The organism is Bradyrhizobium sp. SZCCHNR1015 (assembly GCF_032489875.1).
Lineage (GTDB): Bacteria > Pseudomonadota > Alphaproteobacteria > Rhizobiales > Xanthobacteraceae > Bradyrhizobium.
The window spans coordinates 570,592-681,285 of the sequence record NZ_JAUEYW010000001.1 but is presented as its reverse complement, the minus strand read 5'-3'; the positions used below and the strand labels follow the sequence as shown (position 1 = coordinate 681,285).

The window sequence follows — 110,694 nt, the reverse complement described above, 5'->3', positions numbered from 1 at the left end:
GCAGCCGGCGCCGCATTCGCGTCCGGCTCCGCATTGCCGTCGTCGGCCATGGCCGGCGGTGGCGCATCGGCCGCGATCGGCTCCGCCTGTTGTGGCGGGGCAGAGGGCCAGGGCGAGGTATCGAGGCTGCGGGGCAGGCTGGTGTCGGATGCGGTCAGCGTTGTCGGTGTGGCGAGAGTCTGCGGCTTCGGCGTGCCCCGCACGGCGAGATCGGTGCGCAGCCGCGGCTGCGGCGCTTCTGCGAGAGCGTCGCTGGCGCGAGCGACCGGGCCATCGCTGCGTCTTGGCGTCAGTTTGGGGGGGGCGGGCTGGGCAAAGTCCCAGGGAGCCGGCTGCTGCGTCGCCCGTATCGGTGCCGCGGCGTCACGCGTGTTGCCGTTGGCGTCTTTCAGATACCAGCAACGTCGATTGGTGCCACGATCGAAACGATAGTACCAGCGTTGCCCGTCGGGCTTCTCTCCCGTCGGCTCGGCGAGACACTCCTCCGCCGCCAGGACGACGCGCGGCAGCACGAGCACGACGGTGCCAGCGATTCCGGCTGCAATGGCAAACGCAACTCCTGCCGTTCGGCTTGCCATTCAAGACTCCGGATACGCTTACGCAACGGCGCGTTCTCGGAGAGAAGTTGGGTGGCAATGAGCCACAATTCCGGATTAATTCTGTCGCGATCCTTTCGTGCCCGAGTGCGGCTTTTTTCCCACAAGAAGCTCCGCATCACGCCGCGATTTTGGCCGCGCTATCGCGCCAAATCGGTCACATCGGCGACGATGGACCTGGCTTTTCACCCTCAGGGGTCAGAGGCGTCGCGCCGACAACCTCTACGTTTGTGGACAAATGATTGGCCGCAGTGGCGGCGGTGCAGCACCGCCGCCGCGTGCGATGTCGCAACGGCGAGGGATCAGTTCGTCAGCACCACGCGTCCGACCACATGGCCGGCGCGCAGCGCATCGATCCACTTCTGTACGTCAGCCATCGGCTCCTCGCGCATCGGCGGCGGCTTGATCTTGCCGGCGCGCGCGAGCGCCATCAGTTCGTGCGCCTCGGCCAGCGTGCCGACCATGAAACCCTCGATGGTCAGGCGCTTGTACACCCATTGAACCATCGGCAGGGTGAACTGGCCGCCCATCAGTCCGGACACGACGATCTTGCCGCCGCGCGCTGCGACGGAAACCGCAAAGGCCATCGACTTCTCGTTGCCGGCGAAATCGACGATTTCGTCGAAGCCGCCCTCGGTCTCCTTGAGGATGCGCTTGATCACATCCGGCTCGGCCGGATCGTAGGCCGTCGCGGCGCCATTCTTCAGCGCGGTCTCGCGCGCGGCCGCCGAGAGGTCGGCCACCGAGATCGGTTGCTTGAACATGGCCTGCGCGAACGACAGGCCCATCATGCCGACGCCCCCGAGTCCGATCAGCAGCAGATTGCGCTGGCGCGGCCGATCCACGAGGCGCTTGAGCGCGCCATAGGCCGTTACGCCGGAGCACATCAGCGTCGCGGCCTGGTTGACCGGCAGCGGATCGTATTCCAGCAGATACTTCGCATCTGGCACCAGCACGTGGGTGGCGAAGCCGCCGTCGATCGAGACGCCGAGGAAGCGCTGCTTGGCGCACAAATTCTCGTCGCCATTGGCGCAGTCGCGGCACTGGCCGCAGCCGATCCACGGAAACACCGCGCGCCGGGCGCCGATCAGCTCCTTCGGCACGTCGGGGCCGACCTCGTCGACGACGCCGGCGATCTCATGGCCGAGCGTGAAGGGCAGGGTCATGCCGCGCGTGGTGTCCAGGCGCTTGCCGCCGCCGAGATCGGCATAGCCGTCCTGGATATGCAGGTCGGAGTGGCACAGGCCGCAGCGCTCGATGCGAACCAGAACTTCCCGGCCTTGCGGCTTCGGCGTCTCGACGATGGTTTCGCACAGCGGTGCGTCGAACTTGACGAGCGACTGACGGCGCATCAACGCCATGATGAAACTCCCTGAAATGCTTGTTGATTACGACTTGTTCTCGTCGCGACTATTGGTCAATTCGCGGGCCATGGCAACAAAGCCCGACACCGGAATGGTCTCGGCGCGGCGGGTGGGATCGACGCCTGCGGCGGCTGCGAGCCGCGCGGGATCCGCCGGCAGCGACTTCAGGCTCTGCCGCAGCATCTTGCGGCGCTGGCCGAAGGCAGCCGCGGCGACCTGCTCGAGCGCGCGGCGGTCGCAGGGTTCGGGCGACGGGCGCGGCACCAGCCGCACCACGGACGACGTGACCTTCGGCGGCGGCACGAAGGCGGATGGCGAGATGTCGAACAGGATCTTGGTCTCGCAGCGCCAGTTGGCGAGCACGCCGAGCCGCCCATAGGCGTCCTCGTTCTCGCGCGCGACGATGCGCTCGGCGACCTCGCGCTGAAACATCAGCACCATCATGTCGTACCAGGGCGGCCACGGCTCTGCGGAGAGCCAGCCGATCAGGAGATGCGTCGCGATGTTGTAGGGCAGGTTGGCGACGATCTTCGCCTTGGTGGTCCCGAGATAGGGCGCGACGTCGAAGGTCCGCGCATCGCCGCAGACGATTTCGAGGCGGCCGGGATAATGGTCGGCGATCGCCTGCAGCGCCGGGATTGCGCGCTCGTCGTGCTCGACCGCGATCACGTGGCGTGCGCCGAGCGCGAGCAGCGCCCGCGTCAGGCCGCCCGGGCCGGGGCCGATCTCCACCACGGTGGCGTCTTCGAGCGGACCCGCGGCGCGCGCGATCCGGGCGGTGAGATTGAGATCGAGCAGGAAGTTCTGGCCGAGCGCCTTGCGCGCCGACAGCTGATGATCGCGGATGACCTCGCGCAGCGGCGGGAGGTCGTCGATGGCGCTCATGACGCGTGGCTGGCCATGCGCGCGGCGAGCCGCAGGGCCGCGATCAGGCTCGCCGGATTGGCGCTGCCCTTGCCGGCGATGCCGAACGCCGTGCCGTGGTCCGGCGAGGTGCGGATGAACGGCAGGCCGAGCGTCACGTTGACGCCGTCGTCGAACGCCAGCGTCTTGATCGGGATCAGCGCCTGGTCGTGATACATGCAGATGGCGCAGTCGTAGGTCTTGCGCGCGGCGTCATGAAACATCGTGTCGGCGGGCAACGGTCCCTGCACGTCGAGGCCGGCATTGCGCAAGGTTGCGATCGCGGGCGCGATGATCGTGTCCTCTTCGGTGCCGAGCGTACCGTCCTCGCCCGCATGCGGATTGAGTCCCGACATCGCAATGCGCGGCCGCGACACGCCGAAATAGCGGCGCAGGCTCGCCGCGACGATGCGCGTCGTCGAGGTGATCAGCGGGCTCGTGAGCTGCTCGATCGCGTCGCGCAGCGCGACGTGGATCGTCACCGGCACGACGGCGAGCATCGGTGACCACAGCATCATGACAGGCTGCGGGACCGCGCCGCCATCGGCGGCGAGCTCGGCGAGAAATTCGGTATGGCCGGGATGCGAGAAGCCGGCACGGTAGAGCACGGCCTTGGCGATCGGGTTGGTCACGACGGCGCTGGCGCGTCCGGCCCTCACGTCGGCCACCGCCTCACGGATCGAGCCGATGGCCGCCGCGGCACTCGTCGTGTCCGGACGGCCCGGCAGGGCCGTCACGGCGTGTCCGGTGGAGACCACGGGCAGCACGGTCCCAAACGCCTGTGCCGCCTGTTCGGGACGAACTTCGTCCACGGTGACGGGAAGGTCGAGCAGCCTGGCGCGCTGCGCGAGAAAGACAGGATCGCCGCGTACGTAGAAGGCGGGGAGTCCGAGCTCGGTGCGGCGCAGCCACGCCTGCAGGGTGATGTCGGGTCCGATGCCTGCCGGTTCCCCCAGGGTCAGCGCGAGCGGCTTCGTCATCAGCGATATTCGATCATCGCCGCCTTGCGGACTTCCTGCAGATAGGCCTTGGAGGTGGCCTCGTATTTCTTGGTGTACATCTGCTCCTTGATCTCGCGCTTCTTCGGCGTGTCGATCGTGGTCGGAGTCCGCGAGCAGAGGGCCACCATCTGGATGCCCTGCCGCGTCGCTTCCGGCGGAGTCAGGTGGCCGATCGGCGTGTCATCGAGCAGCTTGCGCAGATTCGGCGGGATGTCGGCGGACGTCTTGACGACGATCTCCTTGATGACCGCATTCGCCGTCGTCTTGAAGATGTTGTTGGCTTCGGCGCAGGTCTGCACCCGTGCGCGCAAGGCCTCGGCCTCCTTGTGCCGCGCTTCCATCAGGCCCTGGTTCGAGGAGTTCGACACGATCAGCACGATCGGCTGCATCTTGTACTCGAACGCCTGGCCCTGCTGATCGCCATCGCCGCCCGCGGCGGCGACAGCCGCGGCCACGTCCTTGTCGGAGACGATCAGGCGTTCCTTGTAGCGGCCGCGCACCAGGCTGCTCCAGACGATCTCGGCCTTGATGCGCGCCTTCAGCGTCTCCGGCCGCACACCCTGGCTCTCCAGCGATTTGGTCAACTGTTCCGGGTTGAGCCGCATGCGAGAGCCCATGCCGGCAAACGACTGGTCGACGTCGGAGGCGGTCGGCTCGACGCCAAACTTCTTGCCTTCCTTGATCTTCACCTTGTCGTCGATCAGCTCGTTGATGATCTCCTGGCGAGTCTGATGCTTGCGAGTGCTCAGGAAGTTCAGCTTGGTGCGCTGCTCGATGTCATAGTCGGTGATGGGATCGCCATTGACCATGACGACGATGCTCTGGGCGCGAGCCGACATCGTTCCGATGCCGCAGACGAGTGCGGCAAGAGTGCAGATGGCCAGGGCCCGAAGGCGAGGAGAGAACGCGATCGTCATGACCAAGCTTCGTTGTCGCTATTGATCCAACTGGAAGCGGCGCCACGGCTCCCAACGAGGGACTTTCGACCCCCACGGAGCGGCCCGTCGGAGACTGGCGCGCGCTACTGCAGGCCCCCAGCCCCGGTTCCCGTGGACGAGGAATTAGCCAGCGTCCGGAGTCCGATCTGGAGCATATAGGCATGGCTCAGAACGGGGGGAGTGGTGCCCGCCGTATAATTATACGACGTTACATAGTTGGCGGCCAGCACGAAACAATCGTCCACATAGCCGGCGCCGATCACATACTGGTTGATCTTGTTGGCTGCCAGATCCCAGCGCGCCGCACCCGTGACGACCCAGTTCGGCGCCACCTTGACCGAGCCGCTGCCGAGGATGCCCTCGCGACGGTCGAGGTAGCCGAGCGCCGGATCGGCGGCATAGTTGCCGTAGGTCAGGGCCACCGACCAGCGATCGAAGTTCGCCTTGGCTTCCGCCTCGAAGCGCTGGATGTTCAGGGTCTGCTGGTCGAACCGGCTGCGCATGCTGAACGTGTAGGTGCGGTTCGGCGAATAGTCGACGCGCGCCACGTAGTCCGAGGCGTTCTTGTCCAGGCCGGAGCCGATCGCGGTGTTGTTGGCGTCCTGCACCGCGAACGAGTTCATCCCGAACAGGTGGTAGGACTGGCCGAACAGCACGTTGATGGTGCCGCCGCGGTCGAACTGCGTGGTGGCCTGGACACCGACATTGGCGCGGCCGCCGCCCTCGACGCGGTCATAGCCGGAGAACTTGTCGACGCTGAACAGGTTGCTGGCGTCGAACACCATGCTCTGGGCGTCCTCGTTCGGCAGCCGGCCGGCATAGGTCTCGTTCGGCCGGATGATCACTTGCGCGATCGGCTCGATCGTCGTCGTGCCCCATGGCTGAACGTTGATGAACGGATAGCGATATTCCAGGCCGACCGTCGGCATCAGGCGCAGCGCCTGGGTGTCCCCGGTCTGCAGGAAGTTGCCCACGCCCGGCTGGTTCGAGACGTTGGCGTTGATCGCGTCTGCGCGCAGGATCGCGAACGGCGTCCAGATCTGGCCGTAGGGATCCGTGAACGACCGCCGCCACTCCGCCTGCGCGGTCAGGCGGGTGTAGGTGCCGGGCGTGGCGCGCAGCAGGCACTGGGTGGGCAGGCGCGCCCGCGGATCGGCAGACACCGTCGTGCACAGCCCGGCGGTGTTGGCCGTGGTTGTGATCGGGTCGAACACGGCCGTCTGGCGGCTCAGATTGACGAAGTTGGTCTTGTAGCTGAACTCGCCGCCGAACACGGGATAGTTCAGCACGTTCGAGTAATCCAGCACCGGATAGACCACCGGCACGGTCTGCTGGTTGCCCGAGAAGCTCAGATAGTGGATCGCCCGGACGTCGAAGAAGCTGCGGCTGCCGACGCCGGTCAAGTAAAGCTGCGAGATCGCCTCGGTCGGGAGGCTCATGAACGAGTTGAACGGATCGCGATACTGCGCCAGCCGGTAATCCGACAGGAACATGTAGTCGGACAGCAGGATGCCGTCCCAGCCCCAGACCCATTTGTCGTTGAGCGCGAACTGGCCCTTGGTGTCGACGCCGCCGCGGAACTGGCGGTCGCCCGGCTGGCCGGCGAAGGCCTTGCGGTCGAGCTGATCGATGCCGTACAGGCGCACCTGATAGCCGCCATTGCTGAGGCGCTGGCGGAACTCGGTCTGCAGCAGCACGCCCTGCTTGGAGGTGATGCGCGGCGTGAACGTCGCGTCGTAATCCGGCGCGATCGCCCAGTAATAAGGGATGTCGACGCCGAAGCCGTAGCCGCCGGTCTGGGTGACGCCCGGCATCAGGAAGCCGCTCTTGCGCTTCACCGTCGGATCGGGCGTCGAGAAATAGGGGATGTAGGCCAGGGGAACGCCGAAGAATTCGAGCTGGGCGTTCTCGAAATACAGCATCTTCTCGGTCTGGTCGTGGATGATGCGCGCACCCTTGACCTGCCACAGCGGCGGCTTCTTCGGATCGTCCTTGCACGGCGCGCAGGCGGTGTATACGCCGTTCTCGAAGACGGTGTAATTGCCCTTGGAGCGGTCGGCGCGGGTCGCCGCCATCCGCGTCTGGTCCTCGGTCTCGACGCGCAGCGAATCGACGAAGCCGTCGCGATAGTCGTCCGACAGATCGAGGCTGTTGGCGTAGGTGATCTTGCCGTCGGCGTCGGTCATGCGGATGTTGCCTTCCGCATGCAGGCGCTTGGTCTTCTGGTCGTAGATCACCCGGTCGGCCTCGACCGAGGTGCCGTTGTAGAACAGCTGCACGTTGCCGACCGCCGACACGCGCGAGTTGTTGTAGTCGTAATCGACCTCGGTCGCCTGCACCAGCATCTGGTTGTCGTTGGCGACGCGCGGCGGCGGCGCCTTGGGCGGGCGCGGATTGTAGGTGAAGCCCTGCGCGACGGCAGGGGTCGGCGCCACGACCGCGGTCGCAGCAGCAACCATCAGGCCGAGCCCGCAGGCCAGAACGAATCCAAGTACGCCAGACCCGGCGCGACGCACGCGCGCGCAACCGGCGCGCGCAACGGCATGCTGCCGAAGCGCGGCGAGCGCTGTCTGACGGACGGCAACGAACGACACTAGCCGTCCTCCTGGTAGAGCAAAGCCATGAAACCGGTGAGGCCGCCGACGAACACCGGCAGCCACGCCGCAGCGATCGGATTCATCAACTCAGCCTTGCTCAAATCTTCAGTTACTTTCGACAGAACGTAGAGCAGAAACCCGGCGCCCACGCCACTCAAAACCATTTTCTGTACGCCACCCATTCGGAAGAACCTGAGCGACACGGACGCAGCCAGCATGACCATCGCAGCCAGCAAAAACGGCTGCGCGATCAGCTTATGATACTGCAGTCGGTACCCCGCGGTCGCGAAGCCTGAGCTCTCCGACGAACGGATGTATGTCGGCAGTTGCCAAAACGACACAGTTTCGGGGGTGGAGAAGCTGTTTCGGACCTGCGCCGGCGTCAGGCTGGTCGGAAGAATGTACGTCGGTTCGTCGACCGGTGGGGCATCGAGGGAGAATCGGCGCACGGACCGGAAGACCCACCGGCCTTCTTCCAGGGTCGCCTCGCGCGCTTCGATTCGCTCCTTGAAGTGCTTGTCCGTATCAAAACGGAACAGGGTCAGTCCGGTCAGGCGGACGCCCTGCTGCTCGCTGCGCGCGGCATTGATGATGACCGAGCCGTCGGGGTTGATCTGGTTGAGCCAGAAGCCGGCCGCATCCTGCACGCCGCCGCCGGGCGCTGCGCCGAACAGCTCGGCCTCCATGCGCTTGGAGAGCTCGCGCAGATTGGCCGACATCGGATTGTAGAGGGTCGTGGCCATCAGCCCGAGCACGATGGCGCTTGCCAGCGCCGGCGCGATGAACTGCCAGGCGGAGACCCCGGCTGCGCGCGCCACCACGAGTTCGAGCCGGCGCGACAGCGCGAGATAGCAGGTCATGGCGCCGATCAGGACGCAGAACGGCATCATCTTCTCGAGCAATTGCGGCACCCGGAACAGCGACGTCTCCGCCACCATCAGCGCCGAGGCGGAGGCAAGCCCGGAGGTCTTGCGCACCATCTCGATGTAGTCGACGAGCACGAGCAGGATGAAGATGCTCGCGAACACGCCGACCGCCGAGACCAGGAAGCGGCTGGCGAAATAGCGCCCGAGCGTGTTGGTGACCATGCTCATGCGGTGGCCGGCCTCCCGAACAGCCGTGCGATCCGCGCGTTCGAGCGGTTGATGGCTTCCATCAGCCGCGCCGGCGGCTCGACCACCACGCCGCCGATGATGATCCAGATGCTGAGGCCGAGCACGCCGAACAGCATGAGGTACTGCACCAGCGCCGCCATCGGCGTCTTCACGGTCATGACCGAGCAGGCGAAGCCCGCCATGCGCACGCCGAACACGGCGAGAATGGCGCTGCCGAACGAGAAGTTGCGGCTCTGGCGTGTCGTCCGCGGCGCGCCCAGGAACGCGAAGGTGAGGGCAGCGAAGGCGAACGGATAGATCGGCGCCAGGAAGCGGTCGTGCAATTCCTGGCGGAATTGTCCGGGGATCTGCTTGTAGATCGGATCGTTCTCGGCGGGCGCCATCAGCTCCCACAGATAGCGCTCGCGGATGCCGAGCGTGACGTCGCGGCCCTGGTTCGAAAACTTCGACATGTCGAAGGCGTAGCGGGCGAACGCGACCATCGCCGGCTCGCGCTTGCCGAGCTCGAAGCGTTCCAGATTGCCGTCCTCGAGCACCAGGAACGAGCCGTCGGCATTCTTCACGACGGTGCCCTTCTCGGCGATGATCGTGATTCGCTCCTTGGGGTCGCGGCGGTCGTCGATCAGGATGCCGGACAGCTCGCCGCCGGGTTGGCGCTCGCGGATCCGGATGGTCAGGTTCTGGTCGAGCTGCGCGAACCGCCCGGGCTGCAGGATGTTGGCGAGCACGTCGGCGGTGATCTCGGCATCCCACTGCTTGATCCGGCGCAGGCCGTCGGGGGCGAAAAAGGCGGCGATCAGCGTCACCAGCACGGCCACCGCGCAGGTGGCATAGGCGAACGGCACGAACAGCCGGATCGGCGACATGCCGGCCGCGTTCATGACGATGATCTCCGAATCGGTCGCAAGCTTGTTCAGCGTGTGCGAGACCGCGATCATCAGCGCGATCGGCGCGATGACGCCGAGCAGGGAGGGAATCACGAGGCCGGTGATGCCAAGGAAGGTCAGGATCGTCTGGCCCTGGCTGGTCATCAGGTCGATGCCGCGCAGCGCCTGCGTAATCCAGATCACGCCGGTGAGGCTGACCAGGACCAACGCGAACGACGCCAGCGTCGTGCGAAAGATGTACCTGTCGATGGACCCCATCGTCTGCGCTCGATCCCCAGTCATCTGTGCCGGAACGCGCGCTGCAGCCAACCCTCGCAACGGGCCCCCCAAGGCTGCAGTCGCCGTCACGTTCCGAAGGCGGTGAATATCTGTACCATCCCTTTGATCCGTCGACAAAATGGCTGTGGCATGGCGCCACGAAAATACGGTTAAAATTTCATCATTGTGACCGGTCCGCCACGCGACCCTTGGCAGCCCGGGCCCGGGCAGGCCATACTGCTGCCAAGTTGGGTTCCGAACTGCCGCCATCCTGGTCTGGCCGTTGAGGTTTTCGGTCGGACGTGGCTGCTCATCACGTCGAAATTTGGAGGATTGCTTGATGTCCGACGCCGTCAAGGTCGGCTTCGTCCCGCTGTCGACCGCCCCGCGCGGCATCGTGGTGGCGTTCTGCGATGACACCCTGCGACTTGGAGGCGCGACCGAGAAGGCGCTCGGGGGAGCCTCGGACCTCGTCAAGCGCGCGGCCGGTGCGGCCCGGTTCAAGGGCAAGGATGGCGCGGTGCTGGACCTGCTGGCTCCAGAGGGAATCAAGATTCAGCGCTTGATCGTCATCGGCATCGGCAAGGGGACGGACCTCAAGGACAAGGATTTCCTCAAATACGGCGGGACCTTAGCCGGAAAGCTGAACGCCGGAACTGAAGCGGTGACGGTGCTGGCCGAATTGCCCGCCGGGCCGCTGCTGCCGGATCAGGTCAGCTCGCTGGCCGCCGGGATCCGGCTCCGGGCCTATCGGTTCGACCGCTACAAGACCAAGAAGAAGGACGAGGAGGGCGCCGTCAGCGCCAATGTCTCGATCGCCGTGGCCGACGTCGCGGCGGCCAAGAAGGCGTTCGCGCCGCGGTCCCACGTCACCGACGGGGTGATCCTGGCGCGCGATCTCGTCAACGAGCCGCCGAACGTCCTTTATCCTGAGGAGTTCGCCAAGCGCGCTGCCGCCTTGCGCAAGCTCGGCGTCACCGTCGAGATCCTCGACGTGCCTGCGATGAAGAAGCTCGGCATGGGCGCGCTGCTCGGCGTCGGCCAGGGCTCGGCACGGCCGAGCCGCACCGTCGTGATGCACTACAATGGCGGCAAGCGCGGCGAGCAGCCGGTCGCGTTCATCGGCAAAGGCGTGTGCTTCGACACCGGCGGCATCTCGATCAAGCCGGCCGGCTCGATGGAGGACATGAAGGGCGACATGGGCGGCGCGGCCTGCGTGGTCGGCCTGATGCATGCGCTCGCCGCCCGCAAGGCCAAGGCCAACGTGATCGGCGCGATCGGCCTCGTCGAGAACATGCCGGACGGCAACGCCCAGCGTCCGGGCGACATCGTGACCTCGATGTCGGGCCAGACCATCGAGATCATCAACACCGATGCGGAGGGCCGCCTCGTGCTCGCGGACGTGCTCTGGTACGTCGCGACCAAGTTCAAGCCGAAATTCATGATCGACCTGGCGACCCTGACCGGCGCGATCATGGTCGCGCTGGGCACCGAGCATGCCGGTCTCTTCACCAACAATGATGATCTCGCCGACAAGCTGCTCAAGGCGGGGCAGGAGACGGGTGAGAAGGTGTGGCGGATGCCGCTCGGCCACGAATACGACAAGCTGATCGATTCGCAGTTCGCCGACATGAAGAATACCGGCGGACGCCATGGCGGCTCGATCACCGCCGCGCAATTCCTGCAGCGCTTCGTCAACGACACGCCGTGGGCGCATCTCGATATCGCCGGCACCGCGATGGGCGCGCCGAAATCGGAGATCAACCAGAGCTGGGGATCGGGCTACGGCGTCCGGCTGCTCGATCGGCTGGTGTGGGATTCCTACGAATCCAAATCCGACTCCAAGGCTGAAAAGGCTGAAGCCAAATCCGGCGCCAAGGCGTGACGTCGGGCGATGACTGAAGTCCTGTTCTACCATCTGCAGAACATGACCCTGGAAGGCGTGCTGCCGCCGCTGCTCGAGAAGTCGCTCGAGCGCGGTTGGCGCGTCGTGGTGCAGTCGACGTCCGAAGAGCGTGCGGATGCGCTCGATGCGCATCTGTGGACCTATCGCGACGATTCGTTTCTGCCGCACGCCACCTGGCGGGTGGCCGATGTGGCCGACCAGCCGATCGTGCTCGCGGTGGAAGAAGGCAATCCCAACCGCGCGAACGTACGATTCCTGGTGGATAACGCGCCGCTGCCAGCGGACTCGCACAGCTACGAGCGCATGGTGTTCGTGTTCAACGGCGATGATGCGGACGCGCTCGCGGCTGCGAGATCGGCGTGGACCGATTGCAAATCGCGGGGATTCGAGGTCACCTACTGGCAGGCGGATGAACGGGGGCGCTGGCAGCGCCGACAATGATACGGAAGCCCGTGAAGCGCCGATGATGGCAGCGCCGCGTGATTAATGATAATCTGCCGATTTGCCGGCAGAGCATTGGCAAAGCCACGAACGTGCCGCAAAGTGATGTTGGGACAACACGTTAGAGTGTCCACAGGTTGCAATTCAGCAAGGTTCATCGTGCGAGACCACACCAAACAGCTGACGCGCGCTCTGGCGTTCCTTGTGCTTGCCCCGGTCGTCGCCGGATGCTCGAGCACGCCCGATTTCCTGTCCAAGGACGCCGAGTGGTTCAACCGGCCGCAGCGCCTGTTCATCAAAAACATCTCGATCGACGCGCCGCCGCTGACGCCGGACAAGCCGGTCTCCGCTGAGGATCTTGTGAGCGCCGAAGGCGCATGCCCGGGCATGGCGCCTGCGGCCGGTGCTGCGGGCGCGAACGCGCTGGCGAATGATCCCGCCACGGCCGCGCCGGCTGTCGGCGGCACCGTTGCGCTCGGCCATACCGAATGCGACGTGGTGCGCGGCATCGGTGCACCCGACAACGTCAACATCTCGAGCAATGGCGGCGAGCGCGTGGCCACCGTGACCTGGCTGCGCGGCGCACGCGCCGGCGTCTACACGTTCAGCTCGGGCCGCCTGACCTCGGTCGAGCGAGCGCCCGATCCGGGACCGGCGCCGAAGGTGGCGAAGCCCAAGGCGAAGAAGCGGGCGACCTGACGGAGGAGGCGGCCATGCAAATCACCGGCCTCCGTCGCGAGTTGGAGGAGGCCGGGTATGCGGTGCGCCGTGGTTTTCTTCCTCGCGCGTTGCTCGAGGCCGGCGATCGAATCAAGTCGCGAGCCGGTCGTGAGGCGATCGCGGAGCCTCATCTCGGATCCGTTGTCTCAGTCGGCTCTTCGGCCGATTTCGCGCCGATCATTCTGTTCGATGCACAGTATGAACTGTTGGAGCGCGCCGGATACCGGGATGCACGCTTTTTTGCTGGCTTCCTGATCTCCAAGCCGGCCGGATGTCCGAGGCTGCACTGGCACCAGGATTGGTGGGGCTGGTCGAGCGCTGCGAGCTACGCCGCCACGCCTCCAATTCTCTACTTCATGTACTACTTGACCGATACGAGCGCCGCGAACGGATGCTTGCGCGTGCTTCCCGGCAGCCATCGGCGCAAGAACGATCTTCATGCCTTGATCAAGGACCGGCCGACGCATCCCGATCGGATTCTGCCTGTCGACGACGTGCTGGTTTCCACACGCCACGACGAAGTCGATGTGACCGTTCGGAGGGGGGATCTGATCGTTCGCGACGGCAGGCTTCTGCATGCATCCCATGCCAACAATTCGAGCGAAGACCGCGCCTTGATCGTGTTGTCCTTCGTGCCCTTCTGGTCCGACCTGCCGGAGGAGCTGCAATGCGCCTTCGACAGGAAACGACCCAAGATCGAAAAATCCTGGCCGCCCGTAGAGGCCGAGCGCGTGCTGGCTCGAGCGACGGTCTACAACGGCGCGTCCTCGCCGATCCGTCTGCAGCGAACCCCGGACTTGAGCGACTGATCAGGCCGCTGCGTCCTCCGCATCCAACTCCATGACGACATCGGTCGCGCTCAACGTCTCGCCCGCACCGCGCCGGACCTGACTGATTGTCCCGGAATAGGGAGCTTTCACCGACAGCTGTGATTTGGCCGCCTCGATGACGTAGAGGACCTCACCGGTCTGCACCTTCTGACCCGCCTTGACGCAGACGTCGTAGAGCAGGCCGTCAAGTCGAGCGTAGAGCTGCTTGTTCATGTTTCGTCCTCCTGAAATCGCTTCAATCGAACCTCAACATCAACGTTGTCTACCGAAAGTAGAGCAATTTTGAACCTGCCACAATGGCGCTTTCCAGCTTATGGATGTATGTAGTCATCATTGCTACCTCCAGCTCCGGGCATAGCGAGGCGCGCCATGAAGTGGTTCTTCAGCAAGTATCTTTTTGCAGCGATGATTGTCGTAGTTTCGTCGATTGCTGCGCGTGCCGACGTTCTGCCGGCGCCGTCGAGATGGACAAATCAACGAGGCTCGGTGCTCGAGATCTGGTCAGTCACCGATGGACAGGTGCGAGGACAATTCACCAACAACGCGCCAGGATTTGCGTGCCAGGGCATTCCCTATCCGGTATCCGGCAGATCGGCCGGCAGCGCCGTCATGCTGGTCGTGACGTTTGCTCAGTGCAATTCGATCACGCGGTGGAGAGGCCAGGTCGGCGGCAATCTACTCCGGACGAATTGGAATCTCTTCTACATTCAGCCCAACGGCGATCTCGGCAACCTGCCGGGTGCGGATCTGTTTCAGCGGACCAACTGATCCGGCCGCTCGCGCCGACCACGCATTCATCCGCGCGAGCCGCTGAGCGCGAGGGCATTCCGCGAAAGCCGAGTTGTCTGCGACTTTCCGCCGAATGCCCGATCCGAGGCTCGGGGCGCTTCAGCTCCCCGCCTCGTCATACAGCGTGCTGGCCTCCAGCCATTGCTCCTCGGCGCGCGCCAGCGCGTCGGCGGCATTGGCGCGCGCCTTCGACAGTTGCGCCGCCTGCTTCGGGTCGCGCGTGAAGATGTCGGGTAGCGCCAGCGCGCCGTCGATCTTGGCGATGATCTCGGTGATGCGGGCGATCTCGGCTTCGGCCGCGGTGATCCTCTGCTTAAGCCCGCTCCGCCGGTTGTCGCCGCGCGGCCGCTCGGCCTTCTCGGCGGTCCCCTGCGGACGTTCAGTGTCTCGCGTGCCGGCACCGCTGCGTGACGACAGCACCATGCGCCTGTAGTCGTCGAGGTCGCCATCATAGGTCTTCACGGTGCGGTCGGCGACGACCCAGAGGCGGTCGGCGCAGGCCTCGATCAGATAGCGATCGTGCGACACCATGATCACGGCGCCGGGAAAGTCGTTGATCGCCTCGGCGAGCGCGGCGCGGCTGTCGATGTCGAGATGGTTGGTCGGCTCGTCCAGGATGATCATGTTCGGGCCGAAGAAGGTCGCGAGCCCGAGCAGCAGCCGCGCCTTCTCGCCGCCCGACAGGCTCTTCACCAGCGTGTCCGCCGCCTTGCCGGAAAACCCGATCGCGCCGGCGCGCGCGCGCACTTTCGATTCCGGCGCATCGCCCATCAGCTTGCGCACGTGACTATACGGCGATCCGGTCTCGTCCAGCTCATCGAGCTGGTGCTGGGCGAAATAGGCGATCGACAGCTTGTCGGCGCGCGTGACCTTGCCGGAGAATGGCGCGAGCCGGCCGGCGAGCAGCTTCACCAGCGTGGACTTGCCGTTGCCGTTGGCGCCGAGCAATGCGACGCGGTCGTCATTGTCGATGCGTAGGGTGACGCGGTTGAGCACCGGTTGCGCGGGGTCGTAGCCGACGGAAGCGTTGTCGACCGCGATGATCGGCGGCGACAGCAGTCGCTCCGGTGCGGGGAATGTGATCTCGTGCACGTCCTGGGTGACGAGCGCGGTTATCGGCTTCATCCGCTCCAGCATCTTGACGCGGGACTGCGCCTGGCGCGCCTTCGAGGCCTTGGCCTTGAAGCGCTCGACAAAGGCCTGCAGCCGCGCACGCTCCGCTTCCTGGCGCTTGACCGCCTTGGCATCGAGCATCTCGCGCGTGGCGCGCTGTTCTTCGTAGGAGGAGTAGCTGCCGCGATATAGCGTCAGCTTGCAACGGTCGAGATGCAGGATCTGGTCGACGGAGGTCTCCAGGAGATCGCGGTCATGGCTGATCACGATCACCGTGCGCGGATAGTGCGCCAGGTGATCCTCGAGCCACAGCGTGCCCTCGAGGTCGAGATAGTTGGTCGGCTCGTCCAGCAGGAGCAGGTCTGGCGCGGCGAACAGCGTGGCCGCCAGCGCAACCCGCATGCGCCAGCCGCCGGAGAATTCGGCGCAGGCCCGCGCCTGGTCCGTGGCGGAAAATCCGAGGCCGCTGAGAATCGCGGCCGCGCGCGCTGGCGCCGAATGCGCGTCGATGTCGACGAGGCGGGTCTGGATCTCGGCGATACGGTCTGCGTCATGGGCCGTCTCGGCCTCGTGCAGCAGCGCGTGCCGCTCGAGGTCGGCCCGGAGAACCACCTCGATCAGGCTTTCGGGCCCGCTCGGGGCTTCCTGGGCCAGGCTGCCGATGCGCCACCGCGGTGGCACGCTGATGCTGCCGGTCTCCAGCGACAGTTCGCCGCGGATCGCCTTGAACAGGGTCGACTTGCCGGTGCCGTTGCGGCCGACCAGTCCGACGCGGGCGCCGGGCGGAATCTGCACCGAGCTCTGGTCGATGAGAAGCCGTCCGGCGAGGCGGATGGAGATGTCGGTGATGGAAAGCATGCGCGCCTTGTCACCGCGCGCGCGGCCAAAGGCAACCGCTTTGTCGCGTCTCAGCGGCCGGATCGGCTCGTCCCGGCCTCGTCGCGCTTGCGCAATTCGTTCATCAGCTCCGCGAGGGGAGCTGGCAGGTGAGAGCCGTCCGGCGGCAGGCTGCGTTGCAGGCGCTCGCCGACCGCCTCGCAGATCGACCGGCTGGTCTTGCGATCGAGCGCGTCGCTGAAATCGGCGGTGCGGCCAGACATGACGGTATTCCACGGGCAGTTGCAGGACGATGCTGTAACAAGTCGTGGCCGCTCGATTTGTTTCCGGCTCCCGACCGGAATACCCCGAAATGAGGTTGAAAGTGCACAAAAAAAGCCCCGGCGTGGGGGAGACGCCGGGGCAATGCGAGTTCGGTGCGGCGGGGGGCGGGTGCCGCGCCGAGGCTCGTATCAATAGCAGCGGTTGATCAACCGCCAGCGCGGTCCCCACGGGGTCGGAACCACGCGGCGCACGTAGCAGCCGCCATAGCCGTAGCTGTAGACCGGGCCGCCGACGAAGAAGCGCGGGCCGTAGAACGGACGGTGCCATCCGCCATAGCCGCCGTGCCAACCGCCCCCATGCCAGCCGCCGTGCCAATGAGCCGAGGCGGCGGTCGGGGCGAGGGCGGCTGCGCCGAGGGCAATTGCGGCCGCCGCGATGAGGGAGAGTTTGCGCAACATGATCGTCTCCTGGATGACAGCGCTGGTGGCGCCGAAATTGTCCGACGGATGAGGCTGGGAGAGGGCGGCCACCGGTCGTGCTGCTGGCTCGTCCCCGCCCGATAGCCACGACCTTAAGGCCCCTGAGCTGAACACGGGTGGCACGGACCCTTCAGACTATGTTCAGAATCGTGAAATTGTCGTAAGGCGTCCCGCCTCCGGCAGGGTCCCGGTCGCTTGCCGTCGGCCGATCGCGTCGATATAAGCCCGCAACTCACCCAAATCCCGCACCTCCAAGGACGACATCATGGCGATTGAGCGCACCTTTTCGATCATCAAGCCCGACGCGACCGAGCGTAATCTCACCGGCGCGATCAACGCGCTGATCGAGAAGGCCGGCCTGCGCATCGTGGCCCAGAAGCGCATCCGCATGACGCGCGATCAGGCCGAGACCTTCTATGCCGTGCACAAGGCGCGGCCGTTCTTCGGCGAACTGGTCGATTTCATGATCTCCGGGCCGGTCGTGGTCCAGGTGCTCGAGGGCGAGGGCGCCATCCTGAAGTACCGCGACGTGATGGGCGCCACCGATCCGTCGAAGGCGGCCGACGGCACCATCCGCAAGCTGCATGCGAAGTCGATCGGCGAGAACTCGGTGCACGGTTCCGACGCGGCCGAAACGGCTGCGATCGAGATCGCGCAGTTCTTCTCCGGCAACGAGATCGTCGGTTGATCGATCCTCGTGCGGCGGAGGGCGCCCTCCGCCGCACGACCGTCGTGTTCTACGCTGAACTTGTCTGAAAGGCCCGGCCGTGAACTGGCTATCGCAACTCGCCGATTCCGCCAGCTTCGGCCACATGCTCGCTCAATTCGAGGCCGACCTGCAGAGCCCGGGCTTCTGGCTCGCGCTCGGCAAGATCGTCTGGATCAACGTGCTGTTGTCGGGCGACAATGCGCTGGTCATCGCGCTCGCCTGCCGCGGCCTGCACGGCAAGCATCGCTTTTGGGGCATGGTCGCCGGCTCCGGCATTGCCGTCGCGCTGCGCATCGCCTTTACCGGCATCGTCGCCACCCTGATGGCGTTGCCGTACCTGAAGCTGGTCGGTGGGCTGGCGCTGCTCGTGATCGCTGCCAAGCTGCTGGTGCCCGAAGACGAGAACGACGAGATCGCCGCCGGCACGACGCTGTGGCATGCGGTCCGCATCGTCGCGCTCGCCGACCTCGTGATGAGCCTCGACAACGTGATCGCGGTGGCTGCGGCCGCGAACGGCCAGGCGTCGCTGCTGATCATCGGCCTCGCCATGAGCATCCCGCTGATCATCGCGGGTGCCGCGCTGATCATGCTGGTGCTCGATCGCTTCCCGCTGCTGGTCTGGCTCGGCGCGATGCTGCTCGGCTGGGTGGCCGGCGAGGTGATCGCGACCGATCCCGCGATCGAGCCGATGCTGCACCATCTGCTCGACGGCACCGTCGTCATCAACATCGAGGCGACCTCGGCGCTGCTCGCCGGCAAGACCACTCTCGCGAGCCATGTCGATGTCATGGAGACGCTGATGTCGCTGATCGGCGCCGGCGTGGTGCTGCTCGCCGGCTCGATCTGGCGTGGCCGCGCGCTGCAGCGTCAGGGCCAGCTGGAGCCGGTGCCGGCGCGGGGCGTCGATCTGCCGTAGCGGTCGTCTGCGCCAGCGGATCCGACCGCACGCGCCGTCAGGCTTCGGCGTCCAGCCGATCGAGGAACTCGCGCACGGTGTGAACCGAGCCCGTGTCGGCCGGCTGATAGCCGGGCAGGGCGGCGATGGCGCAATGGAAGTCGTCGCCCTTCATCACATCGAGGATGCGCCGCATCGGATCGCTCTCGAGAAACGACTGATGGCAGGCGAAGAAGTAGTCCTCGGTCAGGATACGGATGAAGTCCAGCCCGAACTGCCGCGCAGCCGCCTCGACGCCGAAGCAGGCGTCGGCCATGTCGCTCGCGACATAGGCCGCGACGGCAGCGTGGGTGAACTCGATCTGCTGCGCGCCATTGATGCGCGCCTCGTCCAATCCGTGCGAAGCGAGCAATTGATCGAACAGCAGGCGGGTGCCTGAATCATGATCGCGGTTGACGAAGCGAATCTTGCCATCCGCGATGTCCGCCAATGATCGGATCGACAGCGGATTGCCGCGCTTGACCATCAATCCCATCTCGCGGGTCACGAAGCTGATGACGCAGTCCTGCCGGGGATCGAGCCAATCCCGGCAAGCCTGGATGCTCTGTGCGCGCAGTTCGCCGCGCGGCAAATGCAGACCGGACAGGTCGCAGGCGCCTTGCGCGAGCGACACCAGCGAATGCTGGCTGCTGACATAGCGCAGATCGACGCCGACGCCCGGCTCGCGATCGAGCAGCTCGCGCAACTTGGCGACGGCGAAGCCGTGGCTTGCATGCACGCGGATTACGGTGGGATGCGGCTGCAGGAACGGCTTGATCTCGGTCACCAGCTCCTGCGCCAGATTGTCGAGCTGCGGGCCGAGACGGGCCTGCATGCGCTCGCCGGCCCAGACCAGCTTGTCGCCGAACGCCGTGAGCTTCGATCCTTTGCCGCGCTGGGTCTCCACCAGCGGCACGCCGAAGAATGCGGACCATTGCTCGATCAGATTCCAGACATGACGATAGGAGAGGTGCGCGTCATGGGCCGCGCTGGTGATCTTGCCGGTTTTCCTGATTTCGCTGAGCACGCTGAGCATCACGACGATGCTTTGCGGTCCGTCATCCCAGTGGAAGCGCCAGACGGGTTCGATCGCGATGCGCAGCATCGGACCTGCTTGTGAAGTCGGCTTCATATGATGGCCCGCCATAGGCAACAGATATCATATTTACGAACTCATATTTGCTCCTACGCTGGCATACAAGAAGCGGAGGAAATATGATGTCCATTGCATATGACTACGAACGCGGCTCCAGCGCGTCGCGCTATCTGGCGAAGCCGCTGCAGCTCCTGGTCGACGGCCGGCACGTTCCCTCCGTCTCGGGGCGCTCGTTCGTGTCGTTCAATCCTGCCACCGAGCAGCCGATCGCGACGATCGCCGAGGGCAACGCCGAGGATGTCGACCGTGCCGTCGCAGCGGCGCGGCGTGCTTTCGAAGGGCCGTGGCGCACGATGCGCGCAGCGGAGCGTGGCGCGATCCTGCTGAGATGGGCGCAGCTGCTGCGTGATCATGCCGACGAGATCGTCGAGCTCGAAAGCCTCGATGCCGGCAAGCCGGTTGCGGCCGTGCTGCGCCAGGATCTGCCCGCAGCGATCGATACACTCACATATTACGCCGGCTGGGCCGACAAGATCAGCGGTGAGGTCGTGTCCACGCGCGACGATGCCCTGACCTACACGGTGCGCGAGCCCGTCGGCGTCGTCGCTGCGATCGTGCCGTGGAACTTCCCGCTGATGATCGGGATGTGGAAGCTCGCGCCGGCGCTGGCCTGCGGCTGCACCGTCGTGATGAAGCCCGCCGAGCTGACCTCGCTGTCGGCGCTGCGGATCGGCGATCTCGCGCTCGAAGCCGGTCTGCCGCCCGGCGTTCTCAACATCGTGACCGGTCCCGGGCGCACGGTCGGCGAGGCGCTGGTCAATCATCCCGATGTCGACAAGGTTACGTTCACCGGCTCGCCCGGCGTCGGCCGCGGCATCATGAAGGGCGCGGCCGGCAACTTCAAACGGGTGTCGCTTGAGCTCGGCGGCAAGTCTGCCAACGTCATCTTCGATGATGCGAACATCGAGGCGGCCGCGAAGGCCGCGGCCAGCGGCATCTTCTTCAACACGGGGCAGGTGTGCTCGGCCGGCTCGCGCGTGCTGGTGCAGGAGCGTGTCTATGACGAGGTTGTCGAGCGCCTGACCGAGCGGGCGAGGGGCTTACGGATCGGCGATCCGCTCGATCGTGCCACCTCGCTCGGACCCGTCATCTCCGAGCGGCAGATGAAGACGATCCTCGACTATGTCGAGATCGGCCGCAACGAGGGCGCTTCGCTGGTGACCGGCGGGGCGCGTGCCGCACCGCGTGGCTACTTCGTCAGCCCCGCCGTATTCGCCGGCGTCACGCACGAGATGCGGATCTCCCAGGAGGAGATTTTCGGACCGGTCGTCAGCGTGATCAAGTTCAGGGACGAGGCCGACGCGCTGCGCATGGCCAACGGCACCGCCTACAGCCTGGCCGCCGGCGTCTGGAGCCGCGACATCGGCCGCGTCCAGCGCCTCGCTAAGCGGCTGCGCGCGGGCACGGTGTGGATCAACACCTATGGCTACACCGATGTGCGGTTGCCGTGGGGTGGCGATCGCGACTCGGGACTGGGCCGCGAGCATGGCACGGCCGCTCTGGACAATTTCACAGAGCCGAAGGCCGTCTGGATGAATCTTGCGGTGTGAGCCAGGCGTCGGTTGACGCGGACGGCCGCCATTCGCATCGGCGGCCGTCTGCGCGATCCAACGGATCAGTCGGCCTTGGTGCCGGTCGTGATGATCGAGCCGACATGGTGGCCACGCAGCGCCGCCGTCAGCCGTCCCGGCACCAGGCCGTTGACGACCTGGACCTGCGAGATGTGGCGTGCGTTGGCCATCACCTCGAGCAGTGTGCGGTCGAACGGCAGCGTGCCGTCCTGCTTGGCCAACGCATCGAAGCTGGTCTGACCCAGCAGTTTTGCTTTTGCCGCGTCCGGTCCGTTCGGGTCGACCGTGTAGACGCCATCGACGTCCTCGACGATCGTCAGTCCCGCGGCGCCGAGCGCATCGGCGATCAGGAAGGCGCCGGTGTCGGCCCGATGCGTCGGAATGCGCGAGGTCGGGAATTCGTGGTGGTGATAGGGCGGGAAGGCACTGCCGACCACTGCGCGTGCCGCGGTGAGATGAATCGCGAGTTGGTTGGCGATCGTCGGATGCTCGATGTAGGACACGCCTTCGCAGGCCAGCAGCGCCGCCAGGATGTGGCCGTTCTGGCCGGCCTCGCTGGCGGCGAGCGGTGCGAGCGAGCCGACCGGCAGGCCGAGATCGAGGCCGACGCCGTAGAGATGTCGGGCGCGGATACCTGCGCCGGTGAGGATCAGCAGCCGGTGCTCCGGCAGCAGCTTCCTGATCTCCTCGACCAGCGGCAGGATTGCCTCGGCGCCGCGGTCCATGATCGCGCGGCCGCCGATCTTGACGACCTGCAGCCAGGGCAGCAGCGCGATCGGGCGTTTGCCGGCGACAGGACGGGTGAGCTTGTCGTCGAGCAGCGTCTGGCGCGCGAGCGGCGAGGCGACGTGCTTGATGGTGTTGGTGTCAGCCATGGCGGTGGGGCCCTCAGCTCGCGGTGATGATGGTGCCGACATGCTCGCCGGCGAGCGCACGGGTCAGATTGCCGGGCACGAGTCCGTTGACGATCTGGACCTCGCGGACGTGTCGCGAGGCTTCGAGCAGGTCGAGCATCGGGAACTCCAGGATGGAGTCCGCCAGACCCTTGGCCTTCATCTCGGGCACCGAGATCTTGGGAATGAAGGTGGCATTCTTTTCGGTCTTCGGATTGGCGGTGTAGAGGCCGTTCTCGTCCTTCACGTAGATCATCGCCTTGCAGCCGAACTGCTCGGCGACCAGGAAGCAGCCGGCGTCGGTGCGGTAGGGCGGGATGACACCATCGGCCGAAGGGCGCATCCACAGGCCGTAGGGCGGCATGCCGCTGAAGACGACCGCGTTGACCTCGGCGAGATAGAGCGGCACGGCGGAAAGACCCGCGCCTTCCACCGCCGAGATGCCGTGCTTGGCGAGCAACTGGCCCAGCATTGCCGCGTTCTGGTCGGCAACGGAGGCGCCGAGCTGCGACAGCACGCCGGCCGGCAGATTCAGTCCGGCGGCGATCGAATAGAGGTGGCGCGCGCGGGTGCCGGCACCGGTCCCGATCAGCATCTTGTGCGCCTTGCGGGCGGCGACGATCTCCTCGACCAGCGGATAGACGGCGGCACGGCCGCGATCGATCATGCTCTGGCCGCCGATCTTGATCACGGTGGCGTCGGGAAGGATGCGGAAGTCAGCCGCCGTTTCCGCCGCCGCAATCAACTGGGCGTCGGTGAGCGAGCGCTGCATCAGAAGCTGCTCGAGCCCGGCCGTCGTGGTTGCCATTGAAAAACGTTCCTTTCCTCGTGGATGTCCGGCCGGCGTGCCGGATTGGCTGCGCCGTCCACCCGCTCCTGACCGTTTCCCTGAGATGTCCTGGCAGCCGGCTCAATGGCCGGCTATCGATCGCATATTGCCCGTGGAATACACGACCGTTCGTGGCCCCGACAATCGTCTGCGGAGCAGGTTGGCCCACGCTGTCATGCGCGAATATCGATCGCGCCGATCCCGCGGGTCCATCCAGTCAGAGAAAATCCCTTGGTATTTCAATTAGCTATATCGAGAATCATATAGCTTCACCCGAGCGGTTTGCAGGGTTTCCGACAATGCACAAAGTTTCGGCATAATCGCGCCGACTGCGGCCTGGCTCGATTGATCGCAGCGCCAGGTTGCCGGTGAACGGCAGCCGCGATCATTTGAGAAGCTCGCAGATCGTGGGTCGATTCTTGTCGAATACGGCGCAGCGCCGCGACACGCTCCACCACCACTGGTCCAGCGCGCGACGCGTGCAGGGCAGCCTCACGCTCATGCCCTGCGCGAAATTGATCCACTCGGCGAACCTGAAGCAGGGGACGGCGATCAGGACAGGGACATCCGCGGCCAGTGCCTGCTCGATCAGATAGGTCAGGCCTCCGCCTTCGCTTTCCTGGCGGCCGAAGCGGTTGACGATGAGAAGATCGGCGCCCTCGCTCAGCGTCCCCGCCACTGCTGAGCCCGCCTGCAGCAATTGGCCGACGTCGAGGCGGCAGCCGCCGGCTTGGCGCCCAAGCCGCTGCAGCAGAGAAATCTCGACACCGCTGTGCACCAGCGTCGCCGCGATCTCGTGCGCGTCGAGAGAGCGCTGGACACGCTGCACCAGTCCGACGGCACGAACGCCGCGAGCCCGAAGACGGTCTGCGAACTCTCGTAACAGCTGATCCGGCTCGTCGCCCTGATCATACACCAGGGCAGCGAGGTCGCATTCGGCGTCGAACATCACGCGCTCCGGAGTGAAAATGACGGTGGACCCGTTTGCGGGAAGGCCGCGGACAACTGTCCGCGGCCTTCATGTGGCTCAGGCCGTGAGGCCCGGTCCGTTGATGATCTGCAACTGGGTGAACTCGGCGAGGCCTTCCTCGGCGAACTCGGTGCCGATGCCCGATTGCTTGGCGCCGCCGAACGGGATGTGCGGCGCCATGTCCAGGTGCTTGTTGATCCACACCGTGCCGGCCTCGATCTGGGTGGCGATCTCATGCGCGCGTTTCGGATCGGACGACCAGACCGATGCGCCCAGGCCGTAGCTGGTGCCGTTGGCGCGGCGGATGACGTCGCTCGAGTCGGAGTATTTGATCACCGGCAGCACCGGTCCGAATTGCTCCTCGTCGACCAGCTTCGAGCCTTCCTTGATGTCGCGCACGATCGTCGGCTCGATGAAGTAGCCGGGACGATCCATCGCAGCACCTCCGGCGATGACCTTGCCGTTCTTGTGCGCGTCGTCGAGGAACGCCTTCACTTTCTCGTATTGCATCCTGTTCTGCAGCGGCCCGAGCTTGGTGCCCTGTTTGGAGCCGTCGTCGACCACGGTGTTCTTGGCGATCGCGACCAGCTCGTTGCAGATGTCATCATAGACGCTCTCGTGCACGTAGAGCCGCTTGATCGCTAGGCAGACCTGCCCGGAGTTCTGGAAGGCGCCCTCGAAGATACCGGGCGCGACGGTCTTCGGATCGACGTCGTCGAGCACGATGCCGGCGTCGTTGCCGCCGAGTTCGAGCGTGATCCGCTTCAAGGTCTGCGCGGCACTGGCCATCACCTTCTGTCCCGTCGCGGTCGAGCCGGTGAACGAGATCTTGCGGATGTCCGGATGCCCGGTCATGCGGTCGCCGAGATCGTTGGCGTCGGTGATCACGTTGAGCACGCCGGCCGGCAGCACGTCCTTGACCAGCTCGGCGAATTTCAGGGTCGAGAGCGGCGTGGTCGGGGCCGGCTTGACCATCAGCGTGTTGCCGGCGAGCAGGGCAGGCGGCAGCTTGAAGCCCAGGATCAGCAGCGGATAGTTCCAGGGAATGATGGCGCCGACCACCCCGAGTGGACGGCGATAGGCTTCGACCTGGCGGTCGCCCGAACTCTCGATCACGCGCATCGGCAGCTCGAGCGTCGCGAGATAGCGGAAGAACGCGGCCATGCCGAGCACCTCGCCGGTGGCGTCGGTGAGCGGCTTGCCCTGTTCGCTGGTCAGGATCCGGGCCAACTCGCCCGAATTGGCTTCGATGATGTCGGCCATCTTGCCAATGAGCCGGCGACGCTCCTCGATCGCAGTCGCGGCCCAGGCGGGGAAGGCCGCCTTGGCGGCGGCGACCGCCTGGTCGAGCTGGGTTTCGGAGGCCCGCGGACACTGCGCGAGCACCTCCTCGGTCGCCGGATTGATCACCGGCATGATCGCGGCGCCCGGCACCAGCGTGCCGCCGATCAAGAGATGATAGTCGCTCATCGGCATGACTCTCCCTGCAAGATGTGGCACTTCGGCCACGTTATATCTGACGCTATATCACGATGAATACAGCAACGCCACCGCGGCATTTCCGCTGCCGCGCTGGACGCGATGGCATTTTTCGCTATAGTCATACGGAAATAACGGTGAATTGATGTGGAGCCATCATGGAGCTGCGGGCTAAGGCGCTGACGGTCTGTGAGGTCGTCGACGACGGTGAGACGATCTCGCTCGGGTTCGAGGACGCGGCCGGCAATGCGGCGGCGCTCAGCCTCTCGGTCAGCCAGGCCGGCGCGTTGGTCATGACGCTGCCCGGCCTCCTCGAGCTGGCGCTGCGTACGCGTTATGGCGACCAGTCACTGCGCTACGCCTATCCGCTGGCGTCCTGGACCATCGAGCAGTCGACGGATTCGACGAAGCGCATCATCACGCTCGCAACGCCCGACGGCTTCAGCGTCCGGTTCGCGATTCCCGACGATCAGCAGAACGTGCTCGGCGAGGCGCTGCTGATGCGATACCCGTCGGCACCGGCGATCCGGCCGAACTGATCGCGCGGGGACCGATCCGAACGTTGGTCAGGCCAGGGATTTCCTGCCTGTTTCGAGGGCGGCGGCCGGCGCGTCGGCGTCCTCCGATGCCCTGCGAGAAGCACGATGGCCGTCATATGTGTTGCCGTTACCGTCTCCGATCATTGGGTCGGTCAGCAACCGTCGCGGCCGGATCACAAGCCGCTCCACAATGCTGCGGCACGGTGCCGCGCCTTTGACAAGTACCTCAGGGCGCGATCGTCTGTTTCTTATAATCTTGAACCCGTTCGCGCCGCCGCGACACCACCACGTCGAGCTCCGCTGGTCGGGCCCTGATTGGAATTGTTTCGAATTGGACTTGCGCATGTTGACTGCTGATGAGATCGTGCACGTCAGGTCGTCGTTCGACTTGGTATTTGCCAATGCTACACAGATGACGACGACGTTCTATGACCGCATCTTCGAGCTCGCGCCGGAATGTCGGACGATGTTTCCCGCCGACATGGACGTGCTGAAACGGGACTTCATCGCGACCCTGGCGGTCCTCGTCGGCAGCCTCGATCAGACGACTGGTCTGTTGTCCAGCACCGACATCCTCGGCCGCAATCATGCGCGCTATGGCGTCAGGCCGGAGCACTATCCGGTGGTCGGCGAAGCGCTGCTGTGGACCCTCGCCAAGGGACTTGGTCCGCAATGGAATGATGAGGTCGAGCAGGCCTGGCGCAAGGTCTACGGCATCATCGCCCAGCGCATGATCGCCATCTCGGCCCGCGCGCGGCGGCCCTGATCATGATCTAGCTGCGCACGATCGAGCCGGAGCGGCCGACGAGACGCGCGAGCTGCTTGAAGCGTCCGCCGACGCGGTCGGCGACGAGGTCGACCATCTGGTGCTCGAACACCAGCATCAGCTTGCGGTCCTGGGTGCGGAAATGCGTCGCGGGCAGCACGCCGGGCCGCGCCGCCGAGATCAGATGCGCGACGCGAAACGCGGTGCCGAGCAGGCGCGCACGATCGATCTGAGCCGGGCTCAGCTGCTCGGTGAGGGCAGGCGGCTTCGCCTCGTTGCCCAATCCCTCGTAGCGGAAGAACACCGACAGCGCGGCGAAGATGCGGCCCTCATGGCTGATCGAGCCGAAATTGCCGTTGAGAATGATGCCGTAGGTCTGCTCGCCGCGATGGTCCGGATGCATGCGCCAGCCGATGTCGGACAACAGGCAGGCCGCGTGCCGCAGCCGGCGCTCGTCCTCGGTCTCGCGGATGTGCATCACGCGGAACAGGCGGTCGGTCCAGTCGATCAGCTCGCGGGCATGCTGGGCCGAGCGCGACAACAGCTCGTTGAGGCCCTGCGCCGCGCAGAGCAGCCCGTCCTTGGCGCGCTCGGCGTCGGGAAGCTTGGAGTAGAGCAGGCCCTCGCGCACGCCGAAGGTCGAGAACACGACGGTCGTCGGCCTGGCGACGCGGATGATGTGCTCGAGCACCAGCGCGGCATAGGCGAGCAGCGGGCGCCGCGCCTCGGCGATCGCTTCGATGTCGGCCAGCATGTCGGCGGCGACGAGACGGCGCAGCCGGCGCACGAAGGCCAGCGCGTCGGCCGCCGGGATCGCATAGCCGTGCATCACCCCGAGCGGATAGCCGCTCTGGATGATGTGGATGCGCGCCAGCGCGCGCCAGGTGCCGCCGACCGCGTAGAAGGTGCGGCCCTCGCCGGCCAGCAGCTGCGGCAGGTCGGTCAGCGCCTCGCTCGCGATGCGCTGCGCCTTCTTCAGCGATTTCTCGGCAAGATCCTGCAGCGCCAGGCTGCCGAGCGGCAGGGTGACGCCGCTGCGGACCTGGTGCCCGCGCACGTCGATCAGCTCGAGTGAGCCGCCGCCGAGATCACCGACGATGCCGTCGGGCTTGTGAATGCCGGAGATGACGCCGAGCGCCGAATAGCGCGCCTCTTCGGCGCCGGTGAGGATCTGGATCGGGGCGCCGCAGATCTTCTCGGCCTTGGCGATGAAATCGGGGCCGTTCGAAGCATCCCGGCAGGCGGCGGTCGCAATGGCATGAACCTGCCCCACCCGCTGCACCTTGCACAGCGCACGGAAGCGCTTAAGCGCGGTCAGCGCCTTGTCGACGGCATCAGATGCGAGAAGGCCGGTGGTCTGGACCTCGCGACCGAGCCCACACAGCGCCTTCTCGTTGAACACGGTGACGAGACTGCGTTCCATCGCCTGGTAGACGACGAGACGGACCGAATTGGAGCCGATGTCGATGACACCGACGCTCGTGGCCCTCGTGCGGGGCGGCTTCACCACGGCATGTCCCGGCGCAGAAGGCCCCGGTGCAGACAGCCCCTATGAAGGAGAGCGTTCATTCCGGCGCGTGAGCCGGCGCGGCGATGATTCCTTGAGCGACTTTCCACGGCCGGACAGACTCGGATTCGTCATGAAGTAATTGTGCAGGTTGAACGGCTCCTCGCCCTTCGCGGCCTTCATACGCGTTGACGACCCATCCGGCAACAATTGCCAGCTCTGCTCGGTATCCTTCAGGTTCGCGACCATGATCTGTTCCAGGACCTGCTGATGCACGGTGGGGTTCTGAAGCGGGCACAGCACCTCGACGCGGCGGTCGAGATTGCGCGGCATCATGTCGGCCGAGGAGATGTAGACGGCGGCCTTGGCGCTCGGCAGGCCCTGACCCATACCAAAGCAGTAGATGCGGCCGTGCTCGAGGAAGCGGCCGATCACCGATTTGACGCGAATGTTCTCCGACAGTCCGGGGAGGCCGGGACGCAGGCAGCAGATGCCGCGCACGATCAGCTCGATCGCCACGCCGGCTTGCGAGGCCTCGTACAGCGCGTCGATGATGTCGGGATCGACCAGCGAGTTCATCTTCATCCAGATCACGGCCGGCTTGCCCTGGCGGGCGAAGCTGGTCTCGCCGTGGATGTGCTCGATGATGCGCTTGCGAAGCGTGAGCGGCGACACCGCCATCTTCTCGATGTCGATCGGCTCGGCATAGCCAGTGATGTAGTTGAACACCCGCGTGACGTCGCGGCCGATCACCGGGTCCGACGTGAAGTAGGACAGGTCGGTGTAGATGCGCGCCGTCACCGGATGATAGTTGCCGGTGCCGGTGTGGACATAGGTGGTGAGGCTGCCGCCCTCGCGGCGCACGACCATCGACAGCTTGGCATGCGTCTTCAGCTCCAGGAAGCCGTACACCACCTGTACGCCCGCGCGCTCCAGGTCGCGGGCCCAGCGGATGTTGGCCTCCTCGTCGAAACGCGCCTTGAGCTCGACCAGCGCCGTCACCGACTTGCCGGCCTCGGCGGCCTCCACCAGCGTGCGGACGATCGGCGAGTTGTTGGAGGTCCGGTACAGCGTCTGCTTGATCGCAACGACGTCGGGATCGCGCGCCGCCTGCTGCAGGAACTGCACGACGACGTCGAACGACTCGTAAGGGTGATGGACGATCAGGTCCTTCTGCCGGATGGCGGCGAAGATGTCGCCGCCATGGTCGCGGACACGCTCGGGATGGCGCGGCACGTAGGGCGCGAATTCGAGGTCGGGCCGGTCGACCCGCGTCAGTTGCGACAGCTCGTTCATCGCCAGCACGCCGTCGACGACGAACACCTCGTCATCCGTCGTGGACAGCGCATTCTGCACGAAGCGGCGCAGCTCCTCCGGCATGTTGGCCTCGATCTCGAGCCGGATCACCGAGCCGCGGCGCCGCCGCTTCAGCGCCGTCTCGAACAGCCGCACCAGGTCTTCGGCCTCTTCCTCGATCTCGATCTCGCTGTCGCGGATGATCCGGAAGGCGCCCTGGCCCTTCACGGTGTAGCCCGGAAACAGCCGGCCGATGAACAGTCCGGTCGCCTGCTCGAGGGTGATCAGGCGGATCACGCCATCCTTGGAGCCGGGGAAGCGGATGAAGCGATCGATCTTGCCGGGCATGCGAATGAGGGCGTTCATCGGACGCCCGTCGGCGGAGCGGATCAGCTGCAGCGCCACGGTGAAGCCGAGGCTCGGGATGAACGGGAATGGATGCGCCGGATCGATCGCGAGTGGCGTCAGCAGCGGGAAGATGTTGGCGAGGAAATGGTCCTCGATCCAGGCGCGCTCGCTCCTGGTGACGTCCTGACCGTCGACCAGCACGATGCCGAGCTCGCCGAGAAACTTGCGCAGGTCGCGCCAGATCGCCTGCTGGTCGATGGCGAGCTGCGACACCGTCTCGTTGATCAGCTTCAGCTGCTCGGTCGGCGTCAGCCCGTCGGGGCTGCGCTCGGCAATGCCCTCGCGGACCTGGGCGCGGATGCCGGCGACGCGCACCATGAAGAATTCATCAAGGTTGTTGGCGGAAATCGACAGGAAGCGCACCCGCTCCAGGGCGGGATGGCGCGGATTGACCGATTCCTCCAGAACGCGGCGGTTGAAGTGAAGCCAGGACAGCTCCCGATTGATGAATCGCTCGGGGCTCGAGGCAATCTCGATGGACGGCGCCGAGACCGGTGCTTTCTCTGAAATTTCAGTAACTTGCTCGGTATCCATAGGGAATTCGATCCATATCCGTCCAGTCGCGAATGGTCGACCGTAGCCCAATCTGGGTGACCAGGGGATGACGTTGCCGGCACCATTGAGGTTCCGTCATCAACCGCCGTCAAGATGGCCGCCGGTCACGCCGGGCGGAGCAGCTCCGCCGCCAGCGCCCGGGTGACGGGGCGTCCGAGCCGCAGCGACTCGTTGTCCAGCAGCGCAATGGTCTGGCGTGCCGCCGCATAGGACCGCTCGATGTGGCTGGCGAGATAGCTGACCACGGTTTCGTCGATCGCCAGCTGCCGGTCGGCGGCCAGCTTGACGATCAGGGCCCGGAACAGCTGGTCGTCGGGCGGCAGCAGCGTGACCACCGGGACGGCACGCAGCCGCGACCTCAGATCGGCCAGGGCGATTGGCAGGGCCGCCGGGGCCTCGCGCGCCGTGATCAGCACGAAGGCCTCGTCCTGGCGGGCCAGGTTCAGCAGGTGAAACAGCGCCCGCTCGTCGAGACCGGTGGCGGTCAGATCCTCCAGCACCAGCGCGCCGGTGGTGAGCGCCCCGGGGACCACGCCTACCTCAAGGGCATGCGCGGACAGCGATCGGGCGCCTGCCTGCTCGGCCCAGATCGCGGCGAGGTGGCTCTTGCCGGAGCCGTCGGGGCCGACCAGGAACATGGTCCGCGCCGGCCATTCCGGCCAGGCGTCGACCAGAGCGAGCCCAGCCGCGTTGCCTGGACCTTCGAAGAAATTGTCCCGCGTCAGGCTCTCCGCATGCGGCAGCGCGAAGGCCAGCTGACGAGGGGGGATATGGCCGGCCAAGATCGAATTGCTCCATATCGTGTGGTGCGTGAGGTCAGGACGGGCCCTCCGCGGAGGATCACCGGACCTCGATGGTGCTCATGTGGCGCACCCAGTCGACGAGATACAGCCCGACCGACACGAGGGTAAAGACGGTGACCAGCACCATCAGCACCACATCGTAGGGCCTGGGCTCGAAGCCGAAGCTGAGCGAGGCCAGCACGAGCGCCGCGAATCCCACCTGGGCGACCGTGTTCAGCTTGGACACCATCAATGGCTTCATCGCGACCGGTCGGTCGAACAGCCAGGACACGATCACCGCCGAGACGATCATGATGTCGCGCGAGACCACCAGGATGACGATCCAGCGCGGGATCGCGCCCCAGATGCCAAGCGTGACGAAGATCGAGACCAGCAGCGCCTTGTCGGCGAGAGGATCGAGCAGCGCTCCCAGCTCGGACCGCAGGTTGAAGCGCTTGGCCAGGAAGCCGTCCACGGCGTCGCTCACCCCCGCGACCACGAAGACCAGAAACGCGATCTCCATCTGGCCGGCCGCAATGGCCCAGACGACGATCGGAACCAGCAGGATTCGACCCAGCGTGATCAGATTGGGGATACTGTGGGGAATGGTCACGCAGCGGGTCCCGACGACGACTCGATCAAAAGACAACCCGATTCCGAAACAGGGCGAACCGGTACGGTTCCTAGATAGTGTGGGGACGAGCCCCTTGCGAGCCATTGCGCGCGGCCGGATTCCGACGTAACCAGCGGCCAGATTGGGGGTTTTTACCATGACCGAGCGCAAGAACGGGCTCACTTATGCAGATTCGGGCGTCGATATCGATGCCGGAAACCGTCTGGTCGATCTGATCAAGCCCATGGTGCGCGCAACCGCCCGCGCCGGCGCGGATGCCGAGATCGGCGGCTTTGGCGGCCTGTTCGACCTCAAGGCCGCTGGATTCAAGGATCCGGTGCTGGTCGCGGCGACCGACGGCGTCGGCACCAAGGTGAAGATCGCGATCGAGACCGGGCTGCATGGCGGCATCGGCATCGACCTGGTCGCCATGTCGGTCAACGATCTCGTCGTGCAGGGCGCCGAGCCGCTGTTCTTCCTCGACTACTTTGCGTGCGGCAAGCTCGACCCGGAGGCGACGGCGTCGATCGTGGCCGGTATCGCCGAAGGCTGCCGGGAATCCGGCTGCGCGCTGATCGGCGGTGAGACCGCGGAAATGCCGGGCCTCTACAAGGACGGCGACTACGATCTTGCCGGTTTCGCGGTCGGCGCGGCGGAACGTGGCACGCTGCTGCCGTCTCCCGACATCGCGGCCGGTGACGTGGTGCTGGGGCTCGCATCCTCCGGCGTCCACTCCAACGGCTATTCGCTGGTGCGCAAGATCGTCGCCCAGTCCGGCCTCGGCTTCGATGCGCCGGCGCCGTTCGCGCCGGTCCTGACTCTCGGCGCGGCGCTGCTGACGCCGACCCGCCTCTATGTGAAATCATGCCTTCGCGCCATCCGCGAGACCGGTGCGGTGAAGGGGCTCGCACACATCACGGGCGGCGGCTTCACCGACAACATTCCACGCGTGCTGCCGAAGCATCTCGGCGTCTCGATCGACCTGACGGGCCTGCCGGTGCTGCCGGTCTTCAAATGGCTGGCGGAGCAGGGCGGCATTGCCGAGCGCGAGCTCTTGCGCACCTTCAATTGCGGGATCGGCATGATCGCGATCGTCAAGGCCGAGGCCGTCGATGCCGTCATCGAGGTGTTCACCGCGAATGGCGAGCACGTCGCGCGGCTCGGCGAGGTCGTTGCTGCGACAGGCGACGAGCGGGTGATCTACACCGGCGCCCTCGATCTGGCTCTGTGAGACGAGTGTGCCGATGAAGCGCCGCGTCGCCATCCTGATCTCGGGCCGTGGGTCGAACATGGCCGCGCTGATCCACGCGGCGGCGCAGCCGGAATTTCCGGCCGAGATCGCCGTCGTGATCTCCAACCGGGCCGATGCGGCCGGGCTGCAGAAAGCGCAGGAGAGCGGCGTCGCGATCGAAATCATCGAGAGCAAGCCGTTCGGCAAGGACCGCGCAGGGTTCGAAGCCAGACTGCAGCAGGCGCTCGATGCACGCGGCATCGAGATCATCTGCCTGGCCGGTTTCATGCGCCTGTTCACGGCGGAGTTCGTGCAGCGCTGGTATGGCAGGATGCTGAACATTCACCCGTCGCTGCTGCCATCATTCCCCGGCCTCGATCCGCATGGCCAGGCGCTGCGCGCCGGCGTCAAGCTGTCAGGCGCCACCGTGCATTTCGTCATCCCGGAGACGGATGCAGGTCCGATCGTGATGCAGGGCGCGGTCGTGGTCAGGGACGACGACACGCCGGACACGCTGTCGACGCGCATTCTCGGCGTCGAGCATCGGATCTATCCGGAGGCGCTGAAGCTGTTGGCCAAGGGTTTGGTGCGGCTCGAAGGCGATCTCTGCCGGACGTCGTCCGTGGAGCAAGGCGATCATACGCTGATCTGGCCGGTCGTCCGCTAGCTGTCGCGGACAAAAAAAATCCCCGGCGGGGCCGGGGGCACATCAAGGCTGACGAAGTCTGATCATCGGCGGCGAGCGAACCTGACGCGGAGCTCGTGAGTTGGTTTACGAACCCGCGCTGTGGCGACCTCCGCCGGGACGATGCTCACGAGAGCTTCAGGTTCTCTGCCGACGTCTTGCCGCGGCTCTCCACCAGATCATATTCGATCGTCTGGTTCTCGTTGAGCGTGGTCAGTCCAGCACGCTCCACGGCCGAGATGTGGACGAACACGTCCTTGTCTCCGCCAGTCGGTTTGATGAAGCCATATCCCTTGGTCGGGTTGAACCACTTCACGCTGCCCTTGTAGGTCGGCATCGCTGTCTCCTCGTCTAGACGAAAAAAAGACGCGGCCACGCTCACGCGTGCCACGCCACAAACGGGCTTCCCGGGATCTGCTCAATTTCCAAAGTCGCGAAACGCACAGTCGAACGGCCAATCCGATTGTACGGGAGATTGCAACACGATTTTCCGCCGATATCAAGGTTGGCGGACTGATGAGAACGCGTCGCGACGTCGCGTCGCCGGCTGTTGCTGCAATTGCGAGGCTTGTGGTGCTGGAACCACAAATCCCTGCAGGGAAGCCGCGGCACGGGCAATCCTCATTGACCGCGATCGGGAACTGCGGGCAAATCATCGCGGCAATATTGAAGCGAATTTGAGCGGCGGTGAAACGGGGCATCGATGCGCGGGGCATCTCAAGCCAGGCCGGATCGGCGAATGCGTAGTGGTGCGTCGGGCGCGATGCTGCTCATCGTCGCGCTCGGCACGGCCGCCGCGTCTTCGCCGTGCGTCGCGCAGGCCAGCCTGCCGAGCATCGCCGCCAGCCCGACGCCGACACCAACGCCGACACCAACGCCGAGCCCACTGCCCAGCCCTGCGCCAGGCGCGATCAGTTCCGAACGTTCGGCCGGCCGAGCCGTGCTCGATCTCGGCTCGAGCTTCCTCGAACGGCTCGGGACTCAGGCCACGCAGGGCGTCACCCGGCTGCAGCGGAGCAATCCCGGGGGCGGCGGCGCGCCGGAGGCTTCGGAACAGCCTCGGTTCCGGACCTGGGGCGAGATGTATGGCGTCACCGTCCGTAGCGATGCGCAACGCGACTTCGTCGGCGACAAGAGGACGACTGGGGGCGGCGTCGCCGGTATCGGCATGCGCCTCGTGCCGGGCGTGAATGTCGGACTATCCGTCGACCAGAGCCGGACCTGGGTCGATGTGCCGCTGGCGCTGCAAGCGGCGACGCTCGATCTCACGCAGTTTGGCTTCAACGCCTCGGTCGACCAGGGACCCTGGACCTGGGCGATCGCGGTCGTCCATGGCGTCGGCGGGATCAGTGCGCGGCGCGACACCAGCCTCGGTGCGGCGACGTCGGTCTACGGCGCCCACATCACGGGCGTGCTGAGCGAGCTCGACTACTACTGGAGCATCGGGGAGAGCCGGATCGTTCCGAAGCTCGCCTTCGAATACACGCGCGCCACGACGGCGGCATTCCAGGAAGCGGGCGGGCTCGACCCGCTGTCGGTCAGCGGCACCTCGCTGGAGCGCGCCCGCGTTCTCGTCGGCGCCGAGTTCGGCCGCTACTTCATCGTCGACGGCAAGATCCTCGACGTCTCGGCCTATGGCAAGCTGGTCGACAATTTCAGTCAGAATCTCGGCGCGCTGACCGTCAGCCTCGGTCCGCAGAGCATCACGCTGCAGGGCCTTGGCGAGGGCCGCTACGGCGTCGACGCCGGCGCGGCACTGTCGCTATCCCTGAACGGAACGGCACGCCTCTATCTCAACTACGATGCAAAGCTTCGCTCGGTGCTGCAATCGCATCAGGGCACGCTCGGCGTCGAGCTCAAATGGTAGCCCGTCATACGGGTTTCGGCGCGACGTAGCCGTTGAAGCCGACGACATCCCGCGCGGGCGCCATCAGAGGCACGAGATTCAGCGGATGGATGAACTCGTCCCGGAAGCAGGCATGGACCTTCGGATCGAAGATGCGCTTCAACCAGTCGATGACGACCTTGTGCCGGTCGGAGTTGCGAAACTCCTTGTGATAGGTCAGCCACAGATCCATGTGGTAGTTGATGCCGAGATCGACAGGAACGAGCGGCGCCCCGAGCGCGACTGCCGATGTCGGCAGAAAGCCGATGCCGGCGCCGCGCTCGACCGCGTAGAGCACGGCAACGCTCGAATTGGTTGAGATGCCGACGATGCCTTCGAGGGAGTCCAGGCCGAGGATGCGCGCATAGCCGGTCTCGTCGAGCTGCACGCCGTGCTGCTTGATGATGCGGTGGTTCTTGAGATCCGCCAGCGACGTCGGCAGTCCATGCGCGTCGCGATAGGCCTCCGACACGAAGCCGTAGATGTGCAGACGGCCGAGCTTTGCAACGATCACGTCAGGGTTGGTCGGCCGTTCGAACTGGATCGAGATGTCGGCCTCCAGCCGCGACACGTCGGCCTGCTGCATCGCGCAGCTCAGATCGACGGTGATCCTGCGATAGGTCTTCTGGAAATCGATCAGTCGCGGCAGGATCCAGAAATTGCCAGGGCCTTCGGTCACGGCGACGCGCACCGACCCCTGCGTGTCGGTCGACAGCGAGGCACGCCGGAAGATGTTGAAGCTCAGCCGCTCCATCTGCTCGACGTCGAACAGCAACGATCGTCCCTCGTCGCTGAGCGACAGGCCGGATTGATCACGGATGAAGAGCTTGCATCCGAGCTCGTCCTCGAGCCGGTCGATCTTGCGCATCAGGGTTGTGCCGGTCAGTCCGAGCACATCCGCCGCGTTGCGGAAGCTGCGGTGACGCGTACAGAGCAGAAATGCTCTCAAATCCTCCCACGAGGGGTTAAGCGTTTCGTCAGACTTCCTGCGCTGCGTAGATGCAGCACCCCGATGCAAATGTTGCCGCATACACTCCAGCCCCGACAAGTATGATGACGTCATCAAAGCCAAGCTGGAAACATAGATGCAGAACCCCTACCGCGGAAGCACAGAATTCACGCCGCGACATCAGCTCGACGCGCTGCCGCGGACGGATCGGGTCGCGGCGCGGGCGGTCACGCTCGATCGGCTCGGTGAGCTCGCGGCGCTCGCACGCCGGGAAATACCGGGCGTTCGTGCCTCAGAACACGAGCTTGCGGAGTTCTTGCGGCACGATCCGGACTCGATCTTCGCGCTCTACCGCGGCAGGAACCTGCTCGGCGGCATCGCGTTCCTCTATCTCAACTGCTCAGGCCTCGATGCTTTGCTCCTGGATGAGTTCAATTTGAATGATCCGCCGCGCAGATTTCTGGCGCGGCCGGACGAAGACGTAGCCGCCATCTATGTCTGGGCGCTCGTCGCGCAAGGGCGGGGAGCGATCGGTCTCGGCAACGTCGCGCAGGCGCTGCAAGGCGCGAGATTTCGCGCCGCCGATTACTACGCGCAACCATCGAGTCCGGAAGGGCGCGCCTTTCTCGGCGCGCTCGGCTTCACGCCGGTGCCGAGCTTTCAGCCCGATCTCTGGTGGTATCAGCGGCCGTGGAACCGGATGCCCGAGATGATCGCGCCTTCGATCCAGTCGATGAAGGGTTTCGAACAAGGGAGCATTGCGGATGCACAGCATTAGTTCGGCCAGGACAGCAAAGACGAATCCCCGCGCGATCACCGTGCGCATTGCGCGCGATCCGAATGACCTCATGCTCGTCACCGCGATCCGCTCGGCGGTCTACCTGACCGAGCAGGATTGTCCCATGGAGGAGGAGTTCGACGGCAACGATCTGGTTGCAGCCCACTTCCTCGGCTTCGTCGGCAAGGAGCCGGCTGGATGCGTGCGTGTGCGCTTCTTCGGCGACTTCGCCAAGGTCGAGCGGCTCGCGGTGCGCCATCAGTACCGGCGCTCGCGGCTGTCGTTCAAGCTGGTTCGCGAGGCGCTCGACTATTGCAGGCGCAAGGGCTTCAAGAAGGCCTATGGCCACGCGCAGGATCGTCTCGTCGATTTCTGGGCGCATTTCGGCGCCAAGCCGCTCGGCCATAATCGCAAGCTCACATTCTCCGATTTCTCCTACACGGAGATGGTGCTGGACCTCGAGCCGTGCGACGATGCGATCACGCTCGACAGCGATCCCTACATGATCATTCGTCCGGAAGGCGACTGGGATCGGCCGGGCGTGCTCGATCTCTCGGCTGGCCGGCCGGCATCCTCGCCCTTGCACGACTTCGCCGCAGCGAGACCATGATGCCGGGCCGAGATCTGTTCGGTGCCACCGAGGCGGATCCGCCTGTTCTCGTCTGCGCCGATCTGCAGTGCGAATATCTCGCCGAGGGACGCAGGCATCTGATCGCCGATGGCGACGTCGTCATGGCGCGCTGCCGGCAGTTGATCGCGCTCTGGCGTGACAACCTGTGGCCGGTCGTTCATCTCAAGCGGATCGCACAGGCAGCCTGGTTCAACCCGGCTTCCAACTTGACGAACTGGCTTCCGGACTTCAAGCCGACCCCGGGGGAGCTCGCGTTCGAGCATCCGCTGCCGTCCGCCTACAGTTCGGCCCGGTTCGCCGAGTACATGGCGAACATGCGCAGCATGCGCTGCGTGCTGCTCGGCTTCTCGCTGGACGAGACGATCCTCTCGACGGTGGTGGACGGCTTTCACCGCAGTCACCGCTATCAGGTGATCGGAGACGCCGTCGCCTGCCGGCAGGCCTGCGCCGGCGACGCCGCCTTGTACAAGTTGGTTGTAACCAAGGTGATCGGCAATTTTGCCGGTGTCCTCGACGGCGCCGAGCTTATCGGCGCTGGCGGCCGGCTCGCGGTGTGACCGCGGCGGCTATTGGCGGTATCATCCTGAGGCGAGTCGTTCGGCCAGATCGATAATCATACGACGATCGGCCGGATCACTGATCTTGTTGAACGCGACGACGAGGCGAAGGGCCTCGACGACGTGCAGGTCGACCGGATTCTCGCTGAGCAGCCGCAGCAGCTTCTGTTCCGGCGGTTCGCAATTGTCTTTGCTCACGCGGCAGCTCCAGGACCGAGACCACGACATGACCCGAGAGGAAGAGCTCAAAGAGCTGGCGAGCAGCCTCCGGGCAGCCATCGCGAAGGCGCGCCAGCTCAATCTGCCGACCAGCGTCTACATTCTCTCGATGGCTCTGGTTGAGGTGTCCCAGACAATCGAGGCGGAGTTGAGGGGGCAGACCAGCGCCGAATGATTGGCGAGATCATGGACACCCGTGCCGCCTGCTGCAATCAACTCGGCAGACTCGGGGAAGACGCGGCCGGCCATAGCCGCTGCGACGCCCATCAGGCCCGGTCGACCCGGACGACGCGGCCCTTCTCGATGGCGAGCGCGAGCTTGCCGTGCTTCAGCGCCAGCGCGGCCTCGCCGAACAGTTCGCGGCGCCATCCCTGCAGCGCAGCGACGTCGGCATTGTCATCGCCGGCGATCTGCTCGAGATCATCGACGGTGGCGATGACCTTGCTCGCCACGGCGTGCCGTTCCGAGGTCATGCGCAGGAGGACCTTGAGCAGCTCGACGATCGCAGCGCCATTGGAGTTGTTGCGCGGCTTTTCCAGCTTGGGCAGGGCGGCGAGATCGCGCGCCAGTCCGCGCTGCACGGCGGCAACGATGTCGGAGCCCCATTTCGAGCGTTCGAAGCCCTTGGGCAGCGAGCGCAGATTGCCGAGCTTCTCGATCGTTGTCGGGGCATGGGTGGCGATGTCGCCGACGGCGTCGTCCTTCATCACGCGGCTGCGCGGCACGTCGCGGCTCTGCGCCTCCTGCTCGCGCCAGGCCGCGACCTCGATCAACACGGCCAATTCCTTCGGCTTGCGGACGCGGGTCTTCAGCCGCTCCCAGGCGCGCTCGGGGTGGAAGTCGTAGGTCTTCGGCGAGGTCAGGACCTCCATCTCCTCGCTGACCCAGTCGCTGCGTCCGCGCTTCTTCAGGTCGGCATCGAGCGCGGCGAACACGTCGCGGAGATGGGTGACGTCGGCCTCGGCGTAATGCGCCTGCTCCTTGGTCAGCGGCCGGCGCGACCAGTCGGTGAAGCGGTGGGTCTTGTCGGGGCGGTGGCCGGTGATGCGCTCGACCAGTTGGTCGTAGGCGATGCTGTCACCGTATCCCAGCACCATCGCAGCGACCTGGGTGTCGAAGATCGGGTGCGGCACGATGCCGGCGCGGTGCCAGATGATCTCGATGTCCTGGCGGGCGGCATGAAAGACCTTCAGGACCTTCTCGTTCGCCATCAGCTCGAAGAAGGCTTTGAGATCGATGCCCTCGGCCAGCGCATCGATCACCACGGCCTCGTCCGGGCTCGCCATCTGCACGACGCAGAGCAGGGGATAGTAGGTGGTTTCCCGGAGGAACTCGGTATCGACGGTGACGACCGGGTGGCGGGCGAGGCGGGCGCAGGCGGCTGCGAGGTCCGCGGTGGTGGTGATCAAGTCCATGAACGATCCATGACGAGGCTCTTACGCCGTCGTCCGAAAACGCTGACAAGTCAAGGGTGTCGGCAAAGGGTAAGGAACGAAATTCGTCTCCGCTTGTCGACCCAATCCGCCCCGAACGCAAGCGCCAGTGTCTCGGCCGATCGCTCTATGGTTGATGATGGGCGGGCAGGGGGCCGGTCAGTGATGCCGGACGCGGCCCGCGGGCCGGCGCGCCGAGGGCACAGCGAGCACGATCAGGCACAAGGCGATCATCGCCAGACCCATGAATTCGAACACCAGCGCGTCCACGTCTCAGACCTCCCCGACTTGTTGGTTCAACTTGTCGGGGCTGCGTTGATCGTTTCTTAAGGACCCGGGCGCTGTCAGGGCGATGGTGGACGCGAGGTTAAGACTGCGTGTCAGGTGCCGCAGAACGTCTGCAACACCTGCTCTTCCGGCTGCGGCGGATCGGCATAATCAGCGCGGTCCGGCTGGTCGTCATAGGGCCGGGCCAGCACCGCATGAAGCTGCTCGAACGGCGCGTAGTCGTCGTTCTCGACCGCCGCCGTGATCACCGCCTCGATGCGGTGGTTGCGCGGGATGAAGGCGGGGTTGACCTTGCGCATGGCCTCGCCCCGCTCCGCCGCGGTCTGTGGTTCCTCGGCCAGACGCTGGCGCCAGCGCTGCGCCCATTCGTCGAAGCCGGTGGGATCCGCGAACAGGGCGCGGACCTCGCCGAGATCGCCGCTGCCGGCAGCGTCGCTGAGACGGCGGAACGTCAGCGTGAAGTCGGCCTTGGCCGCTGCCATCGCGTCGAACAGCGCCTGCGCCAGCGGCTGGTCGCCCGCGCCCTGGGTGAACAGGCCGAGCTTGCGCCGCAGGCCGGCCTGGTGGGCATCGGTGAATTGGGCCGCAAAACCGTCGAGCGCGGCCTCGGCCTCCTTGATGGCCTGGTCCTTGTCGTCGCCGAACAGCGGCAGCAGGCATTCGGCCAGCCGGGTCAGGTTCCACAGCGCGATGCGCGGCTGGTTGGCGAAGGCGTAGCGGCCGAACTCGTCGATCGAGGAAAACACCTGCTTGGGGTCGTAGGCGTCCATGAAGGCGCAGGGGCCGTAATCGATGGTCTCGCCGGACACCGAGGTGTTGTCGGTGTTCATGACGCCATGGATGAAGCCGATCAGGAGCCAGTCGGCGATCAGCTTGGCCTGCCGCGCGATCACGGCGTCGAGCAGGGCGTGGTAGGGCCGCTCGGTGCCGGCGAGATCCGGATAGTGCCGGTGGATGACGTGGTCGGCGAGCCGGCGCACGGCGTCCACGTCCTGGCGGGCGGCGAAGTACTGGAACGTGCCGACCCGGATGTGGCTGGTGGCGACCCGGGTCAGCACCGCGCCGGGCAGGGCCGTGCCGCGATAGACCTGCTCGCCGGTGACGACCGCGGCCAGCGACCGGGTGGTCGGGATTCCCAGCGCCGCCATCGCCTCGCTGACGATGTATTCGCGCAAGACCGGCCCCAGCGCCGCGCGGCCATCGCCGCGGCGCGAAAATGGCGTCGGGCCGGAGCCCTTGAGTTGGATGTCGCGGCGGACGCCGTTGCGATCGACGACCTCGCCGAGCAGGACCGCCCGGCCGTCGCCGAGCTGCGGCACGAAGTGCCCGAACTGGTGGCCGGCATAGGCCATCGCAATCGGCTCGGCGCCCTCGGGCACGGTCTTGCCGGCCAGGATCGCGGCGCCCTCAGGCGTCTCCAGCTCCGTCGGGTTGAGGCCGAGCTCCTCGGCCAGCGGCCGGTTCAGCTTGATCAGGCGGGGCGCCGCGACGGGGGTCGGCGCCACCCGGGCAAAGAAATTGTCCGGCAGCGCGGCGTAGGAGTTCTGGAAGGGGAAATGCACGGTCATGGCTCCAAGATAGGCGCAAGGAGGCCGTTTTTCGAGCCCAAACGGCCGTCAGATGAGCGTTTCAGCGCCAGCTCAATTCGACATATGCGCCGACGTTGCAGTGAGGGCCGGGGCGAGCTGGCCTTTTCCGCCGCGAAGCCGAAAAGGGACCGTTCCTGCGGTTGCCGCGCCGGGGCGGCTCGGCTAAACCCTGCGCGCATTCGGCAATGCGCCCTTGCGGCTGCGCCGATTCCCTTTTCCTCACGACGACCATTCAGGACGACCATGCATCGCTACCGGACCCACACCTGCGGCGCGCTCCGCGAGAGCAACATCGGAGAGACGGTCCGGCTGTCCGGCTGGTGCCATCGCATCCGCGACCATGGCGGCGTGCTGTTCGTCGATCTGCGCGACCATTACGGCATCACCCAGTGCGTCGTCGACCCGGACTCGCCGGCGTTCAGCCTCGCCGAGAAGCTGCGCTCGGAGTGGGTCGTGCGCATGGAGGGCAAGGTGCGCCGCCGCCCGGCCGGCGCCGACAACAAGAGCACCGACAATGACGATCTGCCGACCGGCAAGATCGAGCTCTACGTTTCCGACATCGAGGTCCTCGGCCCCGCCGACGAGCTGCCGCTGCCGGTGTTCGGCGAGCAGGACTACCCCGAGGACATCCGGCTGAAGTACCGTTTCCTCGATCTGCGCCGCGAGAAGCTGCACCAGAACATCATGACGCGCGGCGCGATCATCGATTCGATGCGCCGGCGCATGAAGGAGCAGGGCTTCTTCGAATTCCAGACCCCGATCCTGACCGCGTCCTCGCCCGAGGGCGCGCGCGACTTCCTGGTGCCGTCGCGCATCCATCCCGGCAAGTTCTACGCGCTGCCGCAGGCGCCGCAGCAGTACAAGCAGCTGCTGATGATGTCGGGCTTCGACCGCTACTTCCAGATCGCGCCGTGCTTCCGCGACGAGGACCCGCGCGCCGACCGCCTGCCGGGCGAGTTCTATCAACTCGACGTCGAGATGAGCTTCGTCGAGCAGGAGGACGTGTTCGCGGCGATGGAGCCGGTGATCACCGGCGTGTTCGAGGATTTCGCCAAGGGCAAGCCGGTCACCAAAGGCTGGCCGCGCATCCCGTTCGCGGAAGCGATCCGCAAATACGGCTCCGACAAGCCCGACCTGCGCAACCCGATCGAGATGGCCGACGTCTCCGAGCACTTCCGCGGCTCAGGCTTCAAGGTGTTCGCGCGCATGCTCGAGGACCCCAAGAACCAGGTGTGGGCGATTCCCGCACCGGGTGGTGGCAGCCGCGCGTTCTGCGACCGCATGAACTCGTGGGCGCAGGGCGAAGGCCAGCCCGGCCTCGGCTACATCATGTGGCGCGAGGGCGGCGAGGGCGCGGGTCCCCTGGCGAACAACATTGGCCCGGAGCGCACCGCTGCGATCCGCAGCCAGATCGGCACCAAGGAGGGCGACGCCGCCTTCTTCGTCGCCGGCGATCCCGACAAGTTCTGGAAGTTCGCAGGCCTCGCCCGCAACAAGGTCTCCGACGAGCTGAACCTCGCCGACAAGGATCAGTTCAAGCTGGCCTGGATCGTCGACTTCCCGATGTACGAGTACAACGAGGACGACAAGAAGGTCGACTTCTCGCACAATCCGTTCTCGATGCCGCAGGGCGGCCTGGAGGCGCTGCAGACCCAGGATCCGCTGACGATCAAGGCGTTCCAGTACGACATCACCTGCAACGGCTACGAGATCGCCTCCGGCGGCATCCGCAACCACAAGCCGGCGGCGATGGTGAAGGCGTTCGAGATCGCAGGTTACGGCGAGCAGGAGGTGGTCGACCGCTTCGGCGGCATGTACCGCGCCTTCCAGTACGGCGCCCCGCCGCATGGCGGCATGGCCGCCGGCGTCGACCGCATCGTGATGCTGCTCTGTGGCACCACGAACCTGCGCGAGATCTCGCTGTTCCCGATGAACCAGCAGGCCATGGACCTGCTGATGGGCGCGCCGTCGGAAGCCTCGACCAAGCAGCTCCGCGAGCTGCACATCAGGACGAACTTGCCGAACAAGTAGTTCGGCAGGGCTCGATGTAGTCCGTAGCCCGGATGAGCGAAGCGACATCCGGGTTCTCCTATGCAGCTCGTGAGAATCCGGATGTCGCTCCGCTCATCCGGGCTATAACATCACGCTGCCGAACGGCCCGGCAGCATCCGCGTCAGGACGCCGCCGCGGCGGACGGCGTGATGAAACAGAGCGGCGGCGACGTGCAGGGCACCACGACGCACGCGATCCATTTGCCGACGAAATGGTGGATCGCGTCGACCGGCGGCTCGAACGTCTCCTAGGCGATCCCCGAGCGCGTCTCGATCCAGCCGAACAGCGCAATCCGTCTCGGCTCGTCGTTATCGGCCCCGAGCTGCGGCATGTCGTCGCCGGTTAGGCCGTCACGTCGGAGCAAGATGACCCAGCCTTGAAGGCGTCGCTCCGTATTTGATGTTCTCGCGTTAAGGCTGGTTAACACTGCGAACAACTTCGTCCGGGCCTTCGATTGCGTCGAGGCGGCTCCGGATGCGCTCTCGCGCATCGCGCCGAGCTCTTCGAACGGCCACAGGATCGGGCCGTCGTGCCCCGCGGCAAAGTGTTGATTCTGAGAACTAATCGATGGTGCCGGCTGTTAGTTCGGCGCGTTGCGAGACCCAACGCAGAACGCGATCGAGCAGTGCGGCTCGCTATGAGTTCCAGGCGACAGCGATCAGTCGAATGGCGGTTGCGGTGTTATGCAACCTGTCCTTAATAGAAGCCTGTCTGACTCATGTAGTGAACATAGCCAACCAATCACAAGAAGACGGATAGTTCAAAATGACCGTTCGCTGGTGTGCGCTCCTTCTCGGAACCTGCTTCTTCGTCCCTGCCGCCTCTGCTGTCCCCATTTCCCCCGATGTCGTTCGTGATCTCGCCGCCCGCGTCGGTCCGGTCGTCGGTCAGGCCGCGACGTGCCGCGAGATCGCCCAGGGACGCGTCCAGACCATCATCGATCAATTCAGCGAAGTGATCCGCCAGGGCTCTTCGAACGGCGGCGAGCGCGATGGGCTCATCCGCACCTTCAACAGCTACATCGCCGAGGGCCGCGGGCGGGTCGCGTCCTCGCAGGTGAACTGTCAGACCGCAGAGCGCCAATTGGCAGAGCTGGAGCGGTCGCTCAGCCAGCAGCAGTCGGCGGCTCCCTCGCTGTCCTTCGCGCTGGCTCCCTCGACCGCGGCCGCTTCGACGCAGCCCACGGCCAACCTGCCGCCTCCGCTTCCGCACGGCGTCAGCGATACTGAGATCCGGTTCGGCACCGTCATCCCGTTCTCTGGAGTCCGCAAGGAGTCCGCGCGCCAGATGAAGCTCGGCATCGAGACCGCGTTCGCGCGCGCCAACGATGCCGGCGGCATCAACGGCCGCAAGCTGCGGCTGATCGCTGCCGACGATGGCTATGATCCGACGCGGACGCTCGGCGCCATGACGCAATTGTACGAGAAGGACCAGGTGTTCGGCTATATCGGCAACATGGGCACTGCGAACAACGCGGTGGCGATTCCCTACGCGCTGGAGCGCCGCGCGCTGTTCTTCGCGCCCTATAGCGGCTCCGCCGTCGTCCGCCGCGATCCGCCCGACCGCTACGTCTTCAACTATCGTGCGAGCTACGCCGAAGAGACCGCGGCGATCGTGCGCTACCTGATGAAGGTCAAGCGCATCCCGGCGAAGCAGATCGCCGTGTTCGCGCAGAACGACGCCTATGGCGACGACGGTGCCAACGGTGTCGCCAAGGCGTTCCGCGCGAACGGCATCAACGATCCGATCATCCGCTACGGTTTTCCGCGCGGCACGCTGGACGTCGACGAGGCCGTCGGCAAGCTGAAGGCGCAGACCAAGCCGCCGATCAAGGCCGTGATCATGATCGCGACCGACCGCGCGGCGGCGAAATTCATCGAGAAGACCCACGAGGCGGTTCCAGGGCTGATCTACGCCAACATCTCGGCGGTCGGATCGTCGTCGCTCGCGGCCGAGCTGAAGCTGCTCGGCTCGAAATACACCAACGGCGTCATCGTCACGCAGGGCGTTCCCTCGGTCGCAGGCTATTCGAGCCTGGTGCTCGACTACAAGACCGCGCTGGAGAAGTACTTCCCGGGCGAAGCGCCGGACTACACCTCGCTCGAGGGCTTCATCTCGGCAAGCATCCTGATCCAGGCGCTGAAGCAGACCACGCCGCTCGAGACCGAGCGGCTGGTCGATACGCTGGAGTCGATGCAGAGCATCGACCTCGGGCTCGGCAGCAAGCTCTCCTTCGGACGCGCCGAGCATCAGGCCTCGCACAAGATCTGGGGCACCGCGCTCGACGAGACCGGCACCTACCAGGCGATCGAGCTGGAATGAGGCGCGGAGGGGGGCGCGGCAAGACGGCCATCGCCGGGCCTTGCCGCGTCGCCCACGCTTCCCGCTGACTTCCGGTGCCGCTGCGATGAGTTCGGGCGGACGAGGCTGCGGCCTGCCGTCCTGAGCTCATGGTGAGGCGGAACAGTTGGCCGGATTTCGGGTTTGGATTGCATGCGCAACAACTGTGGGCGACTGCAATGTCCGTGCGAACACAGATTTCGGCGATGATCTTCATGATGGTTCAGGCTGTGCTGTTCGGCGCGGGAGTCCTGACCATTCTCCTCACGCCGCTGAGCGATCACGCGATGATCGCGATGCCGGTCATGATCGCATCGAGCGTGGCGCTGGCCGCCATTCTCTCCTGGCAGATCGCACCGCGGCTGCGTGCGAGATACTGGCGGCGGCGTGGAACCACCCACGACCTGATCTCGGGTTGACGCGGGACGCCGGGCTCCGGACGGCAGGTGCAACGCTGCTTTCGGACTGGTGTGCCTGGCCTTCGCCGCGGCCACGGCAACAAAGAACGGCTGCGGAATACTCAAACCGGCGTCGTTCGCCCACGATTTCACTCCGCCGCATAGGGCGACACAGCGGCGCCGCGACGGTCGTTGCGGCGCAATATCGAAAGCCGGCAGTTCGTTAGAACCAACCCTGAGCCGCACGGTTAGAGAGCATTCTCATGGAGGATGAACCATGCGCGTTTCAGCAGCAGCGACCGTTCTGTTCCTGTCCTCTTGTTTCGTGTCCGCCGCAGCTCTGGCTGAGCAGGCCGACACCACGCCTCGAACGGGCCAGTCCCAAGCCGTTCCTGTGCAGCCCGAACGCACGCCCCAGCAGGCGGACCAGGCCCGGGAGCGCGAGCGGCAGAGCGCCGAAGATACCAAGGTGAACCGCGATTGGACCACGCAACAGCGCGACGACGATCGGATGGGCATGGATCGCATGCGCCAGCACCGCATGGGCCGCATGATGGACCAGGACATGGACCATCGCACCACGGGAAGGAGTTCGCGCATGCAGCGCGACGACGACATGGATCGCCGTTCAAGCAGCTTCGACGAGGACCGGCCGTATCGCCGTATCAAGATCTGCTACGAGTACGAAAATGGCGACGAGTTCTGTCGCTACCGTGACTAGGTGAGGGCGGTTGCGACAGCATCGGCTGATGAGGCACCGACCGCACCGCTGCCCGCGGGCTCGCTTCCTGACAGCGAACGAGCTGCTGGTTTGCGTCAGCTTGCGCGGCGTGCAAACAGCAGCGCGCCGCCGAGGCCGCACATGACGGCGCCCGACGCCTGCCGCATCCGCGTCACGAGGCTCGGGCGCGTGACGAGACCGTGCCGTGCTCTGGCGGCCCAGAACGTCACGACCAGGTCGACGCTGGTGTTGAATGCGACCGAGATCAGCCCGAACACGATGGATTGCGCGGCGACGTGGCCCGTGGGATCGACGAACTGCGGAATGAAGGCGAGGAAGAACGCCGCCGTCTTCGGGTTGAGCGCCTCGACGACGATGCCCTCGCGGAAGGCGGGCCGGCTGCCGGTCGTCGTCACCTCGGCCGGCCCTGCGACCCGCGCTTCCCGCCATGTCTTGATGCCCAGCCAGATCAGGTAGAACGCGCCCGCGATCTTCAACACCGCGAACGCCTCAGCGCTCGCCATCACCAGCGCCGACAGCCCGACGGCGCCGGCGGTCACGTGCACGAGCCCTCCGAGCCCAAGCCCGACGCTGGACGCCAGCCCCTCGCTCCGCCCGCCGGCCAGCGTCCGCGCCACGATATAGAAGATGCCGGGGCCGGGCGTCAGCGCGACGATGAGTGCGGCGGAGAGGAACACGAGGAAGGTGGAGAGGTGGGGCATGACGTTCGTATTATCACCGCAGGCGGCCCTTTTCAGCAGAAGGCCGATGCGATCGATCATCCTTCGGTGCGAGTGGCGCGCGTAGCCGGCAATCAAGGCCGCGGTCGAGCGCCAAACACAACTGTCGTCCCGGCGAACGCCGGGACCCATACCGCGTGATCTGTCGAGGAACCTGACTGATAGTTGCCGACAGGGCCGAGACCAGCCCGACGGGCAATCCCCGCAATCCCGCCATGCGCAATCTGCCCGTCGTGTTAGTTTGACGCAATCATTCCGCTTGCGCCGTCGGGCAAATCACCGCCACATTTCCGGCCATCCCGCCTCGATGAAGAGGGACGGTTCGCGGTCGTCACGAGACGTGAGGCGGGGAGGCGGTGGCTGCAGTCTGTCGCAGCGCGCGTGGCGCGTGGACGAAAGGCAGGGTGCAGACGGTCAAGTCGTGTGGTCCTGACACCCCGATGCTGGTGTCAAGTTCGCGGAAGATGCCTTCCGGCATCGCGCGGATGACGGGGGCAAACAAGCCGGTCCCCGAGGAGAGCGCGAAGCAGCCGAAAAGCCCACCGCGCAGGGAATGCCGGTTGATCGGCAGCACCTGTGGTACCTGCCGCCTGCATTTTTTTCGCAGGCGGGCCATGGGTTGCGGCCAGCACCCGGCATTCCCTGCGCCCTCTTCATCTGAGAGAGGGCCGAACGACCGGAATAACTCGGGCGCTCGCGCCGCGGGATCGGGGACGCGCGTGGCTCGCGAGTTGACTTGAATGAGGGATGCGAAGAACGCGGACGTTCATGGGACAAAGGCCGTCCTCGCCATCGTACCGATGTCAGCCCCGTGCACAAATCCCATCGTTGTCATTCCGGGTTCGCGCTGCGCGCGCCCCGGAATGGGTATGACGGAGGAGAGAGGCGGGGACTCACTCTCCCCTCACATCGCGGCTCAAGTCACGGCGCGGTCTGGGCCTCGATCTTGAACTGCGCCAGCGCGCTCGGCGGGTCGATGGCGATGAGCTGGGCGAGCTGCAGGGCTGGGACCTTGGCGCGCGGCGAGAGCTTCAACGTGAAGGTCTGGCGCGGGGTCTGGACGAAACGGCTGATGGCCTCGACGGCGCTGGCGACATCGATGTTGTCGGCGGCGACCTGGGCACCGATCGCCTTGATGCTGTCGACCAGCGCCTTGCGCGCGGCATCGCGCGTGATCGCATGACCGCGCGCGTAGTTGGCGACGAGCACGTCCACCGCGCCGAGATCGCGCAGGGTCAATTCCAGCCCGCTGGCCTCGATCTGCTCCGCTGCCGTCGTGGCCTGCTGCAGGTCGATGGTGAACACGTCGCGCGGCACCTGCGACAGCGAGACATTGGCCGAGGCTGCGATGAGGTTGCTGACCTCGAGCTTGAAGGGCTGGAGCGCGAACGCACCCGAGCTCTCGGTCCAGCCGAGGCCGAGATCGGCGTCGAACGCGGCGGTGTCGATGCCGGCGACGAGGAGCGGCAGCAGCGCCGGATTGGACGCATCCAGAGGTCCGGCCATCTTGGCCACCAGGTGCGCCTGGGTCGGGATGGGGCCGACGAACTGGCCCCAGTCGAGGCTGAAATTGTCGATCTGCACCGGCTTGGTGCTCGCCTTGTAGGAGGTCGTCAGCCCCTTCAGCTCGATGCCGCCGATCAGCTTGAACAGCGCCAGGGCTTCGGCCGCACCGGGCTTGGCGCCGGGCACGGCGAATTTGGCGGTCTGGCGCAGCATACCGCCCATGTCGAAGCGCTTGACCGCGAAGCGGCCGAGCTTGACCGGTCCGTTCGGGGTCCGTCCGTCGAAGCCCTCGAACGCGACGTCGCCCTTGCCGTCGTCGAGGTCGAACCGCGTCAGCGCGACCTTGACCGGGCCGTCGGGAGTCTCGACCGCCAGACCTCGGACCTCGACGTTCTTGAACAGGACGCCGTCATAGATGCTGGCCACCTTGTCGATGAGGTCGGGCGTCATGGCGCTCGTTCGCGGCGAGGTCGGCGTCAGGGCAGCGACCAGCGCGGGCAGTTGGATGCGCGACGGCCGCACGCCGAACTCGTCCATCGTCAGGGCGTCGATGTGCATGCGCATGCCGAGATCGGACGTGATCTCGTAGAGGCCCATCCCGGCGGAGCCGCTCAGGCGGATGGCACGATCGTCCTTGGCGGACTCGGTCGCGAACAGGGCGACGATGGCGTTGACGTCGATGTCCTTGGTCACGATGTCGAGCATGCGGCCGCGCACCGTCTCGACCTTGCCGTTCGGCGGCTGCGCCGCCGTGCTGAAGGTGACTTCCTGGATCTTGTAGTTGTCGATGCGGCCGCCCTTGATGCCGTCCACCACCAGCCCGGAATAGCCGAATTCGGTCGGCCCGACCGCGGCGCCGCCTTCCATCGTGCCGGTGACCCGCGGCACCGTGGCCGAGGTGGCGCTGACGGTGGCGAGCTGTTGGGCGAGGGCGCGGGTGGTCTCGAGCGCACCCGCCCCGGCCGGGATCGCCGCGAACCGCGCCGGGCCGGCGTAATCCTTCACCACCAGTTGCGGCAGCTTGTAGCTCAGGCGCAGCGGCGAGGGGCCGGGGATCTGGCCGGCCATGGCGATGTCGCCGATCTCGATGCTGGCGGCCGTGACATGCTCGGAATCAGGCTGGCTCAGGCCGGTCGCGGTGACGGTGCCAAGCGTGACGCTGGCCGGCGGCTGGGTCGCCGATTCCAGCTTGACGTCGGCGATTGTCAATTTGCGGCTCCACAGGTCGAAGGCGACCTTGCCATGGGTTGCCGTGGCGCCACTCTGCCGGATCTGGGCAAAGCTCGCCTCGACCTCGCGCTCGGCGCGGCTCTGGGCGTACCAGGGCACGCCGACGAGGCCAGCGACGGCCAGCGCGACAGCCGTGAGAATTCCGATCACGATACGGGTCATTTGATGTGCTCCGCCCAAGGCTTAGGCAGCAAGTGGTGATGGTCTCAATGAAATCGATGGAGTAGGGATGTGCTTCTGCGAATTGGGGAATCGCTGGCCCGGGATGCCGGCGAGCATGGTTTCGGATGTTGCATGAAAGCCGCCCAGCGTGCATCACATGCGCTTCCACCGGCCGGAAAAACCGACGTCTGACCGAGACTCAAGAGACCAAAAATCCGGGTCGGAAACGCTGGAGCACGTATGTCGTCGTCCTATTCTGAAGATCTTCGTTCCGCAGCCCTGGCCTATCACCGCCTGCCGCGGCCCGGCAAGCTGGAGATCCAGGCCTCCAAGCCGCTCGCCAATCAGCGCGACCTGGCGCTGGCCTATTCGCCGGGCGTCGCCGCTGCGTGCACCGAGATCGCCAACAACCCGGCCGAGGCGGCATCGCTGACCGCGCGGGCCAACCTGGTGGCCGTCGTCTCCAACGGGACCGCTGTGCTCGGCCTCGGCAATATTGGCCCCCTGGCCTCCAAGCCGGTGATGGAGGGCAAGGCGGTCCTGTTCAAGAAATTCGCCGGCATCGACGTATTCGACATCGAGATCGCGGCCGATACCATCGACCGGGTGGTCGAGACGGTCGCGGCGCTGGAGCCGACCTTCGGCGGCATCAACCTCGAGGACATCAAGGGACCGGAGTGCTTCGAGATCGAGGCGCGGCTCAAGGAGCGGATGAAGATCCCGGTCTTCCATGACGACCAGCACGGCACTGCAATCATCGTCGGCGCCGCGATCAAGAACGCGCTGTCGCTGTCCGGCAAGCAGCTCTCCGAGGTCAAGATCGTGACGTCGGGCGCAGGCGCCGCCGCGATCGCCTGCCTCAATCTGCTGGTGTCGATGGGCGCGCAGCGCAAGAACATCTGGGTCTGCGACATCGACGGCGTCGTCCATGAGGGCCGCAACACGCTGATGGATCCGTGGAAGGCGGTCTATGCGCAGAAGACCGACAAGCGGACGCTCGCCGATGTGATCGGTGGCGCGGACATCTTCCTCGGGCTGTCCGCCGGCGGCGTGCTGAAGCCGGAGCTGCTCAAGCAGATGGCCGAGAAGCCGCTGATCATGGCGCTCGCCAATCCAAATCCGGAGATCATGCCGGAGGAGGCGCGCGCCGCACGGCCCGACGCGATGATCTGCACCGGGCGTTCGGACTTCCCGAACCAAGTCAACAACGTGCTGTGCTTCCCGTTCATCTTCCGCGGCGCGCTCGACGTCGGCGCCACCGCGATCAACGAGGCGATGAAGCAGGCCGCTGTCGATGCGATCGCGCAGCTCGCCCAGGATCCGCCCTCGGATGCGGTGAGCCGCGGCTTCGATAGCGGCGAGACGCAGGGCTTCGGCCCGGGGTCGCTGATCCCGTCGCCGTTCGATCCGCGCCTGATCCTGCGCATCGCGCCCGCGGTGGCGAAGGCGGCGATGGAGTCCGGCGTCGCGACGCGGCCGATCACCAATTTCGACGAGTACACCGCGCTGCTGGAGCGTTTCGCGTTCCGCTCCGGCCTGGTGATGAAGCCTGTGTTCGCCAAGGCAAAGACGCAGCCGGTCCGCGTGATCTATGCCGAGGGCGAGGACGAGCGCGTGCTGCGCGCCACCCAGGTGGTGCTGGAGGAGAAGCTGGCGCGGCCGATCCTGGTCGGTCGTCCCAGCGTTGTCGAGGCCCGCATCAAGCGCTTCGGCCTGTCGATCAAGGCCGGGCGTGATTTCGACCTCGTCAATCCCGAGGACGATCCGCGCTACCGTTCTTACGTGCAGAGCTACATCGAGATCGCCGGCCGCCGTGGTGTCACGCCGGATGCGGCGCGCACGGTGGTGCGGACCAACGCCACGGTCATCGCGGCGCTCGCCGTCGTCAGAGGCGAGGCGGACGCCATGATCTGCGGCGTCGAGGGCCGCTACATGAGCCATCTGCGTCATGTCCGCGAGATCATCGGCTTCATGCCGGGGGTCAGCGACTACGCGGCGCTGGCGCTCACCATCACCAGCAAGGGCGCCTATTTCATCGGCGACACCCAGGTGCGGCCGGATCCGACCGCTGAGGAGCTCGCCGAGATGGCCTCGCTCGCGGCCAACCACGTCACGCGCTTCAACATCAAGCCGAAGATCGCGTTCGTGTCGCACTCCGATTTCGGCGGCTACGACACGGAGTCGTCGCGCAAGATGCGGCAGGCGACGGCGCTGTTGAAGCAGCATCGTCCCGACCTCGAGGCCGACGGCGAGATGCAGGGTGACACCGCGCTGTCGGCGACCGCGCGCAAGGCGATCCTGCCGCATTCCAATCTCGAGGGCTCGGCCAACGTGCTGATCATGCCGAATCTCGATGCCGCCAACGTCGCCTATCAGATGATCAAGGTGCTGGCGGATGCGGTCCCGGTGGGGCCGATCCTGATCGGCCCTGCCAGGCCGGCGCATATCCTCACGCCATCGGTGACGGCGCGCGGCATTCTCAACATGACGGCGGTGGCCGCCGTCGAGGCCCAGGAGCGGGCGGGGAGGGCGCAGCCGACGCTGTTCGCGTAAAGCGGTTGGCGTGATCGAAGTGTGGCGGAATTCGTCCGGTTTCGGTCGTATTCCGCCCGCCTTTATTGTTGAAAAGCGTTCGCGACGTCACATATCCGGCCCTGTAGGCCGGCGACACATCGTTTGAAGTTGATCCGTGAGGGCGAGAATGCCGGGTTTCATTACGTTCGGGCGCGTTCTGTTCGCCGTGATCTTCATCTACACGGGCGCGACCAAGCTGTTCGGCATTGCCGCCACCGCCGATCTGATCGCCGCCAAGGTCACGATTCCCACGATGCTCGCGCCCTATGCGGCGCAGCTCGAGGCCGCCGCCAAGATGCCGATGCCGCAGATCCTGGCGATCGCGGCCGGCGCGTTCGAGGTGCTCGCCGGTGTGATGATCGCGCTCAACTTTCTCGGGCGTTTCTTCGCGGCTCTGATGATCCTGTTCGTCGGCGCGACCATCTTCTACTTCCATGACTTCTGGAACCAGACCCCGCCCGACAACGCCAAGACCCTGATCGACGCGCTGAAGAACCTGTCGATCATCGGCGCGCTGTTCATGATCTTCGGCTACGGCAAGGGCCCGAAGGCACCGGAGCAGAGCGCCTACGGAGATATCTAGGAGGGAGCCTTAAGCGGATCGCTTCCAGGCGGTCACGCTGACGTCGTCGGCGGGATCGAGCATCAGCTGATTGGACGGCGTGTAGCCGTGGGCCGTCAGCACCTGCTGCGGCGATCGGTCGGGACCGACGCCTGGAAAGCACGGCGCGCCGCCGGGCAGGGAGACGTGGGGCGCCAGCGACAGGAAGAAGCTGTCGTAGCTGTCCATGAACATCTCGAACACGACCGGACCGCCGATCACCGCCACCGTGCCAGAGCTGACGCCCGCGGCTTCACAGGCGGCTTCGAAGGAGGCGCCCGCCGGATTCCAAAGGGTAGAGAGCGGCTTCTCCGGATCCGGCGCCAGCCCCGCGACCTTGCGGGTCACGACGATGCGCCGGCGCTTCGGCGAGTTCGGCTGGTCCTCATAGGAGTTGCGGCCATGGACGATCAGATCGGCGCCATCGAGGGCCTGGGAAAAGAATGCGGCGTCGCCGGGGAATTTCAGGGCGGGCGGCATCGCATTGTGCGCGTCGGCCAACATACCGTCGGCCGACACGATCACGTAACCTTCGATACGAAGCTTGGTCACTGACGAAAGGAATCCTGTCTCATTCGGACACTGTCGTCACAACGCTCGAGACCGGCCTTTGGCTCACCGTCGGCAGCTTCGCGACCTTGGCGAGCTGCTCGTCATATTGCGGCAGCGACTGCACCGGCGCCTTGGCGCGCATCGCGACCACCTTGTAGCCGCCGGCCTTCAGGCGGCGCAGCATCTCGGGCAGGGCCTCGGCGGTATGCTTGTGGAAGTCGTGCATCAGGATGATGCCCTTGCCGAGCTTGTCGAGCTTCTTGAAGGTGACGTCGAGCACCGCCTGCGCATTGCGCGCCTTGAAGTCGAACGAGTCGAGATCGCAGGAGAAGATTCCGATGTTGCGGGTGCCGAGATAGGTCACCATCTCCGGCGGGTGCTGCAGGGCCGGGAAGCGGAAGAACGGCGCCGGCGAGTTGCCGCCGAGCGCCCACTTCACGGCGCTGATGCCGAGCTCGATCTCTTCCTTGCGCTGATCCTCGGTCAGCTTCTTGTTGGTCAGCGCCGCATGCGACCAGGTGTGCGTGCCGACCGTATGGCCGGCATTGTAGACCTGCTTCAGGATCTCCGGATAATAGGTCGCATGCTTGCCGATGATGAAGAAGATGCCGGTGGTGCACTGGTCGGCAAGCGCCTTGAGCACGCTGGGCGTGTTCTCCGGCCACGGGCCGTCGTCGAAGGTCAGCACGACCTCGTGATCCTTCAGGAAGTCGAGGTCCTTGAAGTGCTCGAAGCCGAAGCCTGGACCGCCGGTCGTGTCGATTTCGACGGTGCGGCCGACGCCGAGCGCCTCGGGGTTCATGCAGGGCGCGCGCGGCGGCTGGGTCTGCACCGCAGCGGCCGGAGCGGGTACGGGTGCGGCAGCAGCCGGGGTCGGTGCCGCCGCCGTGCGCTGCGCCTGCGACCACGCCACGCCAGACGTCAACAGCGAAGCCGCCAAAGAGCTCGCGAACACCAATCCTGCTGCAATCCGCATCGTGTTTCCTCGGGGTTGTTGCAACGGGAGCGCCAGTGCCGAGAGTCGCTCCGTCATCCGGCCGGGATATTAGCCCAGCAGCCGGAGTGGCGCCAAAAGGAAACGAGGCAAAAACACGGGGGAAGTTGCCGGCTTCCGCCGCATTCCTGCCGAGTGTTGCTCAGCCGTTCGCCAGCAGCCGGGCGACCGCGGTCTTGACCCGCGTCTCCGTCGGCTCGACCGAGGAGGCGAACACGTCGGCGATGTAGCCGTCACGGCCGATCAGATATTTGTGAAAGTTCCAGCGCGGCGTCTCTTTGGGCCGCGCCTCGGTGGCCCAGCGGTAGAACGGGTGGGCGTTGGAACCGGTGACCACCGCCTTGGCGGTCATCGGGAAGGTCACGCCATAGTCCTTGTTGGCCAGCTCGGCGATGTCGCCGGCGATTCCGGGCTCCTGGTTGAAGTCGTTGGACGGCACGGCAATGATCGTCAGCCCGCGCTCATGGAACTCGCTCCACAGCTTCTGGAGGCCGGTGTATTGCGGGGTGTAGCCGCACTGCGAGGCCGTGTTGACGACCAGCACCGGCTTGCCGGCGAAATCGGCGAGCCGAATCGGCTCACCGGCCAGCGCCGGGAAGGAGAAGCGGTAGGCGGTCATCTTGCTCACCGCATTGTCGGCATGAGCCGCCTGCGACGTGAGCGCCGCGCCCGACAACGAGGCGCCGATGCCGAGAACAACCATCCTGCGATTGATCATGTGAATCTCCCTGAGCAGAGCCAGCCCCGTCAGCATGAATGTGCCCGCGCTCGACCTGCCGATGCGTGAACGGCTTCGGCGTTGCGCTGGATCAGACTGCGTTGCGGCACGGGATACCCTTGCCGTAGGGCGGAAAGAGGGACGGCGTCGGTCTTCAGCGCAGCGAAAGGATGAAGTCCGTGCCCTCGCCGGTTTCGCCCTGGTTGATGCCTTGATCGGAGACGATCAGCGAACTTCCGGTCGACAGGGCTTCGCCGAGCCACGCCATCACGTCGGCGGGAATGGTGATGCGATCGAGCGCCTCGGCTGCGCTGCTCAGCTGAACGACCTGTTTCAGCTCGGCATCGGCGCCCGCGGACTTCTTGCCGCGTCGGACCGCCTTGGCGGCGCCATCGTTCGCCGCGGTGCTCCGCGCCGAGGAGGGCAGCGAGACGACCGACCAGCGCATCGTCGCCGGATCGGCCTTGTCAGCCGTCGCGGTGAACACGTGGGTGCCGAGCGGCTTGTCGCCCGGTGCGATGGTGACCGGGATGTTGAACACCGGAGCGAAGTTCTGCCGCACGTACAGCTTCGAATCCTTGCGGCTGATGAAGATCGCGATCTGGCTGTTGCGCTTCAATTCGGGCTTGGGCGCAATCGGCTTGTCCGGCGCGGCAACACGCGACTGATCCTTGGCGAGATCGTTGGGATCGACCGCCTTCGCCGGTGCCTCTGCCGCCGGTGTGGACGGCGACGCAGGCTGGTCCGCGATCGGGGCGTCGGCGGGCTTGGACTCTACCGACTTGGACTCAGCCGGCTTGGACTCGGCAGGCTTGAGTTCGGTCGAACCGGTGGCTTCGGCATTCGATGCCTCAGCCGGCTTCTCGACAGCCGGAGCGGCCACCTGCGCAGCATTCGTTGGCTCGCTCGCCGGAGCGACGTCGCCGGGGGCAGACTTGGCCTCTGCGTCGGCGGTCGCAGGCTCAATCTTGGTCTCGGCGACACTGGGCTTCAGATCGGCAGTATTGCTTTGAACCTCCACCGGTGGCGAGCGCGATGGTTCGACGCTTGGGGAAGCATCCGAGACCATCGGTGGGAGTCCGTTGGCGTTGGCGGCGTCGGCGGTCTGCACCTGGCGCGACGCGGCGGGCGATCCTTCGCCGGAGCGAGGGCTCTCGGCATGACCGATCGTGGCGCGCAGATCCGTCGTCGCGACTGTGATCGCGGTGGTGACGGCCGCGCCCTTGTCCGACTTGATCGCCGCCGGCGCAGTCGCATCGGGTTGCACCGATGCGCTCGGCTGCGGCGCCTTCAGTGCAGCGAGCATCGGATGCGAGAAACTCGCAGGAGCCACCTCGTTCGGCGTGACCAGGACCCGGGATCCCATCCGCGTCCAGCCATAGAATCGGGTTGCAAAGCTTGGCGGCATGCGGATGCAGCCATGCGAGGCCGGGTAGCCGGGCAGTACGCCCGCATGGAGCGCGACGCCCGACCAGGTGATGCGCTGCATGAACGGCATCGGGGCGCCGCTATAGATGTTGGAGCGATGGAATTTCTGCTTCTGAATGACGCTGAACACGCCCATCGGGGTGGAATGTCCCTTCATGCCGGTCGAGACCGGCGCTTCCGCGAACAGACCGTTTGCGTCGTAGACCTTGAGCTGCTGCTTGTTGATCGACACCGCGATCGTGACCGGCCCTTGCGGCTTGGCAGCCTCCTTCTCGGTCTTCAGCTTGTCGAGGTGGCGCGCCTTGGCCTTGCGCGGCGCGGCCGGGCGTAAGGTCGGAGCAATGGTGACGGGCTGAGAGTCGTTCCAGTAGTAATAAGACGCTGCGTCAGCCTGTGAAGTCGCTGCGAGGGCAAGCGGAACTGAAACGATTGCTGCACAATAGAACCGCCCCCTGGCGGCCGCACGAACGCAGAGCATTCCGGCAAATCCTCAAGAACCATCTGGTCTTTAGTGTCGCAGACGGAGTCTGCGTTCACCAGCTTGGGGCTTCTGCCCTGCGTGATTTCGTTCCAATCGTAGCAGAAAAGCCTCACATCCCGTTAAACGGGTAGTGGAAGGTCACGGGCTGGAGCGCCTTCCTTGCAGGCATTTGTGTCCCTACATGGGCGGTATGCCGAGCATCGGCGGTATAACGGAGACCGACATGTCGTTCAGAGCCACCAAACGGTTTGATCTGTGGCTGAAAACCCTCGCTTGCCTACTGCTTATCGGATTGTCCTCGCCTGTCATCTCAGCATACGCCGCGGACGAGCCGGATCTGATCTTCCGTCGGTCGACCGTGTTCAAATTGCTCAGCCCGAATGACAAGCTCGCGACCTATGGCGTTGATGATCCAGAGGTCGAGGGCGTCGCCTGCCACTTCACGGTGCCGCAGAAGGGCGGATATGCCGGCTGGCTGGGCCTGGCCGAGGAGGTCTCCGACATCTCGCTCGCATGCCGGCAGATCGGCCCGATCAGGTTCAAGCGCAAGCTCGAACAGGCCGACGACATGTTCCGGCAGCGGCGGTCGCTGTTCTTCAAGAAGATGCAGATCGTTCGCGGCTGCGACGCCAAGCGCAACGTGCTGGTCTACATGGTCTACTCGGACAGGCTGATCGAGGGCTCGCCGAAGAACTCGACCTCCTCCGTCCCGATCATGCCTTGGGGCAAAGCCGATGACGGCGCAGTCCAGAAGTGCGGCGATTTCATTCAATAAGGGATGTGCCAAGAGACGATCGGCTGCCGAAAGCCTCGCTGGGCAATTTGTGCTTGGCGGGATCGTGGCAGCCGATCAGCCGCACCAAGCTCTGTGGGGCCGAGGCGGCGTAGCTCTCGGTCCGCTGCTGCGCCATCGGCGTAGCCAGGGAGCTGCGGCGAGATACCTTCGGCTTGGGTGTGTGCAAGCGCTTGTCCATGGTGACCCTGAGGGAGCAACGTCGTCTCCCAACGCGCCGCGCTGCTGGGTTGCCGTGGTGAGCTGGGAGGTTCGCCCTGCCGGCCACGATTAACGCAAGGTCGTTAAGAAGCTCTCCGTCGGCAGATTGACGGTTGCCTTGGATGGCGCTGGCGCGGTCAAAGCGGGTGGCGCTTTAGGTCACTCTCGTTTTGATTGTATTCTGTGTCGTCGGGTGGTCGCGATGAAACGAAGCGGAGGGGCCATGAAACCATTTTGTGCCCGTGCCGCAGACCGCTTGAAACGTGAAGCGGGTATGAAAGCATCAGCGACATGCGAATCGTGTCGTCCCGGCCCGCGTGGATGACATGACAAAAAACAAGAACCAGCGGTCCACCATGTGTTTTCGACTGGATGCTGCGGCGCTTGCCGCGCTGTCGTGCCTCTTCTGGTCCTCCGTCGAGGCGCGGACGACGACCCGATTGCCAGATCTGCGCGGCGAGTTCGTACGGCTGTGTGCGCCTCATATGCTCGACCGGTGGACGCATCCCGAAGCTGTCTGCTCCTGCCTGCATGATCATGCGGCCGCGATGGTGGAGGATGCCGACTTGCGTGAGGCGCTGCTGCGCGGGATCAGTGAGACCGGCGTGCCGACCATAGAGACCGATTGGGTGCCCGCACCGAAGCGAGCGGAGATCGGTCCCACGTTCACCAAGATCGCGAAACCCGCGCTGCAGTGCATGTTCGATCCGGCCAACTGATCAGCCGCCGGGCCTGATGTCGATCAGCATCGATCGTCCGGCGGTGCTCGTTGTCAGTCCAGGCCGTATTGCGACATCAGGGACTGCACGTCCGGCCGGCGCATGATGCGCGAGATCCGGGTACTGATGGCATCCTCGTCGCTGTGTCTTGACGATCTTGCAGCCGGCTTGGGTGCAGGACGGGCCGCTGCCGCGCCGGCACGGGTTGGCTGATGCCGTACAGGAGCAGGCTTTTCGGCGGACGACGAAGCGGCCGGTTGCGTCCCCGTGGCCTGTGTGGCCGCCGCGGCCGGGAGGCCGGACCGGGGCCGCGCGGCAACAGGAGCGATCGCGGGGACCAGCACCGGTGAAGCTGCGGCCGTGACGGGCGGAGTCGGGGCTGGTGCCATCGGGCGTGCTTCGGTGGTGACCGCCGCGGGGGATGTCGCGAGCACTGGATTCGACGTCTTGGCAGCTTCAGCAACGGGCGCGGCGGCCGTGAGCGAGTTGGTACGCGTCTGCGATGAAGCTGCCTCAGGCGCCGGGACGGGCGCAGCCAGTGAGGTGAGCGCCGGGGCTGGCGGCGAGATCGCCGCCGGCGGCTCGATGACCGGAAGCGGGGCGGCGATGGCGGCATTGCCTGCGGAGGCGGCCTCGCTGGTGATCTTTTCGCTGCGGTCCAACTCGGGCTTCCTGATATCGCTGGGGACATTGAGGGCCTGGGTTTGCGCGTGAGCCAGCATCTGCCGCGCGGTCATTGGTGTCTCCGCCGAAGCCGAGATCGGCAGCAGGACGGCGGTCGCGAAGGCCAGCTGCAGGGTCCTCGTTGACGATGTGAACTTGATCATGACCGGCTCCTTGCGATGTGCGATCTGCACTGGGTTCGTTCAGGCCGCTGCGCTGGCGGTCGCCCGGTCGTGGGCGATGACGACACGCTGGCCGCGCATCTTGGCGATCACCTCGTCGCGCGGGCCGAATGCCAGCGTCTTGCCGAAGGCCATCACCATGATGCGGTCAACATGCGCCAACAGCTGCGGACGGTGAGTGACGACGATCACGGTGCGACCGGCGGTCTTCGCCTGGGCCAGGGCGTGCGCCAGCGCCCGCTCGCCGTCCTCGTCGAGGTTCGAGTTCGGCTCGTCGAGGATCAAGAGCCGCGGATTGCCGTAGAGCGCGCGGGCGAGGCCGACACGCTGCCGCATGCCGCCGGACAATGCCACGCCGCCTTCGCCGATCGGCGTGTCGTAGCCGTTGGGCAGGCGCAGGATGACCTCATGCGCGCCGGCGGCCTTGGCGGCAGCGACAACGGCTGCTTCGTCGACCTTCGCAAGCCGGGCGATGTTGTCGGCGACGGTGCCTGAGAACAGCTCGATGTCCTGCGGCAGGTAGCCGATGTGCTTGCCAAGCCGGTTTGGGTCCCATTGGCTGTAGGCGGCGCCGTCGATGCGGATCACGCCTTCGCGCAGCGGCCAGACCCCGGCCATGGCGCGCGCCATGCTCGACTTGCCGCTGGCGGAGGCGCCGACGATAGCGAGGCTCTCGCCGGCCTTGAGCGAAAAGCTGACGCCCTTGACCGAGGGGCGGCCGGCCGCCGGCGGCCACACCACGGCGTTCTCGACGTCGATGTCGCCGCGCGGCGTCGGCAGCGCCGTCGGCGCAGCCGTGACTGGCAGGGCCTGGAACAGCTCCTCCAGCCGGCGATAGGCGGAGCGGAATGCGATGATGCGCTTCCACTGCCCGACGACCTGCTCGACCGGCGCCAGCGCGCGGCCCATGATGATCGACGTAGCCATCATCGCGCCGGGCGAGATCTGCTGCTCGATCGCGAGCCAGGCGCCGATGCACAGCAGCGAGGTCTGCACCGCCATGCGCGCGAACTTGGTCACGGAATGCATCGCCGCGCCCCGCTCGACGAGGGTGCTGTGGGCATCGACCATCGCCGACTGCCGGCAACTCCAGCGGTCCATGACGATGTCGCCCATGCCGAGGCCGCGCACGACCTCGCCATTGCGCAGCGCCGCCGCGACGAAGCGCGAGGCCTCGTTGGCCAGCGCGTTGGTGCGCTCGACGCTGGCGCGGGTGTAGAATTCGGTGAGCAGCGCCAGCGAGAACAGCACCGTCGCGCCGAGCAAAGAGAGGATTCCGAGATAGGCGTGCTGCAGAAAGCACAGCGCGACGAACACCGGCGTCCACGGCAGATCGCAGGCGATGGCGGCGGTGCCGCTGGAGATGCAGTCGCGGATGGTCTCGGCGTCACGGATGATCTGCTGGCCGAAGCGATGCCGCGGCGACAGCTCCGCCTTCATCATCGTCTCGAACAGCGGGTGGCGCAGCGTGCCTTCGAACTGCACGCCGGCACGGGCCAGAACGCCGGAACGGGCGAATTCGAGGACGCCATACAGCACGAGGAAAACACCGACGATGAGCGTCAGCATCACCAGCGTGCCGAGATTGCGGCTGGTGAGCACGCGGTCATAGACCTGCATGGAGTAGAGTGGCGAGGCGAGCATGCTCGCATTGATGAAGAGGCTGAGCACGAAGGTCGCGGTGAGCGCGGGAAAGCACGCGCGGAGCGCGGTTCCCAGCGGGCTTCGGGTGGTGCTCGTCATGTCGGATCCCCTTGCGATGGTGCTGGGGAGCTTGGCCTGGGCGCCCGTCGTCGACCGTGACTGACCTCACATAGCTCGAGGCGGATCTGCCGGCGCTTGAGTTCGCCGGTTGCAGCCGCTACCGGATGGATCAGCCGTGCCCAGATTTCGCACTTGCCTGAATCACAGTGACCTCATGCCTGCCGTAACCTCCCAGAACATCCGGCTCGTGTCGGGCCTCGTCCTGTTTGCCTTCGCTGCGACGCATTTTCTCAACCATGCGGTTGGTCTGTTCAGCCTCGAGGCGATGGACGAGGTGCAGGAATGGCGATTGGTCGTCACCCGATCGTGGCCGGGAATGATCGTGCTGGCGGCGGCGCTGCTCGCCCATGCCGTGCTTGCGTTCACCAAGACGGTTCAGCGCGGCACGTGGCGGCTGTCCTCGTGGGAGCTTGTTCAGATCGCCACCGGATTTGCGATCCCACTGCTGTTGCTGCCGCATGTCATCGAGACCCATATCGCGCATGCGCTGTTCGGCGTTCAGGACGGCTACCTTTATGCGCTGGCGTTGTTGTGGCCCAAGGCGGCCTGGATTCAGACCGCGCTGCTGCTGCTGGTCTGGATCCACGGCTGCATCGGCCTGCATCATTGGCTGAAATTCCGGAGCTGGTACCGCCTCGTGCAGCCGCTGCTGGTTGTCCTCGCCGTCGCGGTGCCGATGGCGGCGCTGATGGGCTTCGTGGTGTCCGGACGCTCCGTCGCCGGCTTGCTCGGCAATCCCGGCATGGCCGAGCAGATGCGCCAGGTCACCCATTGGCCGAGCGAAATCGACAGGAAGTGGATCGGCCTGCTGCAGGTCTCGGCGCAGATCGCGATCGTCGCGCTGCTCGTTGCCGGCGTGACGATCATCGTATTCCGTCACGTCGCGTCGCTCGCGGCACCGAAGATTGCCATTGCTTTCACGGGGAGCGCGACGGTGCAGGCTGCGGTCGGTCCGACGCTGCTGGACATCATCAGCGGCAACGGACTGTCGCACCGATCCGAATGCGGCGGTCGTGCCCGCTGCGGGCTTTGCCGTGTCCGGGTCGATGAAGGTGCGGAGACGCTGGCGCCGCCCGGCCACGCGGAGCGTGCCATGCTCGCCGAATTGGCGGCACCGGTGAATGTGCGCCTGGCCTGCCAGATCCGCCCTGGGGCGCCGCTGACGATCACGCGTCTCGTCGGCGGCCAACGAGAGGAGAGGGTGCCCGCCGTCGACGGCCTCCAGACTGAGCGCCGCGCGGTGTGTCTGGTTCATGTTCGGGTCCGCGCGGTGGCGACCATCGCGCGCGACCGGTTGCCCTCCGACCTCGGCTTCATGATGAACGAGATCTTCGGCGCCATTGGCGGAGCCATCGAAGCCCGGTCCGGGCGCATCGATCGTTTCCTCGGCGACGGCGTGCTCGCCGTCTTCGGCGAGGAGCAGGGAGCAGAACAAGGCTGCCGCGATGCGCTGCAGGCGATCGGCGCCATGGACGTGGTCATGGACCGCGTCAACGAAAAGATCGCCGCGGAGATCGGTCGGCCCGTGGAGCTGGCGATTGGTGCTCACCTTGGCGACATCGTTGTCGGGCAACTGACCCTTGGACGCACCTCGCAGGTGGCTGTGCTCGGACTTGGGACGGAGTGGCCGGCGCTTCTGGCTGATTTGGCGGAGACCAGAGGCTGGCAGCTCGCAATGTCCGGGGGCGTGGCGACAGCTGCCGGCCTTGTTGATCTGGATGGAGCGATGCGTGAGAGGCTTGCCGATCCGGAACAGGGTCGGGAGCTGGACGCCATCGGCGTGCGGCGTGCCCGCGACCTTGCAGTCGTCGCGGGCACGCCACCAGCGCCGTCGGCATAGGTGCTCTCGGCTCATTTCTCGCGGAACGTCTTGGCGAGCGTGTTGAGCAGCGGGCCGACCAGATATTCGAGCACGGTGCGCTCTCCCGTGGAGATGATGACGTCGGCCTGCATGCCCGGCAGGATCTTCTCGGCGATCTCGGGCGGGATGGTCGAATAGTCGATCACCACGCGCGCCGAATAGTAGCTCTGTTTGCTCGCCTCGTCGGACATCGCGTCCGCCGAGACGCTCGAGACCTTGCCGAAGATCGTCGGCGTGGTGCGCGAGGAGAAATTGGAGAAGCGCACCTCGGCCCTCTGGCCGATCGCGACGCTCTCGATGTCGCGCGGCGAGACGTGCGCCATCACGTCGACGCCTTCGCCGACCGGAACGATCTCGGCGAGCGTATCGCCGGGCTTCACGACGGCGCCGACGGTGTGGACTTTCATGTTCATGACGATGCCGTCGCGCTCGGCGCGGATGTCGACCCGGCGCAGCACGTCCTCGGCGATGACCAGCTTCTCGCGCAGGTCCGACAGCTTGGCCCGGGTGCCGTCGAGCTGCTGACCGACCTCGGTCAGATATTTCTGCAGCGTCTGATCGATCTGCAGGCGCGTCTGTGCCGCCGTCTGCGTCAGCCGCGCGACGTCGGCCTGCGCCTGGCCGAGGTCGCCTTCGACGCGGGCGCGCTCGCGTTCCAGCTCGAGGAACTTGTTGCGCGGATAGTAGCCTGCGGCGACCGCCGGGCGCACGTTGTTCATCTGCGTCTCGAAGCTCGCGATCTGCGCGGAGAGTGCGGCGCGCTGGCGGTCGCGGCCGGCGAGCTCCTGCTGCTGCTGGGCGATCTGCGAGTTGAGGATGTTGATCTGGCTGATCAGGCCATTGCGACGCTCGACGAACAACCGCTGCTGGTCGGCGATGGCAAGCGCCGCCTCCGGCACGTTCTGGCGGTTGAGCAGCGCGTCGGGAAACGTGATCATCCGCGCATTGCCGCGCTCGGCGAGGAGGCGCGCCTCCTCGGCCAGCGCCGCGTCCATCTGCTTGCGCAGGAGGTCGGTGTTGGCCTGGGCCTCGGTCGGCTGCAGCCGAAACAGCAGGTCGCCGCGATGCACGGCGTGAGTTTCCTTGGCCAGAATCTCCCTGATGATTCCGCCCTCACGGTGCTGAACCACCTTGTGATCGCCGGAGACGGACACGGTGCCCGGTGCGATCGCCGCACGATCGAGCGGCGCATAGGCCGCCCACACGCCGAAGCCGCCGAACACCAGCGCAATCGACAGATAGCCGAGCAGGGCGTAGCGGCTGAAATCGGCCTTGACCGGCTGCGGCCGGTCGGCCGCTTCGAAGAAGCCGTGATCCTGCACCGCTGACATCGACATGCTGCGTCCCCGAGATTGTCCGTGGGGCAGGAGCATCGTCGATGCACAGATTCAGGACTGTGCGGAAGGTCACGTGCCGGAGGCCGGCTATGTATGACGGCCCAATCGAACGAGATCAGCTACTTCCTTTTCGGCCCGAACCGCGGCACGCATTTCGTGGTGCGGACAATGCCGGTTTCGGCCATCTTGGAGCCCAAGACCTCCTTCACCTGGCCGGCGGGGCAGGTGCCGTCATCGACCAGCACCCGCTGGCCGAGCCGGAGATCCGTGATGTCCTGCTCGCGCCCGACATATTGCGCCTGTGCAGGTGCGGCAACCAAGACCAAGATACCGAGGACGCCGAGAGGGCGGGCTGCGACGTCCGCGAACGCGAAGATTTGAGAACGCATCACTTCCCTTCGATCTTCAGGCCTTTGGGCCCGAGATTGATCTGGACACCCTCGGGCTGCTTCTTGGCCTGATATAAATTGTAGCCGAGCACGATGATCGCCGCGCTGAGAATGCCGAGGAGGAAATAGAGGATATTGCGGTGGTCCGACATGCCAAAATCCAAAGTATGTTACCGTCGTTCGTATGCGCGAATGTACGAGCGGCCTTGCGATTCTGAAAGCAGCGGCGAATCCGGTGCAACTATGCATCAGATTGTGATTTGGTGCGGTCATCGGCAATTGGAACCGCGACAGGCATGATCACCCAGGACACTACGCAGCGCATCGTCGACGCCGTCGATGCCCACTTCGACCGGCAGCTTGCGACCACGAGCGACTTCGTCGCCATCCCCTCGACCCGCGGCGCCGAAGGGCCGTGCCAGGACATGTTCGGCGATCTGCTGCGCACGCGCGGCTACGAGGTCGACGACTGGCATATCGATCTCGACGATCTGAAGGACATGCGCGGCTACGGCCCGATCGAGCACGACTTCTCGAAGGCGCGCAGCGTGGTTGGAACCTACCGGCCGGCCACGTCGGCCGGGCGATCGCTGATCTTGCAGGGGCATTGCGACGTGGTACCCGCCGGCCCGCTCGAGATGTGGGAGACGCCGCCGTTCTCGCCGGTGATCCGCGACGGACGAATGTATGGCCGCGGCGCCTGCGACATGAAGTCCGGGACGATCGGCGCACTCTATGCGCTCGATGCCATCAAGGCGGCCGGCTTCAAGCCGACGGCGCGCATTCATGTCCAGTCCGTGATCGAGGAGGAGAGCACCGGCGTCGGCGCACTGTCGACCTTGCAGCGCGGCTACCGCGCGGATGCCTGCTTCATCCCGGAGCCGACCAGCGGCAAGATGGTGCGCTCTCAGGTTGGCGTGATCTGGTTCCGCCTGAAGGTGCGCGGCTTTCCCGCGCATGTGTTCGAAGCCGGCGTCGGCGCCAATGCGATTCAGGCGAGCTATCATCTGATCCATGCGCTGGAGAAGCTCGAAGCGGACTGGAACGAGCGCGCCAAGAGCGACCATCATTTCAAGACGCTCAATCATCCCATCAACTTCAATCCGGGCATCATCAAAGGCGGCGACTGGGCCTCGAGCGTGCCGGCCTGGTGCGACGTCGATTGCCGCATCGCCATCCTGCCGGGCTGGTCGGTCAAGGACTGCCAGAACGAGATTCTCGCCTGCGTCGCCGCGGCTTCGCGCGATCACCGCTTCCTCTCCAACAATCCGCCGGTGGTCGAGTGGTCCGGATTCCTGTCCGAAGGATACGAGTTGACCAATTCGGCTGAGCCGGAGGCGGCGTTCGGCAAGGCCTTCACCGCCGTCTACGGCGGGGAGGTGCAGGACCTCGTCTTCACGGCGCTCACGGATACCCGCTTCTACGGGCTCAACTACAACATCCCCAGCCTCTGCTTCGGCGCGACCGGCGCGGCGATGCACGGCTTCAACGAATATGTCGATCTCGACTCGCTACGCCAGGCGACCAAGACCATGGCCTTGTTCATCGCCGAGTGGTGTGGAGTCGAGAAGGCGTGAGCGCAAGGCCGTCGCGGCAATGACCTCGGAGGTCATTGCCGCGCGGTCTGGGCTCGGCGCATCCAGGGTGCGGTGAAGGCACGGGGAGACGTGTCGTCCGTGCGCAAGGATCGGAACGGTATGACGCCGCTGGACAAGATCAATGCGATGAAGATGCCGTTCGCGGACTTGAAGGGCGTCACCTTCACCGAGGCCAGCGCCGATCGCGTCGTGGCGCAGATGCTGGTGCGGCCGGATCTGTGCACCCTGCATCACACCATCCACGGCGGCGCCGTGATGGCGCTCGCTGATTCCGTCGGCGCGGCTGCGACCGTGATCAACCTGCCGCAGGATGCCAAGGGCACCACAACCATCGAGAGCAAGACCAACTTCATCGGCGGCGCCAAGGAGGGGACCGTGGTGACCGCAACCGCCACGCCCGTGCACCGCGGCCGCCGCACTCAGGTATGGCAGACGCGGGTGGAGACCGAGGACGGGCGCCTGGTCGCGATCGTGACCCAGACTCAGCTCGTGCTGTGATGATTCGTACACAAACGAATTGTTAACTCACGCGATCCTTGCATGGCCGCATGTTCTCTCCGTAGAGCGCGGGGCTTGCAATGAATGTTGCGATGCACAATATAGCTTCTGTCTAGGGAAAGACGTCTGTGTGCGAGGGCTCTCGAGAGGAGTCTCAGGCAGTGTCACAGGTAGATACTTTTCGTCCCCGGCCGGGCTTCGGCTATGTGCGGACGCTCAGCCAGCACGAAGAACTGCCGTTGCTGCGCGATCATCTGTTGCGGCTCGATGCGGAAAGCCGGCACGATCGATTCAACGGCTTCCTCGATGACAGTTTCATCGAACGCTATGCGGCCCGCTGTGCGGCCGATGGCACGATCGTCGTCGCCTACATGGAAAACGGCATGGTGCGCGGCGCCGCCGAGTTGCATCCGCCGGAGCAGTCCGAGGACGGGCTTCCGGAGATTGCGTTCAGCGTGGAGGCTTGCGTGCGCCGCCGCGGGGTCGGCAGCCTGCTGTTCCAGCGCGTGATCTCGGAGGCGCGGTGGAAGGGCTATCGCAAGCTTCGTGTCACGACCGGATCGCAGAACCATGCGATGCGGGCGCTCGCGGCCAAATTCGGCGCGCATCTGGCGTTCCGTCACGGCGAATCGACCGGCACGATCGATCTGAGCGAGCAGCCTCAGGATGAACTGGCGAAGCTCGTGATCGATGCGCCGATCGCGGCCGCGCGTGCGTTCTTCACCCTCAACCGGGCCTGCTGGAAGCTCGTGACCCGGATGTACGGCGACAAGCGCGCGGCCTGAGCGGAGCCGTTGCTGCGATGACAAAGGCGCGACAGCGATCACCGCTGCCGCGCCTTTTCGTTTGATTGCATTGGCCGATGCGCCCCGGAAGGCGTTCAGGTGCCGGTGCGCTTGTCGAAATTGAAGCGGCGCACGGTGCGGCGCTCGACCACGACGGCACGCTGCTGCGTGCCCTGGTCGGCCGTGATGACGCGCGTGTTGGTGCGCGCGGCAACGCGAACTGCCTTCTTCACCTCGGGCAGCACCTGCTCGAGCGGCAGACCCATCAGCGCCGACGCGATCTCGGCCTGGGCCTGCACGTCGTCGGTGATGCCTGACGCGGCGAAGATCGCTTCCTCCAGAGTCGGGGGATCACGCCTGACGCGACGCGGTCCGTACTTGGTGTTCCAATCTTCGCTCATGGGGGCCTCGTGAATCGTCCGGGATACCTAGAAGCAGGATTGTTGCATTGCAATATATATTCCGCGGGGCAGCCCAGCTATGCGTTCACCATGTCGCGATTGGGCAACGGTACCTGCGTCATGTGGATATCCTGGGGCCAGCGGCGCAAGGCCGCGAGGCCGGCTTTTGTGAGGACATAGACACCGCGCTCGGCGCGGTCGAACCAGCCGTAGACGTTACGCTGCAGAATCTTCGGCGCATCCGGAATCTCCGCGCGGAGGTCGCGGACGCGCTTCGGCCCGCCCGAGAGCGCCGAGGCGCAGGCCAGCGCCTGCTGCCGATAGGCCGTCATGATGGGAGCCCGGGTCGAGCCGCCAGCGACGGGGTCGCCCTTGCGCCGCTGATGCTCGATCACGAGACGCGAACGCTTCTTGGGGTTCTTGCGCGGCGCGGTGGTAGGCGGCCGCACCAGCACTTCGATGTCTCCGGCTGAGGTCACGGCCAGCATGCCGAAGCCGAGCCGGCGGCACAGATTGCGGTAGCGGGAGTCGCTTTCACGACCCTTGCCACGTGCTGACAGATTTGCGGCGACCCAGACCTCATCGCAGGCCCCAGCCCGATCGACCGCCTGCAGCAGCAGTTCCAGGTTGAAGACCTGCTTCAGCTCGCAGACGACGACCACCGGCGGGTCGTCGCCCTTGAGCGCCACCACGTCGCAACCGCCGATTTCCCCCTTGACCGAGAAGCCAAGGTTTTCGAGGAAGCGTTTGACGGGAAGGTAGAGCGCGGTTTCCAAGGGGCCGTCCGATGTGTGCGACTCAGAGCGCGCGCGAGTCTAGCCCGCCAAGTCCGGTGATGTCAGCGCCAAGTCGGGGTGACCGGCTGGCTTCACTACACCCGGCCGACAACCGGTATCAGTGCGCCGGTCACGCCGCTCGCGGCGTCGCTGGCGAGAAACAGAATGACCTCCGCGAGTTCCTGCGGCGTCACCCATTTGTCGAAATCGGCCTTGGGCATGCTGGCGCGGTTGGCCGGCGTATCGATCGTCGACGGCAAAACGGCGTTGACGGTGATCTTGCCCTTCCATTCTGCCGCGAGCGCTTCCGTCAGGCGATGCACGCCCGATTTGGACGCAGCATAGGGGCCCATGCCGGCACCGGCCTGGAGCGCGCCCATGGCGCCGATGTTGACGATGCGGCCCGTGCTGGAGCGGACGAGATGCGGGATCGCCGCGCGCGAGGCGTGCAGCGCGGTCATCAGGTTTCGCGCATGCATCGTCTCCCAGACGGAATCGTCGCCGTCGGCCGTGGTCTCGAACGCGAACGCGCCGGCGATGTTGATCAGCGCATCCAGAGTGCCGAAGTGGGCGGCGACGGAGTCGATCGCGACCTTTGCCTGCCCGGGGTCGGAGAGGTCGACGCCTCCGAGCTCAATGCGGTCGTCACTCGCCGGGATCTCGGCCTGGGCATGATCGATCCCGGCCACATGCGCGCCCCGTGCGAGCGCGAGATCGGCCACGCTGCGTCCGAGCGCCCCTTGCGCACCCGTAATGACAATCACTGCTCCGTTCATTCCGTCCCTGGTCTCCGTTGACGCGCCCCACAGCGCCGCTTGTTATACTATGGCCCTGCCGATGAGTTGCAATGGCCGGACGGCCGGGGCATGCAATTGCAATCAGAAAGCGTGGTTCGTCAGAGGTGACCATGACGGCGACAGACTCTCTCGAATTTCCCGACGTCGCCACCGGTTTTGTCCGTCCGATCAGACAGTTCAGGCAGAGTCTGGATGCGCAGCGCAAGACCCGGATCGTGGCGCTTGGCTCATCTTCCACCGCTGGCACCAACGGAATTGTCGCTTTCCCGGCCCGGATCGAGCAGTCGCTGCGCAAGACCAATTTCGGCTGCCTGATCGACGTCCTCAATCGGGGTGTGGGCGGACAGGAATCCCCGGAGGAGCTCTCGCGCTTCGAATGCGACGTGATTGCGGAGCAGCCGTCGCTGGTCATCTGGCAGGTCGGCACCAACGCCGCCTACAGGCCCGAGGTCTACAGTCCCGATGACGTCGAGGCGGCGCTGCGCGTCGGCCTTCGATGGCTGGCGGGGCTGGCCATCGACGCCATCGTGATGGACCTGCAATATACGGCGGCGATCGTGACGGTGCCGAACAGGCTGGCGCGTGCCGAGGACATTCAGCGACGGATCGAGAAGGTCACGTCTGCGGCCAACGTCAATCTCTTCAGGCGCTGGAATTTGATGAAGAGCTGGCATGAGGCTGGTCAGATTCCGTTGTCGGCGCTCGACGACGGGCACGGTGACCGCTTGCATGTGAGCGAGGCCGCCACCGCGAAGATCAGCGACGTTTTGGCCAGCGCCATCATGACGGCGCCTGCCGCGCTGGCCTGATCGATAAAATTAGCCGGACTTTCGTAAGTGGATTGCCAGCGCCGCCCGCTAGCCTGTCGCTATGCCGCTTGAGGGGCGTTGGAGCTTTGACATGATGAGACATCTGCCGGACCACGGTTTGCCGCTGGTGCAACTGAAGGAGCAGCGGCGGGATCTGGTGGTCGCCTTGCAGAACCGTGCAGGTCCGGTGACGGGCTGGGAATTGATGCAGATCGCGGCGGTTCAACAGGCGATTTCCGCATTCGAGGAGGTGATTGCCGATCTCGACGCGATGGAAGCCGCCGAGACAGCCGATATCGAAGCGGCCTGATCGGGCTCAAGCGTATTCGCGCTGCCCTGGCTCACAGCGTGAGATAGCGCGCCTGTAACGTCTTTCGTGCTGCGCCGTCGATGCCGAGACCGTCGCGCAGGTAGGCGTCGACGTCGCCGAAATCATCACGCATGGCGTCGAACGCAGCGGCGAGGAACGAGGCCTGGACCGTCCCGATCGCCTGGACCACATCAGCGGGAAGATCCGCGTGTGCTGCAGTCTCGCGACGATAGAGCTGGTTCGTGAGCAGGTAGTCTTCCAGGATCACGTCATCCGGAACGTCGAGCGCGTGCAGGACCAGTGCACAGGCGACACCGGTGCGATCCTTGCCGGCCGTACAATGGATCACCAACGGCGCATCCCCATTGAGAACATGTTCGAACAGCGCGCGGAAGCGCGGCCTGTAGCTGCGGATGTAGTTGCGGTAGGACTCGCGCATCAGCTCCAAGGCATGGTCGGTTGTGAGCTGTCCTCCTGTCGCCAGGGCCCGCAGCGCCGGCACGACGCTCGGCTCGATCGGCACGGAATGCACGGTGATCTCGGCGATCGTGCAGAGGCCGGCCGCGCGCTCGTCGCGACCGCGGAAATCGAACGCTGCGCGAATGCCGAGCTCCCGCAGGACCGCGAGGTCGGGCTCCGTCAACTGACCGAGATGGTTCGACCGAAACAGCTGCCGCCATCGCACGTGCCGGCCATCCCTGCTGGGATATCCGCCGAGATCTCTGAAGTTGCTGGCACCGTGAAGTCCGAGATGGCGGAGCGGATGGGCGGGCATGAACGCATTCTAGGGAATGCGGGCTTGATGTGAAGCGTCGTTTCGCCTGCGCGACGGCAAGGCAGGGGAGAGCATGAAGCGGCTCAGGACGGCGGAACGTATGCACCCGCCACGTCGAGCCCGTCGGTGACCGCCAGCAGTAGACATGGTTGACAGCGGGCAAGAAAAAGGGCCGGAACCTTGTCGGTCCGACCCTTCAGCAAAGGCGCGTGAGCGGCACGGTACAGTCGGACATCAGCGGTCCCACGCCGGCTTGGCTTCCTGGATCGCCTCGTCGTGATACCAGCTGCCGCTGTAGATCGTCGGCTGGATCGAGGGCGCGATCGGCCGCGCCGGCGATGCCGCGGATTGGCGAGGCGCAAGACCTGCCCGCCCTCCACGCGGAAATTGATAGATCCTTGCGGACCCCTCGTGCACGTTAGTGTCCATTCCTCAGTCTCCTTCCATCGGGCCACACGTCATGCTGCGCCCGACTCGTTCTCTTGTGTTTACCGGTCTCGATATCGGCTCTGCCCGGAGGGAATGCAACGTGACCAAAATCAAATCACATGTTGCGCGTTTTGCGGGCATTTCTGTCTTTGCTTCCTCCGCAGCAACGTGCAGCTGACCAACACTTGGGCTGGACCAAAGGTTGCGGAAAGAGGCTCAGGTCTTTTCAAAAATGTCCCGGACTTGCTGAGAGCTTGTTCGGACGTTTTTGCGCATCGCCGCAAATGCCACGGAATCAAGCGGGTTTTGACCAGCTTCTGATTTCCGCCATGCGTTCCGTGCAATCCCGGTCGCGCTGCTTTGCCGCACCCCTGACGTGCAAAAACCAGCGCCAGCTCCGCCCTGATTGGCCTTCGTCCATGCGACGGGACGTCGGGGGACTTGGCACGTTCCATGCTTAAGAGTGCGCTGGCCGATCGTGGCCGGGTAAGCGGGGAGCCTTCGATTGCTGGGCTCCCACCTTTCGATAAGACAGAGAGGCTCAATGACGAAGTACAAGCTCGAGTACATCTGGCTCGACGGCTACAAGCCGGTGCCGAATTTGCGCGGCAAGACACAGATCAAGGAATTTTCCTCGTTTCCGACCCTGGAACAGCTGCCCCTTTGGGGCTTCGACGGCTCGTCGACGATGCAGGCCGAAGGCCATAGCTCCGACTGCGTGTTGAAGCCGGTCGCCGTGTATCCCGATGCCGCCCGCACCAATGGTGTGCTGGTGATGTGCGAAGTGATGATGCCGGACGGCAAGACCCCGCATCCGTCGAACGCCCGCGCCACCATCCTGGACGATCCGGACGCGTGGTTCGGTTTCGAGCAGGAGTACTTCTTCTACAAGGACGGCCGTCCGCTCGGCTTCCCGGAATACGGCTATCCGGCTCCGCAGGGTCCGTATTACACCGGCGTCGGCTTCAAGAACGTCGGCGACGTCGCCCGCAAGATCGTCGAAGAGCATCTCGACCTCTGCCTCGCGGCCGGCATCAACCACGAAGGCATCAACGCCGAGGTGGCGAAGGGCCAGTGGGAATTCCAGGTGTTCGGCAAGGGCTCGCGCACGGCTGCTGACCAGATGTGGATGGCCCGCTACCTCATGCTGCGTCTGACCGAGAAGTACGGCATCGACATCGAGTTCCACTGCAAGCCGCTCGGCGACACCGATTGGAACGGTTCGGGCATGCACTGCAACTTCTCGACCAAGTATATGCGCGAGGTCGGCGGCAAGGAGTACTTCGAGAAGCTGATGGACGCCTTCAAGGAGGCGCGCGCCGACCACATCGCCGTGTATGGTCCGGACAACCACATGCGCCTGACCGGCAAGCACGAGACCGCTTCGATCGACACCTTCAGCTGGGGTGTGGCCGACCGTGGCGCCTCGATCCGCGTGCCGCACTCGTTCGTGAACAACGCCTATAAGGGCTATCTGGAAGACCGCCGTCCGAACTCGCAGGGCGACCCCTACCAGATCGCGTCTCAGGTCCTGAAGACGATCGCGATGGTTCCGACCGGCGCGAAAGCCGCAGCCTAAGACGCCGAACACATTACCCCGGGGCCGGGGCTGACATGATGGTCCGCCGGAGCAGCCGCTTCGGCGGATCATTCGTTTGGCGGGCTGGCGTGATCGCGGAGGCGCCGCCTTGATCAATCGCAAGTCCGTCTTCGATCGCAGCGGTATGTTTTTCTGGAAGCGGTTTATGGAAGCGGGGCGTCGAATGAATTATCGCAAGTGGGTTTCAGGCGTTCTGATCGCCTGTTCGGCCATCTCCCTGGCGGCGGCACAGTCGCAGTCCAATGCAGAACAATATCTGCCGCGGCTCGGCGACATCATGAATCTGATCCAAGTCAGGCATGCGAAACTGTGGTTCGCGGGACAGGCCAAGAACTGGGATCTCGCGTCCTATGAGCTCGCGCAACTGAGGCAGAGCCTGACCGACGCCGCGGTGTTCTATTCGGGACTGCCGGTGGACAACGTCACCACGCTGGGCCAGCCGATTCAGTCGATCTCGGACGCCATCGCCGCCAAGGATGGCAAGCGCTTCGCTTCCGCCGTGACCGAGCTGACGTCGGGATGCAACGCCTGCCACGCGACCATGGATCGCGGCTACGTCGCGATCCGCATTCCGACCGACAAGCCGTTCGGCAACCAGGATTTTCGGCCTCAGGGCCGCTGACCGCGGCGGGGCGGACAGAGCAGCGGAGGGCGCCTAAATTGCGCCTTCCACCGGCGGCGCGCATCGACTAAGAGCGGCGGCACCCTGTCCATGCCCTGAGACCTCATGATCCGCCTCGATAACGTCAGCAAGCAAGTCGGCCACCAGATTCTCTTCATCGAAGCCTCCGCCGCCCTCCAGCGTGGCGAGAAGATCGGCTTGGTCGGTCCGAACGGGGCCGGCAAGACGACGCTGTTCCGGATGATCTCGGGCCGCGAGCAGCCCGACGAGGGGCAGGTCTCGATCGATCGCGGCGTCTCGATCGGCTATTTCAACCAGGATGTCGGCGAGATGTCCGGCCGCAGCGCGGTGGCGGAGGTGATGGACGGCGCTGGGCCGGTGTCGTCGGTCGCCGCCGAGCTCAAGGAGCTCGAGGCCGCGATGGCCGATCCGGACCGCGCCGACGAGATGGACGACATCATCGCGCGCTATGGCGAGGTGCTGGCGCGGTTCGAGGAGCTGGACGGCTATGCGCTCGACAGCCGGGCCCGCGAGGCACTGGCCGGCCTCGGCTTCTCCGAGGAGATGATGGACAAGGATGTCGGCCTGTTGTCCGGCGGCTGGAAGATGCGCGTCGCTCTGGCGCGCATCCTCCTGATGCGTCCCGACGTGATGCTGCTCGACGAGCCGTCCAACCACCTCGATCTCGAGAGCCTGATCTGGCTGGAGCATTTCCTGAAAGGTTACGAGGGCGCGCTGCTGATGACCTCGCACGACCGCGAATTCATCAACCGCATCATCAACAAGGTGATCGAGATCGACGCCGGCCAGCTCACGACCTATTCCGGCGACTACGATTTCTACGAGCAGCAGCGGGCGCTGAACGAGAAGCAGCAGCAGGCGCAATATGAGCGCCAGCAGGCGATGCTCGCCAAGGAGATCAAGTTCATCGAGCGTTTCAAGGCGCGGGCCTCGCATGCGGCGCAGGTGCAGAGCCGGGTCAAGAAGCTCGACAAGATCGAGCGGGTCGAGCCGCCGAAGCGGCGCCAGACCGTCGCGTTCGACTTCCTGCCGGCGCCGCGCTCGGGCGAGGACGTGGTGGCGCTGAAGAAGGTGTCGAAGAGCTATGGCAGCCGCCGCATCTACGACGGGCTGGACTTCATGATCCGGCGCCGCGAGCGCTGGTGCGTGATGGGCGTCAATGGCGCCGGCAAGTCGACCCTGTTGAAGCTCGTCGCCGGTAGCGCGGAGCCCGATGACGGCTCGGTGACGATCGGCGGCAGCGTCAAGATGGGCTACTTCGCGCAGCATGCGATGGACCTGCTCGACGGCGACGAGACGGTGTTCGAGTCGCTCGAGCATTCGTTTCCGCAAGCCGGTCAAGGCTCGTTGCGGGCACTGGCGGGCTGCTTCGGCTTCTCCGGCGACGACGTCGAGAAAAGATGTCGGGTGCTGTCGGGGGGCGAGAAGGCACGGCTCGTGATGGCCAAGATGCTCTACGATCCGCCGAACTTCCTGGTGCTGGACGAGCCGACCAACCATCTGGACATGGCGACCAAGGAAATGCTGATCGCGGCCCTGTCGAACTTCGAGGGGACCATGCTGTTCGTCTCGCACGATCGTCATTTCCTCGCCGCGCTCTCCAACCGCGTGCTGGAGCTGACGCCCGACGGCCTGCACCAGTATGGCGGCGGCTACACCGAGTATGTCGCGCGCAGCGGCCACGAAGCGCCGGGCCTGCGCGGCTGATCGAGGGCAAGACCGCGGCGATCACGCGTTCAGCTCTCCACCATCTCGCCGACGCGGGCGGCGAGCGCCTCGACGTCGAACGGCTTGGTCAGCACCTGCATCCCCGGCGCGAGCTGGCCGCTGCTCAGGATCGCGTTCTCGGCGTAGCCGGTGATGAACAGCACCTTGAGATCCGGCCGCGTCGCGCGCGCCGCATCGGCCAGCTGGCGGCCGTTCATGCCGCCGGGCAGACCGACATCGGTGATCAGCAGATCGATGCGCGCGTCTGATTGCAGAGCCGCAAGGCCGGTCGGTCCGTCCTTGGCTTCGACCACCGCGTAGCCGCACTCGTCGAGCACCTCCATCACCACCATGCGCACCGTCGGCTCGTCGTCGACAACGAGGATGGTCTGGCCGGTGCGGGAAGACGGCGCCGCGCCGCCGCGCGCGGGATCGGCGGCCTCAACGGCGCCGGCATAATGCCGCGGGAAATAGAGACACATCGTGGTGCCCTGACCGAGCTCGGAATAGATCCGCACCTGTCCGCCGGACTGCCGGACGAAGCCGTAGACCATCGATAGGCCGAGGCCGGTGCCCTGGCCGATTGGCTTGGTGGTGAAGAACGGATCGAAGGCGTGCTCGATCACGTCGGGCGTCATGCCGGTGCCGGTATCGGTCACGCACAGCGAGATATATTGGCCGGGCGGCAGGTCGCGCTCACGCGCGGCGCGGTCGTCCAGCCATTTGTTGGCGGTCTCGATCGTGATCCGGCCGCCCTCGGGCATCGCGTCGCGGGCATTGATGCAGAGGTTGAGCAGTGCGCTTTCGAGCTGCGACGAATCGATCAGTGCCGGCCAGAGCCCTCCGGCCGTCACGACCTCGAGCGCGATCTGCGGGCCGACGGTGCGGCGAACCAGCTCCTCCATGCCCATGACGAGCCGGTTGACATCGGTCGGCTTGGGATCGAGCGTCTGCCGGCGCGAGAAGGCGAGCAGGCGATGGGTCAGCGCGGCGGCGCGCTTCGAGGCGCCCTGGGCGGCCGCGACGTAACGGTCCACATCGGCAAAGCGGCCCTGGCGCAGGCGGGTCTGCAGCATCTCGAGCGAGCCCAGGATGCCGGTCAGCAGATTGTTGAAATCATGGGCGATGCCGCCGGTGAGCTGTCCGACGGCCTCCATCTTCTGCGACTGCCGCAACGCCTCCTCGGCCTCGTGCAGCCGGGTCTGTTCGCGCAGCCGGTCGGTGACGTCATAGGCGAACTGATAGGCGCCGATCTGTCGGCCCGCGGCGTCGCGCAGCACCGAGAAGCGCATTTCGTAGAAGCGGCGGTCGCGGCCGGGATCGCCGAATTCCTCGACCGCGACGAACTCCTCGCCAGCCAGCGCGCGGGACCATACCGCGCGAACCGCCGCCCGATGCTCCGGTAGATCCTTGAACAGCTCCAGCATGTCGTCGCCGATCTTGGGCTGGAGGCCGAAGACACGTCCAAACTCCTGCACGGCTGCGCCGTTGATCGCGATCAGGCGGTATTGCGTATCGACCACCTGCACGAAGGCGTTGGTGCCTTCGACGATGTCGGCGAGCAGCTTGCGCTCGGCGAGCGCGGCGACCACGCGGGCCTCCAGCGTGTCGTTGATCTCCTGTAGTGCGGCCTCGGCGCGCTTGCGCGCGGTGATGTCCTGGAACAGCACCGCGACCTGTCGACGTTCGGCCGGCTCCACCCGGAACGCCGCGAGCTCGAGATAACGTCCGGTGGCGACCAGCTCGCGCTCGAACCGGATCGGCTCGCCGGTGCGCAGCACGCCGCCATAGAGCTCGACCCAGCCGTCGGCCTCGCCCGGCACCATCTCCCGCACCTTCTGTCCGACCACGTTCGGAATGCCCGCATGCAGCGCGTAGGCCGGGTTGGCCTCGACATGGACGTAGTCGCTCAGCGGGCCGTGCGGGCCGTCGAAGAACTCGATGATGCAGAAGCCTTCATCGATCGAGTTGAACAGCGTCCGGTACCGCTCCTCGCTCTCCGCCAGGGCGGTCTCGGCGCGCGCGCGCTTGCCGGCATCGGCGGCGAACAGGGCCTGAAGACGGGCATTTTCGCTTTCGAGCTCCCGCAGCCGCTGCCGGAGCGCATCGATCTCTGAGGGACTCACGCCGCCTCGCGCAGATGAGGAGGCGGGGCAGGCAAAGCGGAGAACATTGAAGGGCCTATGCAGCTCGATGTGGAGATCGCTTGACGTCATAACATGTCAACGATCGTCCGTCAGGCCGCTGCCGATGGAACCCGCCGATCATCGAGCGGCCCCGCCCACCCATGGCGGGGCCCAGATGTCGTCCAGCCCGGCGTCCGGTCAGCCGCCGGCCTCGCATTTCTTCATGAAGCTGGTCTTGGCGGCGCCGGCGAGCTTCTTGCCGTCGGAGCCGACCGCCTTGGTTTCACACGTCTCGGCCATGCACTTCTTCATGAAAGAGGTCTTGGCGGCACCGGCCAGTGCCTTGCCGTCCTTGCCGACGGCCTTGGTCTCGCAGCTATCCTCGGCGAAGGCGGAGCCGGCGGCGAAGGTCGCGAGCGCGGCAATCAGGAACAACTTCTTCATGAGTGTGTCTCCTTGGGACAAACAATGCGGCGGATGGGAGCCGCAAATCTTGGCGTGATCAAGTTTCCTGTTCGGCCTATCACCCGAAATCCGGCCGGGTCGGCCGGCGAACTCATCAGCATGCTACCGATGACGCGGACGCGACGCGCTTTGCAGCGAGTGGTCATCCCATGCCGCGCTGCAGAAACGCCAACGTCTGGCGATCCCGCACCCCGTCGCAATAGCGATCGAGCGCCTGCGCGAAGATCCCATTCGGGCTGATCGAATCGAACAGCGTCATGCATGAGCGGAATTTGGCATCGTCCGGCACACCCAGAATGTCGCGCAGCGACTTGCCTTGCACCGCGAGCACCAGTCGGGTGCATTCGACGAGTCGCGGGCCGAGCAGGGGATGCGCCAGATAGGCCTCGGCCTCGGCGCGGGAGCGGATCGCGTAGCGCTGCGCCATGGCGGAGCTGCCGAGCCCCTCGACCTGGGGAAAGATGAACCACATCCAGTGGCTTTGCTTGGCGCCGGCCGCAAGTTCGGCGGTCACCCGTGAATAAATCGAACTTTGTGCGTCGGCAAATCGGCCGAGATCATCCCATTCGGCGTTCATCCATTCCTCCAACCGGCTGATTCATCGATGTAATCGGCTTTCTGGGACGGTCGCGGCGCGGCCCTGCGAGGCTTGGATCCCGGTCCATTCCCCATCACTCCGGGCTGGCGTTTGTCTAGATTATGCCGCACTCTTGCCATCCTATGTCATGACGGGTCGAATCGTACCCCTTGGGGTCGGGCACCTTTCCCGGGTGGTCCGAAAAGGGGGGTATATCGGGGACGTGATGGCTTCCAGTGAAGCAAGCGTAGACGTTCTGTTGTCGCAAGGCCGCTTCGGGCGCTCCGAAGCGATCGCACTCGTGCTTGCAGCACTTGCGGTCGCAGCGGGCGCGGCCGCATGGGTCGGAGCCAACAGCGATGAGACGCCCCTTGCGAGCGCGGCGATTCCGGCCGCCGCCGCGCCGTCCATGACCTTCGAAACACGTTTCGCGCCGGCCTCCGCCTCGGCCACGGCGTATTCGGAAAAAGACGCGGTTCGCGCGCTCGACCGTTTCGCCCTTCGCGGCGCGATCGACCGCCAACTGCTCGATGCCCGGGCCGCGCTGGTGAAGGGCATGGAAGCGCGCGATTCGGGCGCACGCGACCCCAGCAACAGCGATTGGCGGCCGATGTTGACGGAGGGCAACACCGTCACGATGCCCGCACCGGGCGTGCCGCTGCCGCGACCGCGGCCGTCCGTCGCCAACCTGCCGACCAGTCTGGTTTCGGCCAGTGCGCCTGAAGCCGTCGGACGCGTCGACGATCGCTCCATCCTGCAGAAGCTGTCCGACCTGTTGCCGAGCCCGACCAAGTTCGCCTCGCTCGGCCCGGATAGCGGCATCGTGCGCTCCGGGATCGATCTCGGCGCGCTCGGCTACGACAAGACCGCCGTCTACGACATCAAGGCCAAGATGGTGTATCTGCCGTCGGGCATCGGGCTCGAGGCCCATTCCGGCATGGGCAGCCTGCGCGACGACCCCGAGCACGTCAATCAGCGCATGGTCGGCGCGACCCCGCCCGCCACCTATGACCTGAAGCCGCGCGAAAAGCCGTTTCACGGTGTGCGCGCCCTGCGCATGAACGTGGTGGAGGGATCGACCCTCGGCCGGAGCGGATTGCTGACCCACCCCTATATGCTGGGGCCGGAGGGTGATTCGAACGGCTGCGTCTCGATCAAGAATTACGATCGCTTCCTGAAGGCGTATGATGACGGCGAGTTCAACCGACTCGTTGTCGTCGTCGGGCTCGAGGCTGGCACCCCGACGCGGACCGCGCAAAAGACCGAGTGACGTTTTGTTGCTGGGCCTCGGCGCGACCTCGGCGGTGACGCCCGTCGCATCTTCCGGAAGGTCCCCATGATTGATCCCGCAAACTCGGAAACGCGTCTGCGTACCACCTTCAACATCAAGGTGAACGGCAAGCCGGTCGTGATTTCGACGGTCGGGCAGGCCCATCAGTTCCTCACCAGCCTCAACGCCGTCGAGTGGATGGAGTTCAAGTCGCTGCACGACCAGGCCATGGCCGCGCTGCAGGCCGCGGCCGACAACGCGATCATGACGGTCCAGGCCACCACGGCGGTGCGCACGCTGTTCGTGAGCGCGAAGCTATTGTGAGAAACCTGGTCCGAGACGGCTGCCGTGTCGGGCCATGCCGCGCGTGTTGCTCGCGTCACTGTCCGCCCCTTCACACTTGGTGTCATCGCCCGGCTTGCCGCCTCCGTTAAAGCTGCGGCGCGCCCTGGCGCTCGTTGCCGCGTCGAAGCCGACAGGCGAAGACGGGACCGGGCGATCCAGCACGCCGAGGCCGTCGTGATTGCGCGAGCGGCCGCGGCGCACCGGATGCCCCGCCGGAGCCTGTCCTCGGGCTCGCCGAAGGCGAGACGCGGGGGCGGGGCATGACAGCGGTGGGAGGAGCACCATCTCGCCTCATCGTCATGCAGGGGCGCGTGCAGCGCGAGCCCGGCATCCATAACCACGAGCGGCCGTGTGAGGCATGTTGGCCGCTCCATCTCGCTCAATCATTCCTGCCTGTGAGTATGGATTCCAGGCTCGCGCTGCGCGCGCCCAGGAATGACGGTGAGTCTGTGGAAGCGCTGCTCCGCTCATGACCTCACCTTTTCGCAGACTTCGAGATGTTCACGCATGCGCTCGCGCTCTCGCGACGCTCCGCGCCCGAGGGATCCGTCCGTCTTGCCCTCTCCATAAAAAGAGGGCGCGGGGAATGCCGGGATGCTGGCCGCAACCCATGGCCCGCCTGCAGAAAAAAAGCAGGCGGCAGTCACCACAGGTTCAGCCGGGCAACCGGCATTCCCCGCGCGATGATCTTAACGGCTGCTTCGCGCGCTCCCCGGTGCGCCGGGCGTTCTGGTCACCGTGCACGATGACGCGCTTTGGGCGCGCCACCGCGGGGGCATCAGCGTCGGGATGCCAGGACCACGCGACTTGACCGTACGCGACACCAGCGTTCGTCGGCGCAAAGATGCGCTGCGCTGCCATCGCGTTCACCGCTCCTCCCGCTCCACGTCCGTGACGACCGCGAACCGCCCCTCCTGCGAGCGGGAGATGGCGCGACAAAAGCACTGAATTCGATTTAGGAAAAGCAGAATATTTTCGACGAAGGGACTGGACAGGCCAAATCAGCTTGATGGGCCTGCGGAAAATCGTTTCCGCGCGCACCGCCGTTGTTGCCGATTCAAGCCCCGGAGGTGACGCCACCAGATGGACATGCGCCTTGATTTGCCCGGCGGGCAGGCGTTCGCGTCGTTCCGATGATCGTTGTTCGGCCGAGAGCCGCGGCGTGAACATGTTTGTTAGTTGCCCGGCGCACGCTGATCGCGCGAGGAAGCGAAGGCAGGCTGAAGCACGCTCGATGCGCGCCACGCGAAGCGACCGGGGATGGTCTTCGCGTGCATGCCGCGATGCACGCGTGGGGCCGTCCAACGCCATTGCGCGGGAGTGGCTCGGCAGGGCCAAGGCCCAGATCGAGCTGCCGCTGGAGGGGTTCTACGACGGCGGCGACTGAAGCCCGCAGATGTTGCGGCGCGGCGGCCGGATCAGTTGGCCATCTCGGCGGCGTCGAGCGCGATCTCCTCGCGCTCGGCCTTCTCGGCCGCCGGAGCGTTGGCGGTCTCGGCCGTTTCGAAATCGTCCTCGGCGATCTCCTGGACCGCAGCCTCCTGGACTTCTGCCGTCTCGACCTCGGCCGTCTCGATCTGCTCGGCGGCGAGTGCGGCGGCCACGACGGCCTCCGGCTCGGCGTCGTCATTGGCCGGCGTCGCGAACAGGTTGGGGGCGGGGATGGTGGTGGGCACCACCGGCCGCTGCTTGGCCTTGTACCAGGACGAAAATTTCTGCGACAGGCCGGCTTCGAACTCGGCGAGCGGCAGGCTGTTGCCGTCCTCGTCGGTGATGACGACCTGCCAGCCTTCAGCCTCCATCACCTGTGCGTTGGCGAGAACGATGAGGGCGCTTTCGCGCTGCTTGCGGATCGTCTGCTGCTCCCGCTCAGCCACCATCGTGTACGCCATGAACCTGACTCCCACACCTGAACTCGGGACACGTGATGGTCCGAAGCACCATCAGGACGCCGCCACTACGCCGTGAGAGTGTGAGCGCGGCTGGGCCGGATTGCGTTCGCCTAATGACAATTTGGCGGCGTCTCACAGGTTCCGGCCGGCCAAGGGGAGTCGAAGATGCAACAGGCCGCAAAATTGTGGTGCAGGACCGAGAGCGCTTGTTGAAGGCGCGCCGCGACGTGTCATCATTTGATTCTGCGGCGGCAACTGCTTCGCGACATCAGCGAAGGCAGCGGGTGAACCGGACAAACAGCGGGCGAATTGGGGACGGCGATGCGAACTCATCTGTTCAGGATGCGGAATTGGAATGTGGCAATGGCGGGGCTTGCGCTGGCGATGGTCGCCAGCCCGCGCGCGGGCCATGCCTTCACGGAGGACGACCAGCGGCGGCTGTGCACGGGCGACGTCTTCCGGCTGTGCTCGTCGGAGATTCCCGATCGCGACCGCATCATTGCCTGCATGATGAAGCAGCGCGCCAGCCTCAGCGATGGTTGCCGCAGCGTGTTCGGCCGGCCATCGGAACGCTCCGCTTCGGCCACCGTGACGCGCTGAGCGTGCCACGCCTCGTTTCCGCCAGCCACGCGCCGCCGGTCCTTCGATCTGCGGCGTGACCAGAACTACCTCGATGACATGACGGCGTGTTAGCTTGGCGCGGATCGTACGGCCAGGAGTTGACCCGCCATGAGCTTCCGCATCCTCGTCCTCTACGGCTCCTATCGCTCCGACCGGATGGGCATCCGGCTCGCGCAATTCGTCGTGGACGGGTTGCGCGCCAGGGATCAGGTCGTCGAGCTGATCGACGCCAAGGCGGTCGGCCTGCCGATGCTCGACCGCATGTACAAGGAATATCCGCCCGGCCAGGCGCCAGCAGCCATGGCCGAGCTTGCGGCCAAGATCCGTGCCGCCGACGGCTTCGTGTTCGTCACTGGCGAATACAACTGGGGCATGCAGCCGGGACTGAAGAACCTCACCGACCACTTTCTCGAGGAATGGTTCTGGCGTCCGGCGGCGATCGCGAGCTATTCCGCCGGCCGCCTCTCCGGGGCACGGGCCGCTACGGCGTGGCACGGCACGTTGTCGGAGATGGGCATGGTGGTGGTGTCGAGCACGCTTGCCGTCGGCCCGATCGGTCAGGCGCTGTCCGCCGACGGCAAGCCGACCGGCGATTCCGGCCAATCGCTCGAGCACGCGTTTCCGCGCTTTGCCGACGATCTCTTGTGGTGGGTCGAGGCGGGCAGGGAGCAGCGGGCGCGCAGGGCGCCACCTTACTGAGTGCGGGCATCAGCCCAGGCCGGAGCGCAAGCGCTCCAGCTCTTGCGCCAAGTCCGCTCCAAGTCCGCTAACGTTGTTCCGCGCTGCCGGTCCCGTTGGTGACCGCGCGCTGACGCGCCGGGGCGCTTGCGCTCTGCCCCTGACAGGGCCGCTCCATCCAGCTCCCGTCCGGGGCCTGCTGGTAGGCGCGGCACGGCAGGGACGACGTGGCCTGATCATCCGGCTTGGATGCCTGGGAGCTTTTCGCCAGTGCGGGGGCGGCCGTCGCGACGAGGGCTGCCAGCGAACCGACGTAGATCATTTGGCTGATCCGCATCTTGGGGGTTCTCCTGCTCGAAGCACCCCCGATTCAAAGTCGAATTGTGGAAACTTTGAGGCAAATCCCGCCTGTCGTCGCAGGACGCTTAAGGATCGCTTGCGACGTGGCCTGCGCGTTAAGGCAAATGCGCGGTCCGGCGAGCGTGGCTTTCTCAAGGCTGGCGTTGCGCCCATGCTGACGGTAAGAGCGGCATGACGCGCGAAAGCGCCCTCGTGATCCGCGATGCGGGTGCTCCGCCCGGAGCGTCCTGTGCGGTCAACGGACGCCGGCATGGCCGCCGGCGCTCCCGACATCAGCCGCGCGACCGACGGATCGTGGCGGTTCCGCTTCAGGGCGGGGAGGGAGACCGCGCAGGCTGAGAACTGTGCGAGCATGACGAGACCCCGGTTGCCCTCCCTGATCGCGCTGCGTGCCTTCGAGGCCGTCGGCCGCAAGGGCAGCGTGCGCGCCGCCGGCGACGAGCTCGCGGTCAGCCACACCGTGGTCTCGCGCCATCTGCAGAATCTGCAGCGCAGCCTGGGCGTGGCGCTGGTGCGCGCCGAGGGACGGGGCCTCGCGCTGACCGATGCCGGACGTCAGTTCCATGCCGAGGTCAGCCAGGCCTTCGACATCATCGCCCGCGCGACGATGTCGGTGCGGCCCGTGGCGCGTCCGACCCTGAACATCTGGTGCATTCCGGGCCTCGCCAATCGCCGCCTGCTGGCGCGGCTGCCCGAGCTGAGCGGCCCGCCACGCAACTGGGACATCAACCTGCAGCCGACGCTGGCGCACCCCGACCTGCAGCGCGGCGAAGCGGATGCGGAGATCGTCTATGCCGAAGCGATCGACCGGAGCGGCGGCGTGGTCGCCGAGGAGCTGGTGTGCCCACGCGTATTCCCGGTCGCAAGCCCGGCCTATCTGGCAAGGTTTCCGGCGATCGCGACACTCCCGGGCCTCGCCAGGGCCTCGCTGATCCACGAGGAGTCCACCGCGCAATGGGAGCAATGGTTCGAGCTTGCGGGGTATCGCGAGCCGGTCACGTTGCGCGGGCAGCGGCTGTGGCACGCGCATCTCGCCATTGAAGCCGCCCGCTTCGGCCAGGGCGTCGCGCTCGCCAACGAGGTGCTGGTCGCCGATGATCTGCGCAGCGGTGCGCTGGTCGAGGTGATCCCATCGGCACTCCACATGGGAGCCTATCAGCTCGTCGCGCTCCGGGAGCGCTGGGACGAGCCCGCGATCGTGGCGCTGCGGGCGTGGCTGAAGAATGTGCTCGCCGCGTAGCTGCGCGCTCATCCTGCTGGGTCTGGTGCATTGCAGGCACCTGTCGTCAGGAACAAGCTGATTGATCGCGACGGCTCGCGGCTTAGCCTTCTGCTCGATTTTCCGACGAGGAGTTGAGCCATGGTTGCGAATTTGGCTGCGAACGAAGAACTGCTGGCGCGACGTCATGAGGCCGTCGTCCGGGGCGTGAGCTATGCGACGCCGCTGTTTGCCGACCGCGCCCTCAACAGCGAGGTGTGGGACGTCGAGGGCAAGCGCTACGTCGACTTCGCCGGCGGCATCGCGGTGCTCAACACCGGCCACTGCCATCCGCATGTCGTTGCCGCGATCCGGGCACAGCTCGACCGCTTCACCCACACCTGCTTCCAGGTGCTGCAATACGAGCCCTATGTGCGGCTGAGCGAGCGGCTCAACGCGCTGGCGCCGATTTCGGGGCCGGCCAAGTCGATCCTGCTGACGACCGGCGCGGAGGCGACCGAGAACGCCATCAAGATCGCACGCGCCGCCACCGGCCGCAGCGGCATCATCGCCTTCACCGGCGCCTTCCACGGCCGTACCGCGCTCGCCAATGCGATGACCGGCAAGGTGATGCCGTACAAGAAGCATTTCGGGCCGCCGCTGCCCGGCGTCTGGCACGCGCCGTTTCCGATCGCCGGCAGCAACGTGACGGTCGAGGACACGCTGTCCTACATCAACTTCATCTTCAAGGCCGACATCGACGCCTCGCAGGTCGCGGCCATCATCATCGAGCCCGTGCAGGGCGAGGGCGGTTTCCACCAGGCGCCGCCGGAGCTGATGCGGGGCCTGCGCCGGATCTGCGACAGCCATGGCATCGTGCTGATCGCCGACGAGGTGCAGACCGGCTTCGGCCGCACCGGCAAGATGTTCGCGATGGAGCACTACGACGTGCAGCCGGACCTGATCTGCGTCGCCAAGAGTCTCGCCGGCGGCATGCCGCTGTCCGGCGTGATCGGCCGCGCTGCGATCATGGACGCCGCCGAGCCGGGCGGTCTCGGCGGCACCTATGGCGGCAATCCGCTGGCCTGCGCCGCGGCGCTTGCCGTGCTCGATGTGTTCGAGCAGGAGAAGCTGCTCGACCGCGCCAATGCGATCGGCGAGCGGCTGCGTGCGGCGATCGCGCGCTTCTCGCGCGCCAACACGCTGGTTCCGGTTTCCGGTCCGCGCGGTCCTGGCGCAATGGTTGCATTCGATATCCTGAAGCAGCGCGGCAGCGACGAGCCGGATGCGGAAATGACCAAGCGCGTGACGCGCGTGGCGCACGAGAACGGCCTGATCCTGTTGTCGTGCGGCGTCACCGCGAGCACCATTCGCATCCTGGTGCCGCTGACGGCATCGGACGAGATCGTGGACGAAGGGCTCGCGATCCTGGAGAAGTGCCTGGCCGCCTGACGTGCGGCCGAGGTGAACGGGAAGGCTGGAGGTTTGCAACGTGACTGAAGCTGCGGCGGCTGTGCCGAATGACGTGATGGAGCGGCTCGCCGCCGCCGTCGATGCCAACTTCGCCAAGCAGGTCGCCTTCCTGCAGCAGCTCGTGCAGTTCCGCAGCCTGCGCGGCGAGGAAGCGCCGGTGCAGGACTGGCTGGCGCGCGAGCTCGCGAGCCGCGGCTATCAGGTCGACCGCTTCAGCCTGGGCGATGTCGACCTGATGCGCCATCCCAAGGCGGCGCCGATGGACGGCATCGCGCTCGACGGCTCGCGGCAGGTGGTGGCGACGCTCGACGGAGCGGGCAAGGGCCGCAGCCTGATCCTGCAGGGCCACGTCGACGTCGTGCCGGAAGGGCCGACCGATCTCTGGAACGACCCGCCCTATGAGGCGATCGTGCGCGACGGCTGGATGATCGGGCGCGGCGCCCAGGACATGAAGGCCGGCGTCTCCGCGATGATCTTCGCGCTCGATGCGATCAAGGCGGCCGGCTTCGTGCCGGACGGACGCATTCACCTGGAGACGGTGACCGAGGAGGAGAGCACCGGCAACGGCGCGCTCTCGACTCTTTTGCGCGGCTACACGGCTGATGCTTGCCTAATCCCGGAGCCGACCGGCCACACGCTGACCCGCGCCCAGGTCGGCGCGATCTGGTTTCGCTTGCGCGTGCGCGGCACGCCGGTGCACGTCGCCTACGCCGAGACCGGCACCAATGCGATCCTGTCGGCGATGCACCTGATCCGCGCGTTCCAGGAGCACACCCGGGAGATCAACGCGCGCGCCAAGTCGAACGCGTGGTTCGCCGCGGTCAAGGATCCGATCAAGTTCAACGTCGGCATCATCAAGGGCGGCGACTGGGCCAGCTCGACGCCGGCGTGGTGCGACCTCGATTGCCGGCTCGGCGTGCTGCCCGGCGAGACGCCGGCGCAGGCCATGGCCGGCATCGAGCAATGTCTCGCCATAGCGCAGGCCGCAGACAGCTTCCTGTCGGAGAATCCGGTCGAGCTGGTGTGGAGCGGCTTCCAGGCCGATCCCGCCGTGTGCGAGCCCGGCAGCGCCGCGGAGGCCGCGCTCGCCGACGTGCATGCGCGCGTGTTCGAGCAGCCGCTGGACGTGCGGCTGTCCACGGCGGTCAACGACACCCGCTACTATCAGGTCGACTACGGCATCCCGGCGCTGTGCTACGGGCCCTACGGCATCGGTCCGCACGCGTTCGACGAGCGCGTCGATCTCGACAGCGTGCGCAAGACCACGCTGTCGATCGCGATGTTCGTCGCGCAATGGTGCGGACTGCGGCCGGCATGATCACGGTCGCGCTTCTCAGCCGTCCCGGGCTGATGGATCCGATGCGGGCGCTGCTCGCGCGCGAGCTGCCGGGCGTGACCGTCGCGTCATGGCCGGAAGCCGCGGCGCGCGACGCCGAGCTTGCCGTGTGCTGGAAGCCGGAGCCCGGTGCGCTGGCGGCGATGCCGAAGCTGAAGCTGATCCATTCGATCGCGGCCGGCGTCGACAATATCTTGTCCGATTCCACCGTGCCGGATGTGCCGCTGTGCCGGATCGTCGATCCCGACATCTCGGCGGCCATGACCGAGTTCGTGCTGTGGGGGACGATGTATTTCCACCGCGATTTCGATCGCGCCGTCGGCAACGCGCGGAACGGCGTGTGGCGGCGCTACGAGCAGCGTGCCGCCAGGGACCGTCGGGTCGGCATTCTCGGGCTCGGCGAGCTCGGCTCCGCGGCCGCGATCCGTCTGGTCGAGCTGGGCTTCGCGGTGAGCGCGTGGTCGCGCTCGCCCAAGGCGCTCGCCGGCGTGCGGACCCATTGCGGCGCCGCTGCGCTCGACGACTTCCTGGGCGAGACGGAGATCCTGGTCTCGCTGCTGCCGCTGACGGCCTCGACCGTGGGGCTGCTCGATGCCGAGCGTCTGGGCCGGCTGCCCAAGGGCGCCGCGCTGATCCTGTGCAGCCGCGGCGAGCACCTGGTGACGGAGGATCTGGTCGCGCTGCTGCGCAGCGGCCATCTGCGCGGCGCCGTGCTCGATGTCTTCGCGCATGAGCCGTTGCCCGCGGACCATGCGCTGTGGCGCGAGCCGGGCGTGCTGGTGACGCCGCACATGGCGGCGATCGCATCCTGGGAGGTGATCGCGCAGCAGGTCGCGGAGAATGCCCGGCGGCTGCTGCGCGGCGAGCCGTTGCTGAACGTCGTCGATCGCGCCCGCGGCTACTGATTAGTCAGCTACTCGAGTGTCTGCACCGGGGGCGCCACCGGACCGCGCGGTGCCGGCGGAGCGACAGCGATGGTCCGTGCAGGCGGTGGTGCGCTGCGCGGCGCGGCCTGCGGTTGCTGCTGAGACTCGGTCATCGCAGCCTGGCTGTCCCTGACCGGACGCCGGACCTGCTGTGACCGCGCCGCGCGCGAGCGGCGGAAGCCCCAGGAGCGCGCGATCGAGGGACCTGCCGTGTAGCCGACGACGGCGCCGGCAACCGCTCCAACCGGTCCGAACACGACGGCGCCCGACAAGGCGCCCAGCGCGGCATCGCCGCCGCGGTGCTCGTCGGCCATCGCCGCCGATGCCGTCAGTGTCAGCGCCAAGGCCGCGGTCGCCAGCAGTCTGGTCATGAGATGTCCCCTCCGTCGCAACAGCGCCGAAATGGCGGACAAATGTGGCGAGAAGAATGCGGGGAGTGGAACCTGTCAGGGAACCGGTAACCCTAATGCGGACACAATGTCTCAGCGCCGCGGCATGGCGCGCAGCGTCGTTCAATGCATCGCGCCGAGCACCGACGTGAACGGCATGGCGATGATTTCCTCGCCGAGATCATCGGAAATGTGCAGCACCCAGTCGCGCCAATCCTCGTCGCTTTCGGAGGAAATCAGCGAATGCATGACGCGCTCGGCGTGATCGCAGGCCTCGGCGAGATCGACGACCGCGGTTCCACGCCGATCGACGAGAAACTCCTCGGGATTGGAGCAGTGGAAGAAGACCTGCGTCATGTCCGTCTCCTCAATCGCCATCCGGCGAATCTCAGCCAGGAGTAACAGTGTGGCGGCGCACGCGAAATCGGATTGATCACGTAAGGTAAATTACGGGGAGAAGTCTAAGCCTGGGGAACCGGGCCCGCAGTGATCCATCTCACGGAACGCATCGGTGTGGAGAAAGTTGACTTGGGTTATTCGATCCGGCGACAGGAGCTCGACATGATGTCTGAAGTCCAGATCCACGCGATCGCCCGGCAGATGCTCGAGATGCACGGCGCCTCGGCCGTCGCGCAGGCTGCGCAGAAGGCGCAGCAATGCGAAGCCAGCGGCGAGGCCGAGGAGGCCCGCGAATGGCGCCACATCTCGGATGCGATGCGGATGATGCGCGGCCCGCACCAGAGCTGACATCGGTTTCCATTTTACCGAATATTGCCGCGCGTTCCGCCGGATCGACCGACTCTGCTCCGCAGCAGCCGGCGGTGGATACGTTCCGTCAAGGGAAACGTGTGCCGCATCTCATTCTGGTTTCCGACCCATTTTCCACGCAAGAATCGGGCAACATGATTCGGCGATGGATTCGCCGACCAACGTTTGCCGGCGCGCCCGCCGTCCAGGGATTATTGCCATGGTCTTCTTCAAGCGTGAGCTGAGCCCCGTCGAGATCTTCGAGCGTGCGCTGAAGGACAAGCAGGCCGCGCGGCAACGGCTGACGGATCGCCTCCGCGTGGCCGAGGCGGCGCTGGACGAGAAGAAGGTTGCCGCAGAGCGGCTCGCCAAGGCCGGCGCCAGCAACGGGCAGCTCGATCGTGCCGAATCCAAGATGCAGGCCGTCGAGCAGAAGGCCAAGGCGCTGCGCGCAGCAGTCGCCGAATGCGATGAGCAGATCATCCTGGCCGAACGCGCCTTCGCCGACGCGGTGGCGCAGCGCGACCGCGACCGCGCTGCCAACGACATCGAGGCCGTCGCCACCGCGATCGAGCAGGCGGTTCCGCGCTTCGAGATCGGTGCGGCGGCGCTTGTCGATGCGGTGACGCGCGGCCGCGCGGCGCTGAGCGAGGCCAGCCGCTTCGCGTCCGATGTCGACGACATCCGGCGCGAGGTGATGTCCGCCGCGGAGCTGATCTGCTGGGAGCTGCGCGCGGCCGCGAGCCGCACGCGGGCCGGAAACATCAACGTGGCCCTGCTGGCGCCGCCCGAGATGCGGCAACTGCCGGCGCCCGAGACCGACCGCCAGATGATCTATACGCTGAGCCCGCTGACCTGGCGTGAGGGCGAGGAGGTGAAGCGCGTCGCCGCCTTTACCATGACCGCGCTGCCCAAGGCCCTGCTGCCGCTGGCGCTGGCGCATCAGCACGTCGACTATCTCAACGCGCGCCGGGTGCAGACGCTGATGCACGTCCATGGCGGCGGACAGCAGCAGAGCGAGCCGATGCCCGACGATCCGGCGCTGGTCGATCTCGATGCGCTGGGTGCGCAGGCCGAGGAAAGCCCGCAGGCTGATGTCGCCTGAGCGCGTCCCTGCGCGCAGGCGCGCCGGAGCGCAGCTGGGGCTTGTTGGATCGGCCGTGCTGCTGCTGATTGTCATCAGCGGTGCACGGGCGGAAAATCTCGATGCCGGTAAATCCGGCGCGCGGCTGTTTGCGGACAGCTGCGCCACCTGTCATCGCTCGGCACGTGGGCTCGCCAAGGGACGCTTCCGCCTGACGCTCTATTTGTTCCTGCAGAAGCACTACACCAGCAGCGACGACGCCGCGTCGGCCTTGAGCACCTATCTGCAGTCGGTCGATGCGCCGGCAGTTGCGCCGGCCCGTCATCCTGCTGCGCGGCGACGGGACTATCGCGGTGAGACGCGACCGCCGCGGCCGCCGCTGCCGGTCCGGGGACGCTAGTCCGGCGGGCCGCACGATGATCTCCGCTCGCTTCGTCCTGCGAGGGGAACGGGCCGCGGCAAGTGAACGTGAGCTGCTCAGGTTCAGCCGCTCCGCCCGCAGTTTTCCGGTGTGCGCTCGTCCGGGTGTGGCCGATATCCGCAACCTGGGCTATGCTCGTCGGCCAAGGTGCTCGACGCCCCGGGGGGCCGATCTCGTGCGTGTCGGTGCGAAGCTGGCCGCCCCGAGCCGTATCATCGTGACGTCTCAGTCGTGCCACGAGCCGCGCTATCGTGATTGTGTTTTCGGGCGTTATGTCTTTTGACGTTGTGTTAGGGCTGTCTGAGGCAGGGCAGCGGCGATGATGACCTTACCGGAGCTCGCGGCGGCGGCGTTGGAGCGTTTCCTCAGCTCCTATATGCGACGCCGTTTCGGATCGTCTCATACCCAGTTGACGGAGATGCTTCCGGCGGCTGCGCGCATTGCACTGGAATGCATCGGCAACAGCGATGCGCTGTATCACAACGTCGAGCACACCTTGCTGGTGACGCTGGCCGGCCACGAGATCCTGCGCGGCCGTGCGCTGCACAGCCACATGACGGCGGACGACTACGTCCACGTCATCCTGGCCTGCCTGCTTCACGACATCGGCTATGTCCGCGGCCTGTTCAGGGAAGACGATGTCAACGGCTTCGTCGTCGATCGCGGTGGCCGCAAGATCTGCCTGCCGCGCGGCTCCTCCGATGCCAGCCTGATGCCGTATCACGTCGACCGCTCGAAGCTGTACGTGATCAACCGCATCGAAGGCATGGCGCCGCTGGACAAGGACCGCATCGCCCGCGCCATCGAAGGCACGCGCTTTCCGCCGCTCGCCGGCCAGCACTTCGACGAAGAGCAGTCGATCGTGCGCGCCGCCGACCTGATCGGACAGCTCGGCGACCCCAACTACATCCGCAAGGCCAACGCGCTGTATCACGAGTTCGAGGAGGTCGGCATCAACCGGCAGCTCGGCTATGAGTCACCGGCCGACATCGTCAACCGTTATCCGCAGTTCTATTGGAACAGCGTCGCCCCGCACATCCAGACCGAGATCCGCTATCTCAACATGACCTCGACCGGACGCCAGTGGATCGCAAACCTCTACGCCAACGTGTTCCGCGCCGAACGCGACATCTCGCTGTCCGGGCCGCAGAGCTGACTGGCTGGAGTCAACGCCGGCCGCCGACCTCGTCGATGTGGTCGAGCAGGTCGGCCGGGTCCTCGTAGACTCGGATGGCGCCGGACTGGCGCAATTCCTCCGAGCCATAGCCGCCGCTCAACAGGCCGACTCCGAGCGCCCGGCAGCGGGTTGCGGCGAGCATGTCCCAGATGCTGTCGCCGACCACGACCGCGCGCTCGATCGACATGTCGAGGCGGGCGGCGGCGGCGAGAAACAGATCGGGATCAGGCTTGGCGTAGCGGACCTCGTCGCGGGTCACGACGGCGCTGGTCTTGGGATCGACGCCGAGCGCGGCGAGATTGACGGCCGCCGTTTCCATTCTGCCGCTGGTCGCGATCGCCCAGGGGATGCCGGCATCGGTCAGGAAGCCGAGCAGCTCGCGGGCGCCGGGCAGGGGGCGGACCTGGCCTCCGAGCTTCTGATAGGCCGCCGCATGCGCCTTCCGCAGCCGCTCGATCCGCTCGGGCTCGATGGCATAGCCGGTCTCGCGCAGCAGCTGGTTGGTGAACAGGCCGCCGCTCATCCCGATCTTGCGGTGGATGCGCCAGACCGAGAGCTCGATGCTCTCGGCATCCAGCGCCGTCTTCCAGGCCAGCACATGCTGGTAGACGCTGTCGACCAGCGTGCCGTCGAGGTCGAACAGGAAAGCGGTTTCGATGCGCATGGCTCGCTCCGGGCTGGACGTCTGCTACGCAGCAGCCGCTACGGCCAAGCGGCAGCGGCCATTCTGGTTCCCGGCCGCTGCGAGAGCTGTGCTGTGCCTGCGCCGCGAGCCCGGCTCAGCCCTTGGGACGGATGAAGCCGGCCAGCGTCTTCTTCTGCTCCTCGCACCAGTTCGTCATGCCGAGGCGGCGCTGATCCATGTCGATGGCCTGGGTGGCGACGGCGACCTCCGCCATCAGATCGTCGTCCTGCTTCTCGCCCATCTTGCCGCCGGTGTGCATATAGGCGATCGCCTTGCGCACCTTCTCGGTCGTGCCGTCAGGCATCTTCATGTCCTGCGCCTTCTGGACCAGATCCTGATAGACGACGTCGACGCCGGGACATTCGACCTTGGTGGCGAACGCCTCCAGCACCATGGTCGTATACATGTGGCGTGGCTCGGCGCTGCCCGGTGTCAGGGCCGCCAGCAATGCCGCAATGCTCAATGCCGCAAGGGTTGACGTATAAAGCAGACCGTTTCGCATCCTCTGGCTACCTCCCGCTTGTTTTCGGCGAGGCTAGCCTGTGGGCGAAGCCCGGGCAACAACGAGCGCAGTGCAGCACGCGCGAATTGATCGAAGGGGCCGCCGGCTATTTGTTCAGCCGCCGCTCCTGCTCCTTGAGCAGAACGTCGAGCTCCTCGCTCTGCTGCGCGAGGCGGTCGGCGTTGCGCTCCTCGTCGGCGGCACCCGACTGCGAGGCGGCCTGCTCGGTGATCTGGCGGATGTTGTCGCGCAGGATCGCGATGCGGTCTGCGAGGTCGGAGGCGGACAGGACGGTCGGATCGGTCAGGCTCATGAACCCCTCGGGATGCGCATTGTCAGGCGCAGCTCCTTAGCTCGGAAAGCCGCGTCGCGACAAGTGGATCGACGGCATCGATCACCCCCGCGCCAATCGGCGCGGACCGGCGCGGGCGCCTGTGCGGATCCCTTAGCGCACCGGCATTGGCGGACGCACCACGGGCTGGTCCGGATCGACCGGCGCCGACGGCAGCGGCATCGGAGCGGGCGGCGGGGGTACCATGTTGGCTGCAGCCGGCGGCGGCATGCGCGGCCGGTGCGGCACCGCTGCTCCGGGCTGTGCCGGGGTTACGGCCGCCGTCGCAGGGCGCGCGGCCGGGCGCGGCCGGATCGTCTGCTCGATGGCGCGCGGATCGAACGACCGTGCTTCCGCGGTCCGCTCGCTCGGCCGCTCGGCGGGCCTGTCGCTGGACTTGGCCTCGGCGACCCGCGCCATGTCGCGGACCATCTGCTCCTGCCCGGCCTTCAACTGTGCGAGGCTCGTCTTCAGCTCGCCGATCTGCTGGCTCAAGGCAGCCAGGTCGTGGGCCATCGATTGCAGCAACTGCGCCTGCTCCTGCGACGCGGTCGCGCCAGCCGCGCTCGTTGCGTGCTCCTGCGCCTCAGCCGGCGCTTCTGCGGCCGTCTGCTGGGGCGCGGTCGCGGCCGGCTGTGCCGCGGCATCCTTGTCGGTGTTCGATGCCAGCGAGATCCGCGGCATCCAATGCGCGATCATCTCCTGGGCCTGGTCTCCATAGCTCTGCCAGGCGGCTGCGGCGACCGCGCTGCCGACCGCGAACAGCACCGCCAGAATGGTGCGCACGGCCCAGGTGGCGAACGTGCTGCGCTCTCCGGTGACCGCGAAGTCGCTCGTCGCCTGCGTCCTGTAGTCAGGGTCGATCTTCGGCGAGGGTACATCCGGTGGCCGTTGCGAGCTGCGCCTGTCCGCTTCGGCGGCGGTGCGATCGGCGCGGGCCGCCAGCACGATCTCGGGATCGATCACGGCATGAGGCTGCTGATCGCCGTCTTTGGTCGTCGTTGCAAGCATTGACGCTCCGTCCTCCGTTGTCGTCCGCCTCGCAGGCGGCGCTCGGCTCTGTTCCGATGCGTCGTCCTACCAACGCCTCGTGCACCAACGCTTCGCGTACTCACGCCGCATCGTACTGACGCCTCGTGACACCAACGTCGGATGACGACTGCGCCACGGGACGTTCGGCCTCTCCGGCCGCATCAGCACAGAACCTGGATACCGGTTGTCCCTCGTGCCCACGCATCTGCATGTTCACGGTCGTCCATCTTGGCCAGAGCCGCATGCTCAGGAACATCCCATCATCGTTCCGTCGCGACGCTCGGCTGATTCCTAATCTCATCGACACTTGGTCATATCCGCCCGAACCAAGGCGAAGACATGGCGGTTGCGCGACCCATGCGACCTCCACCTCAGGCCGCAGGCGGAGCATACCCCGAACGCGCCGCGAAGGCTATGCCGACGGCGTTCGCCGTGCCGGCGAGATCCCCGGCCGTTGTGACCGACCGGTGCCGCGGAACGAAGCTTCGATCGGCCCGTCAACGCTTGAGAATGTCGTGGGTGGGCAACCGGATTTCGCAGCAGAGGCCGCTCGGCTCAAAGCGCCGGACGACGCGGGCACCGACCTCGTACGGCAGCATCTGTTCCAGCAGCACGGTTCCAAAGCCCTGGCGCTGCGCAGCCAGCGGACGGCCGGACATGCCGGTCTCGGTCCAGTCGATGACCAGCCAGTCGGCCGCGTCGCGCTCATCGAGCCGCCATTCGATCCTGATGAAGCCCCGCGGCACTGTCAGCGCGCCGTATTTCAGCGCATTGGTCGCGAGCTCGTGCATGGCAAGCCCGATGCTCTCGGCCGCCTTCGGCCTCAACCGCACCTGGGGGCCCGACAGCGAGAATTGCCTGTCCTCGCGCGCGGCTCCGGCGCGCAGCTCATCGGCGATCAGCTCCGCCAGATCGAAACCGGCGAGGGGATCGCGCGTGACGACCGCCTGGATGCGCGACAGCGCCGTGATGCGGCCTTCGAGGTGACTGGCGAAATCCTCGACGCTGTCGCTCGAGTCGCCCGTGCGGCGGATGATCGAGCGGATCACGGCGAGCATGTTGCGGACGCGGTGCTGCAGCTCGGCGAGCAGCAGCTTCTGGTGCTCGGAGGCCGAGACCAGCGCCGTGATATCTTGGGTGATGCCGCCGATGCGCTGCACCCGTCCCAGCTCGTCGACCATGGGAAAACTACGGATGCGCAGCCAGCGCGCGACGTCGTCCGGCTGCGTGACGATACGGACATCCAGGCTGTCGCGCTGGCCGCGCCGGGCGCGCTCGAGGCTCTCGACGGCGCGGGGCCGGTCCTCCGGCAGCATGAGCTCGGTCCACGATGCGAGATGGTCGCCGCGGAGCACAGCGGTGCGCGGCACGCCATAGATGGTCTCGAATGCGGGGCTGAGATATTCCCAGTGCAGGGTCTCGGCATCGCGGATCCACACCACGTCGGAGGATGCTTCGCCGAACTGGCGGAAACGCGCCTCGCTGTCGCGTAGCGCGGCCTCGGTGCGCTTGCGGTCGTCGATGTTCATCGCGAGCTCGACCAGGGTGCCGTCGCCGAGGTCCCGGCCGGCGAACATCATCCAGGCGCGTTCGCCGTCCTTGCGAAAATACTGCTTCTCATAGGGACCGATCCGGCCGGTCTGCCGCAGCAGCTCGATCTGGTCGCTCGATGTACCCATCCATTCCGGGGGTGTCAGGCTCTTCCAGGTCAGCTGGCCGCTGTCGATGTCCTGACGCGAATAGCCTGTCATCGCCAAGAAGGCCTCGTTGGCGTCGACCAGGGTGCCGGCTGCATGATCGAAGAACAGCACGCCGACCGAATCGATCTCGAGGAGGCGGCGCAGCCGATGGTCGCTGGCATCGCTGCCGTTCGAATGCGGCTGCCGTGCGGACGGCCCGGCCTCCGGCAGCTCGCTGCAGCCGAGGCAGACGGCGAGCTCGGGATCGGTCCGTGCGAGGGCAAGCACGTCCGAATCGATCGCGAGCAGGTGTGCATCGGCCCAGAAATGGGCTGTGCGCAGATAGGCGAGGAAGGCCGCCAGCAGATCGAACCTGGTGTCGCCGAAGGCATGTCGGATTGCGCGCCGCGAGCGGTCGAAATCAGCACGCTGCATGAACAGCACCGACGCGGCCTCGAACAGGTCCGCCTCACCGTCGCTGCCCGGCTCCGGGATGTCGAGCGGGGGCTGGATGAGCTCGAGCCGGTCGAGCGCCGCCGCGGTGCGCGCGGGATCCGCGAGCGGCCGCGCGAGCAGGTGACGCGCCCGATCGATCGGCTCCGGGCGGGACGTCGAGTCACCCGCGGGCTTGCCAGATCCAACCAGAAATCCGAAATGCCGGGTCAGACAATAAGGCGAACGGTTGAGGCGCGACAGATGGACGGCGAGCCGCTCCTTGAAAAGGGCCGGAAGCGGGGTGTCGAGATAGGCGCATTTGGCGAACTGCCAGAGCTGTCGGGTCGCCTCAGGCGCAGACGGCGCCGACCTGAACAGGTTGGGCATCAGCCCGAGGCGCTGCACGATCTCCTGCTCGAAGGGTCCGTCCACCATGCGCTGTTCGACCATCGCCGTTTCCCCGGCAGAGTGCCGAGACAGTCAGCATAGCGCAAGCGCCAGCGCTCCGAACCTCTCACTCATTCGCGTCGAGCTGACGGCCTTCGCGGTCCAAATGCAAGTAATTCGCGTTGAACAGGCCGGCGCTCATCAAGCGCTCGAGGTCCGGAAGTACCAGCATCTTGCCCTTGAGCACGATCAGGTTGCTGGCGCGCAGTTCCTGCAGCGTGCGGTTGACGTGGACCTTCGACAGGCCTGTCGCCTCGGCGAGATCGGCCTGAGTGAGCGGGAAGCTGCAGCTGCTGTCGTCGGCCAGGCCCGCCAGGCGTAGCCGGAAGAACAGTTCGCACAACAGGTGAGCCATGCGTTCGGACGCCGTGCGTTGCCCGAGATTCATGGTCCATTCGCGCTGGATTGCGGCGTTGACCAGTGTCTCCCACCAGAACGCCGTTGCAATGCGCGGATAGCCGGCGCTGATCTCGTCGAAGAACTCGCGCGGCAGATCGGCGATCGACACCGGCGTGATGGTGCCGATCGAATGGTCCATCTCGCGCAGGATGAAGATGTTGAGATCACAGATATCGCCGGGCAGGAAGAACGAGACGATCTGGCGGCGGCCGTCCTCGAGCTGCTTGTAGCGGCAGGCCCAGCCGTTCAGGATCAGATGCACGTCCTTGGGCTTCTCGCCTTCGCGCGCGATGTCGGTGCGTGGCGCGAAGGTCCTTACCCGTTGAGCCGCAGCGCGGTTGAGCATCAGGCGGTCGGCCGCAGAAAGGCGGACGAAATTCTCAAGCTTGCGGACCAGATGACTCAAAGAGTGGTTCCCCCGAATTAGTTTATTGGGGTTCCAAGCGGCGCGACTTCAATAACTTATGTTAGCATGATACCGCGTTGACCGCTGATCTTTCTGCACCTGCGCAAGGAACCAACGCGTTGTCGATGTGCGTGGGTCTGCTGCCGCAATCTCGGTGATGATTTCGCCATCGCGCGATGGTCGGAGCATGAGCGACATCGCGCGAGTCCGACCTGCACTGCGCGCTTCTGTCGTCGTACTCTCATGAAAGTCGATGATGAATCACTGTCGAGGCCCGTGAAAATACGGGTATCGACGTGCGGCCGCGACGATTTGCCCTCGGCGGCGTGCCTGCGCAAGTTAATAGCCTCTTAGACTGCGCTTCCTAAGTTGACCGAAACAATCAACTGGAAATGCACGATGCGAGTCGGTCAGCTCTTTGCGGTATCGATGCTCTCGGTCACGGCGCTTGCCTGTGTTCTCGGAGGCGAGGTGCTGGTATCTCACTATCGCGCCTACGCGAGCAGAACCGAAGCGATCAAGTCAGTCGACGCGTTCGCTGCCGTGCTCCTTGCAGGCCAGGCCGTCGCGGGATTGCGGGCGCCGTTCGTCACGCCGATGTTCCAGGACGTTCCGGCCACTCCTGTGCAGCTGGACGCCGTCGACAAGGCCGGGCAGCAGGCCGACGCCGCCTTCGCCAAGGCGAAAGCGGCCGTTGAGACGCTCTCCGACAGCCAAGCCATCTTCGACGGACTGAACGCCGCCAAGGCAAAGCTCACCGACGTGCGCACGATGGTCGACCGCGCCGTGAGATTGCCGCTAAATGCGCGCGACCCGGCTGCGATGAAGGGATTCCTGCCCGGCTTGACCGACGTGCTGAAATCGGTCGAGCCGCTGCTCAACCGCCTCGAGAACCGCGTCGCGACCGCCGATGCATCGCTGACGCCGCTGCTGTCGATTGCGCGCATCACGCAGGATCTGCGGATCACGGCCGGCGGTCGCGCCGCGATGCTGGCCCCGGCGCTCGGCGCCAAGCGTCCGCTGGCTCCGGCCGAGTATTCCAACATCGATCGTGCGCAAGGCCGGATCGAGGTCGATCGCGAACGGATCGAGTCGAGCATCGATCAACTCGGCAATCCTCCGAAAGTCGCGCAGGCGATGTCGGAGGCGGTCGAAGCATATTTCAACAACGCTGCGGGACTGATCGAGAAGGAGATCGCGGCGTCGCGCAGCAATGCCGGCTACACGCTGTCACCGGAGCACTTGGGCGGCACCGTCGTGCCGCCGATCGGAAAATTCCTGACCGTTCGCGACAATGCGCTGGCCGAGGCACGGACGCGCGCCGAGACGGCGCGGGACGATGCACTGGTGATGTTCGGGATCGGCAGCGGCGCGGTGCTCGCGCTGCTCGGCATGCTCGGCGTCGTGACCTTCATGCTGCGCCGTCGCGTGATCGCGCCGCTGGCTGCGCTGACCGGCGTGGTCGGCGACCTCGCGGCTGGCCGTGACGACGTTGTCGTTCCGGCCAGCGATCGGCAGGACGAGATCGGCACGCTCGCCGCCTCGCTGCAGGTGTTCAAGGATGCGCTGCTGGCGAAGAAGGCGGCAGACCGGGCCGCAGCGAGCGAGGCGGAGGCCAAGATCCAGCGTGGACAGCGGGTGGATACGATCACCCGCGAGTTCGAGGCCGTCATCAGCGAGATCGTCGATGTCGTGTCCTCGGCGTCGACGGCGCTCGAGAGTTCGGCAGGAACGCTCACCACCACGGCCGAGCAGTCCGAGCGGCTCGCCACCACCGTCGCTTCGGCGTCCGAGGAGGCCTCGACCAACGTGCAGTCGGTGGCATCAGCGACGGAGGAAATGTCATCGTCGGTGACGGAGATCGGCCGCCAGGTTCAGGATTCGGCGCGCGTCGCCAATGAGGCCGTGCAGCAGGCGCAGCGTACCAACGATCGTGTCGGCGAGCTTGCCAAGGCCGCGGCCCGCATCGGCGACGTCGTGGAACTCATCAACTCGATCGCCGGCCAGACCAACCTGCTGGCGCTCAACGCCACCATCGAGGCGGCACGCGCAGGCGAGGCGGGGCGCGGCTTCGCCGTCGTGGCCTCCGAGGTGAAGGCGCTGGCCGAGCAGACCGCGAAGGCCACCGACGAGATCAGCCAGCAGATCAACGGCATCCAGGCGGCCACGCAGGAGTCGGTGAACGCGATCCGCGATATCGGCGAAACCATCGAGAAGATGTCGGAGATCGCCTCGACGATCGCATCCGCGGTGGAAGAGCAGGGCGCGGCGACGCAGGAGATATCGCGCAGCATTCAACAGGCGGCCCGCGGCACGCAGGAGGTCTCGGCGAACATCACGGATGTGCAGCGCGGCTCCAGCGCCACCGGCCAGGCGTCGGCGCAGGTGCTGAATGCGGCCCAATCGCTGGCCGGTGAAAGCACCCGCCTGAAGCGCGAGGTCGCGCGCTTCCTGGGCTCCGTGCGCGCTGCCTGACGACGGGACTGCACGGCACTGCATTCCAACATCATGAGCGCCGGCTCGGACCGGCGCTCATATCGTTCGCTCACTTGCCCTTGTCGAGGGTCTGCGCCATCTCGAGATGATGCTGCAGGGCCGGCAGGGTCTTGCCGGCCCCGTCCTTCAGCGCCGGATTGTCGCCGCCCTTCGCATAGCGCTCGAACAGCGACACCGGGTCGCAAACCTAAACCGAGAGATGTGCACGATGTCCCGACGAACTGGCGCGCGCGGCGCGGCGTGCCTGGTGAGAAGATGCCGCGAGCAGCCGGCGTAGCCGCAGAGCGTCGGCGGGCGCCGCGCTCTTCTGGTCGTTGTCGAAATAGACGTAGACGTCGATGCCGTGCGACGCCCAGGCGCGAATGCGCTTGGCCCAGGCTTCGAGTGTCGCGTCCGGATAGTTGTCCTTGTAGCGGCCGCCCGGGCCATGGCCGCGCACATAGACGAAATCGGCCGTCCGCCTCCACGGCGCCGGCGCGTCGTGATGGTCCGACAGGCATAGCGAGATGTTCGCGTCCCTCAGCAGGCGCATGATCGCCGGTGTGTACCAGCTCGGGTGACGGAATTCGAAGCTGTAGCGCCGGTGCGTCGGCAGCAGCGGGAGAAACGACTCGAGCCGTTCTCGATTCGCTTCGAATTGCGGCGGCAGCTGGAACAGCACGGGGCCAGCCTTGTCGCCGAGCAGCGACAGCCGGCTCTCCATCAGCGCGATGCTGTTGACCGAGCGCGCAGAGAGGCGCTTCCAATGCGTGATGAACTTGGAGGCCTTCCAGGCGAAAACGAAATCGGGCCCGGTCTGATCGCGCCAGCCACGGACGGCAGCTTCCGTCGGCGTCCTGTAGAACACGCCATTCAGCTCGGTGGTCTCGAACTGGCTGGCGTAGTAGGGCAGCTGATGTCTGATCAGCAGTCCCGGCGGAAAGAACGCGCCGCGCCAGGACCCGTAGTGCCATCCCGATGTGCCGATCACGACCCGGGCCATCGTCGTCCTCTCGCCGAGACCAGACCTCGAAAGCAAAGCGTCGTGAGGGCGTTCGGGTTCCTTTCGAAGCCGCAGCAGACGATACGGCGCGCGCTCTAGCGCTCGGCGGCGTGCAGCACCGGCGCGCTCAACAGCTCGTTGATATGCGCCGCCGTCTCCGCCTGCATCGCCTTCTTCAGCATGATGTCGCGCTCGGGGCCTACGGGAAGACGTGCTGCCGCTTCGCGGGCAGCTGTTGCAGCCTGCTGCAGCCGCTGGCCGAACGACACTGTCTGCTTACGCCGGTTCCGGGTGACGCTCATGGCGAACTCCTGTTGCTTCGAACAGAAGTCTGCGAGCCAGTCGGCCTTGTGTCGCTAACACACGTTAGCGTGCAGTTCACTATCCCTGGAGGTCCTGTTGGAACAAGACGACAGCGTCGTGGTGCTGATTAGTTGTTCGATCGATCTGGGTCATTGCCCGGAACGCTGAGATGCACCTCGTGGCCTTGCTTGATGGCCGGCGTCGCGGCTGATGCAGCGGATTCGAACGCAGCCTCCTTGGTCGCGTAGTCGCCATGGGCGTTGCCGTCATGCAGAACGCTCCAATGATCGTTGACCGCGACGATGGCGTATTGAGCCAGTCCCATGTCCTCCTCCATTCTTCGCGTCATTGGGTCGAAACGCTCCTGGCTGCCCGATGCCGTGCCGCGGGCGCGGCTCGTCTCGGCGGGCACGAGACCAACCAGAGCAGGTTGCATCCGTTCCTGTGCATGCGGACCAGCCCTGGCCGGATGCGCCCGCTTCCCGATGCCGGCGAACCGCGGGGCAGCCGGCCCGTTCTCAGCCCTTGCGTTGGGTCTACCCCGCGGGCCGATAGCCTGTTAAGCAACGGCGCAGGACGGGGCGGTCCCCGCGGAAGAGACTGAGAGGAAGCGGCAATGATTCAGACGGTCGGCATCATCGGAGCAGGCACCATGGGCAACGGCATCGCGCAGGTTTGCGCGGCCGCGGGCGTGCCGGTCGTCATGGTCGACATCTCCGAGCAGGCGGTGGCGCGCGGGCTCGCCACGGTGGGCTCCAGCCTCGATCGCCTGGTCAAGAAGGAGAAAATGACGGCCGCCGACAAGGACAAGGCGCTGTCGCTGATCACCGGCACTGCCGACAAGGCGAAGCTGTCGAGCTGCGACCTCGTCATCGAGGCCGCCACGGAGAACGAGGAGCTGAAGCTCAAGATCCTCAAGGACCTCTGTGCCGGCCTGAAGCCCGAGGCGCTGATCGCGACCAACACCTCCTCGATCTCGATCACCAAGCTGGCCACCGCCACCGATCGGCCCGACCGGTTCATCGGCATGCACTTCTTCAATCCGGTGCCGATGATGGCGCTGCTCGAGCTGATCCGCGGCCTGCAGACCTCGGATGCGACCCATGCGGCGGCCGTCGATTTCGCCAAGCGGATCGGCAAGGTCGCGATCACCGCGAAGAACAGCCCGGGCTTTGCCGTCAACCGCATCCTGTGCCCGATGATCAACGAAGCGATCTTCGCGTATTCGGAAGGCATTGCGACCGCGGCGGACATCGACGAGGGCATGAAGCTCGGCTGCAATCACCCCATCGGTCCGCTGGCGCTGGCCGATCTGATCGGTCTCGACACGATGCTGTCGGTGATGGAGGTGTTCTACAACGGCTTCAACGATCCGAAGTATCGGCCGGCGCCGCTGCTGAAGGAGATGGTGGCCGCAGGCCAGCTCGGCCGCAAGACCGGCAAGGGCTTCTACGACTACGGCAAGTAGCTGCGGCCAAGTAGCTACAGCCAAGTAGCTACAGCCAAGTAGCTACGGCATTGTGCGACGCGAGCGGCGGGTGGCCCATGCGCCCGCCGTGCCTCGGTTGACGATCGACTACTCGGACGACGGATTGGCGGACGACGGATTGCGTTGACGATGGATTGCGTTTCGAGGCGCGTGGGAGGACCACAGAACCACAGCTCCCCAAATGAGAGCTGCCGAGTTCGCACTGATCCGATGATCCAGATTCACGGCACAGCGCCGGGTGGGCAAGGGGCCATGCCTCGCTGATGCAGCCCACAAAGCCGCGACCCGGCGTGCCGTTCGTGATTTGCCGCTATGCGATGGTCCGAGCGATTACCGTCGCACTCAGCGGGCCTGGTACGGAGGTGGAGTCATTGAACCTCCCTGCAATCAGATGGATCGTCGTCGTTCCAACATCATCGGCACCATGAGCGGCTACCGCAATGGACGACGGCAGCGATCGTCCTCCCGGCGGCCGGCGCTGTCAAGGCGCAACATGACGCATTGATGAATTCGACGTGACAGGTCCGGTCGATCCTGCGCGCGCGGAGAGACTCTGGTCCGCCTTGGAGTGATGACAAACCCGTGCAAATCATTACATGAGGGCAGCCGGCCGATGAGGCTATGCGGTTGCGCCTTGCTCGAGCTCGTGTCGTTCGCATCGGCCGACATAAGGATCTGCAGCGGCGATTCACAGAGTGTGGCTCGGGTTGCGGCCTTTCGGGGAACCAAAGAATTCGTGGTGTTTTGTTTGCCGCGAAAAGCAAGGCAGGAGAACAGCGATGAGAGCAGTTGGCATCATTCTGACGACGGTCGCCATGTTTGTGGGAACTCTGCCCGCCCTGGCAGCGGAGCAGGGGACGGCGGGCATGGTCACGGGGATCAACCGTCTCAACGGCACGATCGCGATCAAGCGCATTCCCGATGGAACCGTCGGCGCCAACACGGCCGGAGCAGCCCAGGAGTTCAAGATCAAGGACAACGCCATGATCGAGAACATCCACGCCGGCGATCGCGTGACGTTCTCGACGTCTGACGCCGCCACACCCACGATCGTCAAGCTCGATCGGCAGAAATAGCCGTCATGGCCGGATCGAGGGGCGCGATGAGACAGTGCGGTGCTCTCCGCGGACGGGGCGTATGGCGTCTCGGGCTCTGGATGATGATGGTCGTCGGGAACTGCACTATTGCGACTGCGGCCCCGACCGACCTGTACCAGGCGCAGACGGTCGTGACCGGTCAGGGCGAGGACAATCGTCGGGCGGCCTTTGCAGCATGTCTGGAAGACGTGCTGATCAAGGTGTCCGGTGCATTTCAGCTCAGAAACGATGCAAGGCTCGCACCACCCGAGGCGCGGGCCGCGGAGTTCGTCACCGGCTTCGATTATCACGATCAGATGTCGGGCAAGCCGAAGCATGACGAGCAGGGCACGCGCGACCGTCCATATGACCTGACCGTGTCATTCGATCGCGCGCGGATCGATCAGTTGCTTGCGAGCTTGAACATCAAGCCGTGGCCGGCGCCGCGCCCGTCGATTGGCGTGATCGTGACGATGACGTCGGGCGGTCGCACTTTCTTCGTTGCATCCGACGACCGGAGGTCCGATCTGCAGCGCGACGCGCTGCGCGCAGCGGCTGTCAAGCGTGGGCTCGAGATCGCTCTGCCAAGCGCCTCCGAGGTCTCGAAGGCCGCTATTGAGCGCACCAAGTTGAACGATGTCCAGCCCGCGGCGGTCGCGTCGTGGTTTCCCGGAGCCGATGTCATGCTCTTTGGCGATCTCACCTGGGACGATGCCGAGCTGGGCTGGGTCACGCAATGGCGCCTCGATCGCGCCGGCAAGCAGGACCGGTGGCAATTCCGTGGCGTGACGTTCGACGAAGCATTTCGCCGCGGTCTCGGTGGAGCAGCGCAACTCCTCTCCGACAACGGAGCGCCGTGAGGTTGCCGCGATAGTCTGCGACCATCCCTGTAAAGTGGATGCCTGAGCCGCGCATGCGGGCACGAGAGTCTCGCGCCCGAGCTCGCTCCGGCAAACAGACAGGAGGGTGCCCGTGGTGAAACTCAGAACGTGTCTCATTGCTGCGCTGTTGATTGCCACGTCCGCCTCGCTGGCCGTGGCCGCGCCGGGCCTGGTGCGCACCGCGGCCACCATGCGCGCAGGACCGGGCCCAGGTTTTCCCGTCGTCGAGCGCATTCCGGCCGGTGCCAGGATCACCATCCATGGCTGCATTCAAGGCGGCGCGTGGTGCGATGTCAGCTTCGGAGGCGAACGCGGCTGGGTCGCGGCGCGGACGCTCGCCTATCTGTATCGTGAGCAGTACGTTGAGCTGCCCGAATATGTCGAGTACGTGCCGACTGTCGGCTTCACGCTGACCACCTATTGGAGCAGCTTCTATTTCGGCCGGCCTTGGTATCATCGGCATGCGTTCTGGAATCGCTACTGGCATCGCCATCCGCCGGTCATGGCGCAAAATCCGCCTCAGCCTGGCATGACCCCGGGGATGCCGGGGCGCGGTCCCGGCGGGGTGATCCAGCCGGGCGCGGTCGCCGGCACAGGCCAACGATCCGGACCGCCTTCGGGCATGCAAGGTCGTGTGCCGCCCGCGACGGCCGCCGGCCCCGCCGCACCTCCGGTCGTGGCTGGTGGTCCCGCGCGAGTTGCAACGCCACCCATGGTGCAGCCGTCGATGAGCCGAAGCAGCGGTGCGCCGCAGAGCGCCCGCGCGCAGATGGGCGGCATGCGCATGATCGGGACTTCGCCGCAAATCGGTTTGGCGCATATCGGGGGCGGCCCCGCCATGGGTGCTGCGCGTGTGGGCGTCAGCGGCCCTCGCGGCGGCGGGCGTTCCGGCCCGGGCGGTGGTTTCCGCCGGCACTGAGTCTTCAGCACTGGCGTGGTGTCCGGATTGTGAAGGCGGCGTGCCGGCCGGCGCTGGCGACGGCGGGCGCGACGACTACATGGATGTCATTCCTCGGCGCCTCCATTGTTCTCGCCTATCGTGAAAAAGCCCGTGCTCGCTTTCCTGCTGCTCATCTTCGTGCCCATATCGCTGTCGGCCGCGAACTATCTGCGCGGCGATCGCCGCGGCAGCTGGCAGACCGCGGACCGTTCGAGCGCGGGTCTGCTGCCATCGCCGGCGCAGCATGCCGACGCGGTGGTTCGCGTATTCGCTGCGCGCACGGTGCGTTGGCGTGGCATCTTCGCCGTCCACACTTGGATCGTCGTGAAGGAGAAGGGCGGCCCGCGCTACACCCGCTACGACTACACCGCGTGGGGTGAGCCGATCCGGGTCGATGGCTTCGCGCCCGATGGTCGCTGGTTCGGTGCGTTGCCGGAGACAGTGCTGGCCGTCGACGGCGAAGAAGCCGAGCGGGTGATTCCGAGGATCCGCAGCGTGATCGAGAACTACCGCTTCCGCGCCTATGGCGACTACAATGCCTGGCCGGGACCGAATTCGAACACCTTCGTGCAGGCGGCGCTGCACGCGGTTCCTGAGCTGAACGCCGTGCTGCCGCCGACCGCAATCGGCAAGGACTTCCCTTTTGACGGCTGGTGGGGGCGCACGGCCTCCGGGACCGGTCTGTTCGTATCGCTCGGTGGCTATCTCGGTGTCACCGTCGGCTGGATCGAGGGCGTCGAGCTGAACTTCTTCGGGGGAGTTCTCGGCGTCGATCTGCGCCGGCCGGCGCTGAAATTTCCCGGGATCGGCCGCCTCGGCATGCCACCGGCCTGAGGCCCACGATCTGCCTGTCAGGCACTGGCTGGCATGCTGCTTGCTGCGAGCCTCTTCAGCGCGCCTGCGATGTCGCGGATGCGCCAAAACGCCAAGCAAGGCGAGAAGAGGCGGACGATGAGCACGCTGTTTGCGATCTGCGCGACCTATGAGGTGGACGATGGCGCGGCGCGTGGCTTTGTTCTCCAGCGCCGCGAGCCCGACGGCAGCGCCAAGCCTTGGCCGATCCTGGTCACGCGCAAGGGCAACAACTTCTACGGCTTCGAGAATGCCTGCCCGCATCAGGGCGCCCGCCTCGACAAGCATCCGGGCGAGTTCATGGACGAGGAAGGTAATTTCCTCGTTTGTGGCGAGCATGGTGCCCAGTTCGACCTCGATACCGGACAATGCTTCATTGGGCCCTGTCAGGGCCGGACGTTGTCTGTGGTCGAGCTTGTGATCGACGACGGTGACATCTGCCTCTCCGGGATCGATCTAGACGAGGAGGACGGCCTCGACATCGACGATCCCGAGGATGACGTGCCGGAGGTGCAGATCACATCGGATTGAGGCTGAGCGCCGGCCCCCCGACCGGGTCAGCGTTTCTTCCGTTCAGCGCGGCTGTAGTTGCTGAAGTGCCCCTCGCGTGCTGCCTGGCTGCGAGCGGCCTTGATCAGGCCGGGGCTGCGCGCCGGCGGCGCCGGCAGCGAGGGAAGGCGGGTCAGCTTGCGACTGCCGCAGGTCGGACAGACAGGCCTTTCAGAAATCCCGATCAGCAACTCGACATCCTCTGCGCAGGCCGCGCAATGGAAGCTGTAGAACGGCATGACGTCATCCCCTCATTGTCGCTGAGGGGCATTGCACGAAGCGGGCCAGCGCCATTGCGCAC

At 65.8% G+C, this 110,694-nt stretch carries 113 protein-coding genes and 1 pseudogene (1 of these 114 only partly in view); 54 read left to right on the top strand and 60 right to left on the bottom strand.

The features are described 5' to 3' along the window. The 8 genes from QX128_RS03140 to lptF form a co-directional block, all read right to left on the bottom strand. Positions 1 to 518, bottom strand: the 5' portion of a protein-coding gene (locus tag QX128_RS03140) for a hypothetical protein (protein WP_316236639.1). The gene continues 1,753 nt to the left of window position 1, outside the view; only the first 518 of its 2,271 coding nucleotides appear in the window; it begins with the start codon at positions 516 to 518; its stop codon lies off the left edge, out of view. 380 nt (positions 519 to 898) lie between these two features. Beyond that, positions 899 to 1,957, bottom strand: coding sequence for an alcohol dehydrogenase (locus tag QX128_RS03135; protein WP_316236638.1), 1,059 nt, complete (start codon positions 1,955 to 1,957; stop codon positions 899 to 901). Positions 1,958 to 1,984: 27 nt separating this feature from the next. Further along, entirely contained in the window at positions 1,985 to 2,845 is an 861-nt protein-coding gene (gene rsmA, locus QX128_RS03130) for a 16S rRNA (adenine(1518)-N(6)/adenine(1519)-N(6))-dimethyltransferase RsmA (protein ID WP_316236637.1), read from the bottom strand. Beyond that, positions 2,842 to 3,843, bottom strand: a complete 1,002-nt coding sequence (gene pdxA, locus QX128_RS03125; protein ID WP_316236636.1) for a 4-hydroxythreonine-4-phosphate dehydrogenase PdxA — start codon at positions 3,841 to 3,843, stop codon at positions 2,842 to 2,844. Before pdxA ends, rsmA begins: the two co-directional genes overlap by 4 nt. Beyond that, on the bottom strand, positions 3,843 to 4,781 hold the full coding sequence (locus QX128_RS03120; protein ID WP_315800292.1) for a SurA N-terminal domain-containing protein: 939 nt from the start codon (positions 4,779 to 4,781) through the stop codon (positions 3,843 to 3,845). Before QX128_RS03120 ends, pdxA begins: the two co-directional genes overlap by 1 nt. Positions 4,782 to 4,885: 104 nt before the next feature. Continuing rightward, a complete protein-coding gene (locus QX128_RS03115) occupies positions 4,886 to 7,396 on the bottom strand; it encodes an LPS-assembly protein LptD (protein WP_315800291.1) in 2,511 nt (836 codons plus the stop codon). Further along, complete coding sequence (gene lptG, locus QX128_RS03110) at positions 7,396 to 8,493, bottom strand: LPS export ABC transporter permease LptG (protein WP_315800290.1); 1,098 nt, start codon at positions 8,491 to 8,493, stop codon at positions 7,396 to 7,398. Before lptG ends, QX128_RS03115 begins: the two co-directional genes overlap by 1 nt. Next, positions 8,490 to 9,659: an LPS export ABC transporter permease LptF gene (gene lptF / locus QX128_RS03105; protein WP_315800289.1), complete on the bottom strand. Its 1,170-nt coding sequence runs from the start codon at positions 9,657 to 9,659 to the stop codon at positions 8,490 to 8,492. Before lptF ends, lptG begins: the two co-directional genes overlap by 4 nt. A 340-nt stretch (positions 9,660 to 9,999) precedes the next feature. Here lptF and QX128_RS03100 point away from each other — a divergent pair, with 340 nt between their 5' ends. From QX128_RS03100 to QX128_RS03085, 4 genes are all read left to right on the top strand, one after another. Then, entirely contained in the window at positions 10,000 to 11,544 is a 1,545-nt protein-coding gene (locus tag QX128_RS03100) for a leucyl aminopeptidase (RefSeq protein ID WP_315800288.1), read from the top strand. Between the two features lie 9 nt (positions 11,545 to 11,553). Next, positions 11,554 to 12,006, top strand: coding sequence for a DNA polymerase III subunit chi (locus QX128_RS03095; protein ID WP_316236635.1), 453 nt, complete (start codon positions 11,554 to 11,556; stop codon positions 12,004 to 12,006). A 204-nt stretch (positions 12,007 to 12,210) separates the two neighbouring features. Next, positions 12,211 to 12,705, top strand: coding sequence for a hypothetical protein (locus QX128_RS03090; RefSeq protein ID WP_315800445.1), 495 nt, complete (start codon positions 12,211 to 12,213; stop codon positions 12,703 to 12,705). A 14-nt stretch (positions 12,706 to 12,719) separates the two neighbouring features. After that, positions 12,720 to 13,535: a phytanoyl-CoA dioxygenase family protein gene (locus tag QX128_RS03085; RefSeq protein WP_316236634.1), complete on the top strand. Its 816-nt coding sequence runs from the start codon at positions 12,720 to 12,722 to the stop codon at positions 13,533 to 13,535. On the opposite strand, the gene QX128_RS03080 is transcribed toward QX128_RS03085, so the two are convergent. Then, positions 13,536 to 13,769: an acetyl-CoA carboxylase biotin carboxyl carrier protein subunit gene (locus QX128_RS03080; RefSeq protein WP_315800285.1), complete on the bottom strand. Its 234-nt coding sequence runs from the start codon at positions 13,767 to 13,769 to the stop codon at positions 13,536 to 13,538. It lies immediately after the preceding gene. Positions 13,770 to 13,925: 156 nt separating this feature from the next. On the opposite strand from QX128_RS03080, the gene QX128_RS03075 reads away from it, so the two are divergent. Then, the gene (locus QX128_RS03075; RefSeq protein WP_315800284.1) at positions 13,926 to 14,324 is read left to right on the top strand and encodes an avidin/streptavidin family protein; all 399 of its coding nucleotides are present in this window, start codon (positions 13,926 to 13,928) and stop codon (positions 14,322 to 14,324) included. Between the two features lie 120 nt (positions 14,325 to 14,444). On the opposite strand, the gene QX128_RS03070 is transcribed toward QX128_RS03075, so the two are convergent. The 3 genes from QX128_RS03070 to QX128_RS03060 form a co-directional block, all read right to left on the bottom strand. Then, the gene (locus QX128_RS03070; RefSeq protein ID WP_316236633.1) at positions 14,445 to 16,316 is read right to left on the bottom strand and encodes an ABC-F family ATP-binding cassette domain-containing protein; all 1,872 of its coding nucleotides are present in this window, start codon (positions 16,314 to 16,316) and stop codon (positions 14,445 to 14,447) included. 50 nt (positions 16,317 to 16,366) lie between these two features. Next, positions 16,367 to 16,558 carry a hypothetical protein gene (locus tag QX128_RS03065; protein ID WP_315800282.1) on the bottom strand — a complete coding sequence of 64 codons (192 nt, stop codon included), beginning with the start codon at positions 16,556 to 16,558 and terminating at the stop codon, positions 16,367 to 16,369. A gap of 189 nt (positions 16,559 to 16,747) precedes the next feature. Then, positions 16,748 to 17,017: a sulfur globule protein precursor gene (locus QX128_RS03060; protein WP_315800444.1), complete on the bottom strand. Its 270-nt coding sequence runs from the start codon at positions 17,015 to 17,017 to the stop codon at positions 16,748 to 16,750. A gap of 286 nt (positions 17,018 to 17,303) precedes the next feature. On the opposite strand from QX128_RS03060, the gene ndk reads away from it, so the two are divergent. Together ndk and QX128_RS03050 are read left to right on the top strand one after the other, a co-directional pair. Beyond that, positions 17,304 to 17,726 carry a nucleoside-diphosphate kinase gene (gene ndk / locus QX128_RS03055; RefSeq protein ID WP_315712380.1) on the top strand — a complete coding sequence of 141 codons (423 nt, stop codon included), beginning with the start codon at positions 17,304 to 17,306 and terminating at the stop codon, positions 17,724 to 17,726. A gap of 79 nt (positions 17,727 to 17,805) precedes the next feature. Next, positions 17,806 to 18,663, top strand: coding sequence for a TerC family protein (locus QX128_RS03050; RefSeq protein WP_315800281.1), 858 nt, complete (start codon positions 17,806 to 17,808; stop codon positions 18,661 to 18,663). A 37-nt stretch (positions 18,664 to 18,700) separates the two neighbouring features. Here QX128_RS03050 and QX128_RS03045 read toward each other — a convergent pair whose 3' ends face one another. Then, positions 18,701 to 19,786, bottom strand: a complete 1,086-nt coding sequence (locus QX128_RS03045) for a substrate-binding domain-containing protein (RefSeq protein WP_316180900.1) — start codon at positions 19,784 to 19,786, stop codon at positions 18,701 to 18,703. A gap of 113 nt (positions 19,787 to 19,899) precedes the next feature. Between QX128_RS03045 and QX128_RS03040 the strand changes: the two genes are divergently transcribed. After that, positions 19,900 to 21,387 (top strand): aldehyde dehydrogenase family protein, encoded by a 1,488-nt coding sequence (locus QX128_RS03040; protein WP_316215650.1) that lies wholly within the window; start codon positions 19,900 to 19,902, stop codon positions 21,385 to 21,387. A 65-nt stretch (positions 21,388 to 21,452) separates the two neighbouring features. Here QX128_RS03040 and QX128_RS03035 read toward each other — a convergent pair whose 3' ends face one another. The 4 genes from QX128_RS03035 to QX128_RS03020 form a co-directional block, all read right to left on the bottom strand. Continuing rightward, positions 21,453 to 22,283, bottom strand: a complete 831-nt coding sequence (locus tag QX128_RS03035; RefSeq protein ID WP_316236632.1) for a molybdenum storage protein subunit alpha — start codon at positions 22,281 to 22,283, stop codon at positions 21,453 to 21,455. A gap of 13 nt (positions 22,284 to 22,296) precedes the next feature. After that, positions 22,297 to 23,109 (bottom strand): uridine kinase, encoded by an 813-nt coding sequence (locus tag QX128_RS03030; protein WP_316180895.1) that lies wholly within the window; start codon positions 23,107 to 23,109, stop codon positions 22,297 to 22,299. A gap of 406 nt (positions 23,110 to 23,515) precedes the next feature. Further along, positions 23,516 to 24,079 carry a DUF2478 domain-containing protein gene (locus tag QX128_RS03025; RefSeq protein WP_316236631.1) on the bottom strand — a complete coding sequence of 188 codons (564 nt, stop codon included), beginning with the start codon at positions 24,077 to 24,079 and terminating at the stop codon, positions 23,516 to 23,518. Positions 24,080 to 24,157: 78 nt separating this feature from the next. After that, on the bottom strand, positions 24,158 to 25,570 hold the full coding sequence (locus QX128_RS03020) for an aldehyde dehydrogenase family protein (protein WP_316236630.1): 1,413 nt from the start codon (positions 25,568 to 25,570) through the stop codon (positions 24,158 to 24,160). 167 nt (positions 25,571 to 25,737) lie between these two features. Between QX128_RS03020 and QX128_RS03015 the strand changes: the two genes are divergently transcribed. Next, on the top strand, positions 25,738 to 26,118 hold the full coding sequence (locus QX128_RS03015) for a hypothetical protein (protein WP_316236629.1): 381 nt from the start codon (positions 25,738 to 25,740) through the stop codon (positions 26,116 to 26,118). Between the two features lie 343 nt (positions 26,119 to 26,461). Then, positions 26,462 to 26,884, top strand: a complete 423-nt coding sequence (locus QX128_RS03010; RefSeq protein WP_315800274.1) for a globin family protein — start codon at positions 26,462 to 26,464, stop codon at positions 26,882 to 26,884. Positions 26,885 to 26,891: 7 nt separating this feature from the next. On the opposite strand, the gene ppx is transcribed toward QX128_RS03010, so the two are convergent. The 4 genes from ppx to QX128_RS02990 form a co-directional block, all read right to left on the bottom strand. Further along, entirely contained in the window at positions 26,892 to 28,391 is a 1,500-nt protein-coding gene (gene ppx / locus QX128_RS03005) for an exopolyphosphatase (RefSeq protein WP_315800273.1), read from the bottom strand. A gap of 42 nt (positions 28,392 to 28,433) precedes the next feature. Then, on the bottom strand, positions 28,434 to 30,629 hold the full coding sequence (locus QX128_RS03000; protein ID WP_316236628.1) for an RNA degradosome polyphosphate kinase: 2,196 nt from the start codon (positions 30,627 to 30,629) through the stop codon (positions 28,434 to 28,436). Between the two features lie 125 nt (positions 30,630 to 30,754). Beyond that, positions 30,755 to 31,432 carry a DnaA ATPase domain-containing protein gene (locus tag QX128_RS02995; protein WP_316236627.1) on the bottom strand — a complete coding sequence of 226 codons (678 nt, stop codon included), beginning with the start codon at positions 31,430 to 31,432 and terminating at the stop codon, positions 30,755 to 30,757. A gap of 58 nt (positions 31,433 to 31,490) precedes the next feature. Beyond that, the gene (locus QX128_RS02990) at positions 31,491 to 32,045 is read right to left on the bottom strand and encodes a CDP-alcohol phosphatidyltransferase family protein (RefSeq protein WP_315800270.1); all 555 of its coding nucleotides are present in this window, start codon (positions 32,043 to 32,045) and stop codon (positions 31,491 to 31,493) included. A gap of 157 nt (positions 32,046 to 32,202) precedes the next feature. Here QX128_RS02990 and purM point away from each other — a divergent pair, with 157 nt between their 5' ends. Together purM and purN are read left to right on the top strand one after the other, a co-directional pair. Continuing rightward, on the top strand, positions 32,203 to 33,276 hold the full coding sequence (purM, locus tag QX128_RS02985; RefSeq protein WP_315800269.1) for a phosphoribosylformylglycinamidine cyclo-ligase: 1,074 nt from the start codon (positions 32,203 to 32,205) through the stop codon (positions 33,274 to 33,276). A gap of 13 nt (positions 33,277 to 33,289) precedes the next feature. Then, complete coding sequence (gene purN / locus QX128_RS02980) at positions 33,290 to 33,943, top strand: phosphoribosylglycinamide formyltransferase (RefSeq protein WP_315800268.1); 654 nt, start codon at positions 33,290 to 33,292, stop codon at positions 33,941 to 33,943. 145 nt (positions 33,944 to 34,088) lie between these two features. Here the strand turns inward: purN and QX128_RS02975 are convergent, their stop codons facing one another. Beyond that, entirely contained in the window at positions 34,089 to 34,298 is a 210-nt protein-coding gene (locus QX128_RS02975; protein WP_284423192.1) for a cold-shock protein, read from the bottom strand. A 402-nt stretch (positions 34,299 to 34,700) separates the two neighbouring features. Between QX128_RS02975 and QX128_RS02970 the strand changes: the two genes are divergently transcribed. Then, positions 34,701 to 35,828, top strand: a complete 1,128-nt coding sequence (locus QX128_RS02970; protein ID WP_410053125.1) for an autotransporter outer membrane beta-barrel domain-containing protein — start codon at positions 34,701 to 34,703, stop codon at positions 35,826 to 35,828. Positions 35,829 to 35,832: 4 nt separating this feature from the next. On the opposite strand, the gene QX128_RS02965 is transcribed toward QX128_RS02970, so the two are convergent. After that, positions 35,833 to 36,876 carry a LysR family transcriptional regulator gene (locus QX128_RS02965; RefSeq protein ID WP_315800266.1) on the bottom strand — a complete coding sequence of 348 codons (1,044 nt, stop codon included), beginning with the start codon at positions 36,874 to 36,876 and terminating at the stop codon, positions 35,833 to 35,835. Positions 36,877 to 36,931: 55 nt separating this feature from the next. On the opposite strand from QX128_RS02965, the gene QX128_RS02960 reads away from it, so the two are divergent. The 3 genes from QX128_RS02960 to QX128_RS02950 are packed head-to-tail and all read left to right on the top strand — an operon-like array spanning position 36,932 to position 38,761. After that, positions 36,932 to 37,573: a hypothetical protein gene (locus QX128_RS02960; RefSeq protein WP_315800265.1), complete on the top strand. Its 642-nt coding sequence runs from the start codon at positions 36,932 to 36,934 to the stop codon at positions 37,571 to 37,573. Further along, the gene (locus QX128_RS02955) at positions 37,560 to 38,183 is read left to right on the top strand and encodes a GNAT family N-acetyltransferase (protein ID WP_315800264.1); all 624 of its coding nucleotides are present in this window, start codon (positions 37,560 to 37,562) and stop codon (positions 38,181 to 38,183) included. The genes QX128_RS02960 and QX128_RS02955 overlap by 14 nt, the downstream gene beginning before the upstream one ends. After that, positions 38,180 to 38,761, top strand: coding sequence for an isochorismatase family protein (locus QX128_RS02950; RefSeq protein ID WP_315800263.1), 582 nt, complete (start codon positions 38,180 to 38,182; stop codon positions 38,759 to 38,761). Before QX128_RS02955 ends, QX128_RS02950 begins: the two co-directional genes overlap by 4 nt. 21 nt (positions 38,762 to 38,782) lie before the next feature. Here the strand turns inward: QX128_RS02950 and QX128_RS02945 are convergent, their stop codons facing one another. Beyond that, the gene (locus tag QX128_RS02945) at positions 38,783 to 38,959 is read right to left on the bottom strand and encodes a hypothetical protein (protein ID WP_315800262.1); all 177 of its coding nucleotides are present in this window, start codon (positions 38,957 to 38,959) and stop codon (positions 38,783 to 38,785) included. A 28-nt stretch (positions 38,960 to 38,987) separates the two neighbouring features. On the opposite strand from QX128_RS02945, the gene QX128_RS02940 reads away from it, so the two are divergent. Continuing rightward, positions 38,988 to 39,155 carry a hypothetical protein gene (locus tag QX128_RS02940; protein WP_315800261.1) on the top strand — a complete coding sequence of 56 codons (168 nt, stop codon included), beginning with the start codon at positions 38,988 to 38,990 and terminating at the stop codon, positions 39,153 to 39,155. A 91-nt stretch (positions 39,156 to 39,246) separates the two neighbouring features. Here QX128_RS02940 and rnd read toward each other — a convergent pair whose 3' ends face one another. Both rnd and QX128_RS02930 read right to left on the bottom strand, forming a co-directional pair. After that, positions 39,247 to 40,395, bottom strand: coding sequence for a ribonuclease D (rnd, locus tag QX128_RS02935; RefSeq protein WP_315800260.1), 1,149 nt, complete (start codon positions 40,393 to 40,395; stop codon positions 39,247 to 39,249). 398 nt (positions 40,396 to 40,793) lie between these two features. Continuing rightward, the gene (locus QX128_RS02930; protein WP_316236625.1) at positions 40,794 to 42,269 is read right to left on the bottom strand and encodes a protein adenylyltransferase SelO; all 1,476 of its coding nucleotides are present in this window, start codon (positions 42,267 to 42,269) and stop codon (positions 40,794 to 40,796) included. A 264-nt stretch (positions 42,270 to 42,533) separates the two neighbouring features. Between QX128_RS02930 and aspS the strand changes: the two genes are divergently transcribed. From aspS to QX128_RS02910, 4 genes are all read left to right on the top strand, one after another. After that, positions 42,534 to 44,321: an aspartate--tRNA ligase gene (aspS, locus tag QX128_RS02925; protein ID WP_315800258.1), complete on the top strand. Its 1,788-nt coding sequence runs from the start codon at positions 42,534 to 42,536 to the stop codon at positions 44,319 to 44,321. A 786-nt stretch (positions 44,322 to 45,107) separates the two neighbouring features. Next, positions 45,108 to 46,664 (top strand): ABC transporter substrate-binding protein, encoded by a 1,557-nt coding sequence (locus tag QX128_RS02920; protein WP_316215655.1) that lies wholly within the window; start codon positions 45,108 to 45,110, stop codon positions 46,662 to 46,664. A gap of 197 nt (positions 46,665 to 46,861) precedes the next feature. Next, positions 46,862 to 47,101, top strand: a complete 240-nt coding sequence (locus QX128_RS02915) for a hypothetical protein (RefSeq protein WP_315800256.1) — start codon at positions 46,862 to 46,864, stop codon at positions 47,099 to 47,101. Positions 47,102 to 47,357: 256 nt separating this feature from the next. Continuing rightward, the gene (locus tag QX128_RS02910; protein ID WP_315800255.1) at positions 47,358 to 47,801 is read left to right on the top strand and encodes a hypothetical protein; all 444 of its coding nucleotides are present in this window, start codon (positions 47,358 to 47,360) and stop codon (positions 47,799 to 47,801) included. A gap of 95 nt (positions 47,802 to 47,896) precedes the next feature. Here QX128_RS02910 and QX128_RS02905 read toward each other — a convergent pair whose 3' ends face one another. Together QX128_RS02905 and QX128_RS02900 are read right to left on the bottom strand one after the other, a co-directional pair. Then, positions 47,897 to 48,523 (bottom strand): LysE family translocator, encoded by a 627-nt coding sequence (locus tag QX128_RS02905; RefSeq protein ID WP_316236624.1) that lies wholly within the window; start codon positions 48,521 to 48,523, stop codon positions 47,897 to 47,899. A 939-nt stretch (positions 48,524 to 49,462) separates the two neighbouring features. Further along, entirely contained in the window at positions 49,463 to 51,439 is a 1,977-nt protein-coding gene (locus QX128_RS02900; protein ID WP_316236623.1) for a hypothetical protein, read from the bottom strand. A 240-nt stretch (positions 51,440 to 51,679) separates the two neighbouring features. Here QX128_RS02900 and QX128_RS02895 point away from each other — a divergent pair, with 240 nt between their 5' ends. Next, positions 51,680 to 53,992, top strand: coding sequence for an NADP-dependent malic enzyme (locus tag QX128_RS02895; protein ID WP_316180869.1), 2,313 nt, complete (start codon positions 51,680 to 51,682; stop codon positions 53,990 to 53,992). 148 nt (positions 53,993 to 54,140) lie between these two features. Next, complete coding sequence (locus QX128_RS02890) at positions 54,141 to 54,596, top strand: DoxX family protein (protein WP_315800251.1); 456 nt, start codon at positions 54,141 to 54,143, stop codon at positions 54,594 to 54,596. A gap of 9 nt (positions 54,597 to 54,605) precedes the next feature. Here the strand turns inward: QX128_RS02890 and QX128_RS02885 are convergent, their stop codons facing one another. The 4 genes from QX128_RS02885 to QX128_RS02870 form a co-directional block, all read right to left on the bottom strand. Beyond that, positions 54,606 to 55,166 carry a dihydrofolate reductase family protein gene (locus QX128_RS02885; RefSeq protein ID WP_316180866.1) on the bottom strand — a complete coding sequence of 187 codons (561 nt, stop codon included), beginning with the start codon at positions 55,164 to 55,166 and terminating at the stop codon, positions 54,606 to 54,608. A 19-nt stretch (positions 55,167 to 55,185) separates the two neighbouring features. After that, positions 55,186 to 56,142 carry a polysaccharide deacetylase family protein gene (locus QX128_RS02880; RefSeq protein ID WP_315800249.1) on the bottom strand — a complete coding sequence of 319 codons (957 nt, stop codon included), beginning with the start codon at positions 56,140 to 56,142 and terminating at the stop codon, positions 55,186 to 55,188. Positions 56,143 to 56,302: 160 nt separating this feature from the next. Then, positions 56,303 to 56,878 (bottom strand): glutathione peroxidase, encoded by a 576-nt coding sequence (locus QX128_RS02875; RefSeq protein ID WP_316236622.1) that lies wholly within the window; start codon positions 56,876 to 56,878, stop codon positions 56,303 to 56,305. Between the two features lie 154 nt (positions 56,879 to 57,032). Beyond that, on the bottom strand, positions 57,033 to 58,784 hold the full coding sequence (locus QX128_RS02870) for a L,D-transpeptidase (protein ID WP_316236621.1): 1,752 nt from the start codon (positions 58,782 to 58,784) through the stop codon (positions 57,033 to 57,035). 226 nt (positions 58,785 to 59,010) lie between these two features. Here QX128_RS02870 and QX128_RS02865 point away from each other — a divergent pair, with 226 nt between their 5' ends. After that, positions 59,011 to 59,562 (top strand): CreA family protein, encoded by a 552-nt coding sequence (locus QX128_RS02865; protein WP_315800246.1) that lies wholly within the window; start codon positions 59,011 to 59,013, stop codon positions 59,560 to 59,562. A 575-nt stretch (positions 59,563 to 60,137) separates the two neighbouring features. Then, positions 60,138 to 60,500 (top strand): hypothetical protein, encoded by a 363-nt coding sequence (locus QX128_RS02860; RefSeq protein WP_316181020.1) that lies wholly within the window; start codon positions 60,138 to 60,140, stop codon positions 60,498 to 60,500. Between the two features lie 53 nt (positions 60,501 to 60,553). Here QX128_RS02860 and QX128_RS02855 read toward each other — a convergent pair whose 3' ends face one another. Beyond that, entirely contained in the window at positions 60,554 to 61,327 is a 774-nt protein-coding gene (locus tag QX128_RS02855) for a hypothetical protein (RefSeq protein ID WP_316236620.1), read from the bottom strand. Positions 61,328 to 61,366: 39 nt separating this feature from the next. Further along, entirely contained in the window at positions 61,367 to 63,088 is a 1,722-nt protein-coding gene (locus tag QX128_RS02850) for a type I secretion system permease/ATPase (RefSeq protein ID WP_316180858.1), read from the bottom strand. Between the two features lie 208 nt (positions 63,089 to 63,296). On the opposite strand from QX128_RS02850, the gene QX128_RS02845 reads away from it, so the two are divergent. After that, on the top strand, positions 63,297 to 64,949 hold the full coding sequence (locus QX128_RS02845; RefSeq protein WP_316236619.1) for an adenylate/guanylate cyclase domain-containing protein: 1,653 nt from the start codon (positions 63,297 to 63,299) through the stop codon (positions 64,947 to 64,949). Positions 64,950 to 64,960: 11 nt separating this feature from the next. Here the strand turns inward: QX128_RS02845 and QX128_RS02840 are convergent, their stop codons facing one another. The 3 genes from QX128_RS02840 to QX128_RS02830 form a co-directional block, all read right to left on the bottom strand. Then, positions 64,961 to 66,307 (bottom strand): HlyD family type I secretion periplasmic adaptor subunit, encoded by a 1,347-nt coding sequence (locus QX128_RS02840; protein WP_316236618.1) that lies wholly within the window; start codon positions 66,305 to 66,307, stop codon positions 64,961 to 64,963. Between the two features lie 119 nt (positions 66,308 to 66,426). Further along, positions 66,427 to 66,696 (bottom strand): DUF6719 family protein, encoded by a 270-nt coding sequence (locus tag QX128_RS02835; RefSeq protein ID WP_316236617.1) that lies wholly within the window; start codon positions 66,694 to 66,696, stop codon positions 66,427 to 66,429. Continuing rightward, positions 66,696 to 66,848, bottom strand: a complete 153-nt coding sequence (locus QX128_RS02830) for a hypothetical protein (protein WP_315800239.1) — start codon at positions 66,846 to 66,848, stop codon at positions 66,696 to 66,698. The genes QX128_RS02835 and QX128_RS02830 overlap by 1 nt, the downstream gene beginning before the upstream one ends. A gap of 144 nt (positions 66,849 to 66,992) precedes the next feature. Between QX128_RS02830 and QX128_RS02825 the strand changes: the two genes are divergently transcribed. The 3 genes from QX128_RS02825 to QX128_RS02815 all read left to right on the top strand — a co-directional run bounded on the left by QX128_RS02825 (position 66,993) and on the right by QX128_RS02815 (position 69,577). Next, entirely contained in the window at positions 66,993 to 68,273 is a 1,281-nt protein-coding gene (locus QX128_RS02825) for an ArgE/DapE family deacylase (RefSeq protein ID WP_316236616.1), read from the top strand. Between the two features lie 120 nt (positions 68,274 to 68,393). Further along, entirely contained in the window at positions 68,394 to 68,792 is a 399-nt protein-coding gene (locus QX128_RS02820) for a PaaI family thioesterase (RefSeq protein ID WP_315800237.1), read from the top strand. A 128-nt stretch (positions 68,793 to 68,920) separates the two neighbouring features. After that, complete coding sequence (locus QX128_RS02815) at positions 68,921 to 69,577, top strand: N-acetyltransferase family protein (RefSeq protein WP_410053124.1); 657 nt, start codon at positions 68,921 to 68,923, stop codon at positions 69,575 to 69,577. A 95-nt stretch (positions 69,578 to 69,672) separates the two neighbouring features. Here the strand turns inward: QX128_RS02815 and QX128_RS02810 are convergent, their stop codons facing one another. The 3 genes from QX128_RS02810 to QX128_RS02800 form a co-directional block, all read right to left on the bottom strand. Continuing rightward, entirely contained in the window at positions 69,673 to 69,978 is a 306-nt protein-coding gene (locus QX128_RS02810; RefSeq protein WP_172109527.1) for a hypothetical protein, read from the bottom strand. A gap of 77 nt (positions 69,979 to 70,055) precedes the next feature. After that, positions 70,056 to 70,754, bottom strand: a complete 699-nt coding sequence (locus QX128_RS02805; protein ID WP_315800235.1) for a DUF2161 domain-containing phosphodiesterase — start codon at positions 70,752 to 70,754, stop codon at positions 70,056 to 70,058. A 95-nt stretch (positions 70,755 to 70,849) separates the two neighbouring features. Beyond that, complete coding sequence (locus QX128_RS02800; protein WP_316236615.1) at positions 70,850 to 71,530, bottom strand: SDR family oxidoreductase; 681 nt, start codon at positions 71,528 to 71,530, stop codon at positions 70,850 to 70,852. Between the two features lie 131 nt (positions 71,531 to 71,661). On the opposite strand from QX128_RS02800, the gene QX128_RS02795 reads away from it, so the two are divergent. Beyond that, on the top strand, positions 71,662 to 72,360 hold the full coding sequence (locus QX128_RS02795; protein WP_316236614.1) for an SGNH/GDSL hydrolase family protein: 699 nt from the start codon (positions 71,662 to 71,664) through the stop codon (positions 72,358 to 72,360). Between the two features lie 91 nt (positions 72,361 to 72,451). Further along, on the top strand, positions 72,452 to 72,670 hold the full coding sequence (locus QX128_RS02790) for a hypothetical protein (RefSeq protein WP_012044361.1): 219 nt from the start codon (positions 72,452 to 72,454) through the stop codon (positions 72,668 to 72,670). A gap of 31 nt (positions 72,671 to 72,701) precedes the next feature. On the opposite strand, the gene QX128_RS02785 is transcribed toward QX128_RS02790, so the two are convergent. After that, the gene (locus tag QX128_RS02785; protein ID WP_316236613.1) at positions 72,702 to 73,445 is read right to left on the bottom strand and encodes a tyrosine-protein phosphatase; all 744 of its coding nucleotides are present in this window, start codon (positions 73,443 to 73,445) and stop codon (positions 72,702 to 72,704) included. A 234-nt stretch (positions 73,446 to 73,679) separates the two neighbouring features. Then, positions 73,680 to 73,874 (bottom strand): DUF2735 domain-containing protein, encoded by a 195-nt coding sequence (locus QX128_RS02780; protein WP_315800231.1) that lies wholly within the window; start codon positions 73,872 to 73,874, stop codon positions 73,680 to 73,682. A gap of 544 nt (positions 73,875 to 74,418) precedes the next feature. Between QX128_RS02780 and QX128_RS02775 the strand changes: the two genes are divergently transcribed. From QX128_RS02775 to QX128_RS02765, 3 genes are all read left to right on the top strand, one after another. Next, positions 74,419 to 75,453: a glutamine synthetase beta-grasp domain-containing protein gene (locus QX128_RS02775; protein WP_315712320.1), complete on the top strand. Its 1,035-nt coding sequence runs from the start codon at positions 74,419 to 74,421 to the stop codon at positions 75,451 to 75,453. A gap of 184 nt (positions 75,454 to 75,637) precedes the next feature. After that, positions 75,638 to 76,096 (top strand): hypothetical protein, encoded by a 459-nt coding sequence (locus QX128_RS02770; RefSeq protein ID WP_315800230.1) that lies wholly within the window; start codon positions 75,638 to 75,640, stop codon positions 76,094 to 76,096. 105 nt (positions 76,097 to 76,201) lie between these two features. Then, positions 76,202 to 77,824: an ABC-F family ATP-binding cassette domain-containing protein gene (locus QX128_RS02765; protein WP_315800229.1), complete on the top strand. Its 1,623-nt coding sequence runs from the start codon at positions 76,202 to 76,204 to the stop codon at positions 77,822 to 77,824. A gap of 29 nt (positions 77,825 to 77,853) precedes the next feature. Here QX128_RS02765 and QX128_RS02760 read toward each other — a convergent pair whose 3' ends face one another. The 3 genes from QX128_RS02760 to QX128_RS02750 form a co-directional block, all read right to left on the bottom strand. Further along, positions 77,854 to 79,950 carry a PAS domain-containing protein gene (locus tag QX128_RS02760; protein WP_316236612.1) on the bottom strand — a complete coding sequence of 699 codons (2,097 nt, stop codon included), beginning with the start codon at positions 79,948 to 79,950 and terminating at the stop codon, positions 77,854 to 77,856. Positions 79,951 to 80,148: 198 nt separating this feature from the next. After that, complete coding sequence (locus tag QX128_RS02755; protein WP_008961253.1) at positions 80,149 to 80,394, bottom strand: hypothetical protein; 246 nt, start codon at positions 80,392 to 80,394, stop codon at positions 80,149 to 80,151. A gap of 163 nt (positions 80,395 to 80,557) precedes the next feature. After that, entirely contained in the window at positions 80,558 to 80,992 is a 435-nt protein-coding gene (locus QX128_RS02750; protein WP_315800227.1) for a DUF1810 domain-containing protein, read from the bottom strand. 226 nt (positions 80,993 to 81,218) lie between these two features. Here QX128_RS02750 and QX128_RS02745 point away from each other — a divergent pair, with 226 nt between their 5' ends. Both QX128_RS02745 and QX128_RS02740 read left to right on the top strand, forming a co-directional pair. Then, the gene (locus tag QX128_RS02745; protein ID WP_316236715.1) at positions 81,219 to 82,262 is read left to right on the top strand and encodes a DUF2778 domain-containing protein; all 1,044 of its coding nucleotides are present in this window, start codon (positions 81,219 to 81,221) and stop codon (positions 82,260 to 82,262) included. Between the two features lie 66 nt (positions 82,263 to 82,328). Further along, a complete protein-coding gene (locus tag QX128_RS02740; RefSeq protein WP_315800226.1) occupies positions 82,329 to 82,586 on the top strand; it encodes a hypothetical protein in 258 nt (85 codons plus the stop codon). A 1,439-nt stretch (positions 82,587 to 84,025) separates the two neighbouring features. On the opposite strand, the gene QX128_RS02735 is transcribed toward QX128_RS02740, so the two are convergent. Further along, positions 84,026 to 84,499 carry a hypothetical protein gene (locus QX128_RS02735; RefSeq protein ID WP_316236611.1) on the bottom strand — a complete coding sequence of 158 codons (474 nt, stop codon included), beginning with the start codon at positions 84,497 to 84,499 and terminating at the stop codon, positions 84,026 to 84,028. 363 nt (positions 84,500 to 84,862) lie between these two features. Between QX128_RS02735 and QX128_RS02730 the strand changes: the two genes are divergently transcribed. Further along, positions 84,863 to 85,099, top strand: coding sequence for a hypothetical protein (locus QX128_RS02730; RefSeq protein WP_315712310.1), 237 nt, complete (start codon positions 84,863 to 84,865; stop codon positions 85,097 to 85,099). A 129-nt stretch (positions 85,100 to 85,228) separates the two neighbouring features. Further along, positions 85,229 to 85,819 (top strand): NAD(P)H-dependent oxidoreductase, encoded by a 591-nt coding sequence (locus QX128_RS02725; RefSeq protein ID WP_315800224.1) that lies wholly within the window; start codon positions 85,229 to 85,231, stop codon positions 85,817 to 85,819. Positions 85,820 to 85,886: 67 nt separating this feature from the next. Here QX128_RS02725 and QX128_RS02720 read toward each other — a convergent pair whose 3' ends face one another. Next, positions 85,887 to 86,135 (bottom strand): hypothetical protein, encoded by a 249-nt coding sequence (locus QX128_RS02720; RefSeq protein ID WP_315800223.1) that lies wholly within the window; start codon positions 86,133 to 86,135, stop codon positions 85,887 to 85,889. Positions 86,136 to 86,510: 375 nt separating this feature from the next. Between QX128_RS02720 and QX128_RS02715 the strand changes: the two genes are divergently transcribed. From QX128_RS02715 to QX128_RS02700, 4 genes are all read left to right on the top strand, one after another. Continuing rightward, positions 86,511 to 87,398: a LysR substrate-binding domain-containing protein gene (locus QX128_RS02715; protein ID WP_315800222.1), complete on the top strand. Its 888-nt coding sequence runs from the start codon at positions 86,511 to 86,513 to the stop codon at positions 87,396 to 87,398. Positions 87,399 to 87,518: 120 nt separating this feature from the next. Continuing rightward, positions 87,519 to 88,808, top strand: coding sequence for a 4-aminobutyrate--2-oxoglutarate transaminase (gabT, locus tag QX128_RS02710; protein WP_316215672.1), 1,290 nt, complete (start codon positions 87,519 to 87,521; stop codon positions 88,806 to 88,808). 40 nt (positions 88,809 to 88,848) lie between these two features. Continuing rightward, positions 88,849 to 90,147, top strand: coding sequence for an ArgE/DapE family deacylase (locus QX128_RS02705; protein ID WP_316236610.1), 1,299 nt, complete (start codon positions 88,849 to 88,851; stop codon positions 90,145 to 90,147). Further along, the gene (locus QX128_RS02700) at positions 90,144 to 91,070 is read left to right on the top strand and encodes a glyoxylate/hydroxypyruvate reductase A (protein ID WP_316236714.1); all 927 of its coding nucleotides are present in this window, start codon (positions 90,144 to 90,146) and stop codon (positions 91,068 to 91,070) included. The genes QX128_RS02705 and QX128_RS02700 overlap by 4 nt, the downstream gene beginning before the upstream one ends. An 8-nt stretch (positions 91,071 to 91,078) precedes the next feature. On the opposite strand, the gene QX128_RS02695 is transcribed toward QX128_RS02700, so the two are convergent. Next, positions 91,079 to 91,462 (bottom strand): hypothetical protein, encoded by a 384-nt coding sequence (locus QX128_RS02695; protein ID WP_316180838.1) that lies wholly within the window; start codon positions 91,460 to 91,462, stop codon positions 91,079 to 91,081. Positions 91,463 to 91,603: 141 nt separating this feature from the next. After that, entirely contained in the window at positions 91,604 to 91,837 is a 234-nt protein-coding gene (locus QX128_RS02690; RefSeq protein WP_315800218.1) for a DUF6894 family protein, read from the bottom strand. 207 nt (positions 91,838 to 92,044) lie between these two features. Here QX128_RS02690 and QX128_RS02685 point away from each other — a divergent pair, with 207 nt between their 5' ends. From QX128_RS02685 to QX128_RS02665, 5 genes are all read left to right on the top strand, one after another. After that, a complete protein-coding gene (locus QX128_RS02685; RefSeq protein WP_315741166.1) occupies positions 92,045 to 92,227 on the top strand; it encodes a hypothetical protein in 183 nt (60 codons plus the stop codon). Then, entirely contained in the window at positions 92,173 to 92,472 is a 300-nt protein-coding gene (locus QX128_RS02680; protein ID WP_316236609.1) for a hypothetical protein, read from the top strand. The genes QX128_RS02685 and QX128_RS02680 overlap by 55 nt, the downstream gene beginning before the upstream one ends. Continuing rightward, positions 92,448 to 93,332, top strand: a complete 885-nt coding sequence (locus tag QX128_RS02675; RefSeq protein WP_316215675.1) for a hypothetical protein — start codon at positions 92,448 to 92,450, stop codon at positions 93,330 to 93,332. Before QX128_RS02680 ends, QX128_RS02675 begins: the two co-directional genes overlap by 25 nt. Then, the gene (locus QX128_RS02670; protein ID WP_316236608.1) at positions 93,322 to 93,711 is read left to right on the top strand and encodes a cytochrome C; all 390 of its coding nucleotides are present in this window, start codon (positions 93,322 to 93,324) and stop codon (positions 93,709 to 93,711) included. The genes QX128_RS02675 and QX128_RS02670 overlap by 11 nt, the downstream gene beginning before the upstream one ends. A gap of 340 nt (positions 93,712 to 94,051) precedes the next feature. Further along, entirely contained in the window at positions 94,052 to 94,888 is an 837-nt protein-coding gene (locus QX128_RS02665; protein ID WP_315800215.1) for an HD domain-containing protein, read from the top strand. 10 nt (positions 94,889 to 94,898) lie between these two features. On the opposite strand, the gene QX128_RS02660 is transcribed toward QX128_RS02665, so the two are convergent. The 6 genes from QX128_RS02660 to QX128_RS02635 form a co-directional block, all read right to left on the bottom strand. Continuing rightward, the gene (locus QX128_RS02660; RefSeq protein ID WP_316180833.1) at positions 94,899 to 95,573 is read right to left on the bottom strand and encodes an HAD family hydrolase; all 675 of its coding nucleotides are present in this window, start codon (positions 95,571 to 95,573) and stop codon (positions 94,899 to 94,901) included. A 115-nt stretch (positions 95,574 to 95,688) separates the two neighbouring features. Beyond that, the gene (locus tag QX128_RS02655) at positions 95,689 to 96,096 is read right to left on the bottom strand and encodes a hypothetical protein (RefSeq protein WP_316180831.1); all 408 of its coding nucleotides are present in this window, start codon (positions 96,094 to 96,096) and stop codon (positions 95,689 to 95,691) included. A gap of 106 nt (positions 96,097 to 96,202) precedes the next feature. Then, entirely contained in the window at positions 96,203 to 96,409 is a 207-nt protein-coding gene (locus QX128_RS02650) for a hypothetical protein (protein WP_315712292.1), read from the bottom strand. Positions 96,410 to 96,541: 132 nt separating this feature from the next. Further along, positions 96,542 to 97,438: a hypothetical protein gene (locus QX128_RS02645; protein ID WP_316180829.1), complete on the bottom strand. Its 897-nt coding sequence runs from the start codon at positions 97,436 to 97,438 to the stop codon at positions 96,542 to 96,544. Between the two features lie 518 nt (positions 97,439 to 97,956). Next, positions 97,957 to 100,023, bottom strand: coding sequence for a PAS domain S-box protein (locus QX128_RS02640; protein ID WP_316236607.1), 2,067 nt, complete (start codon positions 100,021 to 100,023; stop codon positions 97,957 to 97,959). Between the two features lie 64 nt (positions 100,024 to 100,087). Next, entirely contained in the window at positions 100,088 to 100,825 is a 738-nt protein-coding gene (locus QX128_RS02635) for a Crp/Fnr family transcriptional regulator (protein WP_315712288.1), read from the bottom strand. Between the two features lie 399 nt (positions 100,826 to 101,224). Between QX128_RS02635 and QX128_RS02630 the strand changes: the two genes are divergently transcribed. Further along, the gene (locus tag QX128_RS02630) at positions 101,225 to 103,300 is read left to right on the top strand and encodes a HAMP domain-containing methyl-accepting chemotaxis protein (protein WP_316236606.1); all 2,076 of its coding nucleotides are present in this window, start codon (positions 101,225 to 101,227) and stop codon (positions 103,298 to 103,300) included. A gap of 70 nt (positions 103,301 to 103,370) precedes the next feature. On the opposite strand, the pseudogene QX128_RS02625 reads toward QX128_RS02630, so the two are convergent. The 4 genes and pseudogenes from QX128_RS02625 to QX128_RS02610 form a co-directional block, all read right to left on the bottom strand. Beyond that, positions 103,371 to 103,502: pseudogene (locus QX128_RS02625) on the bottom strand (DUF4142 domain-containing protein); the annotation flags it as partial. Between the two features lie 6 nt (positions 103,503 to 103,508). Further along, a complete protein-coding gene (locus tag QX128_RS02620; RefSeq protein WP_316215902.1) occupies positions 103,509 to 104,303 on the bottom strand; it encodes a DUF72 domain-containing protein in 795 nt (264 codons plus the stop codon). Between the two features lie 95 nt (positions 104,304 to 104,398). Next, positions 104,399 to 104,605, bottom strand: coding sequence for a hypothetical protein (locus QX128_RS02615; RefSeq protein ID WP_315800208.1), 207 nt, complete (start codon positions 104,603 to 104,605; stop codon positions 104,399 to 104,401). Positions 104,606 to 104,733: 128 nt separating this feature from the next. Then, positions 104,734 to 104,931 (bottom strand): hypothetical protein, encoded by a 198-nt coding sequence (locus tag QX128_RS02610; protein ID WP_316236605.1) that lies wholly within the window; start codon positions 104,929 to 104,931, stop codon positions 104,734 to 104,736. Positions 104,932 to 105,222: 291 nt separating this feature from the next. Between QX128_RS02610 and QX128_RS02605 the strand changes: the two genes are divergently transcribed. From QX128_RS02605 to QX128_RS02580, 6 genes are all read left to right on the top strand, one after another. Further along, positions 105,223 to 106,074, top strand: coding sequence for a 3-hydroxybutyryl-CoA dehydrogenase (locus tag QX128_RS02605; protein ID WP_316236604.1), 852 nt, complete (start codon positions 105,223 to 105,225; stop codon positions 106,072 to 106,074). An 800-nt stretch (positions 106,075 to 106,874) separates the two neighbouring features. Further along, positions 106,875 to 107,171: a copper-binding protein gene (locus QX128_RS02600; RefSeq protein WP_315800206.1), complete on the top strand. Its 297-nt coding sequence runs from the start codon at positions 106,875 to 106,877 to the stop codon at positions 107,169 to 107,171. An 80-nt stretch (positions 107,172 to 107,251) separates the two neighbouring features. Continuing rightward, positions 107,252 to 108,031 carry a DUF2066 domain-containing protein gene (locus tag QX128_RS02595; protein ID WP_316215679.1) on the top strand — a complete coding sequence of 260 codons (780 nt, stop codon included), beginning with the start codon at positions 107,252 to 107,254 and terminating at the stop codon, positions 108,029 to 108,031. A 112-nt stretch (positions 108,032 to 108,143) separates the two neighbouring features. Continuing rightward, complete coding sequence (locus QX128_RS02590; protein WP_316236603.1) at positions 108,144 to 108,971, top strand: SH3 domain-containing protein; 828 nt, start codon at positions 108,144 to 108,146, stop codon at positions 108,969 to 108,971. 132 nt (positions 108,972 to 109,103) lie between these two features. After that, positions 109,104 to 109,826, top strand: a complete 723-nt coding sequence (locus tag QX128_RS02585) for a DUF3750 domain-containing protein (RefSeq protein WP_315800438.1) — start codon at positions 109,104 to 109,106, stop codon at positions 109,824 to 109,826. Positions 109,827 to 109,943: 117 nt separating this feature from the next. Next, entirely contained in the window at positions 109,944 to 110,375 is a 432-nt protein-coding gene (locus QX128_RS02580; RefSeq protein WP_315800204.1) for a Rieske (2Fe-2S) protein, read from the top strand. A 26-nt stretch (positions 110,376 to 110,401) separates the two neighbouring features. Here QX128_RS02580 and QX128_RS02575 read toward each other — a convergent pair whose 3' ends face one another. Further along, a complete protein-coding gene (locus QX128_RS02575) occupies positions 110,402 to 110,632 on the bottom strand; it encodes a zinc ribbon domain-containing protein (protein ID WP_315800203.1) in 231 nt (76 codons plus the stop codon). Positions 110,633 to 110,694: the final 62 nt, after the last annotated feature.

Bases quoted from the DNA above. Each gene is read 5' to 3' on its own strand.
- QX128_RS02680 (WP_316236609.1), top strand. From the start codon at position 92,173: ATGGCGCCACATCTCGGATGCGATGCGGATGATGCGCGGCCCGCACCA.
- QX128_RS02920 (WP_316215655.1), top strand. From the start codon at position 45,108: ATGACCGTTCGCTGGTGTGCGCTCCTTCTCGGAACCTGCTTCTTCGTC.
- QX128_RS03080 (WP_315800285.1), bottom strand. From the start codon at position 13,769: ATGAACAAGCAGCTCTACGCTCGACTTGACGGCCTGCTCTACGACGTC.
- QX128_RS02735 (WP_316236611.1), bottom strand. From the start codon at position 84,499: ATGGCGTACACGATGGTGGCTGAGCGGGAGCAGCAGACGATCCGCAAG.
- rsmA (WP_316236637.1), bottom strand. From the start codon at position 2,845: ATGAGCGCCATCGACGACCTCCCGCCGCTGCGCGAGGTCATCCGCGAT.
- QX128_RS02860 (WP_316181020.1), top strand. From the start codon at position 60,138: ATGTGTTTTCGACTGGATGCTGCGGCGCTTGCCGCGCTGTCGTGCCTC.
- QX128_RS03020 (WP_316236630.1), bottom strand. From the start codon at position 25,570: ATGAGCGACTATCATCTCTTGATCGGCGGCACGCTGGTGCCGGGCGCC.
- QX128_RS03015 (WP_316236629.1), top strand. From the start codon at position 25,738: ATGGAGCTGCGGGCTAAGGCGCTGACGGTCTGTGAGGTCGTCGACGAC.
- QX128_RS03025 (WP_316236631.1), bottom strand. From the start codon at position 24,079: ATGTTCGACGCCGAATGCGACCTCGCTGCCCTGGTGTATGATCAGGGC.
- gabT (WP_316215672.1), top strand. From the start codon at position 87,519: ATGGTTGCGAATTTGGCTGCGAACGAAGAACTGCTGGCGCGACGTCAT.
- QX128_RS02770 (WP_315800230.1), top strand. From the start codon at position 75,638: ATGAATTATCGCAAGTGGGTTTCAGGCGTTCTGATCGCCTGTTCGGCC.
- QX128_RS02745 (WP_316236715.1), top strand. From the start codon at position 81,219: ATGGCTTCCAGTGAAGCAAGCGTAGACGTTCTGTTGTCGCAAGGCCGC.
- QX128_RS02840 (WP_316236618.1), bottom strand. From the start codon at position 66,307: ATGTCGATGTCAGCGGTGCAGGATCACGGCTTCTTCGAAGCGGCCGAC.
- QX128_RS02665 (WP_315800215.1), top strand. From the start codon at position 94,052: ATGATGACCTTACCGGAGCTCGCGGCGGCGGCGTTGGAGCGTTTCCTC.
- QX128_RS03120 (WP_315800292.1), bottom strand. From the start codon at position 4,781: ATGACGATCGCGTTCTCTCCTCGCCTTCGGGCCCTGGCCATCTGCACT.
- QX128_RS02600 (WP_315800206.1), top strand. From the start codon at position 106,875: ATGAGAGCAGTTGGCATCATTCTGACGACGGTCGCCATGTTTGTGGGA.
- QX128_RS02915 (WP_315800256.1), top strand. From the start codon at position 46,862: ATGTCCGTGCGAACACAGATTTCGGCGATGATCTTCATGATGGTTCAG.
- QX128_RS02630 (WP_316236606.1), top strand. From the start codon at position 101,225: ATGCGAGTCGGTCAGCTCTTTGCGGTATCGATGCTCTCGGTCACGGCG.
- rnd (WP_315800260.1), bottom strand. From the start codon at position 40,395: ATGGACTTGATCACCACCACCGCGGACCTCGCAGCCGCCTGCGCCCGC.
- QX128_RS02730 (WP_315712310.1), top strand. From the start codon at position 84,863: ATGGCGGGGCTTGCGCTGGCGATGGTCGCCAGCCCGCGCGCGGGCCAT.
- QX128_RS03060 (WP_315800444.1), bottom strand. From the start codon at position 17,017: ATGTTGCGCAAACTCTCCCTCATCGCGGCGGCCGCAATTGCCCTCGGC.
- QX128_RS02725 (WP_315800224.1), top strand. From the start codon at position 85,229: ATGAGCTTCCGCATCCTCGTCCTCTACGGCTCCTATCGCTCCGACCGG.
- QX128_RS02755 (WP_008961253.1), bottom strand. From the start codon at position 80,394: ATGAAGAAGTTGTTCCTGATTGCCGCGCTCGCGACCTTCGCCGCCGGC.
- QX128_RS02975 (WP_284423192.1), bottom strand. From the start codon at position 34,298: ATGCCGACCTACAAGGGCAGCGTGAAGTGGTTCAACCCGACCAAGGGA.
- QX128_RS03065 (WP_315800282.1), bottom strand. From the start codon at position 16,558: ATGTCTGGCCGCACCGCCGATTTCAGCGACGCGCTCGATCGCAAGACC.
- QX128_RS03010 (WP_315800274.1), top strand. From the start codon at position 26,462: ATGTTGACTGCTGATGAGATCGTGCACGTCAGGTCGTCGTTCGACTTG.
- QX128_RS02960 (WP_315800265.1), top strand. From the start codon at position 36,932: ATGCAGAACCCCTACCGCGGAAGCACAGAATTCACGCCGCGACATCAG.
- QX128_RS02870 (WP_316236621.1), bottom strand. From the start codon at position 58,784: ATGCTCTGCGTTCGTGCGGCCGCCAGGGGGCGGTTCTATTGTGCAGCA.
- QX128_RS02785 (WP_316236613.1), bottom strand. From the start codon at position 73,445: ATGCCCGCCCATCCGCTCCGCCATCTCGGACTTCACGGTGCCAGCAAC.
- purM (WP_315800269.1), top strand. From the start codon at position 32,203: ATGACCGAGCGCAAGAACGGGCTCACTTATGCAGATTCGGGCGTCGAT.
- QX128_RS02855 (WP_316236620.1), bottom strand. From the start codon at position 61,327: ATGATCAAGTTCACATCGTCAACGAGGACCCTGCAGCTGGCCTTCGCG.
- QX128_RS02740 (WP_315800226.1), top strand. From the start codon at position 82,329: ATGATTGATCCCGCAAACTCGGAAACGCGTCTGCGTACCACCTTCAAC.
- QX128_RS03135 (WP_316236638.1), bottom strand. From the start codon at position 1,957: ATGGCGTTGATGCGCCGTCAGTCGCTCGTCAAGTTCGACGCACCGCTG.
- QX128_RS02780 (WP_315800231.1), bottom strand. From the start codon at position 73,874: ATGGACACTAACGTGCACGAGGGGTCCGCAAGGATCTATCAATTTCCG.
- QX128_RS02775 (WP_315712320.1), top strand. From the start codon at position 74,419: ATGACGAAGTACAAGCTCGAGTACATCTGGCTCGACGGCTACAAGCCG.
- QX128_RS02720 (WP_315800223.1), bottom strand. From the start codon at position 86,135: ATGCGGATCAGCCAAATGATCTACGTCGGTTCGCTGGCAGCCCTCGTC.
- QX128_RS02830 (WP_315800239.1), bottom strand. From the start codon at position 66,848: ATGTCGGACCACCGCAATATCCTCTATTTCCTCCTCGGCATTCTCAGC.
- QX128_RS03075 (WP_315800284.1), top strand. From the start codon at position 13,926: ATGAAGTGGTTCTTCAGCAAGTATCTTTTTGCAGCGATGATTGTCGTA.
- aspS (WP_315800258.1), top strand. From the start codon at position 42,534: ATGCATCGCTACCGGACCCACACCTGCGGCGCGCTCCGCGAGAGCAAC.
- QX128_RS03040 (WP_316215650.1), top strand. From the start codon at position 19,900: ATGTCCATTGCATATGACTACGAACGCGGCTCCAGCGCGTCGCGCTAT.
- QX128_RS02695 (WP_316180838.1), bottom strand. From the start codon at position 91,462: ATGACCAGACTGCTGGCGACCGCGGCCTTGGCGCTGACACTGACGGCA.
- QX128_RS02890 (WP_315800251.1), top strand. From the start codon at position 54,141: ATGCCGGGTTTCATTACGTTCGGGCGCGTTCTGTTCGCCGTGATCTTC.
- QX128_RS02620 (WP_316215902.1), bottom strand. From the start codon at position 104,303: ATGGCCCGGGTCGTGATCGGCACATCGGGATGGCACTACGGGTCCTGG.
- QX128_RS03070 (WP_316236633.1), bottom strand. From the start codon at position 16,316: ATGCTTTCCATCACCGACATCTCCATCCGCCTCGCCGGACGGCTTCTC.
- QX128_RS02645 (WP_316180829.1), bottom strand. From the start codon at position 97,438: ATGCTTGCAACGACGACCAAAGACGGCGATCAGCAGCCTCATGCCGTG.
- QX128_RS02715 (WP_315800222.1), top strand. From the start codon at position 86,511: ATGACGAGACCCCGGTTGCCCTCCCTGATCGCGCTGCGTGCCTTCGAG.
- QX128_RS02610 (WP_316236605.1), bottom strand. From the start codon at position 104,931: ATGGGACTGGCTCAATACGCCATCGTCGCGGTCAACGATCATTGGAGC.
- QX128_RS02575 (WP_315800203.1), bottom strand. From the start codon at position 110,632: ATGCCGTTCTACAGCTTCCATTGCGCGGCCTGCGCAGAGGATGTCGAG.
- QX128_RS02790 (WP_012044361.1), top strand. From the start codon at position 72,452: ATGATGAGACATCTGCCGGACCACGGTTTGCCGCTGGTGCAACTGAAG.
- QX128_RS03100 (WP_315800288.1), top strand. From the start codon at position 10,000: ATGTCCGACGCCGTCAAGGTCGGCTTCGTCCCGCTGTCGACCGCCCCG.
- QX128_RS02850 (WP_316180858.1), bottom strand. From the start codon at position 63,088: ATGACGAGCACCACCCGAAGCCCGCTGGGAACCGCGCTCCGCGCGTGC.
- QX128_RS03085 (WP_316236634.1), top strand. From the start codon at position 12,720: ATGCAAATCACCGGCCTCCGTCGCGAGTTGGAGGAGGCCGGGTATGCG.
- QX128_RS02900 (WP_316236623.1), bottom strand. From the start codon at position 51,439: ATGACCCGTATCGTGATCGGAATTCTCACGGCTGTCGCGCTGGCCGTC.
- QX128_RS03045 (WP_316180900.1), bottom strand. From the start codon at position 19,786: ATGCTGCGCATCGCGATCGAACCCGTCTGGCGCTTCCACTGGGATGAC.
- ndk (WP_315712380.1), top strand. From the start codon at position 17,304: ATGGCGATTGAGCGCACCTTTTCGATCATCAAGCCCGACGCGACCGAG.
- QX128_RS02700 (WP_316236714.1), top strand. From the start codon at position 90,144: ATGATCACGGTCGCGCTTCTCAGCCGTCCCGGGCTGATGGATCCGATG.
- QX128_RS02765 (WP_315800229.1), top strand. From the start codon at position 76,202: ATGATCCGCCTCGATAACGTCAGCAAGCAAGTCGGCCACCAGATTCTC.
- QX128_RS02690 (WP_315800218.1), bottom strand. From the start codon at position 91,837: ATGACGCAGGTCTTCTTCCACTGCTCCAATCCCGAGGAGTTTCTCGTC.
- QX128_RS02835 (WP_316236617.1), bottom strand. From the start codon at position 66,696: ATGCGTTCTCAAATCTTCGCGTTCGCGGACGTCGCAGCCCGCCCTCTC.
- QX128_RS02895 (WP_316180869.1), top strand. From the start codon at position 51,680: ATGTCGTCGTCCTATTCTGAAGATCTTCGTTCCGCAGCCCTGGCCTAT.
- QX128_RS02910 (WP_315800255.1), top strand. From the start codon at position 47,358: ATGCGCGTTTCAGCAGCAGCGACCGTTCTGTTCCTGTCCTCTTGTTTC.
- lptG (WP_315800290.1), bottom strand. From the start codon at position 8,493: ATGAGCATGGTCACCAACACGCTCGGGCGCTATTTCGCCAGCCGCTTC.
- QX128_RS02615 (WP_315800208.1), bottom strand. From the start codon at position 104,605: ATGAGCGTCACCCGGAACCGGCGTAAGCAGACAGTGTCGTTCGGCCAG.
- QX128_RS03030 (WP_316180895.1), bottom strand. From the start codon at position 23,109: ATGGCAACCACGACGGCCGGGCTCGAGCAGCTTCTGATGCAGCGCTCG.
- QX128_RS02970 (WP_410053125.1), top strand. From the start codon at position 34,701: ATGCGTAGTGGTGCGTCGGGCGCGATGCTGCTCATCGTCGCGCTCGGC.
- QX128_RS02880 (WP_315800249.1), bottom strand. From the start codon at position 56,142: ATGCGGATTGCAGCAGGATTGGTGTTCGCGAGCTCTTTGGCGGCTTCG.
- QX128_RS02825 (WP_316236616.1), top strand. From the start codon at position 66,993: ATGATCACCCAGGACACTACGCAGCGCATCGTCGACGCCGTCGATGCC.
- QX128_RS02930 (WP_316236625.1), bottom strand. From the start codon at position 42,269: ATGACCGTGCATTTCCCCTTCCAGAACTCCTACGCCGCGCTGCCGGAC.
- QX128_RS02640 (WP_316236607.1), bottom strand. From the start codon at position 100,023: ATGGTCGAACAGCGCATGGTGGACGGACCCTTCGAGCAGGAGATCGTG.
- pdxA (WP_316236636.1), bottom strand. From the start codon at position 3,843: ATGACGAAGCCGCTCGCGCTGACCCTGGGGGAACCGGCAGGCATCGGA.
- QX128_RS02875 (WP_316236622.1), bottom strand. From the start codon at position 56,878: ATGATCAATCGCAGGATGGTTGTTCTCGGCATCGGCGCCTCGTTGTCG.
- lptF (WP_315800289.1), bottom strand. From the start codon at position 9,659: ATGGGGTCCATCGACAGGTACATCTTTCGCACGACGCTGGCGTCGTTC.
- QX128_RS02955 (WP_315800264.1), top strand. From the start codon at position 37,560: ATGCACAGCATTAGTTCGGCCAGGACAGCAAAGACGAATCCCCGCGCG.
- QX128_RS02605 (WP_316236604.1), top strand. From the start codon at position 105,223: ATGATTCAGACGGTCGGCATCATCGGAGCAGGCACCATGGGCAACGGC.
- QX128_RS02865 (WP_315800246.1), top strand. From the start codon at position 59,011: ATGTCGTTCAGAGCCACCAAACGGTTTGATCTGTGGCTGAAAACCCTC.
- QX128_RS02685 (WP_315741166.1), top strand. From the start codon at position 92,045: ATGTCTGAAGTCCAGATCCACGCGATCGCCCGGCAGATGCTCGAGATG.
- QX128_RS02675 (WP_316215675.1), top strand. From the start codon at position 92,448: ATGGTCTTCTTCAAGCGTGAGCTGAGCCCCGTCGAGATCTTCGAGCGT.
- QX128_RS02580 (WP_315800204.1), top strand. From the start codon at position 109,944: ATGAGCACGCTGTTTGCGATCTGCGCGACCTATGAGGTGGACGATGGC.
- QX128_RS02965 (WP_315800266.1), bottom strand. From the start codon at position 36,876: ATGCGGCAACATTTGCATCGGGGTGCTGCATCTACGCAGCGCAGGAAG.
- QX128_RS02800 (WP_316236615.1), bottom strand. From the start codon at position 71,530: ATGAACGGAGCAGTGATTGTCATTACGGGTGCGCAAGGGGCGCTCGGA.
- QX128_RS03000 (WP_316236628.1), bottom strand. From the start codon at position 30,629: ATGGATACCGAGCAAGTTACTGAAATTTCAGAGAAAGCACCGGTCTCG.
- QX128_RS02670 (WP_316236608.1), top strand. From the start codon at position 93,322: ATGTCGCCTGAGCGCGTCCCTGCGCGCAGGCGCGCCGGAGCGCAGCTG.
- QX128_RS02820 (WP_315800237.1), top strand. From the start codon at position 68,394: ATGACGCCGCTGGACAAGATCAATGCGATGAAGATGCCGTTCGCGGAC.
- QX128_RS02950 (WP_315800263.1), top strand. From the start codon at position 38,180: ATGATGCCGGGCCGAGATCTGTTCGGTGCCACCGAGGCGGATCCGCCT.
- QX128_RS03095 (WP_316236635.1), top strand. From the start codon at position 11,554: ATGACTGAAGTCCTGTTCTACCATCTGCAGAACATGACCCTGGAAGGC.
- QX128_RS02595 (WP_316215679.1), top strand. From the start codon at position 107,252: ATGATGATGGTCGTCGGGAACTGCACTATTGCGACTGCGGCCCCGACC.
- QX128_RS02940 (WP_315800261.1), top strand. From the start codon at position 38,988: ATGACCCGAGAGGAAGAGCTCAAAGAGCTGGCGAGCAGCCTCCGGGCA.
- QX128_RS02655 (WP_316180831.1), bottom strand. From the start codon at position 96,096: ATGCGAAACGGTCTGCTTTATACGTCAACCCTTGCGGCATTGAGCATT.
- QX128_RS02905 (WP_316236624.1), bottom strand. From the start codon at position 48,523: ATGCCCCACCTCTCCACCTTCCTCGTGTTCCTCTCCGCCGCACTCATC.
- QX128_RS02650 (WP_315712292.1), bottom strand. From the start codon at position 96,409: ATGAGCCTGACCGATCCGACCGTCCTGTCCGCCTCCGACCTCGCAGAC.
- purN (WP_315800268.1), top strand. From the start codon at position 33,290: ATGAAGCGCCGCGTCGCCATCCTGATCTCGGGCCGTGGGTCGAACATG.
- QX128_RS02795 (WP_316236614.1), top strand. From the start codon at position 71,662: ATGACGGCGACAGACTCTCTCGAATTTCCCGACGTCGCCACCGGTTTT.
- QX128_RS02750 (WP_315800227.1), bottom strand. From the start codon at position 80,992: ATGAACGCCGAATGGGATGATCTCGGCCGATTTGCCGACGCACAAAGT.
- QX128_RS02810 (WP_172109527.1), bottom strand. From the start codon at position 69,978: ATGAGCGAAGATTGGAACACCAAGTACGGACCGCGTCGCGTCAGGCGT.
- QX128_RS02660 (WP_316180833.1), bottom strand. From the start codon at position 95,573: ATGCGCATCGAAACCGCTTTCCTGTTCGACCTCGACGGCACGCTGGTC.
- QX128_RS03035 (WP_316236632.1), bottom strand. From the start codon at position 22,283: ATGGCTGACACCAACACCATCAAGCACGTCGCCTCGCCGCTCGCGCGC.